109 protein-coding genes, 10 tRNA genes and 1 other RNA gene are annotated in these 110485 nt (G+C 70.8%); 51 read left to right on the forward strand and 69 right to left on the reverse strand.

Annotated features, from left to right (window positions below):
• Nucleotides 1-227: 227 nt before the first annotated feature.
• Nucleotides 228-578 carry a metallopeptidase family protein gene (locus DEJ49_RS17010; RefSeq protein WP_190329374.1) on the reverse strand — a complete coding sequence of 117 codons (351 nt, stop codon included), beginning with the start codon at nt 576-578 and terminating at the stop codon, nt 228-230.
• Between the two features lie 71 nt (nt 579-649).
• Here DEJ49_RS17010 and DEJ49_RS17015 point away from each other — a divergent pair, with 71 nt between their 5' ends.
• The 4 genes from DEJ49_RS17015 to DEJ49_RS17030 all read left to right on the forward strand — a co-directional run bounded on the left by DEJ49_RS17015 (nt 650) and on the right by DEJ49_RS17030 (nt 2601).
• Entirely contained in the window at nt 650-2236 is a 1587-nt protein-coding gene (locus DEJ49_RS17015; protein ID WP_150188292.1) for a metallophosphoesterase, read from the forward strand.
• Between the two features lie 80 nt (nt 2237-2316).
• Nucleotides 2317-2389, forward strand: a tRNA-Glu gene (locus DEJ49_RS17020).
• A gap of 39 nt (nt 2390-2428) precedes the next feature.
• Nucleotides 2429-2503, forward strand: a tRNA-Asp gene (locus tag DEJ49_RS17025).
• A gap of 24 nt (nt 2504-2527) precedes the next feature.
• A tRNA-Phe gene (locus DEJ49_RS17030) sits at nt 2528-2601 on the forward strand.
• Nucleotides 2602-2652: 51 nt separating this feature from the next.
• Here DEJ49_RS17030 and DEJ49_RS17035 read toward each other — a convergent pair.
• The 4 genes from DEJ49_RS17035 to DEJ49_RS17050 all read right to left on the reverse strand — a co-directional run bounded on the left by DEJ49_RS17035 (nt 2653) and on the right by DEJ49_RS17050 (nt 5852).
• Complete coding sequence (locus tag DEJ49_RS17035) at nt 2653-3726, reverse strand: DUF3533 domain-containing protein (RefSeq protein ID WP_150184910.1); 1074 nt, start codon at nt 3724-3726, stop codon at nt 2653-2655.
• Between the two features lie 33 nt (nt 3727-3759).
• Nucleotides 3760-4611 carry a cytochrome c biogenesis CcdA family protein gene (locus DEJ49_RS17040; protein WP_150184911.1) on the reverse strand — a complete coding sequence of 284 codons (852 nt, stop codon included), beginning with the start codon at nt 4609-4611 and terminating at the stop codon, nt 3760-3762.
• The gene (locus tag DEJ49_RS17045; protein ID WP_150184912.1) at nt 4608-5378 is read right to left on the reverse strand and encodes a DsbA family protein; all 771 of its coding nucleotides are present in this window, start codon (nt 5376-5378) and stop codon (nt 4608-4610) included. The genes DEJ49_RS17040 and DEJ49_RS17045 overlap by 4 nt, the downstream gene beginning before the upstream one ends.
• A gap of 90 nt (nt 5379-5468) precedes the next feature.
• Nucleotides 5469-5852: a hypothetical protein gene (locus DEJ49_RS17050; protein ID WP_150184913.1), complete on the reverse strand. Its 384-nt coding sequence runs from the start codon at nt 5850-5852 to the stop codon at nt 5469-5471.
• Nucleotides 5853-5935: 83 nt separating this feature from the next.
• Here DEJ49_RS17050 and hrpA point away from each other — a divergent pair, with 83 nt between their 5' ends.
• From hrpA to DEJ49_RS17065, 3 genes are all read left to right on the forward strand, one after another.
• A complete protein-coding gene (gene hrpA / locus DEJ49_RS17055) occupies nt 5936-9916 on the forward strand; it encodes an ATP-dependent RNA helicase HrpA (RefSeq protein ID WP_150184914.1) in 3981 nt (1326 codons plus the stop codon).
• Between the two features lie 94 nt (nt 9917-10010).
• Nucleotides 10011-10085 (forward strand) — tRNA-Asp (locus DEJ49_RS17060).
• A gap of 116 nt (nt 10086-10201) precedes the next feature.
• A complete protein-coding gene (locus DEJ49_RS17065; RefSeq protein WP_150184915.1) occupies nt 10202-10447 on the forward strand; it encodes a DUF6274 family protein in 246 nt (81 codons plus the stop codon).
• A 482-nt stretch (nt 10448-10929) separates the two neighbouring features.
• On the opposite strand, the gene bldC is transcribed toward DEJ49_RS17065, so the two are convergent.
• Nucleotides 10930-11136, reverse strand: coding sequence for a developmental transcriptional regulator BldC (bldC, locus tag DEJ49_RS17070; RefSeq protein WP_003949541.1), 207 nt, complete (start codon nt 11134-11136; stop codon nt 10930-10932).
• Nucleotides 11137-11602: 466 nt separating this feature from the next.
• Nucleotides 11603-12436 (reverse strand): hypothetical protein, encoded by an 834-nt coding sequence (locus DEJ49_RS17075; protein WP_150184916.1) that lies wholly within the window; start codon nt 12434-12436, stop codon nt 11603-11605.
• A gap of 153 nt (nt 12437-12589) precedes the next feature.
• Here DEJ49_RS17075 and DEJ49_RS17080 point away from each other — a divergent pair, with 153 nt between their 5' ends.
• Together DEJ49_RS17080 and DEJ49_RS17085 are read left to right on the forward strand one after the other, a co-directional pair.
• Nucleotides 12590-13666 carry a Leu/Phe/Val dehydrogenase gene (locus DEJ49_RS17080; RefSeq protein ID WP_150184917.1) on the forward strand — a complete coding sequence of 359 codons (1077 nt, stop codon included), beginning with the start codon at nt 12590-12592 and terminating at the stop codon, nt 13664-13666.
• 326 nt (nt 13667-13992) lie between these two features.
• Nucleotides 13993-14247 (forward strand): DUF3073 domain-containing protein, encoded by a 255-nt coding sequence (locus DEJ49_RS17085; RefSeq protein WP_055568369.1) that lies wholly within the window; start codon nt 13993-13995, stop codon nt 14245-14247.
• A gap of 131 nt (nt 14248-14378) precedes the next feature.
• Here the strand turns inward: DEJ49_RS17085 and purM are convergent, their stop codons facing one another.
• Entirely contained in the window at nt 14379-15452 is a 1074-nt protein-coding gene (purM, locus tag DEJ49_RS17090; protein ID WP_150184918.1) for a phosphoribosylformylglycinamidine cyclo-ligase, read from the reverse strand.
• A gap of 36 nt (nt 15453-15488) precedes the next feature.
• Nucleotides 15489-17015, reverse strand: coding sequence for an amidophosphoribosyltransferase (purF, locus tag DEJ49_RS17095; RefSeq protein WP_150184919.1), 1527 nt, complete (start codon nt 17013-17015; stop codon nt 15489-15491).
• Between the two features lie 175 nt (nt 17016-17190).
• Between purF and DEJ49_RS36990 the strand changes: the two genes are divergently transcribed.
• Both DEJ49_RS36990 and DEJ49_RS17100 read left to right on the forward strand, forming a co-directional pair.
• On the forward strand, nt 17191-17283 hold the full coding sequence (locus tag DEJ49_RS36990) for a putative leader peptide (protein WP_362640831.1): 93 nt from the start codon (nt 17191-17193) through the stop codon (nt 17281-17283).
• A 60-nt stretch (nt 17284-17343) separates the two neighbouring features.
• Nucleotides 17344-18795: a sulfatase gene (locus DEJ49_RS17100; protein WP_150184920.1), complete on the forward strand. Its 1452-nt coding sequence runs from the start codon at nt 17344-17346 to the stop codon at nt 18793-18795.
• Here DEJ49_RS17100 and DEJ49_RS17105 read toward each other — a convergent pair.
• The 8 genes from DEJ49_RS17105 to purS form a co-directional block, all read right to left on the reverse strand.
• A complete protein-coding gene (locus DEJ49_RS17105; protein WP_223832870.1) occupies nt 18792-19628 on the reverse strand; it encodes an META domain-containing protein in 837 nt (278 codons plus the stop codon). The genes DEJ49_RS17100 and DEJ49_RS17105 overlap by 4 nt on opposite strands.
• Nucleotides 19629-19687: 59 nt before the next feature.
• A complete protein-coding gene (locus DEJ49_RS17110) occupies nt 19688-20488 on the reverse strand; it encodes a maleylpyruvate isomerase family mycothiol-dependent enzyme (RefSeq protein WP_150184921.1) in 801 nt (266 codons plus the stop codon).
• 10 nt (nt 20489-20498) lie between these two features.
• Nucleotides 20499-21137, reverse strand: coding sequence for a TetR/AcrR family transcriptional regulator (locus DEJ49_RS17115; protein ID WP_150184922.1), 639 nt, complete (start codon nt 21135-21137; stop codon nt 20499-20501).
• Nucleotides 21138-21142: 5 nt separating this feature from the next.
• Nucleotides 21143-21982: a M23 family metallopeptidase gene (locus DEJ49_RS17120; protein WP_150184923.1), complete on the reverse strand. Its 840-nt coding sequence runs from the start codon at nt 21980-21982 to the stop codon at nt 21143-21145.
• A gap of 48 nt (nt 21983-22030) precedes the next feature.
• Nucleotides 22031-22537: a helix-turn-helix domain-containing protein gene (locus DEJ49_RS17125; protein ID WP_150184924.1), complete on the reverse strand. Its 507-nt coding sequence runs from the start codon at nt 22535-22537 to the stop codon at nt 22031-22033.
• A gap of 184 nt (nt 22538-22721) precedes the next feature.
• Complete coding sequence (gene purL, locus DEJ49_RS17130) at nt 22722-24971, reverse strand: phosphoribosylformylglycinamidine synthase subunit PurL (RefSeq protein ID WP_150184925.1); 2250 nt, start codon at nt 24969-24971, stop codon at nt 22722-22724.
• Nucleotides 24968-25648, reverse strand: coding sequence for a phosphoribosylformylglycinamidine synthase subunit PurQ (gene purQ, locus DEJ49_RS17135; RefSeq protein ID WP_150184926.1), 681 nt, complete (start codon nt 25646-25648; stop codon nt 24968-24970). The genes purL and purQ overlap by 4 nt, the downstream gene beginning before the upstream one ends.
• A complete protein-coding gene (gene purS, locus DEJ49_RS17140) occupies nt 25645-25926 on the reverse strand; it encodes a phosphoribosylformylglycinamidine synthase subunit PurS (protein WP_150184927.1) in 282 nt (93 codons plus the stop codon). Before purS ends, purQ begins: the two co-directional genes overlap by 4 nt.
• Nucleotides 25927-26299: 373 nt before the next feature.
• Between purS and DEJ49_RS17145 the strand changes: the two genes are divergently transcribed.
• The 8 genes from DEJ49_RS17145 (at nt 26300) to DEJ49_RS17180 (ending at nt 30887) form a co-directional block, all read left to right on the forward strand.
• Complete coding sequence (locus DEJ49_RS17145; RefSeq protein WP_150184928.1) at nt 26300-26617, forward strand: histone-like nucleoid-structuring protein Lsr2; 318 nt, start codon at nt 26300-26302, stop codon at nt 26615-26617.
• 124 nt (nt 26618-26741) lie between these two features.
• A tRNA-Gly gene (locus DEJ49_RS17150) sits at nt 26742-26813 on the forward strand.
• A 79-nt stretch (nt 26814-26892) separates the two neighbouring features.
• Nucleotides 26893-26968: transfer RNA gene (locus DEJ49_RS17155), tRNA-Gly, on the forward strand.
• A 124-nt stretch (nt 26969-27092) separates the two neighbouring features.
• Nucleotides 27093-28040: an ABC transporter ATP-binding protein gene (locus tag DEJ49_RS17160; protein ID WP_150184929.1), complete on the forward strand. Its 948-nt coding sequence runs from the start codon at nt 27093-27095 to the stop codon at nt 28038-28040.
• Entirely contained in the window at nt 28037-28816 is a 780-nt protein-coding gene (locus tag DEJ49_RS17165) for an ABC transporter permease (RefSeq protein WP_150184930.1), read from the forward strand. The genes DEJ49_RS17160 and DEJ49_RS17165 overlap by 4 nt, the downstream gene beginning before the upstream one ends.
• Nucleotides 28798-30183, forward strand: a complete 1386-nt coding sequence (locus tag DEJ49_RS17170) for a sensor histidine kinase (RefSeq protein WP_223832871.1) — start codon at nt 28798-28800, stop codon at nt 30181-30183. The genes DEJ49_RS17165 and DEJ49_RS17170 overlap by 19 nt, the downstream gene beginning before the upstream one ends.
• Nucleotides 30180-30788 carry a response regulator transcription factor gene (locus DEJ49_RS17175; protein ID WP_150184931.1) on the forward strand — a complete coding sequence of 203 codons (609 nt, stop codon included), beginning with the start codon at nt 30180-30182 and terminating at the stop codon, nt 30786-30788. Before DEJ49_RS17170 ends, DEJ49_RS17175 begins: the two co-directional genes overlap by 4 nt.
• A gap of 23 nt (nt 30789-30811) precedes the next feature.
• Nucleotides 30812-30887, forward strand: a tRNA-Gly gene (locus DEJ49_RS17180).
• 60 nt (nt 30888-30947) lie between these two features.
• On the opposite strand, the gene DEJ49_RS17185 is transcribed toward DEJ49_RS17180, so the two are convergent.
• The 6 genes from DEJ49_RS17185 to ffs all read right to left on the reverse strand — a co-directional run bounded on the left by DEJ49_RS17185 (nt 30948) and on the right by ffs (nt 40256).
• Nucleotides 30948-31844, reverse strand: coding sequence for a phosphoribosylaminoimidazolesuccinocarboxamide synthase (locus tag DEJ49_RS17185; RefSeq protein WP_150184932.1), 897 nt, complete (start codon nt 31842-31844; stop codon nt 30948-30950).
• A 120-nt stretch (nt 31845-31964) separates the two neighbouring features.
• Entirely contained in the window at nt 31965-33455 is a 1491-nt protein-coding gene (locus tag DEJ49_RS17190) for a N,N-dimethylformamidase beta subunit family domain-containing protein (RefSeq protein ID WP_150184933.1), read from the reverse strand.
• A gap of 220 nt (nt 33456-33675) precedes the next feature.
• Complete coding sequence (locus tag DEJ49_RS17195) at nt 33676-35910, reverse strand: hypothetical protein (RefSeq protein WP_150184934.1); 2235 nt, start codon at nt 35908-35910, stop codon at nt 33676-33678.
• Nucleotides 35911-36250: 340 nt separating this feature from the next.
• Nucleotides 36251-37504 (reverse strand): phosphoribosylamine--glycine ligase, encoded by a 1254-nt coding sequence (gene purD, locus DEJ49_RS17200; RefSeq protein ID WP_150184935.1) that lies wholly within the window; start codon nt 37502-37504, stop codon nt 36251-36253.
• Nucleotides 37505-37844: 340 nt separating this feature from the next.
• Nucleotides 37845-40112 (reverse strand): DNA polymerase III subunit gamma and tau, encoded by a 2268-nt coding sequence (locus tag DEJ49_RS17205; protein WP_150184936.1) that lies wholly within the window; start codon nt 40110-40112, stop codon nt 37845-37847.
• Nucleotides 40113-40157: 45 nt separating this feature from the next.
• An RNA gene (ffs, locus tag DEJ49_RS17210) (signal recognition particle sRNA small type) lies at nt 40158-40256 on the reverse strand.
• A 131-nt stretch (nt 40257-40387) separates the two neighbouring features.
• Here ffs and DEJ49_RS17215 point away from each other — a divergent pair.
• A tRNA-Ser gene (locus DEJ49_RS17215) sits at nt 40388-40472 on the forward strand.
• 100 nt (nt 40473-40572) lie between these two features.
• Here the strand turns inward: DEJ49_RS17215 and DEJ49_RS17220 are convergent.
• Nucleotides 40573-41355: a GntR family transcriptional regulator gene (locus tag DEJ49_RS17220; RefSeq protein ID WP_150184937.1), complete on the reverse strand. Its 783-nt coding sequence runs from the start codon at nt 41353-41355 to the stop codon at nt 40573-40575.
• Nucleotides 41356-41453: 98 nt separating this feature from the next.
• Here DEJ49_RS17220 and DEJ49_RS17225 point away from each other — a divergent pair, with 98 nt between their 5' ends.
• The 3 genes from DEJ49_RS17225 to DEJ49_RS17235 are packed head-to-tail and all read left to right on the forward strand — an operon-like array spanning nt 41454 to nt 42761.
• The gene (locus tag DEJ49_RS17225; RefSeq protein WP_150184938.1) at nt 41454-41885 is read left to right on the forward strand and encodes an NUDIX hydrolase; all 432 of its coding nucleotides are present in this window, start codon (nt 41454-41456) and stop codon (nt 41883-41885) included.
• 46 nt (nt 41886-41931) lie between these two features.
• Nucleotides 41932-42363: an ATP-binding protein gene (locus DEJ49_RS17230; protein WP_150184939.1), complete on the forward strand. Its 432-nt coding sequence runs from the start codon at nt 41932-41934 to the stop codon at nt 42361-42363.
• Entirely contained in the window at nt 42357-42761 is a 405-nt protein-coding gene (locus tag DEJ49_RS17235) for a hypothetical protein (RefSeq protein WP_223832872.1), read from the forward strand. Before DEJ49_RS17230 ends, DEJ49_RS17235 begins: the two co-directional genes overlap by 7 nt.
• Nucleotides 42762-42871: 110 nt before the next feature.
• Here the strand turns inward: DEJ49_RS17235 and DEJ49_RS35965 are convergent, their stop codons facing one another.
• A complete protein-coding gene (locus DEJ49_RS35965) occupies nt 42872-43972 on the reverse strand; it encodes a toll/interleukin-1 receptor domain-containing protein (protein WP_190329375.1) in 1101 nt (366 codons plus the stop codon).
• A 179-nt stretch (nt 43973-44151) separates the two neighbouring features.
• Complete coding sequence (locus tag DEJ49_RS17250) at nt 44152-44526, reverse strand: STAS domain-containing protein (protein WP_150184940.1); 375 nt, start codon at nt 44524-44526, stop codon at nt 44152-44154.
• 296 nt (nt 44527-44822) lie between these two features.
• Between DEJ49_RS17250 and DEJ49_RS17255 the strand changes: the two genes are divergently transcribed.
• Entirely contained in the window at nt 44823-46541 is a 1719-nt protein-coding gene (locus tag DEJ49_RS17255) for a SulP family inorganic anion transporter (protein ID WP_150184941.1), read from the forward strand.
• Nucleotides 46542-46565: 24 nt separating this feature from the next.
• Here the strand turns inward: DEJ49_RS17255 and DEJ49_RS17260 are convergent, their stop codons facing one another.
• The gene (locus DEJ49_RS17260; RefSeq protein WP_150184942.1) at nt 46566-46943 is read right to left on the reverse strand and encodes an SHOCT domain-containing protein; all 378 of its coding nucleotides are present in this window, start codon (nt 46941-46943) and stop codon (nt 46566-46568) included.
• Nucleotides 46944-47113: 170 nt separating this feature from the next.
• On the opposite strand from DEJ49_RS17260, the gene DEJ49_RS17265 reads away from it, so the two are divergent.
• Nucleotides 47114-47950, forward strand: coding sequence for a YhjD/YihY/BrkB family envelope integrity protein (locus DEJ49_RS17265; protein ID WP_150184943.1), 837 nt, complete (start codon nt 47114-47116; stop codon nt 47948-47950).
• Nucleotides 47951-47971: 21 nt separating this feature from the next.
• On the opposite strand, the gene DEJ49_RS17270 is transcribed toward DEJ49_RS17265, so the two are convergent.
• Nucleotides 47972-49456 carry a DUF2252 domain-containing protein gene (locus DEJ49_RS17270; protein ID WP_223832873.1) on the reverse strand — a complete coding sequence of 495 codons (1485 nt, stop codon included), beginning with the start codon at nt 49454-49456 and terminating at the stop codon, nt 47972-47974.
• Nucleotides 49457-49600: 144 nt separating this feature from the next.
• On the opposite strand from DEJ49_RS17270, the gene DEJ49_RS17275 reads away from it, so the two are divergent.
• On the forward strand, nt 49601-50923 hold the full coding sequence (locus DEJ49_RS17275; protein ID WP_150184944.1) for a diacylglycerol/lipid kinase family protein: 1323 nt from the start codon (nt 49601-49603) through the stop codon (nt 50921-50923).
• Nucleotides 50924-50938: 15 nt separating this feature from the next.
• On the opposite strand, the gene DEJ49_RS17280 is transcribed toward DEJ49_RS17275, so the two are convergent.
• On the reverse strand, nt 50939-51433 hold the full coding sequence (locus DEJ49_RS17280) for a hypothetical protein (RefSeq protein ID WP_150184945.1): 495 nt from the start codon (nt 51431-51433) through the stop codon (nt 50939-50941).
• Between the two features lie 202 nt (nt 51434-51635).
• On the opposite strand from DEJ49_RS17280, the gene DEJ49_RS17285 reads away from it, so the two are divergent.
• A complete protein-coding gene (locus tag DEJ49_RS17285) occupies nt 51636-51917 on the forward strand; it encodes a hypothetical protein (protein WP_150184946.1) in 282 nt (93 codons plus the stop codon).
• 77 nt (nt 51918-51994) lie between these two features.
• A complete protein-coding gene (locus DEJ49_RS17290) occupies nt 51995-52582 on the forward strand; it encodes a helix-turn-helix transcriptional regulator (protein WP_150184947.1) in 588 nt (195 codons plus the stop codon).
• 30 nt (nt 52583-52612) lie between these two features.
• On the opposite strand, the gene DEJ49_RS17295 is transcribed toward DEJ49_RS17290, so the two are convergent.
• The 3 genes from DEJ49_RS17295 to DEJ49_RS17305 all read right to left on the reverse strand — a co-directional run bounded on the left by DEJ49_RS17295 (nt 52613) and on the right by DEJ49_RS17305 (nt 56131).
• Nucleotides 52613-54940, reverse strand: coding sequence for a helix-turn-helix transcriptional regulator (locus DEJ49_RS17295; protein WP_150184948.1), 2328 nt, complete (start codon nt 54938-54940; stop codon nt 52613-52615).
• A 166-nt stretch (nt 54941-55106) separates the two neighbouring features.
• Nucleotides 55107-55592 (reverse strand): DUF1269 domain-containing protein, encoded by a 486-nt coding sequence (locus DEJ49_RS17300; RefSeq protein ID WP_150184949.1) that lies wholly within the window; start codon nt 55590-55592, stop codon nt 55107-55109.
• A complete protein-coding gene (locus DEJ49_RS17305) occupies nt 55592-56131 on the reverse strand; it encodes a DUF1269 domain-containing protein (RefSeq protein ID WP_150184950.1) in 540 nt (179 codons plus the stop codon). Before DEJ49_RS17305 ends, DEJ49_RS17300 begins: the two co-directional genes overlap by 1 nt.
• Nucleotides 56132-56263: 132 nt before the next feature.
• Between DEJ49_RS17305 and DEJ49_RS17310 the strand changes: the two genes are divergently transcribed.
• From DEJ49_RS17310 to DEJ49_RS17325, 4 genes are read left to right on the forward strand one after another with little or no spacing between them, the layout of a single operon-like run.
• Nucleotides 56264-57727 (forward strand): hypothetical protein, encoded by a 1464-nt coding sequence (locus DEJ49_RS17310; protein WP_150184951.1) that lies wholly within the window; start codon nt 56264-56266, stop codon nt 57725-57727.
• A complete protein-coding gene (locus DEJ49_RS17315; protein WP_150184952.1) occupies nt 57724-60417 on the forward strand; it encodes an MGH1-like glycoside hydrolase domain-containing protein in 2694 nt (897 codons plus the stop codon). The genes DEJ49_RS17310 and DEJ49_RS17315 overlap by 4 nt, the downstream gene beginning before the upstream one ends.
• Nucleotides 60414-61901, forward strand: coding sequence for an alpha-amylase (locus DEJ49_RS17320; RefSeq protein WP_150184953.1), 1488 nt, complete (start codon nt 60414-60416; stop codon nt 61899-61901). The genes DEJ49_RS17315 and DEJ49_RS17320 overlap by 4 nt, the downstream gene beginning before the upstream one ends.
• A gap of 17 nt (nt 61902-61918) precedes the next feature.
• The gene (locus DEJ49_RS17325) at nt 61919-63361 is read left to right on the forward strand and encodes an MFS transporter (protein ID WP_150184954.1); all 1443 of its coding nucleotides are present in this window, start codon (nt 61919-61921) and stop codon (nt 63359-63361) included.
• Here DEJ49_RS17325 and DEJ49_RS17330 read toward each other — a convergent pair.
• From DEJ49_RS17330 to DEJ49_RS17395, 15 genes are all read right to left on the reverse strand, one after another.
• Nucleotides 63358-63864, reverse strand: a complete 507-nt coding sequence (locus DEJ49_RS17330; protein ID WP_150184955.1) for an RDD family protein — start codon at nt 63862-63864, stop codon at nt 63358-63360. The genes DEJ49_RS17325 and DEJ49_RS17330 overlap by 4 nt on opposite strands.
• Nucleotides 63861-64505, reverse strand: a complete 645-nt coding sequence (locus DEJ49_RS17335) for a hypothetical protein (RefSeq protein WP_150184956.1) — start codon at nt 64503-64505, stop codon at nt 63861-63863. Before DEJ49_RS17335 ends, DEJ49_RS17330 begins: the two co-directional genes overlap by 4 nt.
• Nucleotides 64506-64673: 168 nt before the next feature.
• Nucleotides 64674-65144, reverse strand: a complete 471-nt coding sequence (locus DEJ49_RS17340) for a hypothetical protein (RefSeq protein WP_150184957.1) — start codon at nt 65142-65144, stop codon at nt 64674-64676.
• 33 nt (nt 65145-65177) lie between these two features.
• Nucleotides 65178-67940 carry a cation-translocating P-type ATPase gene (locus DEJ49_RS17345; RefSeq protein ID WP_150184958.1) on the reverse strand — a complete coding sequence of 921 codons (2763 nt, stop codon included), beginning with the start codon at nt 67938-67940 and terminating at the stop codon, nt 65178-65180.
• The gene (locus DEJ49_RS17350; RefSeq protein WP_150184959.1) at nt 67937-68998 is read right to left on the reverse strand and encodes a polyphosphate kinase 2 family protein; all 1062 of its coding nucleotides are present in this window, start codon (nt 68996-68998) and stop codon (nt 67937-67939) included. Before DEJ49_RS17350 ends, DEJ49_RS17345 begins: the two co-directional genes overlap by 4 nt.
• Nucleotides 68999-69002: 4 nt before the next feature.
• Nucleotides 69003-69422 carry a hypothetical protein gene (locus tag DEJ49_RS17355; RefSeq protein WP_150184960.1) on the reverse strand — a complete coding sequence of 140 codons (420 nt, stop codon included), beginning with the start codon at nt 69420-69422 and terminating at the stop codon, nt 69003-69005.
• A gap of 154 nt (nt 69423-69576) precedes the next feature.
• A complete protein-coding gene (locus DEJ49_RS17360; RefSeq protein WP_150184961.1) occupies nt 69577-69831 on the reverse strand; it encodes a hypothetical protein in 255 nt (84 codons plus the stop codon).
• Nucleotides 69818-70045: a hypothetical protein gene (locus tag DEJ49_RS17365; protein ID WP_150184962.1), complete on the reverse strand. Its 228-nt coding sequence runs from the start codon at nt 70043-70045 to the stop codon at nt 69818-69820. Before DEJ49_RS17365 ends, DEJ49_RS17360 begins: the two co-directional genes overlap by 14 nt.
• The gene (locus DEJ49_RS17370) at nt 70042-70905 is read right to left on the reverse strand and encodes a peptidoglycan-binding protein (RefSeq protein WP_150184963.1); all 864 of its coding nucleotides are present in this window, start codon (nt 70903-70905) and stop codon (nt 70042-70044) included. The genes DEJ49_RS17365 and DEJ49_RS17370 overlap by 4 nt, the downstream gene beginning before the upstream one ends.
• 45 nt (nt 70906-70950) lie before the next feature.
• Entirely contained in the window at nt 70951-71586 is a 636-nt protein-coding gene (locus DEJ49_RS17375) for a hypothetical protein (protein WP_150184964.1), read from the reverse strand.
• A 46-nt stretch (nt 71587-71632) separates the two neighbouring features.
• Nucleotides 71633-71776 (reverse strand): hypothetical protein, encoded by a 144-nt coding sequence (locus tag DEJ49_RS35970; protein ID WP_190329376.1) that lies wholly within the window; start codon nt 71774-71776, stop codon nt 71633-71635.
• Nucleotides 71773-74148 carry a hypothetical protein gene (locus DEJ49_RS17380; RefSeq protein ID WP_150184965.1) on the reverse strand — a complete coding sequence of 792 codons (2376 nt, stop codon included), beginning with the start codon at nt 74146-74148 and terminating at the stop codon, nt 71773-71775. The genes DEJ49_RS35970 and DEJ49_RS17380 overlap by 4 nt, the downstream gene beginning before the upstream one ends.
• Nucleotides 74135-74953 (reverse strand): hypothetical protein, encoded by an 819-nt coding sequence (locus DEJ49_RS17385; RefSeq protein WP_150184966.1) that lies wholly within the window; start codon nt 74951-74953, stop codon nt 74135-74137. Before DEJ49_RS17385 ends, DEJ49_RS17380 begins: the two co-directional genes overlap by 14 nt.
• A 43-nt stretch (nt 74954-74996) precedes the next feature.
• The gene (locus DEJ49_RS17390) at nt 74997-76109 is read right to left on the reverse strand and encodes a hypothetical protein (protein ID WP_150184967.1); all 1113 of its coding nucleotides are present in this window, start codon (nt 76107-76109) and stop codon (nt 74997-74999) included.
• 41 nt (nt 76110-76150) lie between these two features.
• Nucleotides 76151-76696 carry an efflux RND transporter permease subunit gene (locus DEJ49_RS17395; RefSeq protein WP_150184968.1) on the reverse strand — a complete coding sequence of 182 codons (546 nt, stop codon included), beginning with the start codon at nt 76694-76696 and terminating at the stop codon, nt 76151-76153.
• 30 nt (nt 76697-76726) lie between these two features.
• Between DEJ49_RS17395 and DEJ49_RS17400 the strand changes: the two genes are divergently transcribed.
• Nucleotides 76727-77299, forward strand: a complete 573-nt coding sequence (locus DEJ49_RS17400) for a hypothetical protein (RefSeq protein WP_150184969.1) — start codon at nt 76727-76729, stop codon at nt 77297-77299.
• An 18-nt stretch (nt 77300-77317) separates the two neighbouring features.
• On the opposite strand, the gene DEJ49_RS17405 is transcribed toward DEJ49_RS17400, so the two are convergent.
• The 7 genes from DEJ49_RS17405 to DEJ49_RS17435 form a co-directional block, all read right to left on the reverse strand.
• Complete coding sequence (locus DEJ49_RS17405; RefSeq protein WP_411757169.1) at nt 77318-77590, reverse strand: hypothetical protein; 273 nt, start codon at nt 77588-77590, stop codon at nt 77318-77320.
• A 149-nt stretch (nt 77591-77739) separates the two neighbouring features.
• On the reverse strand, nt 77740-78030 hold the full coding sequence (locus DEJ49_RS17410; protein ID WP_150184971.1) for a hypothetical protein: 291 nt from the start codon (nt 78028-78030) through the stop codon (nt 77740-77742).
• 149 nt (nt 78031-78179) lie between these two features.
• Nucleotides 78180-78782, reverse strand: coding sequence for a phage tail protein (locus DEJ49_RS17415; RefSeq protein ID WP_150184972.1), 603 nt, complete (start codon nt 78780-78782; stop codon nt 78180-78182).
• Nucleotides 78783-78897: 115 nt separating this feature from the next.
• Complete coding sequence (locus tag DEJ49_RS17420) at nt 78898-79299, reverse strand: hypothetical protein (protein WP_411757170.1); 402 nt, start codon at nt 79297-79299, stop codon at nt 78898-78900.
• A 232-nt stretch (nt 79300-79531) separates the two neighbouring features.
• A complete protein-coding gene (locus DEJ49_RS17425) occupies nt 79532-79723 on the reverse strand; it encodes a helix-turn-helix domain-containing protein (protein ID WP_150184974.1) in 192 nt (63 codons plus the stop codon).
• Nucleotides 79720-80250, reverse strand: a complete 531-nt coding sequence (locus DEJ49_RS17430; protein ID WP_150184975.1) for a hypothetical protein — start codon at nt 80248-80250, stop codon at nt 79720-79722. The genes DEJ49_RS17425 and DEJ49_RS17430 overlap by 4 nt, the downstream gene beginning before the upstream one ends.
• Nucleotides 80250-80582 (reverse strand): WhiB family transcriptional regulator, encoded by a 333-nt coding sequence (locus DEJ49_RS17435; protein WP_150184976.1) that lies wholly within the window; start codon nt 80580-80582, stop codon nt 80250-80252. Before DEJ49_RS17435 ends, DEJ49_RS17430 begins: the two co-directional genes overlap by 1 nt.
• Before the next feature lie 417 nt (nt 80583-80999).
• Here DEJ49_RS17435 and DEJ49_RS17440 point away from each other — a divergent pair, with 417 nt between their 5' ends.
• From DEJ49_RS17440 to DEJ49_RS17455, 4 genes are all read left to right on the forward strand, one after another.
• Nucleotides 81000-81356: a transcriptional regulator gene (locus DEJ49_RS17440; protein ID WP_223833192.1), complete on the forward strand. Its 357-nt coding sequence runs from the start codon at nt 81000-81002 to the stop codon at nt 81354-81356.
• A 76-nt stretch (nt 81357-81432) separates the two neighbouring features.
• Complete coding sequence (locus DEJ49_RS17445) at nt 81433-81927, forward strand: hypothetical protein (RefSeq protein WP_150184978.1); 495 nt, start codon at nt 81433-81435, stop codon at nt 81925-81927.
• 74 nt (nt 81928-82001) lie between these two features.
• Nucleotides 82002-82799: a hypothetical protein gene (locus DEJ49_RS17450; protein ID WP_150184979.1), complete on the forward strand. Its 798-nt coding sequence runs from the start codon at nt 82002-82004 to the stop codon at nt 82797-82799.
• The gene (locus DEJ49_RS17455) at nt 82738-83475 is read left to right on the forward strand and encodes an ankyrin repeat domain-containing protein (RefSeq protein WP_223832874.1); all 738 of its coding nucleotides are present in this window, start codon (nt 82738-82740) and stop codon (nt 83473-83475) included. Before DEJ49_RS17450 ends, DEJ49_RS17455 begins: the two co-directional genes overlap by 62 nt.
• Before the next feature lie 16 nt (nt 83476-83491).
• On the opposite strand, the gene DEJ49_RS17460 is transcribed toward DEJ49_RS17455, so the two are convergent.
• The 3 genes from DEJ49_RS17460 to DEJ49_RS17470 all read right to left on the reverse strand — a co-directional run bounded on the left by DEJ49_RS17460 (nt 83492) and on the right by DEJ49_RS17470 (nt 87488).
• Nucleotides 83492-84076, reverse strand: coding sequence for a GNAT family N-acetyltransferase (locus tag DEJ49_RS17460; RefSeq protein WP_150184981.1), 585 nt, complete (start codon nt 84074-84076; stop codon nt 83492-83494).
• Between the two features lie 76 nt (nt 84077-84152).
• Complete coding sequence (locus DEJ49_RS17465) at nt 84153-85754, reverse strand: ABC-F family ATP-binding cassette domain-containing protein (protein ID WP_150184982.1); 1602 nt, start codon at nt 85752-85754, stop codon at nt 84153-84155.
• 180 nt (nt 85755-85934) lie between these two features.
• Nucleotides 85935-87488, reverse strand: a complete 1554-nt coding sequence (locus tag DEJ49_RS17470; RefSeq protein ID WP_150188298.1) for a helicase HerA-like domain-containing protein — start codon at nt 87486-87488, stop codon at nt 85935-85937.
• A 180-nt stretch (nt 87489-87668) separates the two neighbouring features.
• Between DEJ49_RS17470 and DEJ49_RS17475 the strand changes: the two genes are divergently transcribed.
• Together DEJ49_RS17475 and DEJ49_RS17480 are read left to right on the forward strand one after the other, a co-directional pair.
• On the forward strand, nt 87669-87965 hold the full coding sequence (locus DEJ49_RS17475) for a type II toxin-antitoxin system VapB family antitoxin (protein ID WP_150184983.1): 297 nt from the start codon (nt 87669-87671) through the stop codon (nt 87963-87965).
• A 125-nt stretch (nt 87966-88090) separates the two neighbouring features.
• Nucleotides 88091-88759 (forward strand): LytR C-terminal domain-containing protein, encoded by a 669-nt coding sequence (locus DEJ49_RS17480; RefSeq protein ID WP_223832876.1) that lies wholly within the window; start codon nt 88091-88093, stop codon nt 88757-88759.
• On the opposite strand, the gene upp is transcribed toward DEJ49_RS17480, so the two are convergent.
• Nucleotides 88760-89395 (reverse strand): uracil phosphoribosyltransferase, encoded by a 636-nt coding sequence (gene upp / locus DEJ49_RS17485; protein WP_150184984.1) that lies wholly within the window; start codon nt 89393-89395, stop codon nt 88760-88762.
• A 100-nt stretch (nt 89396-89495) separates the two neighbouring features.
• Here upp and DEJ49_RS35975 point away from each other — a divergent pair, with 100 nt between their 5' ends.
• The 9 genes from DEJ49_RS35975 (at nt 89496) to DEJ49_RS17525 (ending at nt 95111) form a co-directional block, all read left to right on the forward strand.
• Nucleotides 89496-89666 (forward strand): hypothetical protein, encoded by a 171-nt coding sequence (locus tag DEJ49_RS35975; RefSeq protein ID WP_165283766.1) that lies wholly within the window; start codon nt 89496-89498, stop codon nt 89664-89666.
• Between the two features lie 201 nt (nt 89667-89867).
• A complete protein-coding gene (locus DEJ49_RS17490) occupies nt 89868-90437 on the forward strand; it encodes a hypothetical protein (protein ID WP_150188300.1) in 570 nt (189 codons plus the stop codon).
• Between the two features lie 99 nt (nt 90438-90536).
• Nucleotides 90537-90968, forward strand: a complete 432-nt coding sequence (tadA, locus tag DEJ49_RS17495) for a tRNA adenosine(34) deaminase TadA (RefSeq protein ID WP_150188301.1) — start codon at nt 90537-90539, stop codon at nt 90966-90968.
• A 69-nt stretch (nt 90969-91037) separates the two neighbouring features.
• Nucleotides 91038-91125: transfer RNA gene (locus DEJ49_RS17500), tRNA-Ser, on the forward strand.
• Nucleotides 91126-91544: 419 nt separating this feature from the next.
• The gene (locus DEJ49_RS17505) at nt 91545-91724 is read left to right on the forward strand and encodes a hypothetical protein (protein WP_150169725.1); all 180 of its coding nucleotides are present in this window, start codon (nt 91545-91547) and stop codon (nt 91722-91724) included.
• A gap of 50 nt (nt 91725-91774) precedes the next feature.
• Entirely contained in the window at nt 91775-92068 is a 294-nt protein-coding gene (locus tag DEJ49_RS17510) for a Dabb family protein (protein WP_150184985.1), read from the forward strand.
• 224 nt (nt 92069-92292) lie between these two features.
• Nucleotides 92293-93123 carry an RNA polymerase sigma factor SigF gene (locus tag DEJ49_RS17515; protein ID WP_150184986.1) on the forward strand — a complete coding sequence of 277 codons (831 nt, stop codon included), beginning with the start codon at nt 92293-92295 and terminating at the stop codon, nt 93121-93123.
• A gap of 243 nt (nt 93124-93366) precedes the next feature.
• Nucleotides 93367-94230, forward strand: coding sequence for an RNA polymerase sigma factor SigF (locus DEJ49_RS17520; RefSeq protein WP_150169731.1), 864 nt, complete (start codon nt 93367-93369; stop codon nt 94228-94230).
• A 77-nt stretch (nt 94231-94307) separates the two neighbouring features.
• Nucleotides 94308-95111 (forward strand): hypothetical protein, encoded by an 804-nt coding sequence (locus DEJ49_RS17525; RefSeq protein WP_150184987.1) that lies wholly within the window; start codon nt 94308-94310, stop codon nt 95109-95111.
• A gap of 188 nt (nt 95112-95299) precedes the next feature.
• On the opposite strand, the gene DEJ49_RS17530 is transcribed toward DEJ49_RS17525, so the two are convergent.
• Nucleotides 95300-95500 carry a hypothetical protein gene (locus tag DEJ49_RS17530; protein WP_150184988.1) on the reverse strand — a complete coding sequence of 67 codons (201 nt, stop codon included), beginning with the start codon at nt 95498-95500 and terminating at the stop codon, nt 95300-95302.
• Between the two features lie 174 nt (nt 95501-95674).
• On the opposite strand from DEJ49_RS17530, the gene DEJ49_RS17535 reads away from it, so the two are divergent.
• The 3 genes from DEJ49_RS17535 (at nt 95675) to DEJ49_RS17545 (ending at nt 99746) form a co-directional block, all read left to right on the forward strand.
• Entirely contained in the window at nt 95675-96178 is a 504-nt protein-coding gene (locus DEJ49_RS17535) for a MarR family winged helix-turn-helix transcriptional regulator (RefSeq protein WP_150184989.1), read from the forward strand.
• A 13-nt stretch (nt 96179-96191) separates the two neighbouring features.
• Nucleotides 96192-98741 carry an MFS transporter gene (locus DEJ49_RS17540; protein WP_150184990.1) on the forward strand — a complete coding sequence of 850 codons (2550 nt, stop codon included), beginning with the start codon at nt 96192-96194 and terminating at the stop codon, nt 98739-98741.
• Between the two features lie 177 nt (nt 98742-98918).
• Entirely contained in the window at nt 98919-99746 is an 828-nt protein-coding gene (locus tag DEJ49_RS17545; protein WP_150184991.1) for a YceI family protein, read from the forward strand.
• 9 nt (nt 99747-99755) lie between these two features.
• Here DEJ49_RS17545 and DEJ49_RS17550 read toward each other — a convergent pair whose 3' ends face one another.
• The 10 genes from DEJ49_RS17550 to DEJ49_RS17595 form a co-directional block, all read right to left on the reverse strand.
• Complete coding sequence (locus tag DEJ49_RS17550) at nt 99756-100544, reverse strand: TetR/AcrR family transcriptional regulator (RefSeq protein WP_150184992.1); 789 nt, start codon at nt 100542-100544, stop codon at nt 99756-99758.
• Between the two features lie 62 nt (nt 100545-100606).
• Nucleotides 100607-102109, reverse strand: a complete 1503-nt coding sequence (locus DEJ49_RS17555; RefSeq protein WP_150184993.1) for an MFS transporter — start codon at nt 102107-102109, stop codon at nt 100607-100609.
• Nucleotides 102110-102202: 93 nt separating this feature from the next.
• On the reverse strand, nt 102203-104263 hold the full coding sequence (locus DEJ49_RS17560) for an ArnT family glycosyltransferase (protein ID WP_150184994.1): 2061 nt from the start codon (nt 104261-104263) through the stop codon (nt 102203-102205).
• Nucleotides 104260-105558: a bifunctional glycosyltransferase family 2/GtrA family protein gene (locus DEJ49_RS17565; protein ID WP_150184995.1), complete on the reverse strand. Its 1299-nt coding sequence runs from the start codon at nt 105556-105558 to the stop codon at nt 104260-104262. The genes DEJ49_RS17560 and DEJ49_RS17565 overlap by 4 nt, the downstream gene beginning before the upstream one ends.
• Before the next feature lie 26 nt (nt 105559-105584).
• Nucleotides 105585-107126 (reverse strand): sensor histidine kinase, encoded by a 1542-nt coding sequence (locus tag DEJ49_RS17570; RefSeq protein WP_223832878.1) that lies wholly within the window; start codon nt 107124-107126, stop codon nt 105585-105587.
• Nucleotides 107123-107872 (reverse strand): response regulator transcription factor, encoded by a 750-nt coding sequence (locus DEJ49_RS17575; RefSeq protein WP_150184996.1) that lies wholly within the window; start codon nt 107870-107872, stop codon nt 107123-107125. Before DEJ49_RS17575 ends, DEJ49_RS17570 begins: the two co-directional genes overlap by 4 nt.
• 87 nt (nt 107873-107959) lie before the next feature.
• The gene (locus DEJ49_RS17580; protein WP_223833193.1) at nt 107960-108817 is read right to left on the reverse strand and encodes an amidohydrolase family protein; all 858 of its coding nucleotides are present in this window, start codon (nt 108815-108817) and stop codon (nt 107960-107962) included.
• 37 nt (nt 108818-108854) lie between these two features.
• Nucleotides 108855-109202, reverse strand: a complete 348-nt coding sequence (locus DEJ49_RS17585) for an antibiotic biosynthesis monooxygenase family protein (protein WP_150184998.1) — start codon at nt 109200-109202, stop codon at nt 108855-108857.
• Between the two features lie 144 nt (nt 109203-109346).
• Nucleotides 109347-110225 (reverse strand): DUF2797 domain-containing protein, encoded by an 879-nt coding sequence (locus DEJ49_RS17590; RefSeq protein WP_150184999.1) that lies wholly within the window; start codon nt 110223-110225, stop codon nt 109347-109349.
• Between the two features lie 63 nt (nt 110226-110288).
• Nucleotides 110289-110361 (reverse strand) — tRNA-Arg (locus DEJ49_RS17595).
• Nucleotides 110362-110485: the final 124 nt, after the last annotated feature.

Below are 110485 nucleotides of genomic sequence, written 5' to 3' on the forward strand. Positions count from 1 at the left end.
CGTGCGATCGCAAGGCGCCGGAGCGTCCTGGCAGCGGAGCTACCTGGGCGTTTCGGCAACGCGGCGAGCGTGCGTGCCAGGCGGCGACCACCCGGCCGGGGTTATGACACAGGCTCTGCGAATCGAGACGCTCTGCCCAACTCCCGTGGGCTACAAGAGGACACGGACGGCAACCCCGGCGGGCCCGTCACGGCCCGCGCCCCGCGCACCCGCCCGTACGCCCTCGCTCACCCGTACCCCAGCGCGTGCAGCCGCTCGTCGTCGATGCCGAAGTGGTGCGCGACCTCGTGCACCACTGCGATCTCCGTCTCGGCGACGACGTCCTCGCGCGACTCGCACATGCGCAGCGTCGGCCCCCGGTAGATCGTGATGCGGTCCGGCAGCACCCCGGCGTACCACTCGCCCCGGTCGGTCAGCGGAGTCCCCTCGTACAGCCCGAGCAACTCGGGATCCTCGGCCGGTGGCTCGTCCTCGACGAAAACGGCCACGTTGTCCATCAGCCGGGTCAACTCCGGCGGAATCCGGTCGAGCGCCTCGCCGACCAGTTCCTCGAACTCCTCGCGCGTCATCTCCAGCACACCCCCATTGTCAGCCACACCCCGCGTCCCGTCCCGGCATACCGGCCGCCCCACATGGGCATATGGGACCAATGGCCCGCGACTTCACCGTCGTCCTCCAGGGCGTACGCAGGGCGGGCCGCGCCCTCGTAGGCCACTACCGCGCTCGCCGCACCCACCCCGTCAACGAGCTGGTCAGCCCGCCCCACCCGTACGCCCGCGCCCTCGACCTGATCACGGTCGTCCTGCTCGGCGCCTGGCTCGGGCTCCTCATCGTCGGCAGCGTGCGCGCACCCGTCGGCCCGATGGACACCCGCATGACCCTGCGCCCCTCCGTCTCCGGCGGCACGAAGATCGACGTCTCGCCGCTCGGCGCCCTGGAACTCCGCTCCCACACGGCCCCCATCCGCCTCGACGTCGACGTGGACCGCCTCGACCCGGTCCGCTCCCAGGCCCTCGTCGACCACCCCGAGCGGCTCGCCGGGCTCCAGGACGAGGTGGCGCGCGACGTCGGCCACGGCACGCTCGACCTGGCCGTACGCTCCTGCGTCGCCGTCGTCTCCGGCGCCACCGCACTGGGCCTCGCCGTCTACCGCCGCCCGCGCCGCGCCCTGGCCGCCGGCGGCCTCGCGCTGGCCCTCCTCGCGGCGTCCGGCACCGCCGCGTACGCCACCTGGAACCCGAAGTCCGTCCTGGAGCCGAAGTTCTCGGGACTGCTCAGCAGCGCTCCCTCCGTCGTCGGCGACGCCCGCAGCATCGTCAGCGAATTCGACGTCTACCAGCAGGAGTTGGCGCGCCTCGTCACCAATGTCACCAAGCTCTACGACGTGACGTCCACGCTCCCCGCCTACCAGCCGGACCCCACCACGATGCGCGTCCTGCACGTCTCGGACATCCACCTGAACCCGGCGAGCTGGAAGATCGTCTCGTCCCTCGTCGAGCAGTACGGCATCGACGTCATCGTCGACTCGGGCGACACCATGGACCACGGCTCGGCCACCGAGAACGGCTTCCTCGACCCGATCCCCGACCTCGGCGCGCCCTACGTGTGGGTGCGCGGCAACCACGACTCGCACACCACCCAGCGCTACCTGGAGCGCTTCAAGAACGTCCACGTCCTCGACGACGGCAGGGCCGAGACGGTCGCGGGCCTGCGCTTCGCCGGCATCGGCGACCCGCAGTACACGCCGGACCGCTCGGAGAAGGCGGGCGGCGACGCGGTCGAGCACCTCGCGGGCATACGGCTCGCGTCCGCCCTGCGCGCCGAGCAGGCGGCGGGCACCCCGGTCGACGTGGCCGTCGCGCACAACCCGACGGCCGCGCGGGAGACCGACGGCGAGGTGCCGCTCGTCCTCGCGGGGCACATCCACCGCCAGGAGATGGAGGTCATGGAGAAGGGCACCCGGCTGCGCGTCGAGGGATCGACGGGCGGCAGCGGGCTGCGCGCGGTCGACGACAAGTACCCCGACCCGGTCGAGGCGTCGGTCCTCTATCTGGACCGTACGACCAAACGGCTGCAGGCCTGGGACGAGATCAGGCTGGGCGGTCTGGGCCTGACGAAGGCGGAGGTCAGCCGCCATCTCCCCAAGGAGAACCGCCCCGGCGCACCCCCCGCCCCGACCTCCCCCGCTCCCTCCTCCGACCGGCCCGCGGAGGGCCGGTCCCCGGGGTCCGGATAAGCGTTTTGGCGATACCTCCCCGCATCCCATATGCTTCTCACGTCCCCGACGCGCTGCAAAGCGCCCAGGCGGGCCTCTTAGCCCTCATCGTCTAGTGGCCCAGGACGCCGCCCTTTCAAGGCGGTAGCACGGGTTCGAATCCCGTTGGGGGCACGCAACACCTTGTGCGAGACTAGTGCTCGCACAACGCTTGGTCCTGTGGAGCAGTTTGGAGTGCTCGCCACCCTGTCAAGGTGGAGGCCGCGGGTTCAAATCCCGTCAGGACCGCTTGCGATTCCACGCGGATCGCGTGGCTGGGTAGCTCAGTTGGTACGAGCGATCGCCTGAAAAGCGATAGGTCGCCGGTTCGATCCCGGCCCCAGCCACCTCTTCCAGAAGCCCCGCCACCGGCGGGGCTTCTGTCGTTTCCCTCTTTTCTACGCGCCCGCGTGGGCCGGTGCCGAGACCCGGCCGCCCGGATGGCGGTGCCGCCACACCCAGAACACCGTCGAGGACACCAGCGCCCACGCGCCGAGCACCAGGAACGGGAACGCGTGCTGGTGGCCGCCGAAGTAGACCGCCGTGTGCTGCGCGTTCACCGACGCCCCCGGCGGCAGCCACTGCCCGATGTGGCCGAGGACCGAGGGCAACAGGGGCCACGACACCGCGCCGCCGGACGACGGGTTCCCGAGGAGCACCATCAGGCCCCACGTCGGGAGCATCGCCCACCGCCCGAACAGCGTGTTGAACATCGTGAAGACCATGCCCGAGGCGAACATCGTCAGCGCCAGGATCAGCCAGGACTCCACGAAGGGCAGGTCCAGCGCGCCCAGCCACCAGTCGACGACCGCGGAGATGACGAACGCGCCGAGCAGTGCGTACAGCGCGGTGAACCCGATCCGCTCGGCCGGGTTCAGGCCACGCGCGTGGACGCTGAGCTGGATCGCGCCCACGAAACCGATGATCACCGCGGCGAGGGAGATGTAGAAGATCGCGAGGCCGCGCGGGTCGCCCTCCTGGAGCGGCTTGATGTCCTTCACCGTGACGGGGACGCCGACCTTCTCGCCGACCTTCGGCGCGGTCTCCGCGAGGACCTGCGCGACGGAGGCGCCGGACGCCCCCGAGACGTCCAGCGTCACCTTGTCGCCGCCGCGGGCCACGTCCAGGATCGCGAAGACCTTCTGCTCCTCCACGTCCAGCCGCGCGGCTTCCCGGGTGTCGTAGCGGCGCACCTCCAGGGAGGCGTTCAGGGCCTTCTCCATGCCGTCGAGGAAGGCCTTGCCGCGGGCCGAGTCGCCCTTGTCCTTGGCGTCGACCACCGCGGTGGGGATGTGGTGCGGGGTCGGTTTCGCCATGGAGAACGTGTACGAACCGGCGAAGAGCCCGGCGGCGGCCGCCAGGATGAACACCAGCACGATCGCGGGCAGGAAGGGCGACTGCTTGAACGCGTCCCACCGCTCGCTCCGGGTGGGAACGCGCCCGTGCGCGCCGTGCGGCTCATGATCAGGCATACGAATACGCTAAACCACGTATACGTATCCTTCTCACTTGGTAACGGGCGAATCAGACCTATCGTTCTCGCGCCTGCGCCACCCGCGTACCCCGAGCACCGCCCCCACAAGCGCCACGACCCCCACGAGCAGCACCGAGTCCGGTACCGCCCGGCCGAGGTCGCCCGCCCACTGCTCCACCGCGAACGAGTCGTCCACGCCGAGCAGCCCCGGCAGCGCCGTCGTCCCGTCGTACACGAGGAACAGCGCGCCCAGAGCGATGAAGAAGAGGCCCGACAGCAGCGACGTCGTGTGCAGCTCGAACCGCCCGAGCCGGAACGCCCGGCCCCGCAGCCACCTGCGGCGCCCCAGGTCGAACCGCTCCCAGAGCAGCGCGAGCACGAAGAGCGGCACCGCCATCCCCAGCGCGTACACGGCGAGCAGCAGCCCTCCGTACACCGGGCTTCCGCTCACCGCGGCCACCGTCAGGACGCTGCCGAGGATCGGCCCCGCGCAGAACCCGGCGAGCCCGTACACCGCGCCCAGCGCGTACACGGAGAACGCCGTGGTCGGGCGGATGCGGCCCGACAGCTCCGCCATCCGCCGCGACGCGAAGCCCATGCCGAGGATCTGGAGCACGCCGAGCCCGATGATCAGCCAGCCCGCGACGAGCACCAGCTGGTCGCGGTGGCCGAAGAAGAAGCGGCCCGCGTAGGACCCGGCGGCGCCGAGCGGCACCAGGGTCGTGGCGAGTCCCGCGTAGAAGATGCCGGTGCGGGCGACGAGGCGCGAGGTGGAGTCGATGGAGTAGGCGAAGAAGGCGGGCAGGAGCAGGGCGCTGCACGGGCTGACCAGGGCGAGGAGTCCGCCCAGGAACGCGGCGAAGTATCCGACGTCGGCGGTCACTCGGAGCCCCCGCCCTTCTTGCCGGCCGGCTTCGCGCTCTTCGCCGCCGACTCGATGGCCTGGTGGAAGACCTGGTCCGGCTGGGCGCCCGAGATGGGCCGCCCGTTGATCACGAAGGAGGGCGTCGCGGCGGCCCCGAGGCCGTACGCCTCCTCCTGGTCCTTCTTCACGGCGCTCTTCGCCGCGTCGCTGCCCGCGTCGGTGACGAACTTGTCGACGTCCTTGACCCCGGCGTCCTTCGCGAGCTCCTTCAGGCGTGCGTCGCCGAAGCCCTTCTCCTTCGAGCCCTCGGCGTACGCGGCCTCGTGGAACTGCCAGAAGCGGCCCTGCCTGCCCGCCGCCCACGCGGCCCGCGCGGCCCGCTCGGAGTCCGCGCCGAAGATCGGGAAGTTGCGCCATTCGATGCGCAGGGTGCCGTCCTCGACGTACTTCTTCACGAGGCCGGGCTCGGTGTCGCGGGCGAACTTGCCGCAGAAGCCGCACTTGAAGTCGGCGTACTCGACCATCACGACGGGCGCGTCCGCGCGGCCCTGCGCGAGCGGGTCCTTGCCGTCACGCCGGGCGAGCTTCTCCAGCTCGGGGTAGACGCCGGCCTGCGATCCGGTGGAGGGCGCGGCGCCCGCGGCCTCCTCCTTGACGGTGCCGCCTCCGGAGGAGTCGGCGGGCTTGGTCGCCGTGTACGAGGCGACGCCGAGCAGCACCGCGGCGACGGCGACACCCGCGCCGATGGCGATGTTGCGGCTCTTCTTGGGGTTGTTGCTGGGCATCAGAGCGGTCTCTCTTGTCCTGTTGTGCGTACGTCTTGTGCGTACGTCTTGTGCGTCGGTGATGGGGCCCCTGGTGCAGACAGGGGCCTCCTACACGCGCAGGACCGAGAGATCGCCGGGTGAGAGGGGTACGAGCTCGGGCGGGCCGCGTACCGGCGTGAGGTCGAGGACCGCCTGGTCGGCGCCCCAGGAGCCGGCCGTGCCATGGGCCTGGCAGAGCGCGGGGAGCAGTTCGTGCGGGGAGTTCGTGCGGGGCGGTGCGGCCGGGCCCTGCTCGCCGTCTCCTTGCGCGCCCTTTCCGCAGCCCGGCTGTTCGTGGCCGTCGTCCACAGGGGTCACGGTCGCCGAAGCCGTCGCCGTCCGCTCCACGGGCTGCTGCTGGCCGGCCGCCGCCGCGGGCGCGCAGAACAGCCCGAGCACGATGAGGAGCACCCCGGCCAGGGGGCTCCAGAGCGTGCGCGCGCGGGACGACATGCCCGGAATCGTACGTGCCGGGGCGGTCCGCGGGGGAAATCGGTTCGCCACCGCCGAGTCGCGGGTGAGATCCTGGATGCCGTATGTCTACGCAGCCCGCCCTTGCCCTCGACGCCCTCGCCCCCCGACTGTCCGAGCTGTCGCTGCGCGACGAGCACCGGATCGGCCGGCGGCTGGAGGGTGCCCGCCGGATCCGTAAGCCCGAGGCCCGCGCCGCCGTCCTCGCCGAGATCGCGGCGGACGTGGAGAAGGCCGAGGCGCGGATGGCCGAGCGCGGCTCCCGCATGCCCGTGATCACGTATCCGGAGCAGCTGCCGGTCAGCCAGAAGAAGGACGAGATCGCCGACGCGATCCGCGACCACCAGGTCGTGATCGTCGCCGGTGAGACCGGTTCGGGCAAGACCACGCAGATCCCCAAGATCTGCATGGAGCTCGGCCGGGGCGTGCGCGGCATGATCGGCCATACGCAGCCCCGCCGCATCGCGGCCCGCACGGTCGCCGAGCGCGTGGCGGAGGAGCTGAACACCCCGCTGGGCGAGGCCGTCGGCTGGAAGGTCCGCTTCACCGACCAGGTCGGCGCGGGCACGTTCGTGAAGCTGATGACGGACGGCATCCTGCTCGCCGAGATCCAGACGGACCGCGAGCTGCGCGCGTACGACACGATCATCATCGACGAGGCCCACGAGCGGTCGCTGAACATCGACTTCCTGCTCGGCTACCTCGCCCAGCTGCTGCCCAAGCGCCCGGACCTGAAGGTCGTGATCACCTCCGCGACCATCGACCCGGAGCGTTTCTCGCGGCACTTCGGGGACGCGCCGATCGTCGAGGTCAGCGGACGCACGTATCCCGTGGAGGTGCGTTACCGGCCGCTCCTCGAAGAGGACAGCGATGACTCCGACCGGGACCAGATCACCGCAATCACGGACGCCGTCGAGGAGCTTCAGGCCGAGGGCAAGGGCGACATCCTCGTCTTCCTCTCCGGAGAGCGCGAGATCCGCGACACGGCGGACGCGCTGAACAAGAAGAACTTCAGGTTCACTGAAGTCCTCCCTCTCTACGCCCGGCTCTCGCACGCCGAGCAGCACAGGGTGTTCCAGCAGCACACCGGGAGACGCATCGTCCTCGCGACGAACGTCGCCGAGACCTCGCTGACGGTCCCCGGCATCAAGTACGTGATCGACCCGGGCACGGCCCGCATCTCCCGCTACAGCCACCGCACGAAGGTGCAGCGCCTGCCCATCGAGGCGATCAGCCAGGCCAGCGCCAACCAGCGCAAGGGCCGCTGCGGACGTACGTCGGACGGCATCTGCATCCGCCTGTACAGCGAGGACGACTTCCTCTCCCGGCCCGAGTTCACCGACGCCGAGATCCTCCGTACGAACCTGGCGTCCGTCATCCTCCAGATGACCGCGGCCGGCCTCGGCGACATAGAGAAGTTCCCCTTCATCGACCCGCCGGACCACCGCAACATCCGCGACGGCGTGCAGCTCCTCCAGGAGCTGGGCGCGCTCGACCCGGCGCAGAAGGACCCGAAGAAACGGCTCACCCAGCAGGGCCGCAAGCTCAGCCAGCTCCCCGTCGACCCGCGCCTGGCCCGGATGGTCCTGGAGGCCGACAAGAACGGCTGCGTGCGCGAGGTCATGGTGATCGCCGCCGCGCTCTCCATCCAGGACCCGCGCGAGCGCCCGGCGGAGAAGCAGGCGCAGGCCGATCAGCAGCACGCCCGCTTCAAGGACGAGACGAGCGACTTCCTCGCCTACCTCAACCTGTGGCGGTACGTGCGGGAGCAGCAGAAGGAGCGCGGCTCCTCGTCCTTCCGGCGCATGTGCAAGGCGGAGTACCTGAACTTCCTGCGCATCCGCGAGTGGCAGGACATCTACACGCAGCTGCGCACGGTCGCCAAGCAGATGGGCATCCACCTCAACGAAGAGGACGCCCCCGAGCAGCACGTCCACATCTCCCTCCTCTCCGGCCTCCTCTCCCACATCGGGATGAAGGACGTGAAGGAGTCGAAGGAGAGCAAGGAGAAGGACCCGAAGCAGCGCGGCGGGGGACGCAACGAGTACCTGGGCGCCCGCAACGCCAAGTTCGCGGTCTTCCCCGGCTCCGCGCTCTTCAAGAAGCCCCCGCGCTTCATCATGTCCGCCGAACTGGTGGAGACCTCGCGCCTGTGGGCGCGGGTGAACGCCCGCATCGAGCCGGAGTGGGTCGAGCCGCTCGCCCAGCACCTCCTGAAGCGCACGTACAGCGAACCGCACTGGGAGAAGGACCAGGCGGCGGTCATGGCGACGGAGAAGGTGACGCTGTACGGCGTCCCGATCGTCACCGACCGCAAGGTGAACTACGGCCGCATCGACCCCGAGGTCTCCCGCGACCTGTTCATCCGCAACGCGCTGGTCGAGGGCGACTGGCGCACGCACCACAAGTTCTTCGCCGCCAACCGCAAGCTCCTCACCGAGGTCGAGGAGCTGGAGCACAGGGCGCGGCGCCGCGACATCCTCGTCGACGACGAGACGCTCTTCGACTTCTACGACCAGCGGGTCCCCGCGGACGTCGTGTCGGGGGCGCACTTCGACTCCTGGTGGAAGAAGAAGCAGCGGGAAGAGCCCGAACTGCTCGACTTCGAGCGGTCGATGCTCATCAACGAGAAGGCACAGGGCGTCTCCAAGGACGACTACCCCGACTCGTGGCGGCAGGGGCAGCTCAAGTTCAAGGTGACGTACCAGTTCGAGCCGGGTGCGGACGCGGACGGCGTGACGGTCCACATCCCGCTCCAGGTCCTGAACCAGGTCACCGACGAGGGCTTCGACTGGCAGATCCCGGGGCTGCGCGAGGACGTGGTCATCGAGCTGATCCGCTCCCTGCCGAAGCCGATCCGCCGCAACTACGTGCCCGCGCCGAACTTCGCGAAGGCGTTCCTGGAGCGTGCGGTGCCGCTGCAGGAGCCGCTGCACGTCACGCTGGCGCGCGAGCTGCAGCGGATGGTCGGTGTGCCGGTCTCGCCGGACGACTTCGACCTGACGCGCGTGCCCGACCACTTGAAGATCACGTTCCGGATCACCGACGAGCGGCGCAAGAAGCTCGCCGAGGACAAGGACCTGGAAGCCCTGAAGGTCCGGCTGAAGCCGAAGGCCCGCGCGGCGCTCTCGCAGGCCGCCGCCGCGACGGCCGAGCGGACGGGCGGGGCGGCCGTGGAGCGCACGGGCCTCACGGACTGGACGCTCGGCACGCTCACGCGCGTCTTCGAGACGCGCCGCGCCGGCCAGCCGGTGAAGGCGTACCCGGCGCTGGTGGACGACGGCGACACCGTCTCCGTACGCCTCTTCGACACGGAGGCGGAGCAGCTCCAGGCGATGTGGCGGGGCATGCGGCGCCTCATCCTGCGCAACATCCCCGTGAACCCGGCCAAGTTCGCCTCCGACAAGCTGAGCAACCAGCAGAAGCTCGCCCTGTCCGCGAACCCGCACGGTTCCGTGCAGGCCCTCTTCGACGACTGCGCGATGGCCGCCGCGGACAAGCTGATCGCGGACTTCGGCGGGCCCGTCTGGGACGAGGAGTCGTACCGCAAGCTGTTCGACAAGGTGCGGGCGGAGATCGTCGACACGACCGTGCGTGCGGTCGGACAGGTGCAGCAGGTCCTCGCCGCCTGGCAGGCGTGCGAGCGCCGGCTGAAGTCGGCGAAGAGCCCGACGCTCCTCGCGAACCTCGCGGACGTGCGGGAGCAGCTGAACTCCCTCATCAAGCCGGGCTTCGTCACGGAGACGGGGATACGGCGGCTGCCGGACCTGATGCGGTACATGGTGGCGGCGGACCGGCGCCTGCAGCAGATGCCGACGAACGTCCAGCGGGACACCACGCGCATGGAGAAGGTCCACGAGATGCGCGACGAATACCTGTGGCTGCTCGAACAGATGCCGCAGGGCAGGCCGGTGCCGCAGGAGGTCCTGGACATCCGCTGGATGATCGAGGAGCTCCGCGTCAGCTACTTCGCGCACGCGCTGGGCACGGCGTACCCCGTCTCGGACAAGCGGATCGTGAAGGCGATCGACGCGCTGGTGCCGTAACCGGGCGACCGCACAGGGTGAGTTCGACCGCCGGGCCTGCGCTGCTGTACAGTCTCATCTCGCAGCACAACGCAACACCAAGTGCCGCGAGCAAGGTCCTGTGGAGCAGTTTGGAGTGCTCGCCACCCTGTCAAGGTGGAGGCCGCGGGTTCAAATCCCGTCAGGACCGCAGTAAGAGAAGGGCCGCACCGTAAAGGTGCGGCCCTTCTTGCGTCTTGACTGGGGCACATTCCGCCGGTACCCCGGACACCAGGGAGTCGCGGGAGGCTCCCCGGGAGGTGACTCATGTCCGCTTCTTCGGCGTCCGCGCGGCACGAGACGCGCGCCCTGCTGCGCGCGCACCTCGCGGCGGCCACCAGATATCGCCACGTGACCCGGCACTGCCCGATCTGCCACCGACTGCTGAGGCTCGCCCTGGAGCCCTCTCAGCGAGCCTCAGGGGAGCACGAGGCCCCCGAGGCCACCTTCGTGCGGGAGAGCCCCCCAGCCGCCCGCCCCGACGCCGGGGACGAAAGTCCCTCCGACGCATGACCAAAGACGAAGCACGGACCCCCGCCCCGGTGGGAGGCTGAGAGGCGTGGGCTCCTCTAGCGCAGGGGTGTCGTGCGCAACAAGATTCACGACGTGTGACGGGTGTCACCGAACAAGTTTCAAGAACCCCGGAACTTACACCCTCCCTACAACGGGCCAATTTAATATGTGCAATTGCACCACCCTCCGGACGCGCCCCCGGCGCTCTTCCCGGACGCCCGCCCCGGACTCCCCAGAGCCGAACAAGGGCGCTCAGGCCCCGCCCACCAGCGCGTCCTCGGCGCACAAAAAAGATCGCGCTGGACCCGGCGGAGTCCAGCGCGATCGAAACGACGCACCCAAGTGAGTCAGGCGTGGGCCCCGTTGGGGCAGGACCCTCGTCGCGTGTAGCCAAATGTCGGACGTACGGCCAGGTTGGGGGACCCGGCAGCAGTGGTGCTCTTCGTCCGAGTTGTGCGGGTTACTGCAGGTTGAGCGGTACGTCAGGCCTCGCTGCGCTGCTGCGGAATACCCGCGAGCAGTGCGCGGACCTCAGCCTCGCGGTACCGGCGGTGTCCGCCGAGCGTGCGAATCGACGTGAGCTTGCCAGCCTTGGCCCAGCGCGTCACCGTCTTCGGGTCGACGCGGAACATCGTGGCTACCTCAGCCGGGGTCAGCAGCGGCTCGGCATCAGGGGTGCGAGCGGTCATGAGCGGCCTCCTCGGGAGAACCGAACCTTCTCGGTTCATTCCTCTAAATTCTGCACCTTGACCCGCGTTGCCCGAAATGGCGGACGCGAGTCGAGTCGGTTATAGGACGAACGGCTTGTCCTCGGCACTACAACTACACCATCCGTCCAGCCGCGTCGGCCAAACCGATGGAATTGCCCTCCCAGGTGTTCATCACCGACGGAAGCCGATGGACCATGCCATAGCGGACAGTCACGCCACAGTGACGATCAGTCACAGAGCGATCAGGAGTCAACAGACCCCCCATAGAGTGCAATGCTGAGCAATCCGCCCGTAGTTGGGCGGAAGGAGCCCTCCCCGGACTCCTTGTCCTATTTTGGCACGAGGAGGGGTGATGGGCGCAAGGGTGCAGTTAGTGCGGTCCGTCACGCTTGAGGCAAAGGCCCGGATCGGGACCTACGTCCTGGCACCGGGGCGACCGGAGACCTCAGTTCGCGAACTGAAGGTCCCGGACCGCCCGCCATCGCTCCACGAGCCTCGCATACGCCTCGCCGGCCGCCTCGCCGTCGCCGACGCGCAGCGCCTCGATTCCCTCGGCCACGTCCGCCGCCGAGTGGTCCTCGTCGAGCTCGTCGGCGGAGACCGCGTGCACGAGCCCGCCGTAGTCGAGCTCGACCATGGAACGCGGGTGGAACTCCTCCAGCCACCGGCCGACGTCCACGAGCCCGTCGATGATCGGCCCCTCGTCCAGCGCGTCCCGAAGCGCCCGGAGCCCGCGGGCGACCCGGCGCCGCGCCTGCACCATCGGCGTGCGGTAGCGCAGCCCCGGCGGCTCGCCCTTCTCGTGGCTGCGCTCCTCGTCGGAGACGAGCACGAACCAGTGCAGCGGCACCTGCCACGTCGACGTACGGATCCAGGGGCGCGCGTCGGGGTTGCGCGCCAGCCACTGTTCGTAGTCCGCCACCGTCTGGCGGCGGAGCACCGGGGGCAGCACCGCGTCCAGGACCGTCGGGGGCAGCTGGCCGGCCAGCTCCTCCATGGCCTGCCAGCCGCGCAGCCGGGTCCGCCACGGGCAGACGTGCAGCACCCCGTCGACTTCCGCCACGAACGCGTCGTCGCTCTCGTGCACCGGGACGGGCACCGGCGGCGTGGGCAGCAGGTCGGCCAGCGACCGGCGGAGCTCGTCCTGGCAGGAGGGCAGGTCGGGGCGGCGGGCGTAGCGCGCCCAGTGGCCGCGCTCCGGCTCGGGGAAAGCGGCCAGCGGCTCGTACACACGCAGGTAGGAGGCGTACGGGACCGTCACGGATGACACCTTGGGCACGGCTCCTCTCTCCCCCGCGGACGCGCCGGAAAACGTGATCCTCGGCACCGGGAGGCCAAGGTCGGTGGACAGCCTCTAGTCTCATGCCCATCGGGCCCCCGCCACCCGTACGGGAGCCCTCCCAACCGCCGCACTTGACCGGGAGTCACCACAGTGACCGAAGCAGACAACGGCGTCCTGCACACCCTGTTCCACTCGGACCAGGGAGGCCACGAGCAAGTAGTGCTCTGCCAGGACCGCGCAAGCGGCCTCAAGGCCGTCATCGCCATCCACAGCACCGCCCTGGGCCCCGCCCTCGGCGGCACCCGCTTCTACCCGTACGCGACCGAGGAAGAGGCCGTCGCCGACGTCCTGAACCTGTCGCGCGGGATGTCGTACAAGAACGCCATGGCCGGTCTCGACCACGGCGGCGGCAAGGCCGTGATCATCGGCGATCCGGACCGCATCAAGAGCGAGGAGCTGCTGCTCGCCTTCGGCCGCTGCGTCGCCTCGCTCGGCGGCCGCTACGTGACGGCCTGCGACGTGGGCACGTACGTCTCCGACATGGACGTCGTCGCGCGCGAGTGCCGCTGGACCACCGGACGCTCCCCCGAGAACGGCGGCGCCGGCGACTCCTCCGTGCTCACCGCGTTCGGGGTCTACCAGGGCATGCGGGCCAGCGCCGAGCACCTGTGGGGCGACCCGTCGCTGCGCGGGCGCAAGGTCGGTGTCGCGGGCGTCGGCAAGGTGGGCCACCACCTGGTCGAGCACCTTCTGGAGGACGGCGCCGAGGTCGTCATCACGGACGTCCGCGAGGAGTCGGTGAACCGGATCGTCCACAAGCACCCGTCGGTGACGGCGGTGGCGGACACCGACGCGTTGATCCGGACCGAGGGCCTCGACATCTACGCGCCGTGTGCGCTGGGCGGCGCGCTGAACGACGACACCGTGCCCGTCCTCACGGCGAAGGTGGTGTGCGGCGCCGCGAACAACCAGCTCGCGCACCCGGGCGTGGAGAAGGACCTGGCCGACCGGTCGATCCTCTACGCGCCGGACTACGTGGTGAACGCGGGCGGCGTGATCCAGGTCGCCGACGAGCTGCACGGGTTCGACTTCGACCGGTGCAAGGCGAAGGCGTCGAAGATCTTCGACACCACGCTTGCCATATTCGCTCGCGCAAAGGAGGACGGCATCCCGCCGGCCGCGGCGGCCGACAGGATCGCCGAACAGCGCATCTCCGAGGGGCGCTGACGCGCGCCGAAACAGTCCGGAATCCGACGTTCCGGCGCTGTGTGACGTTTTGACAGGGCCCCGTCGACGTACAGGAGAGACAAGACTCACCCCCGTCGGCGGGTCGCCCGCCAAGAAGAGGTTAAAATCGCAGTTGACCAGCGAGGACGGGGCTCCTTGAGGGTCGTGCGCCGAGGCGCGTCCTGCGGGCGACGTACCGTATGGCCGCAGGAGCAGGTACCGTGGAAGCCCTACGGACCGGTCTCTCCACGGAGAGCCCGTTCCAGATCATGAACGCGTGTCAAGACTCTGGGGCCGTCGAGCCCCGTATCCGAGGGGGTCGAGCCATGGGGCGCGGCCGGGCAAAGGCCAAGCAGACGAAGGTCGCCCGCCAGCTGAAGTACAGCAGCGGCGGGACTGACCTGTCGCGTCTGGCCAATGAGCTGGGCGCTTCGACTTCGCAACAGCCGCCGAATGGCGAGCCGTTCGAGGACGACGACGAGGAAGACGACCCGTACGCCCAGTACGCGGATCTGTACAACGACGACGAGGACGAGGACTCCGACGAGTCCGGTCCGTCGTCGCAGCGCCGCGGCGCTTGACCTCGTTGCATACGCAGCATCTGTTGCCTACGCGGCATTCGCAGTTGACGTAGCAACTGCACTTCACCCGGTCCGGGGTGGTCACCACACCGGACCGGGTTTTGTGCTGCCCCGGAGGGCAGCACCAGGTCTTACTTCGCGTAGTCACCGATCAGGGCGGCGCCCGTCGCGTGCTCGCCGCGGTCCGTGATCTCGCCCGCGACCCACGCGTCCACGCCGCGGTCCGCGAGGGTGGTGAGCGCCGCGTCCGCCGACTCCTCGGGGACGATCGCGATCATGCCGACGCCCATGTTCAGCGTCTTCTCCAGCTCCAGACGCTCGACCTGCCCGACCTGGCCGACCACGTCGAAGACCGCGCCGGGGGTCCACGTCTCACGGTCCACGACGGCGTGCAGGCCGTCCGGGATCACCCGGGCGAGGTTGGCCGCGAGGCCGCCGCCCGTGACGTGGCTGAAGGCGTGGACGTCCGTGGTGCGGGTGAGCGCCAGGCAGTCCAGGGAGTAGATCTTGGTGGGCTCCAGGAGCTCCTCGCCGAGCGTGCGGCCGAACTCCTCGACCTGGCGGTCCAGGGCCCAGCCCGCTCGGTCGAAGACCACGTGCCGGACGAGCGAGTACCCGTTCGAGTGAAGACCCGATGACGCCATGGCGATCACCGCGTCACCCTTACGGATGCGATCGGGGCCGAGGAGCCGGTCGGCCTCGACCGCGCCGGTGCCGGCGCCCGCGACGTCGAAGTCGTCCGGGCCGAGCAGCCCCGGGTGCTCCGCGGTCTCGCCGCCGACGAGCGAGCAGCCCGCGAGGACACAGCCCTCGGCGATGCCCTTCACGATCGCGGCGACACGCTCGGGGTGCACCTTCCCGACGCAGATGTAGTCGGTCATGAAGAGCGGCTCCGCGCCGCACACCACGATGTCGTCCATGACCATCGCGACGAGGTCGTGGCCGATGGTGTCGTAGACACCCATCTGGCGGGCGACGTCGACCTTGGTCCCGACGCCGTCGGTGGCGGAGGCGAGGAGCGGGCGCTCGAAACGCTTGAGCGCGGAGGCGTCGAAGAGCCCGGCGAAGCCGCCGAGGCCGCCGAGGCCCGCGACCTCGGGACGCCGGGTCTTCTTGACCCACTCCTTCATCAGCTCGACGGCGCGGTCGCCCGCTTCGATGTCTACTCCGGCGGCCGCGTAGCTGGCACCAGTGGTCTCGGGCATGGTGATTGAGAGCTTTCGTGTCGTTACTACGTGGGCTTACGGGCGACGGATCGCGTCGGCCGCTGCCGTGGCGGCAGGGCCTGCCGCCAGCTCCGTCTCCAGGAGCTGCTTGCCGAGCAGCTCGGGGTCGGGCAGATCCATCGGGTACTCGCCGTCGAAGCAGGCCCGGCAGAGGTTCGGCTTGTCGATGGTCGTGGCCTCGATCATGCCGTCGATGGAGATGTACGAGAGGGAGTCGGCGCCGAGCGACGTGCCGATCTCCTCGATGGTCATGCCGTTGGCGATGAGCTCGGCGCGGGTCGCGAAGTCGATGCCGAAGAAGCACGGCCACTTCACGGGCGGGGACGAGATCCGGATGTGGACCTCGGCGGCACCGGCCTCGCGGAGCATCTTGACCAGGGCGCGCTGGGTGTTGCCGCGGACGATCGAGTCGTCGACGACCACGAGGCGCTTGCCCTTGATGACTTCCTTGAGGGGGTTCAGCTTGAGACGGATGCCGAGCTGGCGGATCGTCTGCGAGGGCTGGATGAAGGTCCGGCCGACGTAGGCGTTCTTGACCAGGCCCGCACCGAAGGGGATGCCGGACGCTTCCGCGTACCCGATCGCGGCGGGGGTGCCGGATTCGGGCGTCGCTATGACCAGGTCGGCCTCGACGGGAGCTTCCTTGGCGAGCTTCCTGCCCATCTCGACACGCGAGAGGTAGACGTTCCGGCCCGCGATGTCCGTGTCGGGGCGCGCCAGATACACGTACTCGAAGACACAGCCCTTGGGCTTCGCTTCCGCGAATCGGGACGTTCGCAGTCCGTTCTCGTCGATCGCGACGAACTCGCCGGGCTCGATCTCGCGCACGTAGCTGGCGCCGCAGATGTCGAGCGCGGCGGACTCCGACGCGACGACCCAGCCGCGCTCCAGGCGGCCGAGGACCAGCGGGCGGATGCCCTGCGGGTCACGGGCCGCGTACAGCGTGTTCTCGTTCATGAAGACGAGGGAGAAGGCGCCCTGCACGTCCGGGAGGACCTTGGTGGCCGCTTCCTCGATGGTCAGCGGCTTGCCGTCGTCGTCCACCTGGCCCGCGAGGAGAGCCGTCACCAGGTCGGTGTCGTTGGTCGCGGCGACCTGGGTCGCGCGGCCGTTCTCCTTGGGCAGGGCGGCGACCAGCTCGGCGAGCTGGGCGGTGTTGACGAGGTTGCCGTTGTGCCCGAGCGCGATGGAGCCGTGCGCGGTGGCACGGAACGTCGGCTGGGCGTTCTCCCAGACGGAGGCACCAGTGGTCGAGTAGCGGGCGTGACCGACCGCGATATGACCCTGGAGCGAGCCGAGAGAGGTTTCGTCGAAGACCTGGGACACGAGGCCCATGTCCTTGAAGACGAGGATCTGGGAGCCGTTGCTTACCGCGATTCCCGCGGATTCCTGGCCCCGATGCTGGAGGGCGTAGAGCCCGAAGTACGTGAGCTTTGCGACCTCTTCGCCCGGAGCCCAGACACCGAAGACGCCGCAAGCGTCCTGGGGGCCCTTCTCGCCGGGAAGCAGATCGTGATTGAGTCGACCGTCACCACGTGGCACGCCATCGAGTGTAGGCGAGATCGACCACTGGTCCGAATTGGGGATACGGACCCTGCACGGACCGTAATCGCGAACCCTGCGTGGCCGCCGTGCGCACGGGCCGAGTGCGAAGCCCGTGTGAACAGACCGGCCCTTTCGTTGACACCTACAAGACCTCTCCGACAGGCTCCGGCGCATGCAGTCCACCGGTGACCCGACGGTCACACTCGTGGGGCGCCGCCACGTTGACCTGGTCCGTGTCGCGAGCGCCATCTGTCGCGCTGCCTGAACGCCCCCTTCCGCACCCCTTTCACCGCCGCTTTCGGCTGCCCTCGTTCAGGAGCGCGTTGTGTCTTCGTACAAGCCTGGTCGCACGTCCGACAGGTCCCCTTCCCAGCTGTCCCGGCGCGCCTTCGGCGGTGTCGTCGGCGCCTCCGCGACCGCCGCCGCGGTCGGTCTCCCGGCAGCCGAGGCGCAGGCCGGCACGGGGGTCGAGGAGCGGCCGTTCCGGGCGGCCGCGCGGAAGGGCGGACGGCGGCCCAACATCCTCTTCATCCTCGGCGACGACCTCGGCTGGGCCGACCTCTCGTCCTACGGATCACCGCACATCAGGACGCCGAACCTGGACCGGCTCGCCCGCGAGGGAGTCCGCTTCACGGACGCCTACTCCGGGTCCGCGACCTGCTCGCCCACCCGCTTCAGCCTGTACACGGGCCGCTTCCCCGGGCGTACGAAGGGCGGGCTCGCGGAGCCGATCGCGGACCGGTCCGTGGGCCTCGACCCGACCCATCCCACGCTCGCCTCGCTGCTGCGCGACGCCGGGTACGCGACCGCGCTGATCGGCAAGTGGCACTGCGGCTACCTGCCGGACTACTCCCCCACCAAGTCCGGCTGGGACGAGTTCTTCGGGAACTTCGGCGGGGCCCTGGAGTACTACTCGAAGCTGGGGCTGGCCGGGGAGTACGACCTCTACAGGGGGGCCGTCCGGGAGGGCGACGCCGAGTACAAGGACCTGCGGTACTACACGCGGGTCCTGACCGAGAAGGCGAGCGAATACGTGCGGCGGGACCACGGCGGAAAGCCGTGGCTGCTCAACCTGAACTTCACCACGCCCCACTGGCCGTGGATAGCCGACGGCGACGAGGAGCAGAGCGCCGAGATCGTCCGGCGGATCAAGGCGGGCGAGAAGGGGGCGCTGCAGCACCGGGACGGCGGTTCGGTCGAGAAGTACAAGGAGATGGTCGAGGACCTGGACCGTTCGATCGGGGAGGTGCTGCGCGCCCTGAAGCGGTCCGGTCAGGAGCGGGACACCCTGGTGTTCTTCGCGTCGGACAACGGGGGCGAGCGCTTCTCGTACAACTGGCCGCTGTCCGGCAACAAGGGCTCTCTCAAGGAGGGCGGCATCCGGGTGCCGACCATCGTGCGGTGGCCGGCGCGGATCGACGGCGGGCAGGTCAGCGACGAGCCCGTCTACACGCCCGACTGGACGGCGACGCTCCTGGAAATCGGCGGCGCCAGGCCGGACCGCGCGCATCCGCTGGACGGCACCAGCCTCGCCCCGTACCTCCTGACGGGCCAACGGCTCGCCGAGCGGGAGCTGTTCTGGCGGGTGCGGGGCGAGCGGGCGCTGCGGCGCGGCGGGTGGAAGTACTACCGGGGCAAGGACGGCGCCGACCAGCTCTTCGACCTCGCGGAGGACCGGCGCGAGCAGGCCGACCGGGCCGCCGCGGAGCCGCGGCTCCTCGCGGAGCTGCGGCGGGCGTGGGAGCGGACGGACAAGGAGCTCCTGCCCTACGCCTAGCTGCCGTTCTCGGTGTTCGCGGTGATGACCGTGCCGTCGTCCGCGGTGAGCTTCAGAGTGCCTTCCCGCACCTCGTACCGCGCCTGGCCGTCGAAGAGCTTCAGGAGCTTGCGCTCGGTGGTCATCGCGTCGCCGGGGCACATCTTCCGGGTCGTGACGGGCTTGCCGAAGGTGATGCGGCCGTCCTTCGCCTCGGCCTTGGCGGAGACGTCGTTGCATCCGAGGTTGCCGCGGACCTTGCCGTCGTCGAAGGTCAGGCTGACCTTGCCGGACACGGCCTTCGGCAGGGTCGCGGCGGTCCTGCCGTCGCCGATGCCGTTGACCGTCCACTTGGTGCCGGTGAGCGGCGCGTCGGGCTCGGCGGGCTGCGAGGTGAAGGCCACGCGGTCTCCCTCGGCGGTGGTGAGGGTCATGCGGTCGCCGTCCACCTTCGCGGTGAACCTGCCCGCGCCGAGCGCGCGCGTGAGCTTCTCCTCGAACTTCATGCGGCCGCCGCCCTCGCAGGCCATCATCGTCGTCTGCGTCTCGCCGAAGTCCACGGTGTCGCCCTTGACCGACACGGTGGTGCCCGCGTGGTTGCAGCCGTAGCTGCCGGCGGCCTTCCCGTCCTTGCCGATCTTCAGGTAGGCGCCTTCCGGGGCGTCGTGCTTCTTGCCGCCCACGGTGAGGCTCTCCACGTTCCAGCGGACGCCGGTGAGTGCCTGCTCGGTCGTCACGGAACGACCGCCGGAGTCGCGGTCGGAGCCGGCTCCGGACTCGCTGCCGCATGCCGTGAGCAGCAGCCCCGCGGAGGCCAGCGCGGTCAGGGTGAGGGTCACTCGCTGCGTGTGCATGGCAATGTGACGGGACAAGTGGGGGTCCCGGTTCCATCTCCCGCCGGGCGCGCGTCGGGCTACCCCATGATCGGCAGCAGCCCCGACAGGTCCGCCCGCTCTCCGCTCGCGCTGACCTGCGCCGCGTCGACGGCCGTCGCCCAGTCCGTACGCCCGGTCGCGAGGCGGATCCAGATGAGCGGGTCGGCCTCGACGACGTTGGGCGGGGTGCCGCGGGTGTGCCGGGGACCTTCGACGCACTGCACGACGGCGTACGGCGGAATCCGCACCTCCGTCGACGCGCCGGGCGCCTTCACCGCGAGGGCGTCCGCGAGCAGCCGGGCACAGGCGGCCAGGGCCTGCCGGTCGTACGGCACGTCGAGGTCCGGCACCGCGTCGTTCAAGTCGTCCGTGTGGACGGTGAGTTCGACGGTACGGGTGACGAGGAAGTCGCCGAGGGTCATGGCGCCGAAGCGGGAGGGGACCAGGCGGTCGTCGGAGGCGGCGGCGAGGGACTCCTCGATGCCGGTGAGCGTGCGCGTGAACAGGTCGTCGAGGTCCGCGCCCGCCGTCTCGGCGATCGCCCGGGTGTCCTCGTCGACCTGCGCTGCCGCGGTGACCGTGGCGAACGGCCAGTCCATGAGCGGCACTTCGTGCTTGGCCGGTTCCGGCAGGGCGAGGTAGCGGTGGACGGTGCCGAGGACCATCGCGATGTGTGCCGACAGTTCGCGCACGGTCCAGTCCCCGAGCCGGGTGGGGCGGGCGAGCTGCTCGGGGGTGAGGGTGCGGACCGCGGTGCGTACGTTGCCGAACTGGGCGAGGACGGCGGCGCGGGTCTTGGCGGAATCGTACGAGCGCGTGCGCTTCTTGGCCGGTGGCATGGTGCCGAGCCTAAGCGTTTCCGGGGTACCCCTGTAGTCCCTTTTCGACCAGGTCGAAGGCGCGCTCGGCGGCCTCCGCGCAGTCCTTCGCGATCTCGTCGAGCGGGTCCCCCGCGAGGGTGCGCTCGTGGTTCCGCATGATGAGCGCGTTCCGGGCGCCGATCAGCTGGGCCGCGGCGACCCGGGCGAGAAGCATGTCGCCGGTCTCCTCGGCGAGCTCGTCGGCAAGGAGCTGGACGCTGCGCATGTGGAAGATCACCACGCGGTGCGCGAGCGTCGGTGTCTCCTTGATGAGCTGACGCACCTTGAGGGCGCGCGGGTCACCGCTGAGGCCGATCGACGGGTCGCGTCCGAGGATCTGCTCCTGGAACTGGCGGCGCGCCGCGGTGACCGCGGACTCGCCGGGGCGCCGCTCGCGCACCGCGCGGGCCGGGTCCTCCGCGTGCTCCTCCAGCGGGCCGACGATCACGTCTTCTTTGGTGCCGAAGTAGTTGAAGACGGTCATCTTCGAGACGTCGGCCGCCTCGGCGATCTCCGCCACGGAGACGTGGTCGAAGCCCCGCTCGGAACAGAGGTCCACGGCAACCTGCCAGATCCGCGCGGCGGTCTGCCGTTTCTTGCGCGCGCGCAGCCCCAGCTCCTCAGTCATGCAGGTCACGGTACCGGGGTGGCCTCTTCCCGCACGGTGAACCTCTCGCCGTTCGCGGGCACCCCGACGCCGCGCCAGCGGAAGGGCAGACCCCGGGCCGTCTCCATGTCGGGGCCGTCCATCAGGCTGAAGTGCAGGTGCGGTTCAGTGGAGTTGCCCGAGTTCCCGCACCGGCCGAGCTCCTGCCCGACGGTCACCCGGTCCCCTGCCCGCACGGTGAGCGAACCCTGTTTGACGTGCGCGTACACGGCGTACGTCCCCTCGCCGAGGTCCAGCACGACGTGGTTGCCGACGATGCGGCGGGCGCCGCCGAGCGTCCTGCCGACGCCCTCGACCAGCCAGAAGTACAGGACTCCGATGAGGGAGCTGCGGCTGAGGTGGTCGCGCTGGCCGTCCTCGGCCCGCACGACGGTCGCGTCGGCCACCGCGAGCAGCGGCTCCCCGAAGGCGGGGTAGGCCTGCCCGCGCCGGGCGACCGGCCAGAACCAGACGGGCTTGGGGCGGGCGGGGCCTTCCGCGGGCTCGGCCGTGATGTCGATGGCGTACGTCTGCCCCAGGTGGTGCGTGCCGTGGCTCGGCACCTTGTCGGCGGGGCTGTTCAGCGCGGACCAGCGGCCGGTGACCGGGGGCTCGACCTCGACCGGGGCCGGGGGGTCCGTCTCGATCTGCTTGCGCGCGGAGCGGGACGTCGCCGTGCTGATGCCGATCGCGGCGAGCGCGGGCAGCCAGCTCAGCCAGTAGTTGTACGGCAGCTCGGTGAACTGCCGGACGACGATTTGAGCGAAGAACACGACCCACAGCAGCCGTTGGGCCACAGCGGCACATTTACGCAGGCCTACGGACATCACTTCCCCCTCGTACGGTCGTAAGGTCACAAAGTCGTACGGAACCGGTCAGGTCACCGGCTTCGCCGCCGTGAGCACCACCAGCAGCGGCACCACCCGCCCGGCGGGCACCTCGTAGCGCCCGCGCTCCGTGCTGTGCAGCCAGCCCGCGCCGGTCAGCTGGCGCAGGTGGTGGTAGATCTGGCCGGTCGTGCCGACGTCGTCGAGCGCGGCCAGCTCGGCGGCGGTGCGCAGGCCGCCGAGGATCTCCCGCAGCAGCCGCAGCCGCACGGGATGGCCGAGCGCGGCGAACGACTCGGCCGCCTCCGTCCAGTCACCCTCGAAGACGGACTCGGTCAGCAGGCCGTACTGCCACTCGTACCGGTGCCCGGTCGGCACCCGCACCGTTCCGGTGAACAGGACGGCGCCGTCCGCGTCCTCCGTCACCGGGTGCCGCGCCTTCAGCGCGTCGAGGGCCCAGAAATCGCCCTCTTCCACGGCGGGCGCGGCCGGCCCGGCGCTCTCCAGCTCCGCCATGCGCCGTTCGAGCTCGGCGACGCGATCTTCGAGGCTCATGAGTACGAGATTACGTAAGTTCGTAATTCCTGGCAACCCCGCTCGGGCCCCGTGAGGGGCGCGGGGAACCGTGCGGGCAACAACTGAAAAGCCGCAGACGCCTCTGCCTCATGCTGGGCAGATGCGTCTGCGGCTTCCCTTGGGCTGAGCGCGCAGTTCCCCGCGCCCCTTACGGGGCGATCCGTCAGGCGAAGAGCTCCGGCAGCGTCCGCTCGTGCGCCGTGCGCAGCTCGCTCAGCGGCAGCGTGAACTCACCCTGTACGTCGACCGCGTCTCCGTCGACCACGCCGATGCGGCGGACGGGCAGACCCCGCGCCCCGCACATGTCGGTGAAGCGCAGTTCCTCGCTCCGCGGCACCGAGACGACCGCGCGCCCCGCCGACTCGGAGAAGAGGAAGGTGAACGCGTCCAGACCGTCCGGCACGACGAGCCGCGCACCGCGACCGCCCCGCAGGCACGACTCGGTGACGGCCTGCACGAGCCCGCCGTCCGACAGGTCGTGCGCGGCGTCGATCATGCCGTCGCGCGAGGCCGAGATCAGGATGTCGGCGAGCAGCTTCTCGCGCGCCAGGTCGACCTTGGGCGGGAGCCCGCCGAGGTGGCCGTGGATCACCTGCGACCAGGCCGAACCGCCGAACTCCTCGTGCGTGTCGCCGAGCAGGTAGAGGAGCTGGCCCTCTTCCGCGAACGCCATCGGCGTACGCCGCGCGACGTCGTCGATCACACCGAGCACGGCGACGACGGGCGTCGGGTGGATCGCCGCCTCACCGGTCTGGTTGTACAGCGAGACGTTGCCGCCGGTGACCGGGGTGCCCAGCTCCAGGCAGCCGTCCGCGAGGCCGCGGATGGCCTCGGCGAACTGCCACATGACGTCCGGGTCCTCGGGCGAGCCGAAGTTCAGGCAGTCCGAGATCGCGAGGGGCTTGGCGCCGGACGCGGCCACGTTGCGGTACGACTCGGCGAGCGCGAGCTGCGCGCCCGTGTACGGGTCGAGCTTCGCGAACCGGCCGTTGCCGTCGGTGGCGATGGCGACGCCGAGGCCCGTCTCCTCGTTGATCCGGATCATCCCGGAGTCCTCGGGCTGGGCGAGCACGGTGTTGCCCTGCACGAAGCGGTCGTACTGGTCGGTGACCCAGGACTTCGCGGCCTGGTTCGGGGCGGCGACCAGCTTGAGGACCTGCTCGCGCAGCTCCTCGCCGTTCGCCGGGCGGGCCAGCTTGTTCGCGTCGTCGGCCTGGAGGGCGTCCTGCCAGGACGGGCGGGCGTACGGGCGCTCGTAGACCGGGCCGTCGTGCGCGACCGTGCGCGGGTCGACGTCGACGATCTTCTCGCCGTGCCAGAAGATCTCCAGGCGGTCGCCGTCCGTCACCTCACCCACGACGGTGGCGATGACGTCCCACTTCTCGCAGATCTCCAGGAAACGGTCGACCTTCTCCGGCTCCACGACCGCGCACATGCGTTCCTGCGACTCACTCATGAGGATTTCCTCAGGGGTGAGCGTGGAGTCGCGCAGCGGCACGTCGTCCAGCTCGACGCGCATGCCGCCCGAGCCGTTGGACGCCAGCTCGGAGGTCGCGCAGGAGAGCCCGGCGGCACCGAGGTCCTGGATGCCGACGACGAGCTTCTCGGCGAAGGCCTCCAGGGTGCACTCGATGAGGAGCTTCTCCTGGAAGGGGTCGCCGACCTGGACGGCGGGGCGCTTGCTCGGCTTCGTGTCGTCGAAGGTCTCGGAGGCCAGGATCGAGGCGCCGCCGATGCCGTCGCCGCCCGTGCGAGCGCCGTACAGGATGACCTTGTTGCCGGGGCCGGACGCCTTCGCGAGGTGGATGTCCTCGTGCCGCATCACGCCGATGGCACCGGCGTTGACCAGCGGGTTGCCCTGGTAGCAGGCGTCGAAGACGAGCTCGCCGCCGATGTTGGGCAGACCGAGGCAGTTGCCGTAGCCACCGATGCCCGCGACGACGCCGGGGAGCACGCGCTTGGTGTCGGGGTGCTGGGCGTCGCCCATGCGCAGCGGATCCACGACCGCGACCGGGCGGGCGCCCATCGCGATGATGTCGCGGACGATGCCGCCGACGCCGGTGGCCGCGCCCTGGTAGGGCTCGACGTACGACGGGTGGTTGTGGGACTCGACCTTGAAGGTGACCGCGTAGCCCTGGCCGACGTCGACGACGCCGGCGTTCTCACCGATGCCGACGAGCATCGCGTCGTTCTGGGGGACCTTCTCGCCGAACTGCTTCAGGTGGATCTTGCTGCTCTTGTACGAGCAGTGCTCGGACCACATGACGGAGTACATGGCGAGCTCGGCGCCGGTCGGGCGGCGGCCGAGGATCTCGCGGACGCGCTCGTACTCGTCTTCCTTCAGGCCCAGTTCGGCCCAGGGGAGCTTGACGTCGGGCGTCTCGCTCGCGTGCTTGACGGTGTCCAGAGTCATGCGTTGACCAGCTTCTTCAGGATCGAGGTGAAGAATCCGAGGCCGTCGGTGCGGCCGGTCCCGATCAGCGGCTCGACGGCGTGCTCGGGGTGCGGCATGAGGCCGACGACGTTGCCCGCCTCGTTGGTGATGCCGGCGATGTCACGGAGCGAGCCGTTGGGGTTGCCGTCGAGGTAGCGGAAGGCGACGCGGCCCTCGGCCTCCAGCATGTCCAGCGTCCGCTCGTCGGCGGTGTACTGCCCGTCGATGTTCTTCAGCGGGATCCGGATCTCCTGCCCCGCCGTGTAGTCGGCGGTCCAGGCGGTCTCCGCGTTCTCCACGCGCAGCTTCTGCTCCCGGCAGATGAAGTGCAGGTGGTTGTTGCGCAGCATCGCGCCCGGCAGGAGGTGCGTCTCGGTGAGCACCTGGAAGCCGTTGCAGATGCCGAGGACCGGCATTCCGGCCTTCGCCTGCTCGATGACGGACTCCATCACCGGCGAGAAACGCGAGATGGCGCCGGCCCGCAGATAGTCGCCGTAGGAGAAGCCGCCGGGCAGCACCACGGCGTCGACCTGCTTGAGGTCCTTGTCCTTGTGCCACAGCGGCACGGCTTCGGCGCCCGCCACGCGGACGGCACGCTGGGTGTCGCGGTCGTCGAGGGTTCCCGGGAAAGTGACGACTCCAATTCGAGCAGTCACTTCGCGGCCTCCTCGGCCTTCCGCGTCTCCTGGACTTCTTCGACCTTTACGACGAAGTCTTCGATCACGGTGTTGGCGAGGAAGGTTTCCGCCAACTCGTGGATACGGGCGAGGGCCGCGGCATCCACGGGCCCGTCCACCTCGAGTTCGAAGCGCTTTCCCTGACGTACGTCGGAGATGCCCTGGAAACCGAGGCGCGGCAGTGCACGCTGCACCGCCTGGCCCTGGGGGTCGAGGATCTCCGGCTTGAGCATGACGTCGACTACGACGCGTGCCACTGGCACTCCCGGTGTGTGGTGCTGGCGTGTGCTGCTTGCTGGGTGCTGAGCAGGTTCCTTCAGACTACCGGCACAAAAATTCTACTCGCGTAGATTCGTAGCAACCTACGAGATGACGGTCACGTTCCGGTGCTCAAACAGGTTTCGAACCGAGAACCTTCACCATGAATCCATGAAAGATCACGCAACGTCATTGGAACCTGACACGCGGAGGTATTAGGACAGGCTTCACAATGCATTGCCGGGCACTGTACAAAGGAAAAGGCAATAGTCGATACTTTGCCGAAAACATCCGTGCAGTCGGCATGACAGTCGGCATCACCGCATGTCAACGCGGTACACGCGGGAGAGCCGCGCGAAGGGACCGATATTCGTGGCGCAACGTGTCGTGGTCACTCTCTTTGACGACATCGACGGCGGGGAAGCGGCGGAAACGGTCGCGTTCGCTCTGGACGGCACGTCGTACGAGATCGACCTCAATCAAACCAATGCAGAGAAACTGCGCGGGGCACTTGCCCCGTACCTGGAGGCCGCCCGCAAGCGGTCGCGGTCCGGCATGGCGTTCCGGCACACGGCCCTGTCCCCCGACCCGTCGGCGGTCCGCGCCTGGGCGCGCTCGCACCACATGAACGTCCCGCCGCGCGGCCGCATCCCGAAGAAGGTCTACGAGGCGTTCGAAGCGGCCAACTAGCGCCCGCCGGAACACCGCGTCCGCGCCCCTCAGGACAACCGACTTGCGCTGCACCCCCGCAGATCGGCTAGAGTCTGGAGCACGCCGAGGGGCGAGGCCGAAAGGCCGGGCCCCAAGGAGTCGTGCGGGTGTAGTTCAGTAGTAGAACATCCCCCTTCCAGGGGGAAGGCGCAGTGTGCAATTCCTGTCACCCGCTCTGCACCGCTCACCGACCGGTCCTCCGGTTGCGGTAAGCTGGTGCCCGCGCCGATCAGAGAGAGCTGGTCGGAGGCAATGCGAACGTAGCTCAGTTGGTAGAGCGCAACCTTGCCAAGGTTGAGGTCGCGAGTTCGAACCTCGTCGTTCGCTCCATATGAGAGGCCCCGGTCGATTCGACCGGGGCCTTCTTCGTGTCCCTGCGGCTTCTGACATTTGTCATACGGGCCGGTGACAGCGCGCACTGCCGACCGCTCCCCGGCCGGGAGACGCTCGAACCATGACGGACCAAGTGATCGACGTGACCGATCTGCGGCGCGTGTACGGGGGCGGTTTCGAGGCGGTACGCGGGGTCTCCTTCGCCGTGGGCCGCGGCGAACTGTTCGCGCTCCTCGGCACCAACGGCGCCGGCAAGACATCCACCCTCGAACTCCTCGAGGGGCTCGCCGCCCCGGCCGGCGGACGCGTGCGCGTCCTCGGGCACGACCCGTACACCGAACGCGCCCAAGTACGGCCCCGCATCGGCGTCATGCTCCAGGAAGGCGGATTCCCCGCCGAGTTGACCGTCCAGGAGACCGCCCGCATGTGGGCCGGGTGCACCAGCGGCGCCATGCCCGTCGGCGAGGCCCTGGACGTCGTCGGGCTCGGCAAACGGTCCGGCGTCCGCGTGAAACAGCTGTCCGGCGGCGAGAAGCGCCGACTCGACCTCGCCATGGCGCTCCTCGGCAGGCCCGAGGTGCTCTTCCTCGACGAACCCACCACAGGGCTCGACGCCGAAGGGCGCCGCGAGACCTGGAAGTTGGTGCGGGACCTGCGCGACAACGGCACGACCGTGCTGCTCACCACGCACTACCTGGAAGAGGCCGAGGAACTCGCCGACCGGCTCGCGATCCTCCACGAGGGCCGGATCGCCGCCGCGGGACGCGTCTCCGACGTGGTCGCAAGCCAGCCCTCGCACATCTCCTTCGAGCTGCCCGACGGCTACTTCGTCGGCGACCTGCCGCCCCTCGGCGAGCTGGGCGTGACCGGCCACGAGACGACGGGACGCCGGGTCCGGCTGCGTACGAACGAACTCCAGCACGCGGCCACCGGGCTGCTGTTGTGGGCCAGGGACGCGCGCGTCGAGCTCACCGGACTCGACGTACGGGCCGCGTCCCTGGAAGAGGCGTTCCTGCGGATCGCGCGCGCCGCCGAGAACGACGCGAAGAGCAAGGAGATGGCGGCATGAGCACGATGACCATGACGACGCCCGCGGGGCGCATGCGGGCGCTCGCGCGCTCCGAGATGACGCTGCTCGGGCGGAGCAAGGGCACGCTGTTCGCGGCGCTGTTCGTGCCGCTGATCATCCCGTTCAGCATGCGGCAGGCCGCCGACGGCATGGACCTCAAGGGCACCGGACTCGACGTCGGCACCGTTGTGCTGCCGAGCGCCCTCGGCTTCTCCCTGCTCTTCGCCGTCTACTCGGCACTGACCGCCGTCTACGTCGCACGCCGCGAGGAACTCGTACTGAAGCGGCTGCGCACCGGCGAGCTGCGGGATCCCGAGATCCTGGCGGGCGCCGCACTGCCCTCGGTCCTCATCGGCGTCGTGCAGTGCCTCGTCCTCTCCGTGGGCTGCGCGGTGCTCCTCGACGCGGGGGCGCCGAGCGCGCCGCACCTCGTCGTCCTCGGCATCGCCGCGGGGCTCGTGATGTTCGCCGCGCTGGCCGCCGTCACCGGCAGCTTCAGCAGGTCCACCGAGTCCGCGCAGGTCATGACGATGCCGCTGATCTTCGTGTCGATGATCGGCTCCGGGCTCTTCGTCCCGCTCGAGGTCATGCCCGACAAGCTCGCCTCGGTCTGCGAGCTCCTTCCGCTGTCGCCCGTCATCGAGCTGATCCGCGGCGGCTGGGCGGGCAACCTCTCGGCGGGCGACGCGCTCGGCGCGGCCGCCACCGCGGTGGCCTGGACCGTCCTCGCGGTGTTTGCTGTACGGCGGTGGTTCCGGTGGGAACCCCGGCACTGAGGGAGGCGACGGACGTGGTCGGCCGGATGCGGGCCTGGCAGCGGAGCTGGCACGGGCGCAGCAAGATCGAGAAGGTCGAGTTCCAGTCGACGGTGACCTGGCACCTGATGCCGTGGGTCTTCCTCCTCAGTTGGGTCTCGGTCCCGCTCGGCCTGGGCCTGCGCCACGACCTCGCCCCGCAGCTCTTCGGGTGGGGACTGATGGTGTCGGGCGCCGCGCAGTGCCTGCACGCCAGTCGGTCGCTGCGCCGCTCCGTCGACCACTACCTGCGACGGGCACCGCTGCCGCGCCGCGACCTCGTCGTCGCGGGCGTCCTCATGACCACCACGATGGGTCTCGCCGTGGGCCTCCAGGCGGTGGACGGAGTCCCCTCGGAGATGCTGGGCATCACCGCCCTGTTCGTACCGATGCCGTTCGCCCAGTCGCTCGCCTTCTCCGCCACGATCCGCGGCTACGCGACCCGAATGGCGTTGGTCGCCGCCGTGTCCGTCGGCGCCTTCGCCGCCGCCGGGGCGCGCGGCGGGCAGCTCGTCGCGATCGGCGTGATCATCGCCTTCGCGGGCTTCCTCGCGCTGATCTCCGCGCGCTGCGGCGCCTGGACGCTCTCCGTGATGTGGGAGGCCGACCGGGCCCGCGAGGTCGAGGCGCGGCTCGCGGTCGCCGAGGAACGGCTGCGGTTCGGGCGGGACCTGCACGACGTCATGGGCCGCAACCTCGCCGTCATCGCCCTCAAGAGCGAGCTCGCGGTACAGCTCGCGCGCCGGGGACGCCCGGAGGCCGTGGACCAGATGGTCGAGGTGCAGCGGATCGCGCAGGAGTCGCAGCGGGAAGTACGAGAAGTCGTACGCGGCTACCGCGAGGTCGACCTGAAGGTGGAACTCACCGGCGCGCAGGGCGTGTTGGAGGCGGCCGGAATCAAGTGCCGGGTCAGCGGGTCCGAGGTGACACTGCCCGCGTCGGTGCAGTCGGCGCTGGGCTGGGTCGTACGGGAAGCGGCGACGAACGTGCTGCGGCACGGTGACGCGGGGCGATGCGACATCGCCCTCGCGGTGAGTGAGGGGCGGGCGACGTTGAGCGTGGAGAACGACGGGGTACCGGAGGTCGTGCCGGGGGGACGTGGGCCGGGGCCCGCGGGGCGGGGATCCGGTCTCGCGGGGCGGGGGTCCGGTCTCGCCGGGCTGCGGGAGCGGCTCGCCGCGGTGGGCGGGACGCTGGACTCCACGTCCGGCGACGGGGTCTTCCGGCTGGCCGTGCAGGTACCGCTGCCGACGCCTTCGGAGCGGACGGGTGCGCGGGAGCGGGCGGAGCAGAAGCACGGGAGCGGTGAAAGCGAAGGAAGCGGCCTGGGCAGGAGGGAGGCGGCGTGAGTCTTCGTGTGCTGCTGGCCGATGACGAGCACCTCATCCGAGGGGCGCTCGCCGCGCTGCTCGCCCTGGAGGACGACCTCGTCGTCGTCGCCGAGGCCGCGTCGGGGCCCGAGGCGCTCGCCATGGCCCGCGCCCACCGCCCCGACGTCGCCGTCCTCGATCTGCAGATGCCGGGCGCCGACGGTGTGAGTGTGGCCACATCCCTGCGCGACGAACTCCCCGGCTGCAGGACCATGATCGTGACGAGTCATGGCAGACCCGGACATCTGAAACGGGCCCTCGCGGTCGGCGTACGAGGCTTCGTGCCGAAGACCGTCAGCGCCCAGCGGCTCGCCGAGATCATCCGGACCGTGCACGCCGGAAACCGTTACGTGGACCCGGAGTTGGCCGCCGACGCCATCTCCGCCGGGGACTCCCCGCTGACCGCCCGCGAGGCCGAGGTGCTCGAACTCGCCGCCGACGGCGCGCCCGTCGCGGAGATCGCCGAGCGCGCCGCGCTCTCCCAGGGAACCGTCCGCAACTACCTCTCCTCGGCGGCCACCAAAATCGGTGCCGAGAACCGGCATGCCGCGGTGCGTCTCGCACGCGAGCGAGGTTGGGTATAGTTGTCCTCGCGCCACGGCGCAACGCGGACGTAGCTCAGTTGGTAGAGCGCAACCTTGCCAAGGTTGAGGTCGCCAGTTCGAACCTGGTCGTCCGCTCCAGATGAAAGACCCCGGTCCATCGGACCGGGGTCTTCTTCGTTCTCGTTCCCTACCCCCCGCTCACCAGGGCGTGCCGGTGAGCCGCTCGTACGCCTCGATGTACTTGGCGCGTGTGGCGTCCACCACGTCCTGCGGCAGCGCGGGCGGCGGCTGCTCGCTCGTGCGGTCCCAGCCCGAGGCCGGCGAGGTCAGCCAGTTCCGCACGAACTGCTTGTCGTACGACGGCTGGGGGCGGCCCGGCTCCCACTGGTCCGCGGGCCAGAACCGCGAGGAGTCCGGGGTCAGGACCTCGTCGGCGAGGATGAGCTCCTCCCCGGCGAAGCCGAACTCGAACTTCGTGTCGGCGAGGATCAGGCCGCGCTCGCGTGCGATGTCCAGCGCCCTGCCGTAGACGGCGAGGGTCGTCTGGCGCAGCTGCGCCGCGGTCTCCGCGCCGACCTGGCGGGCGACCTCCTCGTACGACACGTTCTCGTCGTGCTCGCCGACGGCGGCCTTCGCGGCGGGCGTGAAGATCGGCGCGGGCAGCTCCGAGCCGTCGACCAGGCCCTCGGGCAGGGCGAGGCCGCAGACCGTACGCGACTCCTTGTACTCCAGGAGGCCCGAGCCCGTCAGATAGCCGCGGGCGACGCACTCGACCGGGACCATCTCCAGGGACCTGCAGACCAGCGTGCGGCCCTCCCAGTCGGCGGGCGCGCCCTTCGGCAGCTCCGTGGAGATGACGTGGTTCGGGACGAGGTCGGCGAGCTGGTCGAACCACCACAGGGAGAGCTGGGTGAGGACGCGGCCCTTGTCGGGGATCTCCGACGGCAGCACCCAGTCATAGGCGGAGAGGCGGTCGCTGGCGACCATGACGAGCTCGCCCGCCTCGTTCTGGTACAGCTCGCGCACCTTGCCGGTGTGGAGGTGGACCAGGCCCGGCACCTGGAGCGGCTCGGGCTTTTCTACGAATCCGGACACGGTTCCCTCCCGTGGTTCTGGCCAAGTGAGGTCGATTCTCCCGTATGGGAGGTGTGGTTTTGGCCAGGGGTTGAGTGGGGCGGTCGAATGGGGCGGTCATGCGACGGACGGACGGGGTGGTCAGTCACGCTTGCAGATGCGGTCCAGGAGGTTGGCCGTGGCGCGCTGGATACGGGCGTCGACATGGCCTGGACGGTCCAGTGCCGGGGACCAGGCGAAGGTGCCGGAGGCGAAGACGAGGGCGCCGGACGGGGCGCGGTAGAGGGACGACTCCTGGTGGCGGACGACGCCCTCGGTGTCCTCGTACGGGGAGTGGGCGAGCAGGATGCGGCCCTGGTGCTCGGGGAGCGCCGTCCGGGGGAAGTAGCGGTCGGCCTCGCCCGCGACGAGCCCGTCGATCTCGTCGCCGTCGTGCGCCCCCGTGGCCTCCCACAGCCAGTGGTCGGCGTTGCGGACGACGAGGGGCCGCGGCTCGGGTACGCGGCCCGCGTACTGGATGCCGAGGAGCTGCTGCTCGGCCGCCTTGCCGCCGTCCCGCTCGCGCCAGAGGGCCGGTTTGCCGGGGCCGCGGCGCTTGCGGCAGGTGAGGAGCCGGTCCTCGACACCGGAGGCCGACGCGCTCAACTCCACTTGCCAGTACATGGTGTTGGCGGAGAGGAAGACCAGTGACGTGCCGTGCTCGCGGGCCTGCTCCGTGGTGCGGCGCATGCTCGGCGACCAGTACTCGTCGTGACCCGGGAAGACCAGGCCCCGGTACCGGGTGGGGTCGACGCGGCCCGCGTGCAGGTCGCGGGCGTCCGCGTACGCCAGGTCGTATCCGTACCGCTCGGCCCAGCGGATGAAGTCGTAGGCGTGGCCCACGTGCAGGGGGAGGCCCGCGCCCGCGTACGGCCGGTCGAAGGAGACCGTGACGGCGGCCTCGCTCTCGCCGAGCAGCGCGCCCTGCTCGTCCCACGCGTGGTACAGGCTGGCGCCCGTGCGGCCGTCCTCGGGGTAGAGGTTGTACGCCTGCCAGGTGACGTCGGGCAGGAGCAGCAGGAGGTCGGCGGGGTGGTCGTCGCGGACCGTGAAGGGGACGTGCGAGCGGTACCCGTCGGCGGTGGTCAGGACCGCGACGTACGCCCCGACGTTCCAGTAGCTCGGGATCTGCAGGCGCCAGGAGAGCCACCAGTGGTGGCAGGAGACGGTGCGGTCGGCGGTGAGCGGGGCGGGCTGGACGATGCCGGAGAGCCGGGGGCTGGTGGTGATCTTGCTGGCGCCGTCTCCTCCGTAGTGCCCGATGCGGTAGATGTCGACGCTGAACTGCTGGGGCGGGTCGACGGTGACGTGGAAGTCGATGGCCTCGCCGGGCGCGGCGGCGCCGGTGGAGGTGAACCCTTTGATCTGGCAGTGCACGTCGTCGGCGTTGATCGGGCCGCCGGTGCGCGGGGCCGGGATGTCGGCGGCGCCGGGGGCCGGGGCGTGGTCGATGTACCAGGGCACGACGTGGCCGGTGTCGTCGAAGTAGTGCTCGGTTCCGCGCAGCCAGGGCAGCGGGCCCTGGCCGAAAGGGTCCGATACGGCGTGCGCCAGCGCACCCGATTCCCATCGGCGGTTCGGCTCCGACCTCATCTGTGCCCCTCCCTCGCTCCCCCGAGCCTGCGCCGCCCTGTGGTGCATACGGTCCGGCAGCCGCTCCCAGCACATCACATTACGCACGCGCCCCGTCACCGTTCGTCGCGAATTGATATGAACGGAGCGTGATGCTCCGGGAGGGGCGGGGGTGGGGGGTGGGGGTGCGTGGAGGAGGCTGCCTGCGGGTCCACGGGCTCGGGGTCGTGGGACCGCGCGGTCAGACCAGGCGGACCGGTTTTTCTGAGCGGATGCCCAGGCGGGTGAGCCAGTCCCGCAGCGGGGTCGGGTCGCCGTCCTCGACGAGGCTCGTCACGCGCGGGGTGAGATCCGTCGCGCGCTCGCCGCCCACCAGGAGCGCGGGGCCGTCGAGCCAGTCGAGGCCGGGAGCGGCGCCCGCGGTGTCGACGGCCGCGCAGCACACCATCGCCGTGACGTGGTCGACGAGCAGCTCACGGCCGGTGCGGGGCGGCTGCAGCGGGAAGAGCGGCAACGCGCCGTCGTCCCAGAGCGCTTCGTCCGGGCTCTGCCCGGTGGGGGCGGGACGTGGGGGCGCGGCGGCTTCCTCGCGTGCGATCTCGGCGGTGAGCCCGGCGGCGAGCATGCCGCTCCGGCTCTCGTCGTCGCCGTCGTCGGCGCCTTCGTCGACCTCGGGGAAGAGGGAGGCGGCGCGCTCGGGGTCGTCCAGGCCGTCGGCGGTTGAGTGGGTAATGGGGGTGGGGGTGGCTTCCGGGGCGGCGGGGGTGGGGGTCGGCTCGTCCGGGGCGGCGGGAGTGGGGCTGGCGGCATCCAGGGCCGTGGGGGCGACGGACAGGTCGGTGGAGGTGGCCTCGTCCGGGGCGGCGGGGGCGTCGGCTGTCGCTTCGGTGGTGGCCGGGGTGGCAGAGGTGGTGGTGGCCGGCCTGGTGGGGGCCACGGTGTCCGGGGATGCGGAAGTGGCGGCGTCCGCGTCGGTGGACGTGGAGGAGATAGCCGTGGCGGCGTCCGCGTCGGTGGACGTGGAGGAGATGGCCGTGGTGGTGTCCGGGGCCGGCGGTTGCGGGAGCCGGGGCGCGTACTCGGCGGGGTCACTCTCCGTAGCGCTCTGCGGGGTTGTCGTCAGATGGGTCAGGACGCGGTCGAGGGTCGGGACCTTCGGGGCCGAGGTGACCCGGCCGGCGGGGGCGTCCGTTTCCAGGGCGTCCAGGACCCGGTGCAGCCGCGCCGCGTCCATGCGCCATTTTCGGTCGACGACCTCGTCCGGGTACTCCTGCCAGGCCACCGGCGCCCAGTCCGGCCCCGACTCCGCGGGGCCGCCGTGAAAGAGGCGCGCGGCGAGCAGTGACGCCGCCTCGTCCACCGAACCCGGCTCCTCCAGGAGGTCACAGGCAGGACGCTCGCCGAGGCGTGAGGCGAAGCCCTCCGCCAACCGGTCCCTGCGCGACAGCTCCGTCAGCGCGGAGACCACGCCCGCGTCGAGGCGCGAGGGCCAGCGCCCCATGCGCCAGGCGGGCAGGGCGACCCGGGTGAGGAGACGGTCCCAGCCCGCGTACGCGAGCCCGACCTGCTCCTGCGCGACGATCCGCACGCCGTAGTCCACGGTCTGGGCCCGCTCCGCCGCGGCCGCGGCGACCCCGCGCTCCATCTCGGCGGCGTGGACCCGGCAGTGCCGCAGCAGGAGCCGGGCGACCCGCCCGACGCCGCCGAGCGCCACCCTGGCCAGCGGCCCGCGCCCCGGTGCCGAGGCGACCGCGACCGCCGCGTCGAGCCCGCGCACGAAGCGCCGGGCGGCGGCTATGTCGGGGTGCGCCGAGGGCCCCGTACCCGCCACGACGGGCGCGAGCACCGCGCGGAGCTCGCCGACGCGCATCCACCACAGGAACGGGGAGCCGATGACGAGGACCGGGGCGACGGGGCCGACGGGGGTGGCGGAGGTGACGGAGGCGGCAACCCCGCCTGCGCCGCCACCGGAGCCGATGGCCGCACCGGCGGCGCCCCGCGCGTGCGCGTTCCGGGCCTCCGACGTCCCCGCCCGACCCCGGCCCTGCCCCGTCTGCGGCCCGTGCGCCGGATGCGTACGGTCCTCGAGCCAGCTGTCGCAGTCCGGGGTGAGCGCTATCGCCGAGGGCGCGGGTACGCCAAGGCGGTCGGCGAGGTCCCGCACCAGGCGGTACAGATCGGGCGCCGACTCCTCGGCGATCGGCACGGTGGGGCTCAGGGCGGGCCGCGCCCGCGCGACGACCAGGCCCACCGCACCCGCGGCGAGCAGGACGAGCAGCGCGACGACCGCCACGGTCCAGCTCGCGACGTACCAACTCCCGCCACCGGCATGCCCCGTGGCCCCCGCCGCGAACAGCACGACGGCGGCGGCCGCGGGCAGCAGGGCGACGGCCAGCGCTCTGCTGCGCAGACGCAGCACGGCGAGGGCCCGGGAGCGCGCGGCCTGCGCGCCCACCTCTACACCCGTACCTGACACGACCGATGGCACCCCCTGCTGCCTACTGTTCGGTCGCCGCCGGCCGGAGCCGACGGCGCACTTCAACGGCGTTGGTCTTGCTCACTCCCCCACTGTGGCACCCGCCACCGACATCGCAATGCCGGTGGTCTGTTTGGCTCTGGGCGCCTTGAACGCTTTCGCCGCACCCTAGTTGGGGTGCCGGTCGTCGTCAGCCGGATGGGCCACCGGTCACCCGATGGAATGGCTTTGGCTAAAGCTGAATGCCGAAAGGGCCCCGGATCCAGTGTCAGATCCGGGGCCCTGGGGGTTCGGGGTGGCCGAAAATTCACGCGCCGGCGGCGTGGGGAAGCCGCGTGCGTCACGCCTCCGTGGCGGCCTTCGCCGCGATGTCGGTGCGGTGCTGGGACCCGTCGAGGCGGATACGGGACAGCGCGGCGTACGCCCGCTCGCGCGCCTCGGTGAGGCCCTCTCCGACCGCCGTCACGGACAGCACGCGGCCCCCCGCGCTGACGATGGCGTCGCCGTCGCGCTTCGTTCCGGCGTGCAGGACGTACGCATCCGGGGCATCCTGCGCCGAGACCTCGTCCAGGCCCTCGATGGGGTCCCCCGTGCGTGGCGTACCCGGGTAGTTGTACGAGGCCACGACCACGGTCACCGCGGCGTCGTCGCTCCAGCGCAGCGGGGGCAGGTCGGCGAGGTTGCCGGTCGCCGCGGCCATCAGGAGCCCGGCGAGCGGGGTCTTGAGGCGGGCGAGGACGACCTGGGTCTCGGGGTCGCCGAAGCGGGCGTTGAATTCAATGACACGCACGCCGCGGCTCGTGATCGCGAGCCCCGCGTACAGCAGTCCCGCGAACGGGGTGCCGCGGCGGCGCAGCTCGTCCACGGTCGGCTGCAGCACGCTCTGCATGACCTCGTCGACGAGCTTCGGGTCGGCCCACGGGAGGGGCGAGTACGCGCCCATGCCGCCCGTGTTCGGGCCCTCGTCGCCGTCGAGCGCGCGCTTGAAGTCCTGGGCGGGCTGGAGCGGGACGACCGTCTCGCCGTCGGTGACGGCGAAGAGGGAGACCTCGGGGCCGTCCAGGAACTCCTCGATGACGACGCGGTCGCAGGCGAGGGCGTGGGCGCGGGCCACGTCGACGTCGTCCGTGACGACGACTCCCTTGCCGGCGGCGAGCCCGTCGTCCTTGACGACGTACGGCGCTCCGAACGCGTCGAGTGCCTCGTCGATCTCGGCGGGGGTGGTGCAGACGTACGACCGGGCGGTCGGCACGCTCGCGCCTGCCATCACGTCCTTGGCGAACGCCTTGGAGCCCTCCAGCTGGGCGGCTTCCTTGGAGGGGCCGAAGCAGGGGATGCCCGCGTCGCGCACGGCGTCGGCGACGCCGGCCACGAGGGGGGCCTCCGGGCCCACGATGACGAGCCCCGCGCCCAGGCGCTGGGCGAGGCCCGCCACGGCGGCGCCGTCGAGGGCGTCGACGGCGTGCAGCTCGGCCACTTCTGCGATGCCGGCGTTGCCGGGGGCGCAGTGCAGCTCGGAGACGTCGGGGTCGAGGGACAGAGAGCGGCACAGGGCGTGTTCGCGGGCACCACTGCCGATGACGAGGACCTTCACGGGGTCAGGGTAGCCCGCGCGGCTCCTCCCGTTCGTACGGGCCACCCACTGGACGCGCGTCCCCCTCCTGTACGTTCCTCCAGTCCCCGGCACGTTTGGGCCTTCGGGTGCGGGCCCACTCCGGACTACCCCGCCGCTTCGCGCCGGATCACTCCCACCCACCCGCCCGTTCACCCCGCACCGTCCGGTGGGAGTAGGAGCGGGCACACCCACTCAAGGTCCAGGGGGGCCGGGTTCCTACCTCGTGGTGGCGGTGCCGGGTGAACGGGTGGGTGGGAGGGAGGCATCCGCCGCGAAGCGGCGGGGTCGGCGTCCTACCCGGCAATCCCCGTGCGGGCAGCTACTCGTTCGGGTACTCGTCGACCACCGTCGCGCCCAGCTCGCGCACGATCAGGTCATGCCCGGACAGCGCCGACTCGACCAGATCCGGGTCATCGTCCTCAGGAATGTCGTCCTCGGGCGAGATGTGCTCCCGTGACGGAGCCGCGGCCGGAGCAGGGGCCGGGGCGGGCTCCGGGGCCGGCGTGGGCGGTGAGTACGGAGCGGCGGCCGGGGGCGGAGCCTGCTGCTGCGGGGCCGCGGCGGGCCGCGGAGCCTGCGGAGCGCTGCCACCGAAGTTGCCGGCCGCGGGCGGAGGCGCCGAGCCCCCGGACGGGTCGACGATCGCCTCGACCTTCCACTGCACCCCGAACTGCTCGGACAGCGCCTGCCGCAACACGTCCTCGCTGCCGCTGCTCGCGAAGTTGTCCCGCGCGCCCGCGTTGACGAAGCCGATCTGCAGGGTCGTCCCGTCGAACCCGGCCACCTGGGCGTTCTGGCTGAGCAGGATCCACGTGAAACGGCGGCGGTTCTTCACCGCCTCCAGGATGTTCGGCCACAGGGAACGCGGGTCGGGCCCGCCCGTGGGTGCCGCGGCCATCGGGGCGGCCGGGGGCGGCGGGGTGGCAGCAGCCGGAGCGGAGGCCTGCGGGGCCGGAGCAGGGGCCGGGGCGGAGGCGGGCGCGCCGCTACCCGCGGACGCCGCCGTCGGCCAGCCGCCCGGGCGGGGCGCGGACGCCCCCTGTGCGGGAGCCGAAGCCGTGGGCCAGCCACCGGGCCGGCGCTCACCGGCGGGTTCGGCGGCGGGAGGAGTTGCGGGGGCAGCCGGAGCGGCCGGGGCAGCTGCGGGCGCCGGAGCACTCGCCTGCGCGGCGGGAGCCGGAGCGGGAGCAGGGTGTGCAGCCGGAGCTGAGGCAGGAGACACAGCCGGGGTCGGCCCCGCCTCAGGCGCCCCGCCGGCCCCCCGAACCGCCGCTCGCGCAGCCGCGGGTCCGCCCCCCGGAGGCACGGGCGGGCCCTGCGGGGCGGGCGGCATGGCCACGCCACCCTGCGGCCCGCCCGCGTGGGCCTCGGGCCCGGGAACGTACCCCATCGAGGGACCGGCCCCCTGCCCACCACCGGGCACGAAGTTCCCGCCGCGCTCCAGGCGCTCGAGGCGGGCCATGACGGAGCGCTCGTCGTCGTAGGCCGCCGGGAGCAGCACGCGCGCGCAGATCAGCTCCAGCTGGAGGCGCGGCGATGTGGCGCCCCGCATCTCGGTCAGGCCCTCGTTCACGAGGTCGGCCGCGCGGCTGAGCTCGGCGCCGCCGAAGACGCCGGCCTGCGCCTGCATGCGCTCGACGACGTCGACGGGGGCGTCGATGAGCCCCTTCTCGGCGGCGTCGGGCACGGCGGCGAGGATCACGAGGTCCCGCAGTCGCTCCAGGAGGTCGGCGACGAAGCGGCGCGGGTCGTTGCCGCCCTCGATGACGCGGTCGACGACCTCGAAGGCCGCGGCGCCGTCGCCGGAGGCGAAGGCCTCGATGACGGAGTCGAGCAGCGAGCCGTCCGTGTACCCGAGGAGGGACGTCGCCATGGCATACGTCACACCGTCCTCGCGGGCACTGGCGAGGAGCTGGTCCATGACGGACATGGAGTCACGCACGGATCCGGCACCGGCCCGCACGACCAGCGGGTACACGCCGTCCTCGACGGCCATGCCCTCGCGGCCGCAGACCTCGGCGAGGTAGTCGCGGAGGGTGCCGGGGGGCACGAGCCGGAACGGGTAGTGGTGGGTGCGCGACCGGATCGTGCCGATGACCTTCTCGGGCTCGGTCGTCGCGAAGATGAACTTGAGGTGCTCCGGGGGCTCCTCGACCACCTTCAGGAGGGCGTTGAAGCCCGCCGAGGTGACCATGTGGGCCTCGTCGATGATGTAGATCTTGTACCGGCTCGACGCGGGACCGAAGAAGGCCTTCTCGCGCAGGTCACGGGCGTCGTCGACGCCTCCGTGGGACGCGGCGTCGATCTCGATGACGTCGATCGAGCCCGGCCCGTTCCTCGCCAGGTCGCGGCAGGACTGGCACTCGCCGCAGGGCGTGGGAGTGGGACCTTGCTCACAGTTGAGACAGCGGGCGAGGATGCGCGCGCTCGTCGTCTTGCCGCAGCCGCGCGGGCCACTGAACAGGTAGGCATGGTTGACCCGGTTGTTCCGCAGCGCCTGCTGCAGCGGGTCGGTCACATGCTCCTGCCCGATGACCTCGGCGAACGACTCCGGGCGATAGCGGCGGTACAAGGCGAGAGACGACACGCATACGAGGTTATAGGCGACCACTGACAACCAGGACCGCGCGGAACGCAAAGCGCCCCTCACGCACCCGCCAGAGCCGACCTACCCTTGCTGCCTTCCGGCCCTGGGGGAGTTCAGTCAGATAGCGCCACGTGAGGGGCTGGCCCCCACACTAGCGGATCCCGGGCCGTGGAAGCGACGCCGGGAGGAACGGTTCCGCCCCGGGGACCTCCCCGGGCACCCCCCGAGTGGATCGTGTTCGCGAGCACTCCCCAACGTCTTGTATTGTTTGCGGCGGAGGATTCGCCTAGTGGCCTAGGGCGCACGCTTGGAAAGCGTGTTGGGGGCAACCCCTCACGAGTTCGAATCTCGTATCCTCCGCACTCGCCCGTCAGGGCAGATGAAGGCCCCGCCCGGTTCGCCGGTCGGGGCCTTCATCGTTCTCCGGGCCCGGACGGGCAGCGGTCTCTCGGACCAGCCGTCAGGTGGCCGGGAGTCGGTACGACAGGACGTAGGCGTCCGCCGCCATGACGGTGTCGCAGACCTCGACGGCCCGCCCCTCCGTGTCGTACGCGGTACGGATGAGGCTGATCACGGGCACACCGGAGGCCAGCCGCAGCGTCCGCACTTCGTCGGGAGAAGGCATCCGCGCCCGGATCTCCTCCTCGAAGCGGTCCAGGTGGTGACCGAGCTCTTCGAGGCGGGCGTAGATGCCGCCGGGGCCGGGGTTGGGGTCGGCGATCTGCGTGCCGCGTGCGATGTCGAGCGGGAGGTAGGAGGTGGCAAACTCGACCGGCCGCCCGTCGAGGAGATACCGCCGCCGACGCGCGAGCACCCGCCGTACGCCTCCGAGCCGCGTGGAGACGTCCTGGGTGGCCTTCTCCTCCTTGACCTCCAGGCTGTCCACGTCCGGGTGGCCGCCTGCGGCATCGGCCTCAATGAGGAAGGCGGACTTGCCCTGCTCGCGGTGGCGGCGGGAGAACCGGTCGGAGGCGAGCCGCCGCACGGGCTGCCGTGGCCGCACGAAGACGCCCCTGCCGTGCTCGGCGTGCACGAGCCCCTCGCCCTGCAGAATCGAGAAGGAGTTACGGACGGTCATCCGGGAGACCCCGTAGTGCTCGACGAGTTCGGCTTCCGAGGGCAGCTTCTCGCCCTCCTTGAACCGTCCCCGGTCGATGGCCTCGCGCAGCTGGTCGGCGATCTGCCGGAAGACCGCACGATCACTGGTGGGGTCGACGGCACCGAGCCGGCTCGGGAGCGACATCACATGTACTCCTTTAGATATCTAGACGAGTAGCTGAGCGCTGTTGCTACGGTGGGCAGCCTAGCCATCGGCGAGGTTCCGGGAAGAGAGCGAGGACCGTGAGCACGAACCGCCCGCACTCTGTCAGCGTTGCCGGAGTCATCGTCGACAACCGGGACCGGGCCCTCCTCATCAAGCGCCGTGACAACGGCAAGTGGGAACCCCCGGGCGGCATCCTCGAACGCGCGGAGACCATCCCCGAGGCCCTGCAACGCGAGGTCCTCGAAGAGACCGGCATCAAAATCGCACTCCCCGCGACCCTGACCGGCATCTACAAGAACATGACGGGCTTGATCGTCTCCATGGTCTTCCGATGCGAGGCCGCCGACGGTACGCCCACGCCCGGCGACGAGACCCGAGCTCTGCGCTGGGCGACCCGCGACGAAGTCACCGAACTCGCCGACGAGGCCTACGCGATCCGCGTCCTGGACGCACTCGACGCGACATCGCCACCGGCCATTCGCGCCCACGACGGCGTGAAACTCATCTAGCTCGAACCCGCTGCACATGGTGGCCCACCAGCACGAAGGAACTTGTATGCACGAGTATACGAGCAGTACCCGAGTCTGGACCTTCACCTGCCCAGGCCTCCCCGAGGAGGTCAGCCGAGCCCGACGCTGGACGCGCGACATCCTCCAAGGGTCGCCGCTGGCGGACGACGCCGAATTGATCGTGAGCGAGCTGAGCGCGAACGCGATCCTGCACACGGCCAGCGGCCGTCAGTCGGGCAGCTTCCATCTGGCGTTGGCGGTCTCGTCCCAGGCCATCGCGCTGTCGATCACGGACGACGGGGACGTGGAGACAGCCCCGAAGGCCGAGCATCCGGACGAGGAGGCGACGCACGGACGAGGTCTGGGCATGGTCAGCGCACTGGCCCACCGGTTGGTGGTGCGGAACAGCGACGGCGGCCACACGGTGACGGCGGAGCTCTTCACGGACGCACAACCTCCAGGCGGACACCCATGCTGAACGCCGACATGAGCGCCGCCGATCTCCAGCGCGGCTTCTGGTGCGAGTGCTGGGCGGAGGACCTCACGACTCCGGACCACCCGATGGTGAAGACAGCCTTCGGCGCCTACTCAGCGGCCCAGGCGGACGGCTGGCTCTCCACAGCGCTCCGGGTCATCACGAAGGAGCTCACCCCGGACGCCCCCACAGTTACGTGGGACTGGCTCTACGAAAGCCGCATCGACACCAGACGAGTACTCCTCAACTCCGAACCCCGCACGCTCGCAGTGACCTACGCAGGCATGCACGTGACGTGGACGATCCGCCCGGTACTCTTCCTACCGCTCGCAGACCACCAGAAGCCGGAACTCATGCCCTACGGAGCCCATTTAGACTCCGAGCCCCATGGACCCGGCTGAGTTACCACTTTCTCTACTGGTTCAAAGCGGCTCGCGTACCGCTCGCCGCGCGCGGCCCGGCTCCCCGGGCCGCCGCTCCTGTCTCCACACGCCACCGCTGGGCCACTGTGCTACGCGATGCTTCCCCACCGGTCGACAATACGCACGGCATCCTGAATTTTGGTGATCCCAATCCTGGCCGGCTTCAGAGCGTTCCTCAGGGGGGCGCTCATTACCTCAACGCCGGTCATCAATGCCAAAAAATTGGTGATCTCCGTCACCACTTCGCGAAGCTCCCCCGACCCCTGCGTGCTTCCAATCATATTCCTGAGTGTTTCCCGAGCTTCCGGTGCCTGAACTTGAGAAAGCTGCTTGACAGCGGAGTTCATGACCACATCGGCCTGTTCAGCTGTCGCGGCCAGTTGCAGTCCGGAATCGTGCAGTTTAACCGACGGCGCCTTCAGACGGCCAGCCATTTGGACTGACGCCGTCTGCAATTGTTGCGCTGTGATGCCGGGCATCACTTGTGTGAAGCTAGCTTGTACAATCTCGCCCCAGGAGTTGAGATCGTTCAGAGCCTGTTCGACCTGCTGTGTCAGTGTGAGAGCGTATCCGTTCAACTCCTCCATGGTTCCAAGAAAATCTTCGCCCTCATCGAGTTCACCCGAGCCGTCAGAGGCGGCAGCAACCCCTGATTCAGGCTCATGGGTGATGGTCTCGGCTTTAGCGATAACGCTTATCAAGTCGTCCGTGAGGACACTGATAGCCTTGCGCCACTCTCGAGTGCCTTGTCCAGCCAAGAAGGCCTCTTCGAGATCCTTGTACTGCAGAGATTCAATAACGGATACCTCGGGTATCGCATGCTCGGCCCTCATGCCTGCCGCGCCCGCAATCACCACCGGCAAAATCAGATATTTGGCATTCAACCGCTGCGCGGTGCCATGGAATGCATTTAGCTCATCTCTGCAGGCGGGTCGATTAAAGTACTGCATTGTAATGATTGGCATGAAGATAGATGCGTTTCTGAGCTCGCCATCGATCTGTGCTCTCCAGTCATCCCCCCACCCGATGCTCTCCCGATCGAAGAAGACTGATAGATCGTTACCCGTTTTCGCTGAGTAAAACCCTTTGAGGTCGTCAACGAAAGACTTAACTGCGTCGTCGAATAACTTATTGTCCGCGTGCGCGTAGCTGATAAAGAGTCTATTAACCTGTGCAATCTGAGTCGACATCACGCACCACCAGATATACGGGACTAAGGACTACTCTGCGTTGGCTGAGTGAGATGCGAGCATTCCAGATGGCCATGCGCCCGGCGACCGTTTTCTGAAAAAATCTTGGAAGGCCCGGACCGTTTCGACGGTCCGGGCCTTCGTCGTTCCCGGCACCCGTTTCGGCCCGCTCGGACCGTTCAGCCCGCCGCCCGTAAGCGTCCGCGTAGTGCGTCCTCCAACGTGGGGGCCGGGCGGAGGCGGGGGGTGAGGTGGAGGATGTGCAGCATGCGCAGGATGAGTGGGTGGGGGCAGACCAGGAGCAGGTCGCCGTCTCGTTCCTCCAGGCGGGTGCGGGCGCGGCAGAGCAGGGCCAGGCCGGAGCAGTCGAAGAACGTGGTCGGCGTGAGGTCGATGACGAGCAGCGTCTCGGGCGGCGTGGTCGCCGCGTCCAGGATCGGCAGGATCTTCAGGGCCGCCGCGATGTCTATCTCGCCGTGGAACTCCATGACGAGGTGGTCGGGGGCCCGGTGGACGCGCAGATGCCCGTCGGGGAGCGGAACGCCGTGGATCATGGCGGCATCCTCACTGCGTACGGCCCACCTCCAGGGGGCCGGATGGGCGGGTGGGACGAGAGCCACCGGGGTCCGGGGTGACGGTTCGGGCAGGCGTGGGGGGGCTGGGTGGGGGCAAGGGGTCGCTTTACCGGGTGATATGCCCCCGTCAAGGTGATGTCCAACATGCCGCTTGACAAAGTTTGTTCGTCAAGTCGCGGTGGGGGGAGCCGAGTTGGGGCGATCACCCCTGTGGGGTGATTCCGTGGGCCGGTGCCTCCGCGAGCCTGAGCGGGATTCGGGGCGGGGAGGCGTTCATGGGGGCCAGTGGGGGGCCATGCCGTGGTGGGCGGCTCGGGGCGGTGCTGGGTGCCGTGCCCGGAGTGCGTGCCGTCCGGACGTATCGGCGGGAGTGGCTGGGCAAGGACATCGTCGCGGGGGTCGTGCTGACGACGCTGCTCGTGCCGCAGGGCATGGCGTACGCCGAACTCGCGGGGCTGCCCGCCATCACCGGGCTCTACACGTCCATCCTGTGTCTGCTCGGCTATGCCGTGTGCGGGCCCTCGCGGATTCTCGTCCTCGGGCCCGACTCCTCGCTCGGGCCGATGATCGCGGCGACGGTGCTGCCGCTCGTCGCCGCCGACGGTGACCCCGACCGTGCCGTCGCCCTCGCCTCGATGCTGTCGCTCATGGTCGCGGGCATCATGATTCTGGCGTCTGCCGCCCGGCTCGGTTACGTCGCCGAATTGATTTCCAAGCCCACGATGATCGGGTACATGAACGGGCTCGCCGTCACCATCCTGGTCGGCCAGCTGCCCAAGCTCCTCGGGTTCAAGGTGGACGCCGACGGGTTGCTCGACGAGTGCGCGGCCGTCGCCCGGGCGGTCGCCGACGGCAAGGCCGTGGGGGCCGCCGTCGTCGTGGGGTGCGGTGGGATCGGCCTCATACTCGCGCTGCAGCGGTGGCTGCCTCGCGTGCCCGCCGTTCTCGTCATGGTCGTTGTGGCCATTGGTGCCGTGGTGGTGTTCGACCTTGAGGAGCGTGGGGTCTCGCTCGTGGGTGTGTTGCCCGAGGGGTTTCCGCCGTTCACCGTTCCCGACGTACGGTTCGAGGATTTTGGACCTCTGTTCGCGGGGGCTCTGGGCATCGCCGTTGTTTCTCTTGCCGACACCATTTCCAATGCCTCCGCCTTCGCCTCTCGTACCGGGCAGGAAGTGCGCGGGAATCAGGAGATGGCGGGCGTGGGCGCGGCCAATCTCGCCGCTGGGCTCTTTCAGGGGTTTCCCGTGAGTACGAGCGGGTCGCGTACTGCTGTGGCGGAGCGTGCCGGGGCTCGTACGCAGTTGACGGGGGTGGTGGGCGCCGGCCTCATCGTGCTCATGCTCGTGCTCGTGCCGGGGCTCTTCCGGCATCTGCCTCAGCCCGCGCTCGCCGCCGTCGTCATCACCGCTTCGCTCTCCCTGGCCGACCTTCCCGGCACGGTTCGGCTGTGGCGGCAGCGCCGGATGGAGTTCTTGTTGTGCCTCGCCGCGTTCCTCGGGGTTGCTCTCGTGGGGGTGCTCGAAGGGATCGCCGTGGCCGTCTCCCTTTCCGTGTTGAACGTTTTTCGGCGGGTCTGGTGGCCGTACGAGACTGTTCTCGGGCTCGTCGCCGGGCTTCCCGGGTATCACGACATCCGCTCGTATCCCGAGGCCGAGCGGGTTCCCGGGCTCGTCATCTATCGCTTCGACGCTCCTCTCGTATTCGCCAACGCCAAGACCTTCCGCGACGAGGTCACGCGGCTCTCGCGGGGCGATCCGGCGCCCGAGTGGATCGTGATCGCCGCCGAGCCCATGACCGACGTCGACACCACCGCCGCCGATGTCCTGGAAACGCTCGACGAGTCCCTCAACGCCCGCGGAGTGCATCTCGTCTTCGCGGAGCTGAAGGACCCGGTGCGGCGCAAGATCGAGCAGTACGAGCTCACTCGGACCATCGACGAGCGGCATATCTTCCCGACCATTGAGGCCGCCGTCGCCGCGTTCCGGAGTCGGTGACCCCCGCGGGCCGGTACGGCTCTGTCACATCGGCAGCGCGTGGTGCTTCGCCCGTGCGTACTCCGCCTCTGTGAGCGCGCCCGACTGGTGCAGCGCCGCCAGCCGCTCCAGCTCGCCCGCGCCGGCGACCGCCGACGAACCCATGGGGTCGTGGCCGAAGGCCGACATGCGGGTGGCCACGTTCCGGTTGCTCATCCCGGAACCCTGGCTGATGACGTAGAGAAGTACGCCGAGCAGGGGCAGGACGAACACGAGCAGCAGCCACAGGGCCTTGCGCATGCCGTTCAGATCCTCGTTGCGGAAGATGTCCACAACGATGTGGATGACGATGGCGAACCAGATCACCCACAAGAAGAAGATGAGCATGGTCAGGAAGACGTCGAACATCGGGTAGTCGTCCACGGCAGCCAGCCCTCCCGTTCGGTCCGGTCCCGTCGGTCCGGTGGGCATCAGCTTCGGGGGCGCCGGCCCGGGGGCGTATCACCCTTGCGGGGCGAACCCGCGTACGGCGAACCGCGCGACAGTGATCCCAGAGCGCGGGCCCGGCGTCACTGCTGCGAGGGGGCACCGTCATGCTGACCGCCACGCGCGCCCGGCCGCTGGCGGCCCGTGTCGTACGGCAGCTCGTGGGCGTGAACATCCTGGACCTCGCGACGCGGCTCGCCGCGCAGGCGTTCCTCGCCGCGCTGCCGATGCTCATCGCGGTCGCCTCGTTCTGCCCGCCCGGCTGGCGGCAAGAGCTGCGCAGGTCGCTGCGGTCCCTGTTCGGCTCGGGCGGGACCGAGGCGGCCATGCTCGACCAGGTGTACGCGGGCGAGCCGCAGGCGATGCACAGCTGGGGCACGGCGAGCGTGCTGGTCGCGCTGCTGTCCGCCACCGCCTTCTCCAGGGCGCTGCAACGGCTCTGCGAACGCTGCTGGCACCTGCCGGCCTCCGGCATGCGGATCCTGCTGTGGCGCTGGGCGGTGTGGCTCTTCGTCTGGCTGACGGCGCTGTTCTTCCAGGGGCTGCTGCACGACGGGTTCGGGGCGGGTCCCGTGCTCGGCATTCCGTTGCAGGCCGTCGGCGCCGTCCTCATGTGGTGGTGGACGCAGCACCTGCTGCTCGCGGGGCGCGTGCCGTGGCGGCCCCTGCTGCCGGGGGCGCTGCTCGCCGGGGCGGGGGTGGTCGCGTACTCGCAGGTCGCCGCGGTGTGGCTGCCGGGGGCGCTGCAGCGCAGCGTGGAGCGGTACGGGCCGCTCGGCTCGGTCTTCACGCTCCTGTCCTGGCTGATCGTCTTCTTCACGGTCGTCGCGGTCGGCATCGCGCTCGGTCAGGTGTTCGCGCAGGAGGAGCGGGTGCGGCGGCTCCTGCGCATCCCCGCCGTGCCGGTGGCGGACGGTGGGGGCGTCACGCCGACGACGCGGTGACCTCGCCGGTGCCGGTACGGGTTACGTCGATGACGACGCCGTGACCCGGCCGCCGCGCACCGCTTCGGACAGGGCGTCGTGGTCCCGCTCGTTCTGGTCGGCGTAGCGCTCGGCGAACTCCGCGAGCGCGCGGTCGAAACGGTCGGATCCGCCCAGGTACGCCGCGATGGCGATGCGGTCGCCGGAGCGGGCGTGCGCGCGGGCCAGGGTCGCCCCGGCCAGCCGACCGAACAGCCGCATGATTTTCGGAGACATGCCCTCGGCCTTGGGGATGGCTTTCCAGTCGCGCAACTGCCGTACGTAGAAGTCCCGTTCGCGGCCGTCGAGACCCGACACCCGCTCCCAGCCCAGGAACATGTCGCTGGTGGCCTGCATCAGACGCTGACCGGACACGACACGCTCCCCCTCGTTCGCGTACGCGCTGGCCTCGCAGTACGGGGCGAGCGACGACTCCTCGGCCTCCTTGGCCTGGAGGAACAGCGGGTCGCCGGTGTCCCGTCCGAGGAGCAGCAGCACCCAGCAGCGGGTCCCCACGCTGCCGACGCCGACCACCTTGCGCGCCATGTCGACCACCCGGTACTGCGCGAGCAGCGCGCGCCGGTCCGACGACAGCGTCAGGACGTAGTGGCTGATCAGTTCCCTCAACTGCTTCTCCAGGTCGGCGCGTTCGACCTCCGGGAGCAGGTCGGCGAGCGGCGTCACGAGCGGGGCGTCGGCGGCGATCCGCAGGTCGTCCCCGACCCGGTGGACGAGTTTCTCCAGGGACTGGAGGTGGTCGCGGCCCCTGGCCTTGGTGAGCGTGCGGGACAAGCGGCGCTGGGCGCGGGGGCGCAGCTCCCCGGCGAGCGTGCCGTAGAGGTCGTCGGCGTCGATCCGGGCGTACCAGACGTCGAGGTTGCGCATCCGGGCGAAGCCGCGCATCGCCTCCCGGTACGAGCACACCGTCTCGCGGATCACGCGGGACCGCTCCGGCGTGCCGAAGCCGTTGGCGCGGCCCGCGATGGCGAGGCTCGCCGCCAGCCGTTTGACGTCCCACTCCCACGGTCCCGGCAGCGTCTCGTCGAAGTCGTTGACGTCGAACATGAGGTGGCGCTCCGGGGACGCGAGGAGCCGGAAGTTGAGCATGTGCGCGTCCCCGCACAGCTGGGTGGTGAGGCCGGTCGACGCCGTCGTCGCCAGGTCCATCGCCATCAGGGCGGCGGCGCCCCGGTAGAAGCGGAACGGTGATTCGAGCATCCGCCCGTACCGGATCGGCACCAGCTCGGGCAGGCGGCGGGACGACTGGCGCTCCAGCACCTCGACCGGGTCGGTGCGGTCCCGCGCCGGGGCGAACTCGGCATGGGCGGAACGCGGCACCTTCGCGCGGGCCGCCCGGCCGCGGGCGGCGCGCTCCTGCGGAGTGGGATGGGTGTGCGGGTCCTGCTGTACGTGCCCGTGCTCATGTACGTACTGGTCCTGATGTACGTGCTGGTCCTGCTGTACGTCCCGGCCCTCGATCATGGCCATGACCCGCCCCTTCCCGGCCCTCCCGGCCCTCCAGGCCCTTTCCGGCGCCTCGCCCACTCAGCCGATCCTGCCGATGCCGGGGGCGGTGCCGAACCACCTTCCGGGGGTGAGGTGGGGCCCGTCCACGCCCTGCACCGTGTCGCCATGAGAGCGACGACTCCGACGACGACGCAGCGCCGCTGGCTGGCGCGGGCGTCCCTGGCATCGATCCTCGCCGCCGTGCTGACCCTCGGCGTGTTCGCCGGGGCGCGGACCTTCGGGCTGCTGGCCGTCGGCCTCGTCGGTCTTGTGCTCGTGGCCGCGGGGCTGTGGTGGAGCCTGGCCAAGCAGGGCGCCCTGCGGGTCCTGGCCGTCGTACTGACCGTCGGCGCGCCCGTGTGGGTCCTCGTCGCGTACACCCGCGCCCATCTGACCTGGGTCGCCGTCCTGGCGGTCGCCCTGTGGCTGCTCGCGGTCGCCACGGGGCGCGCGGCGCTCGTACGGGACGAGGGGGCGGCCGCGATGCCCGAGCATCCCGCTCCGCGCGTGCACCACCCCGTGCTGATCATGAATCCGCGCTCCGGCGGCGGGAAGGTGGGCCGTTTCGAACTCCCGGAGCGCGCCCGGTCCCTCGGCGCCGAGGTGCAGCTCCTGGAGTGGCACGACGAGGGCGAGGTGACCGACGTGACCGACATGGCCCGCAAGGCGGTCGCCGAGGGCGCCGACCTGCTCGGGGTCGCGGGCGGCGACGGGACACAGGCGCAGGTCGCCGAGGTCGCCGCCGCGCTGGACCTGCCCTTCCTGGTGATCCCCGCGGGCACCCGCAACCACTTCGCCCTCGATCTGGGGCTCGACAGGGACGACCCGTCGAAGGCGCTCGACGCGCTGCGGGACGGCGTGGAGCTCCACGTCGACCTCGGCAGCGCGAACGGCCTCCCCTTCGTCAACAACGTCTCCTTCGGCGCGTACGCCGAGGTCGTGGCGAGCCCCGCGTACCGGGACGACAAGACGCGGACCGCGCTGCGGCTGCTGCCCGACATGCTGGCGGGCCACCAGGGGCCGCGGCTCTCCGCGCACGCCGGACCCGTCGAGTTCGTCGAGCCGCAGGCGCTGCTCGTCAGCAACAACCCCTACGGGACGGGGGACATCGCGGGCCTCGGACGCCGGTCCCGCCTGGACGGCGGGGAGCTGGGCTGCGTCGGCGTCAGGGTCACCGGCGCCGCCCAGGCCGCCGGGCTGCTGCGCGGACGGCGCGCCGCCGGCCTCGTCCGCACGGACGCGGCGCACGTGGTCGTCGACGCCGACCAGGACCGGATCCAGGTAGGGGTCGACGGCGAGTCCGTGTCCCTGCGGGTGCCCGTGCACTGCGAGGTGCGGCCGCGGGCCCTGCGGGTGCTCGTGCCGCGCCACCGGCCGGGCATGCGCAGGGCCCGGCCGATGCTGGACTGGCGGCACATCGGGCGGCTGGCGGCGGGGCGCAGGCACTGAGGTACGGCGCGCGCGTCACCGGCGGGCGGGGTCGTCCGTGCCGTCCGCGTCGGCCACATCCTCCACGCCCAGCAGCTTGTGCGACACGGGGCGCGCGTACCGGACCAGGGACCAGATCACGAGGACGTCGAGCGCGATCATGACGACGCACCACACCGGGTAGTACGGCGTGAAGAAGTAGCACTCCAGCGCGCTCAGTCCCGCGACCGTCACGCCGACGGCACGCGCCCACAGGTACCCGCTGAGCAGGGTGAGCGCGGCGGCCAGGACGATCATGCCGATGATCAGGTGGAGCCAGCCCCAGGTGGTCACGTCGAGCGCGTAGGGGTAGTCGTCCGGCCGCGTGAAGAACCTGTCGTCGACGATCGCGGCGAACCCGGCGATCGAGTGGTAGCTGCCGACGATCGTCAGGACGCACACGGAGAACACGACGGTGGCGACCGCGAGCGGGCCCGCCTGAGACCCCTGCGGACCGGCCGCGGGCTCCTGCGGACGGGCGTGTTCGGCCATGACTGCACCCTCCTCATGCGGCGGAACTTCCGGTGGGACTTCCGGTGGGACCGGAGCGTGGTCCGGCCCGTCCGGGAGCGGTTCACCCCTGGCAGGCGAGATACGGGCCGGTCCCGAATCACAGTCACCTGGCCGGGGTGAGGCCCCGCGGTACAGGGCCGGAAGAATGGCCGCACGGGCAGGTATCGCAGGAGGTGATGCCATGGGCACCGATCGGCCGGGCGCGGGTACGGGGCGTTCCGAACCGCTCCCCGACGGCGGCAGGTTCGAGATCCGGGTGCGCGGCACACTCGGTGAGGGGCTCCGGTCCGCCTTCGCCGAACTCACGGTCACGCTGCGTCCCGCGGAGACCGTCATGTACGGGGGCGGCATCGATCAGAGCGCGCTGTACGGGATCCTCGACCGCATCCAGGCGCTGGGGCTCGAACTCCTCGAGGTGCGGGGCCTGCCCCCGCCGACGAGGGCCGAAAAGCCCTCCGGATAGGCCGCACGGACCCTTCCCGGAGCGGCGGGGAACGGCCACGTTGGGTATGTGCTGCCGGCCGGCAGGAAGGTGAGGACATGCCCGCGGTGACGGTGTATCTCATTCCGGCGGCGCACGACGGCCGGGCGCCGACGGCACGGCCGCCGGCGCCGGGCCGCAGGACCGGCCTCCGCGGCGCGGGGCGGCGCCGGGCCAGGCTGCGCACGGCCCTGCGCGCGGCGGGTCACGCGCCGGACCGCACGGAGGCCCTGGAGGCCGCCTGTCTCGTATGGCTGGCCGGGGTGCTCGTGGAGATCGCCGGGAGGGCGGGGGACGCGCGCACGGCGAAACTGCTCGCGGACGAGGCGGCGGCGACCCTGGCGGCGGTGTCCGCCACCCCGCAGTCCGCCACCCGACAGCCCGCCACCCCGCTGCCCGCCACTTCTCTGTTCCCCGCCCCGGCGGAGCCGACGGCCCCCACCGCACCCCTCACCGCACCCCTCACCCGCCGCGAACTCGTCGTGCTGCACGCCCTGCAGGAGGACGTGTCGCTGCGCGGGATCGCCGACAGCCTGCACGTCTCCCTCAACACCGTGCGGAGCCAGACCCGTTCCGTGTACCGCAAGCTCGGTGTGGGCTCCCGCTCGCAGGCGCTGCACCGCGCCCGCGAGCTGCGCCTCCTCTGAGAGCCCGGGTCACGTCACAGCAGCTCCACGTCACAGCAGCTGGAGCTCCCGGGCCCGCCGTACCGCCGCCGACCTGCGGGACACGGCGAGCTTGCGGTAGACGCTCTTCAGGTGGGTCTTCACCGTGTTGACCGAGAGGAACAGGTCCTCCGCGATCTCCTCGGTGGTCATCATCTGCGACAGCCTCCCCAACACGTCCTCCTCCCTCGCGGTGAGCCGCTCGACCGTGACGTCGGCCGTTCCGTGCCCGTCGCCGGGGGCGGACCGGTGGGCACGGGCGCAGGGTGTGTCGAGCGAGGCCGCGCAGGCCCGCGCCAGGGGCTGCCGCAGCGTCGGCGGCAACCACGGCCCCGCCGTGTCCAGGAGCGCGTCGGGCGCCGCGGACAGGCCCTGCCCCGCGAGGTTGACCAGCCGGCCGACCAGGGACGCGACGCCCGCCGTGAACGGGTCGGGCAGCGCGTGCAGGGCAGCGCCGACGTGCCCCAACTCGGCGCGTACGACGGCCGGTTCGCCGCGGGCGAGGGCGACCCAGGCCCGTACGACGAGGAGCGTCGCGTTGGAGCTGTCCCGCGCGGTCCAGGTGGGCAAGGGGGGCCGGGTCGCGAGCGTGGCGAACTCGCCGGCCGCGCGGAAGCGGCCCCGGACCGCTTCGAGGAGGGCGAGCTCCACCAGGCAGCCCCGGCGCAGGGCGCCGTTCTCGGTGGCTCCCGCCGCCTTGAGGCCGCTCGTGAGCAGCGGCTCGGCAGCCCTCAGGTCGCCGGCGCGCAACTCCGCGCGCCCCAGCACGAACTGCGTCAGCGCCCTGATCTCCGGCCGCTCGGCCAGCGCGTGCGCGGGCAGCCGTGCGCACAGGGCCCTGGACTCGGCGGCCGCGGCCCGCGCCGCAGCGAGGTCCCTGGAGTGGTCCGCGGCCATCCGGATCACCGCGTGCGTGAGCCGGCACCTGAGCGTCCGGTCGGTCTCCGTGTCCGGCAGCGCGTCGGTCAGCCGGGCCGCCTCCGCCAGTGCTTCCGCGACCGCGTCGGCGTCCGTGTACCGCGCGGCGGCGGCGACGAGCACCGGCTCGGGGTCCTCCGTCCGCGTCTCCGCGGGGGACGTTTCCGCGGGGGACCACTGGTCCGGAATGTCCGGCAGCCGGGTCGCCGTGAGGCCCAGAAGCTGTCCGATCCCGAGCTGTTCGACGACCAGACGCGCGGCGTAGTGCGCGTCGTCCGCCGCGAGGGCGTGGCCCACCGCCGCCGCGAGGCACGCGTGCTCCGCCAGCCAGGCCGCGGCCCGCCGGTGCACTCCGGCGACGCTGCCCGGCAGCTCGTGCTGGAGCCTGAGCTGGAGCACGTCGGCGAACATCCGGTGGCAGCGGAACCAGCCCTGCCCCAGGGGCTGCAGGAAGGAGTTCTGCCGTACGAGCGTGGCGAAGTACCGTCCCGCCTCCTCGCCCGCGACCTCCGTGGCCAGCTCCGCGTTCACGTGCTCCAGGACGCTCGTGGTCAGGAGCAGCCTGCGCATCTCGGGGGACTGTACGTCGAGCACCTCCTCCACCAGGTACGTCACGATCGCCTCGTCGTCACCCGCGAACCGGGCGATGAACCGGTCCGGATGGCGCTGCCCCTGCATCGACATCGCGGCGAGCCTGATCCCGGCCGCCCAGCCCGCCGTGCGCCGCCGCAGCGCCCTCACCACGTGGCGGGCCACGTCCAGGCCGTGCTGGGAGAGCAGCGACGCGGTCTCCGCGTCGGTGAACGCGAGGTCGGCGGTGCGCAGTTCGGTGAGTTCGCGGGAGAGCCGGTAGCGGTGCAGGTGCAGCGGCGGGTCCCGGCGCGAGAGCACGACCAGGCGCAGCATGGACGAGGTGTGCCTCAGGAGGCTGACGACTCCCTCGGCGACCGGTGAGCCCGGCTCCGGCTGGAAGTCGTCGAGCACCAGCACGACCGGTGTGCCGCGCAGCGCGAGCTCCGCGGAGAGCCGTGCGACGAGCAGTTCGTTGACGGGCACGTCGTCGAACGCGGGAAGGTCCACGCCCGCGCCGCTCAGCGCGGTGAGGATGCGTGGCCAGAAGACGTCGGGGCGCTCCTCGCGCCCCTCGCACCGCACGCAGGCCACCGGGCCGGGGGCCCGGCCGGTGTGCAGCCACTCCGTGGCGAGTGCGGACTTGCCCGCTCCGACCGGCCCCACGACCACGGTCAGCGGCCCGAGCACGCCCCGCGAGAGCCGTTCGGCGAGCCGCGGGCGCGGGACGAGCCACCCGGGCAGTTCGGGAACGGCGGTACGGCGTTCGGGCACGGCCGTGCGGGGTCCCGGCACGGGTGCTTCGGGTGTGAAGACGGTCTCGGCAGGCGGCCTCCCCAGGCGGTCGTCCATCGACGGCACCTCCCTCTCGGATCGGGTGGTGCTGGAAAGACGAGTCTGGGTCCGGCGGGTGGGACGGCACCCATGGGGGCGGCCATCTCACCCGGGTGAAGTTTCCGTGCGCCCGGCGCGCGTGCGCCGTCCTGCGGGACGGCGCACGCGGCGCCGGACACCGGGCTCACTTGGACTGGAGCGCCTCGACGAGTTCCTCCTCCCGGTCCTTGGTGAGGGAGGTACGCAGGACGGTGGGGTTGAAGGGGCGTAGCGCTTCTCGTACCCGGTCCGGGGTGGAGCGGCGCACGAGCGCGAAGACCGCGGCCTTGCCGGGCTCCAGCGTGTTCGCGACCTCCTTGATGAAGGCGTCGTTCACGCCGATGTCGGAGAGCTTCCCCGCGACGGCGCCCGTGGCGGCGCCGACCGCCGCACCGAACACCGGCATCAGGAAGAGCAGACCGAACAGCGTCCCCCACAGGGCGCCGCCCGCCGCTCCGGCCCCGGTGAGGCTGTAGCTCTGGCGCACGTGGACCTTGCCGTCCATGGTCCGCCAGGCGAGCGCGGCGTCCTCCAGGTCGAGCAGCTCCTGGCGCGACAGCTCCTTGCTGAGCCTCAGGACCGCTTCGGCCTTGTCCTTGTCCGTGAAGCCGAGCACGACTAGATCGGCCATCATTTCCTCCTGACCCTGGTCTTGTGGTCCCGGGGGGAGATCGGCTCCCCCCGCTGGTCCGCCGCGGCGACGAGCTCGGCCGCGATGGGCAGGAGCGCCTCTTCGGTGAGGAACCCCTCGGCGACGGGTACGCCGCCGGCGTTGCGGATGGCGGCGCGCAGGTACTTCGCCCATACGTGCTCGAAGAGGATGAACGCCGCCGCGGTGCCCGGCTCCAGTTCCTGGGCCGTGTCCCTGATCTCGGCACTCGTGAGACCGAAGGCGTTCCCCTCGGCCACGGACGGATACAGCTCCTCCGCTCCCCGCATGCTGTCGCGGGAGATGCCGAGCAGTGCGGCGACGGTGTCGCCCATGTCCTCGGCCTGGTAGTCGAGGGCGACAAGACGTCCGTCGATCTCCTTCTCCACGAAGAGCATGTCGAGCACGCGGATCTGCCCGTTCGACTCCAGGATGATCAACTCTTCGATGACCCGGCCCTCGAACTTGGCCGAGGGGCCGAACGCGACCGTCAGCAGTTGTACGGGCCCGATGGCGCTCATCGAGACTCCCTTCCTCGGAAATCGACGGTTCGCTTCCATCGGGCCGCTTCGTGCCCCGTCCCACGTCACCCACCACAGGTGAAGGTCGCCCCGCGGTCGCTGCCCGACAGTGGGCGCCGGAGGTGCGACGCCATGGCCCACGAAGAAGCTGACGAACTGGTGCGGCTGCGCGCGGAGGTCGCGACCCTGCGGGCCGACGCCGACACCCGGCGGAACAAGAAGGCCCGGCTCCTGGTGGTCCGGCGCGTGACCGCCGCCGTGCTGATCGCGCTCGCGGCCGTCCTCACCGTCACCTCGGTCATCGGCGTGTGGGCCGCGCGCACCACGCTGAGCACCGGGCGGTGGGTCGACACGGTGGACGACCTGCCGAGCCATCCGGCGGTCAACAGAGCCGTGTCCGCCTACCTCACGGACCAGGTCTTCGACCGGCTCGACGTGGAGGACCGGCTGGCGGAGGCGCTGCCCGACCGGGCGGAGTTCCTGGCCCCGCCGGTCACCGGTGCGGTGCGGGACTACGTACGCGGCTCGATCTCGAAACTGATCGCCACCGACGAGTTCCAGAACCTGTGGCTCACCACCAACCGGTTCGCTCACGAGCGGATCGTCTCGATCCTGGAGGAGAAGAACAAGAACGTGCGGGCCGAGGGCGACACGGTCACCCTGAACCTCCTCCCCATGATCAACAACGTCCTCGACACCCTGGAGGACCAGCTCCCCACGCTCTTCGGCAAGGACCTCGACCTGCCCCGCATCACCTCCGGCGAGATACCGCCCGACCTGCACGACCGCATCGAGAAGGCGCTCGGCGTGACGCTGCCCGACGACTTCGGGCAGGTGCGGCTCTACGACCGCGGCGAGCTGAGCCAGGTCCAGGACATGGTGCTGCTGTTCAAGCGGGCGGTGTGGGGGATCCTCATCGCCGTACCCGTCCTGCTCGCCCTCGCCCTGTGGGTCTCCCCGAACCGCCGGCGCACCGTCCTCCAGTTCGGGCTGTGGCTGGTGGTCGCCGTCACCGTCATGACCAGCGTGCTGCGGGCGGTGCGGGACCAGCTCCTGGCCCAGGTGAAGCCGGGCGCGTACCGGGAGGGGGTGCGCGACGTGCTGTGGACCGTGTTCGAGACGCTCCGCGAACGGGGCGCCCAGCTCCTGTGGCTCGGCGTCGCCATCGCGGTCGTCTCCTACCTCGTCGGGCCCGGCAGGGTGCCCGTGTGGCTGCGCCGCACCGTCGCCAAGGGCGCGCGGGCCCTCGGCGGACTCGTGGCGCGGGCCGCGCGCCGGGGCACGGGGCCGGGGGTGCGGCAGTGGATCCGTGAGCACGCCGACGTGCTGCGGGTGGGCGGGCTCGTCGTGGCGGTCCTCGTCGCGCTGCTGTTCGCCTCGTGGACGGCGCTGCTCGTCGTCGCGCTGGTGCTCCTCGCGTACGAGGCGGGGGTCACGCTGCTGGCGCGCGGCGGGCCCGAAGCAGCCACCGAGGACCGCGAAACCGCCGCTGAAGACCGCGACGACGCCTCACCCACCGCAGGTGAGGCCGGGCAGGAACCCGGCACACAGACTGACGCTGCCCAGGTCACCTCGCCGCAGGGAGGGAACCCATGAGCACAGGGACGAGCACCGAACAGATCGGCCCGAGGGGCGACGAGGAAGGCCGGTGGCGGCTCTGGGGCCCCTACCTGAGCGAGCGCCAGTGGGGCACGGTCCGCGAGGACTACAGCGACAACGGCGACGCGTGGTCGTACTTCCCGCACGACCACGCACGGTCCCGTGCCTACCGCTGGGGCGAGGACGGCCTCGGCGGGATCTGCGACGAGAAGCAGCGCCTCTGCTTCGCCCTCGCGCTGTGGAACGGCCGCGACCCCATCCTCAAGGAGCGCGCCTTCGGCCTCACCAACGGCGAGGGCAACCACGGCGAGGACGTGAAGGAGTACTACTTCTACCTCGACAGCACGCCCAGCCATTCGTACATGCGCTACCTGTACAAGTACCCGCAGGCCGAGTTCCCCTACGAGGACCTCGTGGCCACCAACCGGGAGCGCGGGCGCGGCGACTTCGAGTACGAACTCCTGGACACCGGGGTGTTCGCCGACAACCGCTACTTCGACGTGACCGTCGAGTACGCGAAGGCCGCGCACGACGACGTCCTCATCCGCGTCACCGTCGACAACCGCGGCCCCGACGAGGCCACCGTGCACGTCCTGCCGACGCTGTGGTTCCGCAACACCTGGTCGTGGACCGAGGACGGCGGTGCGAAGCCCCGGATCACCGCGGCCGACAGCTCCGGCGGGACCGTCTCCCTCACCGCGTCCCACCCCGAGCTCGGCAGCTACGACCTGCGGTTCGGCGACCGGGTGCCGCTCCTCTTCACGGAGAACGAGACGAACAACGAGCGGCTCTTCGGCGCCCCCAACGCATCGCCGTACACCAAGGACGGCATCGGTCGGCACGTCGTGAACGGCGAGATCGGCGCCGTCAACCCGGCCCGGCACGGAACCAAGGCGGCCGGCCACTGGACCCTCACCCTGCCCGCCGGAACCTCGACGACCCTGTCGATGCGGCTCGCGCCCACCGGCTCGAAGGCCCCGGTCGGCCGCGGCTTCGACTCCGTCTTCGACGCGCGGATCGCCGAGGCGGACCGCTTCTACGACGAGCTGGCACCGGAGAGCGCGGGCGAGGACGAACGCCGCGTCATGCGGCAGGCGTTCGCCGGGATGCTGTGGAGCAAGCAGTACTACTGCTTCGACCTGGAGACGTGGCTCGCCGAGCACGGCCTGGCCCCGTGGAGCCTGCCGCGCGGGAACGACACCCGCAACCGCGAGTGGTTCCACATGGTCAGCGACGACATCATCTCCATGCCCGACAAGTGGGAGTACCCCTGGTTCGCCGCCTGGGACCTGGCCTTCCACACCGTCGCCCTGTCGATGGTGGACGTCGGCTTCGCCAAGGAACAGCTGGAGCTGCTGACCCGTGACGCCTATCTGCACCCCAACGGGCAGCTCCCCGCGTACGAATGGAACTTCGGCGACGTCAACCCTCCGGTGCACGCCTGGGCCGCGTACTTCGTCTACATGATGGAGGAGCGCATCAGCGGCCACGCCGACCGCGCGTTCCTGGAACGCACCTTCCAGAAGCTCCTGACGAACTTCACCTGGTGGGTCAACCGCAAGGACCCGACCGGCCGCAACGTCTTCCAGGGCGGTTTCCTCGGCCTCGACAACATCGGCGTCTTCGACCGCAGCGCGCCCCTGCCCACCGGCGGCCAGCTCGAACAGGCCGACGGAACGGCGTGGATGGCCCTGTACTGCCAGGCCATGCTGCAGATCGCCCTGGAACTCGTCGAGCACAACCCCGCCTACGAGGACCTGGTCCTGAAGTTCGTCGAGCACTACCTGTGGATCTCCGCGGCCATGGACCGCGTCGGCGACCTCGACGAGGGCATGTGGGACGAGGAGGACGGCTTCTTCTACGACGTGCTGCGGCTGCCCGACGGGCAGGCGGTCCGCCTCAAAGTGCGCTCGATGGTCGGCCTCCTCCCGCTCTGCGCGTCGACCGTCTTCCGGCCCTCGCAGCTCGCGAAGGTGTCCGGCCTGCGCGAACGGCTGCACCGCTTCGCGACCCGCCACCCCTCGCTCTCCGCCACCCTCGCCACCGCCCAGGCGGGGTCCACGGGCGGGCCCCGGCTGCTGTCGGTCATGGACGAGAAGAAGCTGCTGCGCGTACTCGAACGGCTGCTTTCCGAGGACGAGTTCCTCGGTCCGTACGGGCTGCGCGCGCTCTCCCGCCACCACGCCGAGCACCCGTACACCTTCTGGGTCAACGGCGAGCAGCACCAGGTGAGTTACGTGCCCGCCGAGTCGGACTCGGGGATGTTCGGCGGCAACTCCAACTGGCGCGGGCCCGTCTGGTTCCCGGTGAACGCCCTCGTCGTACGGGCCCTGCTCAACCTGTACGGCTTCTACGGCGACGACCTCACCGTGGAGTGCCCCTCCGGCTCCGGGGTGCGGATGACCCTCTACGAAGTCGCCGAGGAGATCTCGCGGCGGCTCGGCGCGACCTTCCTGCGCGGCCCCGACGGGCGCAGGCCCGTCTACGGCGGACAGGAGAAGTTCCAGAACGACCCGCACTGGCGCGACCTGATCTCGTTCCACGAGTACTTCCACGGGGACAACGGCGCGGGCATCGGCGCCGCGCACCAGACCGGCTGGACCGGCCTGGTGGCCCCCCTGATGATGCTCTTCGGGAGGCTCGGACCCCGGGACTTCCTGGCCGACCCCGGGGAGGGGACCTCATGACCGGGCTGCCCGCACAACCCGTCGTGCACGAAGTGAACACCCGGGTGTGGCTGCGCGAGCTCCAGCGGCGCACCGGCTCGCACACCGGCCTCGCCGACGTGCCCAAGGACGCCTGGGACCACATCGCCCCGCACGGCGTCGACGCCGTCTGGCTCATGGGGGTGTGGGAGCGGAGCCCGGCCGGCCGCGCCATCGCCCTGCGCGACGCGTCGCTGCGGGCCGCCTTCACACGGGCGGTGCCGGACATCGCCGACGACGAGATCGCCGGATCGCCGTACTGCATCCGCCGCTACGAGGCCGACGCGGCACTCGGCGGCGCCGAGGGGCTCGCCGTGGCCCGCGCCGAACTCGACCGGCGCGGCGTCGGGCTGCTCCTCGACTACGTGCCGAACCACGTCGCGCCCGACAGCCCCTGGGTGACCGAGCACCCCGAGTACTTCGTCCGGGGCACCGCCGAGGACCTGCGGCGCGACCCGGCCGCGTTCCTCGACACCGGCACCGCCGTGTACGCACGCGGCCGCGACCCCTTCTTCCCGCCGTGGCCCGACGTCGTCCAGCTCGACGCCTTCGCGCCCGCCCTGCGCGCCGCCACCGCGCAGGTCCTCACCGGCATCGGGAACGCCTGCGACGGAGTGCGCTGCGACATGGCGATGCTGCTCATGAACGACGTGTTCGCCCGCACCTGGGGGCAGTACGCGGGGTTCGCGCCCCAGGAGGAGTTCTGGCCCGCCGTGTTCGCCGACGTCCGGCGCCGCCACCCGGGCATGGTCTTCGCCGCCGAGGCGTACTGGGACCTCGAATGGGCGCTCCAGCAGCAGGGATTCGACTTCTGCTACGACAAGCGGCTCTACGACCGCATCGTGCACGAGGACGCGGAATCCGTCCGGCAGCACCTCCAGGCGCCCGTGGACTACCAGCGCAGGCTCGTACGGTTCCTGGAGAACCACGACGAGCCGCGGGCCGCGCACACGCTGCCCGCGGACAAGGAACGCGCGGCGGCCGTCGTCATCGCGACGCTGCCCGGGGCGACGCTGTGGCACGAGGGCCAGTTCACGGGCCGCCGCACCCAGCTGCCCGTCTTCCTCGACCGCAGGCCCGACGAGGAGCCCGACACGGAGCTGCGCGCCTTCCATGAACGGCTCCTGTCCGCCGTCCACAAGAGCCGGATGCGCGAGGGCGGTTGGCGGCTGCTCGACACCGAGGGATGGCCCGACAACCCCAGCCACCGCTCCGTGCTCGCCTGGAGCTGGACCGGCGCCCCCGGACGGTTCGCCGTGGCCGTGAACCTCTCCGGGCAGTCCGCACAGGCGAGGATCCGGCTGCCCTGGCCCGAACTCGTCGGCCGCGCGGCACAGCTCACCGACCTCCTGGACGGCTCCCGCCACGAACGCTCCGGCGACGAGCTGACCGACCCCGGGCTCTACGTCGACCTCGCCCCCTGGGGCACCCACGTGTTCGCCGTCGCCGCCGACAGCGGCACCTGACCGGACGGCAGCGCCCCATGGCCGACCACACAGCCCCGCCGGGACCGACCGCGGGATCCACACCGGGAGCGACCTCCGACGGACCGCGCCACGTCCTGCTCCCCCTCGCCCTCGCCCAGTTCATCTGCAGCTTCGCCGGCTCCAACATGAACGTGATGATCAACGACATCAGCGAGGACCTGGACACCACGGTGCAGGGCGTCCAGACCGCCATCACGATCTTCCTGCTCGTGATGGCGGCCCTGATGATCCCCGGCGGCAAGCTCACCGAGCGCCACGGCCGCAAACGCTGCTTCCAGGCGGGGCTCGCCGTGTACGGCGTGGGCGCCCTGCTCAGCGCGTTCGCGCCCGGTCTCGGGCTGCTCATCCTCGGCAACTCCGTCCTGGAGGGCATCGGCACGGCCCTGCTCATCCCGCCCGTGTACATCCTCGCCACGCTGCTGTTCACCGGCGTCACCGACCGGGCCCGCGCCTTCGGCGCCATCATGGCGATGGGCGGCATCGGCGCGGCCGCGGGGCCGCTCATCGGCGGGCTCATCACCACGGCGGTCAGCTGGCGCGCGGCCTTCGTGTTCCAGGCCCTCATCGTCGGCTTCATCCTGCTCCTGAGCCGCCGCGTGCCCGACCCGCTGCCCGCGGACCCCACCGCGTCCTTCGACGTCCGCGGCACGGTGCTCAGCGCCGTCGGGCTCATCGTCCTCGTCACGGGCATCCTCGCCGTCGACGACAACGCGTGGCTGGCGGCCGGACTGCTGGCAGCCGGGGCGCTGGTCCTCGTCTGGTTCTTCCGCTCGGCACGCGCGATGGAGCGGGCCGGCAAGGAACCGCTCCTCTCGACGTCCCTCTTCCACAACCGCACCTCCAACCTGGGCCTGATCACCCAGCACGTGCAGTGGCTCGTCCTGATGGGGGTGTCGTTCGTCGTCGCCGCCTACCTCCAGGTCGTCCGCGGCCACAACGCCATCGAGACCGGCGTGATCTTCACGGCGGCCACGGTGGGCCTGCTCGCGTCGTCCCTGGCCGCCGAGCGCTTCGCCAGACGCCGCGCCCAGCGCACGCTCATCACGGGCGGGTTCGTCATCACCCTGGGCGGCATCGTCGTCCTGCTCGTCATGTCGGGCGGCTCCGCGAGCGCCTGGGCGTCGTCCCCCGGGCTCTTCCTCATCGGCGTGGGCCTCGGGGTGATGCTGACCCCGTCGGTCAACATCGTCCAGTCGAGCTTCGCCGAGGACGAGCAGGGCGAGATCTCGGGCCTGTCCCGCAGCGTCTCGAACCTGGGCTCGTCCGTGGGCACGGCCGTCGCGGGCACGATCCTCGTCGCCGACCCGTCCCACGCGTACGCCGCCGCGATGATCACCCTCGCCGCGCTGGGCCTGATCGGCCTCGGCGCCGCGACACTGCTGCCGGGCGGCTCGGCCCCGAACGTGGCGACGACGCGGGCCGCCGGGGCGGGGGGCTAAGGCGCGGTCCTGCGGTACGCGGAGACCGCCGGGCTGCGCGGGGTCCAGTCGTAGACCACCCTGCTGCGTACCAGGAGGTCCTGGACGGAGGCGTTGCGGCGGCTGAGGGGGATCCAGAGAAGGCCTGCCGGGAGGGCCAGGCAGAGTGCGGCCCGGAGCGTCGCGGGCGCGGCCCTGAGCAGCTGCCCCGAGCGGGCGCTCACCCGCAGGCCCATCACCTGGCCCCCCGCGGTACGCCCCGTCGTGGCCCAGCTGCCCGCCGCGTAGCCGAGCGCGATCGCCGTGCCGCACGCGGCCGTGACCCACGCGGGCGGGTCGAGGGTCCTGAACGGCGGTCCTGTGACCACCAGGACGAGGGCCGAGGCCCCCAGGTGCAGGAGGACGCCGAGCACCGCCACGACCAGCGCGTCGATGGCCGCCGCGACGAGCCGTGAGACGAGCCCGGCGGGCCGGCCCCGCGCCTGCCACGCCCCGTCACCGGCGTGCGCCGCGTCGCCGTTCACGCGGGCCGTACCGGCCGGTGCAGCGGGCCTTCGGTCCGGTCGTCGGGTGTTCTGCGCAGCAGGCGGTCCGTGAGGCGGGCGACCAGGCGGTCGGCCCTGATGCCGCGTTCCCGTACCGCCTCGACGGTCTCGCGCGTCATGCCGCTGCCGGCCTCCCGGGCGATGCGCTGCACGTCGATCTCCGCGAGGACGTCGAGGACCAGGGCGACGAGGTCGACGCGGTCGATGACGGCGTCGACGTCGAGGCGCCGCGCGATCGCGTCCACGTCGACCCGCTCCACCACCCGCTCCACGTCCACCCGTTCCACCACCCGGTCCACGTCGAGGCGCCGCGCGATCGCGTCCACGTCGACGCGGTCCACGATCTCGTCCACGTCCACGCGCCGCACGACCCGGTTGACGTCGACCCGGGACACGATCCGGTCCACGTCGACGCGTTCCACGACCCGGTCGACGTCGACCCGCTCGACCACGCGGTCGACGTCCACGCGGGACACCACGTCGTCGAGTTCGATGCGCCGTACGACGGCGGCCAGGAGTTCACGTACGACCGCGTCGAGACCCGCCCCCGCGGCCCTGAGCACCAGGCGCGGCACGAACAGCAGCGTGCCGGCGATGTCGGTGCCTCTGGATGCGTTCACCCCGGCATCGCACCGGACCGCCGTGCCGCCGTCCTCCTCCCTGGCGGGTGAGGTTCGGCGCGCCGCCCCGGCTCTCAGGGCCTGTCTTTGAACCCCCGTCGTTCGCGCGAAGCACGGGCGTGCCGGGCGTCGGGGCGCAGGCGGGGGTTCAAAGACAGGCTCTGGGCGTCACATGGGCGCGCCGTAGGCCTTGTGGGCCTCGCGGTGCCCGTACGTGGCGAGCGACCAGATCACGACCACGTCGAGGAGGATGATCAGCGCCGACCACACGGGGTGGTACGGCGTGAAGAAGAAGTGCTCCATCGCGCTCAGCCCCGCGATCGTGATGCCCACGGCGCGGGCCCACGTCTTGCCGGAGAAGAGACTCAGCGCCGCGGCGAGCACCACGACCCCGGTGAGCATCTCGACCCAGCCGCGGGTGTTGACGTCGAAGTCGTAGGAGTAGTTGTTCTGCGTCTCGTAGTAGTTGTCGCTCAGGATCGCGGAGAGGCCCGCGACGACGTGGAACGAGCCGACGAGACCCAGCACGCACGCGGCGAACACGACCCCGCCGAGGGTCACCACGTTGACGCGGGTCTCCGGTTCGGGCGGGGGTGCGCCGGGACCGGCGGCCGGATTCCGGGTGTAGTGCTCAGCCATGTCGAACCTCCTCTGGGACGGGACGGGGGCGGATCACGACGCGGGGTGGTGCCGTCGGCGCGCGGCGAACTTGCCGAGCTCCCACAGCCCGAGGAGCGCGAGAGCGGGCAGGAGCGCCCAGCCGAACTGGCCGATGGTCAGCGGGGTGGTGTCGAGGAGCCGGTTGAAGACGTCCGTCTGGGTCACGGCGACGGCGAGCAGGAACTCCCCGAGGAGCGTCCAGTTCAGCTGCTTGCTGTCGAAGGAGTCGGCGGTGAACACCGTGCCCGTCTGGTTGCGGCACTCGAGGGCGGCGACGATCAGGCACAGCGCGAACGTCGTGAAGGCGATGGAGTTGCCCACGGCCGGGCTGTCGAACCGCGCGTCGCCGAGTTTGATCATGCTGAGCAGCCCGACGGTCAGGCCCGTCCCGACGAGCCCGACCGTCAGCATCAGGCCGCCCGTCATCACGGGTTCGCCGCGCGGCCGCGGCCTGCGGCTCATCAGGCCCGCGCTGACCCGGTCGAAGCCCAGGGCGAAGCCGAACGCCGCGTTGACGAAGAAGTGGATCCACAGCACCTGCGCGGGCGTGAAGGGCTCGCCGTCGGCGATGTCGAAGAGCGTCGCGCCGAGGAACGTCAGCACGAACGCGACGAGCAGCACGAGCACGAACCGGATGTACTTGGTGAGGTTGTCGTAGATCTTGCGGCCCTGCTCGACCGCGTGGACGATCGTCGCGAAGTTGTCGTCGGCGAGGATCATGCGCCCGGCGTTCCTGGTGACCTCCGTGCCGGAACCCATGGCGATGCCGATGTCCGCGGCCTTGACGGCCGGGGCGTCGTTGACCCCGTCGCCGGTCATCGCGACGACGTCGCCCTTCTTCCTGAGGGTCTCGGCGAGCAACACCTTGTGCTCGGGGGCGACGCGCCCGACGACGCCGATGCCGTCGATGCGTGCAAGGCGCTCCCGCTCGCTCAGCGCCGCGAACTCGGTGCCGAGGATCGCCTCGCCGGGTATGCCGATCTGCTCGGCGACGGCGGCGCCGGTGATGACGTCGTCGCCGGTGACCATGCGGACGCGGATGTGGGCGGCCCGTGCGGCGGCCACGGCGTCCCTGGACTCGGTGCGCGGCGGGTCGACCATGCCGACGAGGCTGGTGACCGTCAGCTCCGTCATCAGGGGCAGGAGGTCCCCGTTCGGGGTGAACCCGGCCGGGTCGAAGTCGCGGGTCGCGGCGGCCATCACCCGGTGTCCCGCCCGCTCCAGCCGCTCCAGTTCGCCCTCCGCCCGCTCGCTCAGGGCCTTGTCGAAGGGGACGGCGGCGCCGGAGGAGAGGGCCGTGGTCGCGCGGGCGAGCACGGCGGGCGCGGCCCCTTTGACGAAGCAGCGCACGACCGTGCGGCCCTGCGCGTCCCGTGCCTCGTGGAAGGTCGCCATCAGCTTGTACGCGGGGTCGAACGGCAGCGTGGCGAGGCGCGGGAACCGGGCGCGCGTCGCGTCGACGTCGAGCCCCGCCTTGTGGCCGAGCACGAGCAGGGCGCCTTCGGTCGGGTCCCCCACCACCTTGCCGTCCACCAGGGTCGCGTCGCTCGCGACGAGGTACGGGAGGATCGCGCCCTCGATGCTCGGGGACGTACCGGCGGCGTGGTGGATCCGGCCGTCCAGGCCGTAGCCGGTGCCGGAGACGGTGTAGCGGTCGTAGGGGTCGACGACCTCCACGACGGTCATCTGGTTGAGCGTCAGCGTGCCGGTCTTGTCGGAGTTGATCGCCGAGGTGAATCCCAGGGTCTCGACCGAGGGCAGGTCCTTGACGATGGCGTGCCTGCGGGCGAGTTCCAGGCCGCCGAGGGAGAGGATCGTCTGCGTCACCGTGGGCAGCGCCTCGGGGACGGCGGCGATCGCCAGGGAGACCGCGCTGATGAACAGCGTGTCCCACGGCTCGTCCCGCTGCCTGCCGAGGACGAACATGATGAGCATCGTCAGGCCCGCGGCCCCCACGATCCACAGCGTCAGCCGGTTCAGCTCCCTGGTGAGCGGCGACTCCTCGCGGGGCGTGGTCGAGAGCATCCCCGCGATCCGGCCCAGCTCGGTGCCGGACCCGACGGCGGTGACCAGGAGGACGGCGCTCCCGTGCGTCACCGGGGTGTTCATGAACGCCATATTGGTCAGATCCGCCGGCGTCGGCTCGACGTCCGGCACCAGTCGCACGGGCGCCGCGTCCTTGGCGGCAGGCACGCTCTCGCCGGTCAGGGCGGACTCGTCGATCTGCAGGGCGTTGGCCTCGATGAGCCGCCCGTCGGCGGGCACCTCGTCCCCCGCGGTGAGCAGGACGACGTCCCCGACGACGAGCTCCTCCGCGGGCACCCTGGCCTCGGTGCCGTCGCGCCGCACCCGCGCCGTCGCCTTCGTCATCGCCTTGAGGGCGTTCATGGCGCTCTCCGCCTTGCCCTCCTGACGTATCCCGATGACCGCGTTCAGCACGGTCAGAGCGGTCAGCACGACCGCGGTCCCCCACTCCTGGACGGCGAGGGACACCACGGCGGCGCAGACGAGGATGATCTGCATGTACGAGGTGTACTGGCCGAGGAACCGCTGCCACCCGGACCGCTGCCGCTCCTCCGGCAGCGCGTTGGGGCCGTCCTCGGCGAGCCGCGCGGCCACCTGCCCGGCGTCGAGGCCCGCGGCCGGTACGACGCCCAGCTGTGCGGCCACGGACTCGGCGGACCCCGCGTACCAGGCGGCGGGCGGGCGGTTTCCGGGCCCGGGTCCGGGTCCAGGTCCGGGTGAAGGTGCGGGTGCGGGTGCGGATGCCGTCATCGCTGCCGCCTCTTGGTCTTCTTGGACCCCTTGGTTTTCTTGGACCCCTTGGGTTGCTTGGACCCCTTGGATTGCTTGGCGAGCTTCGCCGCGTACGGGTCGGGCGCCGACCCTTCCGGGGCCTCGGCCTCCAACAGGATCTTCTCCCGGGCCAGTTCACGCCGGCTCTTGTCGTGGATCTCGGGATAGCGCGGATCGAGCCCGATCAGCGTGTCGGCGAGCACGGCCGCCGCACAGATGCGCGCGAACCACTTGCGGTCGGCCGGGACGACGTACCAGGGCGCCCAGGGGGTGCTGGTGGCGGAGAGCATCTCGGAGAACGCGGACTGGTAGGCGTCCCAGAAGGTGCGCTCACGGGCGTCGGCCGCGGAGAACTTCCAGTTCCGCTCCGGTACGTCGATGCGCCGCAGGAAACGGGTGCGCTGTTCCTCCTTGGACAGGTTGAGGAAGAGCTTGACGACCCGGAAGCCGTTGTCGGCCAGGTACCGCTCCCAGTCGTTGATCTCCCGGAAGCGCCGCCGCCAGACGGCCTTTCCCGCCTCGTCCGCGCCCGGCACCCGTTGCCGGCTGAGGAGTTCGGGGTGCACCCGCACCACCAGGACCTCCTCGTAGTGCGACCGGTTGAAGATGCCGATCTCCCCGCGCCGTGGCAGCCGGCAGGCGTAGCGCCACAGGTAGTCGTGGCCGAGCTCTTCGGCCGACGGCACCCGGAAGTTCGTCACGTGCACGCCCTGCGGGTTCACCCCGCTCATGACGTGCCGGATCGTGCCGTCCTTGCCGCCGGCGTCCAGCGCCTGGAGGCAGACCAGGACGCCGTGCGTGCCCTGGGCGGCCAGGCGGCGCTGGTAGTCGGCGAGCAACTCGACACCGACGGCGAGGAGTTCCTGCCCGGCCGCCTTGTCCTTGATCCCCGCCTTGTGCGCGGGGTCGAAGTCCTCGGACAGGTTCACCTTCGCTCCGGGCTTCACCCGGAGCGGGGCGATGAACTCCGCGATCCGACGGGCCTGCTTGTCCGGCGTACGTTCCTTCTCCGGCGTACGTTCCCGTCCGTCCCGCATGGCTCTAGACGTCTTCGCGCCGCACCACGCACAGACCCCAGATGATGAAGCCGTTGACGGCGATCAGGGTCAGGGACCAGAAGGGGTAGTACGGGATCGACAGGAAGTTGGCGATCATCAGCAGTCCGGCGATGATCACGCCGGTCACCCGGGCCCACGCCATCGCGGCGAACAGACCCGCGCTGACACCGATCGCGACGACACCGAGGATCAGGTGGATCCAGCCCCAGCTCGTCAGGTCGAACTGGAAGACGTAGTCGCGGGTCGTGAGGAACACGTCGTCCTCGAGTATGGCCATGAGGCCGCGGACGAAGCCCATGATGCCCGCGAGCATCAGCATGACCGCGGCGAAGACGGTCAGCCCGGCGGCGGCCGCCTGCGCGGTGGTGCCCGAACGGTGGTGCACAGGTGTCGAGGTGGCCATGACAGGTCCTCCAAGCTCGGGAGTGCCGGTTGCACCATTACGCCTGGAGTCTTCTCCCCGGCCGGGGCGCCGGTGGTCACCCTCCGGGGGTGATAGCGGGCGACGACGAAAGGGCCCGGCCACCGAGGTGGCCGGGCCCGTGTCGTTCAGCGCCTCACCTGCCGCCCGCCTGCCAGAGGGTGACGGCCAGGGCGGTGCAGGAGGTGATCGCTGCCAGGGAGGGCAGGGGCCAGCGGCTGCGTTCCAGGGCGTCGAGGCGGTCCTCGTGCTCGGAGAGGGTCTTGTCGGTCTGGTCGGCGCGCTGGAGCAGGAGGGCGAGATCGCCCCTGGTCGTGGCGAACCCGACGTCCACGGAACGGCGCAGCCGCTCCAGCTCCAGGGGGACGCTCCCCGTCTCAGTCCCGGCCATCGTCCACCCCCCGCCTCCGCAGCCACGGGGGCAGCAGCGCATCGACGGCCGGCACGGCCATCAGGCGGCTCAGCGCCGCGGCGAAGGCCACGAGGCCCGCGAGCACCGGGACGTCGGAGACGCCCGGGTCCGCGGCGAGCAGCGGCAGCGCGGTGATGAGGGTGACGAGTGTCTGTACGGCGGTGCGCAGTCCTCTGCGCGTGGCGTCGGTCATGACCGCGGCACCCGCAGCCGGTCCCAGCTGGCCCGGCCCGGCACCCCGTCCGCGTCGGCGCCCCGGTAGCCGAGCCGGTGCTGCCAGACGGCGTACGAGGCGCGGTCGGCCTCGGTCCAGACGGGCCCGGGTCCGACCTCGTACCGCCCGCAGCCTTCCTTGACGAGGCGTCGCCCGACCGCGGTGAACAGCGCGCTGTGGCGGCCGATCGCGAAGAAGGCGGCCCCGGGAAACGGTTCGTACGCGGTGCCTTCGCCGCCTTCGCCGCCCGGCGCGTCGGAGCCGAGCCGCTTGGCGACCCGCCCCCGCATCACCGGCATCGAGAAGGCCGGGTCGATCTTGCGCCGGGTCCACTCCTTGTGGCCGATGACGCTCGCGCCCGACCAGCCGTGCGCCCGGCACAGCGCGGCGGAGAGGCGTTCGACCGTGTCGAGCTGGGCCGCGGGGAACGGATCACGCCCGTTGCCGAGGTTCTCGATCTCGAAGCCGTAGAAACGGGCGTTGCCGTCCACGGCGTCGGGCCCCGGCCGGGACGGCAGCGTCTTCGACCTCTGCACCGCGTCGAGCACCGCGGTCGAACCGCTGCCCGCGTGGTTGGTGCGGCCGTACCCGACCAGATGGAGCGTGCCGTCCTTGCCGATGAGCCCGATGCAGAGCGGCCCCGGCAGATCCGGCATGCCGCGGCGGCAGAGGGCGAGGCTGTCGCGCCCTGCCGTGTGGTGCAGCATGACGCCGTGCACGGGGCCCCAGGAGCCCTTGTGGTTACGGTTGTGCGTCCTCCAGTTGCCGTGTTCTCTCATGCGGACGCCCTCGCCGCGCAGGGCGCGGACGAGGGCGTCGGGGGACAGAGGCGTGGCCATGAGGCCTCCCCGGTGTGCGTCAGATCAGGGACGTGACAGATCAGGTCAGATCAGGGACGTGATGGTGAGGTAGCGGTTGCTGAGGGTGAGGGTGCCCGCGGTGGTGCGGTAGGCGCCGGTCACGGTGTAGGCGGCGCCCGGCGTGAGGCCGCTGAGCGGGTACTGCATGCTCGCCGTGACCTGGTTCGTGCCGCCGACGACGGCCGCGCGGCCGTCGGCCGCGGCGCTGACGACCCGGGTGCCCTGCTTCACGTTGGCCGAGAAGTACGCGAGGCCGGCCGCGCTGTTGTTGAAGCGGGCGCCGACCGTGAGGACGACGGTGCCGTACGGCGGGGCGATGAACGTGAAGGCGAAGGGCTCGGTGGCGCCGGTGAGCGTCTCGACGTACGCCGTCGATGTCGTCGTACCGCTCAGAGTGCTCGACCAGTGCCCCGGGCCGAGGGAGAGCGGGGCCCACAGCTTGCCGGTGGTGAAGTAGTAGTGCCGGCCCGGGTTGTTGAGCCAGGCGATCATGCCCGGGATCGGGTCGGTCACCTTCGCGTCCCGGGCCGCGGCGTCGGCGAACCGCAGCACGGTGCGGCCGTCGACGGCCTCGGCGAGGGACTGCAGGTGGACGGGGATGTCGGCGTTGTCGGCGGGCTGCGGGTAGGGCAGGTTGCCGAGGGGGGTGAGAGCGACCATGGGCTCGTTTCCTCCAGATACGACGGGTACGCGCGGGTGTTGGGGATCAGCCTTCGATGGGCAGCGGCAGCAGCTGGCTCGGGTCGGGACCTTCGTCGCCCGCCTCCACGAGGGGGTCGTCGATCTGGATGGGTCCCGGCGGCGGCTCGTAGCCGTCGACCGACGGCAGCTCCTCCTCGTTTTCGCTCACGCCGTGTCTCCCGGTGTGTTCAGCAGGGTCCGGTAGCTGATCGCCTGTTTGGTGAGGGCGTCGAGCGTCGCGTACTGCGCGGTGAGCCGCTGGTATTTGCGCTGTTGGCCGTACGTCGGGTCGACCGGCGCGTCGGGGGTGAGCCCGTCGTCGGCCGGCACGCCGTTGAACGCGGTGCCGCGCAGGGTGAGGGTCTGCTGCGGCGTGCTGCCGGCCGCGTGCGTGGTGCGGATGCCCACCACCCAGGCCAGCGTGTCGAGTTCGGCGCCCGCCGTGTCGACCACCCGGACCACGTCGCCGAGCTGGATGCGCGGATCGTGCAGGACCTCGACGTCGCCGAGGAGCGGCACGGGGTAGCGGCCGGCGGTGATCATGGCCTTCGTGAGGACCACCGCGGTGTCGACCGTCTGCACCCAGTCGGCGGAGGGTGCCGTGTACTGCTGCTTTCCGTAGCGCTCCTGACTGGGCAGGTTGTCCAGCGCGTACGAGCGCAGCTTCGGATCGGCCGAGCGCTTGAGCGGCTGGAGCCGGACGGAGGGCTTGCCGTCCTTCGTCACCGTCCACAAGGTGGACGCGGTGTGGTTGGCGAACCGCACGGAGTACGTCGGACCGTCCCGCCAACAGCTCACCGTGACATCGCCCTTGACCGATGTTCCCCCGGTCTTCGCGGTGCCGAAGCGCACCTGGTGCCCCTCGCCGGAGACGGAGTCGTCCAGGACGCCGGGCGGTCCGACCTCGGTGTCGTCCTCGGCCATGGCGTACTGCACGACGATCGCCGAGTTCGGCTTGATCTCCCGTACCACCGTGTCCAGGATCGGCTCGCCGGCCACCGCCTTGATCCCGTTCCAGTCCTGGTAGGGCTGCTCGCAGTGGTTGCGGCACGCGTCGATCTCCTCGGTCACGGTGAGCGAGGAGATGTCCCGGCGCGTGGTGACGGTCAGGTCGGGAACGGCAGGCACCTTGGTGAACCGCGAGGGACCGCGCCAGCGGAAAACGCCCTGCTCGTCGAATTCGGCGGTGGACATGCTGGCCCGGGCGATCTCGGTGATCGCGTCCCACTGGGACCCCGACACCTTCGGAACGTCGAAGAGCGGCAGCTCAGGAGTGTCGAGGACGGCGCCCTTCGTCCACTGGCCCCGCTGCTCCCACTCCTCCGGCGGGTAGGTGGCGGTGTCGGTCCAGACCCGTTCGGTGACCTGGACGCACTCGACCGCCATGTCGGTCTTCAGGTTGACCTGCTGCAGCTCGGAGACCGGCTGCCAGGCGATCTCCTTGTCGAAGATGCTCTTCGCGCCGACCCGGTACCTGCCGTCGGGCTGGGTGAGGCGCGGCTGCACGGTCGGGGCGACGACCGTGCCGGTCGACGTCGTGTCCACCATGAACCCGAGGTGCCAGACCCCCCGCAGGGAGGCCAGTGTGTCGATGGGCCAGGGCGGCAGCACCTGCTCGCCGACACCGTTGGTCCCGGACGCGATGTGCACCATGCCGGTGGCGATGTCGAACGTCGCCTTCAGGTAGCCGGTGCGCGTCCCCGACTGGTCGAACACCGCCGACATCTCGATCATGTTGCCCCGCGCGAGCGCCGTGTTGACCCAGCACTCCACCTGGAACACGTTGCCCGGCACGGTGAACCGCGAGCGCGGCATCCACGACGCCTCAAGACCGGCGGCCTTCGGCATCAGGGCCATCTCGAAGGGCGCGCCCTCACGGATCCAGTCGTACGTCGACGGGCTCGGCACGTACTCGGGCTGTCCGTACGTCGCGTTGAAGCCGCCGTGCAGGGAGGCGTAGAGCGCGGTGAACGGTTTCGTGTCGGCCAGGTCGACGGCCGGGGCGCGCGGCGGCGGACAGCTGTGGATGCCGCCCTGGCGCAGGAGTTCGTCGACGCACCACGTCGCGGTGGCGACGGGCCTGCCCCACATGTACCCGTGGTACGGCCGCGGCAGATAGGCCGGCCCCCGCAGCCGCTCCGCCCCGTCCAGTGCCTGCACGGTGACGGTGTCGCTGCCGGAGGCCGCCGTGCGCGAGCGGACGGTGCCGCGGAAGGCGGGCACGGTGCGCCCGCCCGCCCCCGCCGTGTGGACGACGGACTGTCCGGGGCGTACGAGATCACCGGTGAGCCGGTCCGCCCAGGCGGAGTAGAGCCGGGGCGCGGGCACGCCTTCCGTGCCGCCGAGCAACAGCTCCAGCTGAGCGGAGGCGCTGCCCGAAACGGCGCGCATCGCCTCGGGGAGGTCCGTCGCGTACGCCCGTTCGACCTTCCACGACTGGACCTGCGGGCCGACCTCCTTGCCGCCGAGGCGGGTGGAGTGGGTCGGCACGCGCTCGGGTGCGGACAGGGCCCGGTCGAGGACCTCGTCAGAGCGCTGCATCGCGGACCTCCACGAGGTCGAGACTGACGTTGCGGTACGGCAGCCTGGCCGAGGGGACATCCGTATACGCCGTGACCACCATGGCCGGGCAGCCGTCGCCGAGCGCGTGCGCGACGGGCTCTTCGCCGAGGGTGAGGCAGCCGCCCGCGAGCCCGAACAGGCCGACGGCGCCGGGCCGTGCGACGGGAGTGACGTAGGCGGCGCCCTCGGGGACGACGGCGGTGACGGAGGCGCCAATGGTGTGGCTGCTGCTGAGGTACTTCCCGTCCGCCGCCTTCCAGTCCAGCTGGGCGGTGGCGGTGGCCGGGTCCCAGCCGGCCGGAAGCAGCCAGGACGCCCGCATGCCGGGCACGACAGGCCAGCCGGACCACACCCCGTGGATCCACCCGACGGCGGCGCCCACTTCCCGGCAGTCGACGGTGGTCACGCCCTCGGCGTTCCTGGCCAGCGCGATGTCGCCGTTCATGGTGAACCAGTGGTCCCAGCCGCCCGGGATCTCCGACTGCCCGGCCGCCTGATAGGGGTCGAGGAGATTGACGGAGGCGGGGTCGAGGACGACGAGCGGGCCGCGTCCGGTGCCGACGCGGCGGGCGAGCCGGACGAGGTGCTGGGCGTCCTCGGGCTCCAGCCACTCGAAGGAGAGCTTGAGACGGCGGATGGTACGGGTGGGCGCGAAGGTGGTGACACGACCTTCGAGCGCCTTGAACTCGGTGACGTTGAGCTCGGCGGTACGCTCCCAGCTCTTCGCCGCCTGCCGGATCTCCCGGAGCCTGCCGGGGGCTCCGATCCACAGGTTCCTGGCCATGGAGTCCTCCTGTTCTGTTGTGGGTTCGCGGGGTGGCCGACGGCTAGCGGCGGGCGAGGGCGCGCTGCCCGGCGAAGACGGCGCGGGCGATGGTCTGCGAGTCGACGTCGACGTGCACGGGCCGGTCGGCGAGGCGCTCCATGGCCTCGGCGAGGCGGCGCAGGGCGACGGCGTTGCCGCCACCGTTGCTGATCATCCGTTCGAGCCGGGAGAGCGGGATGACGGCTTCGCTCTCGCCCGCCTCACCGACGAGCGCGAGCGTGCCGCCGTTGCGGGCCTGGACGATGCCGCCCTGGGCGAGGTGGGGCACGGGCACGTGAAGCCGAGGGAAGCCGAACGACTTCCCTCCCCACTTCGGCACCCAGCCGGGGATGGAGATCTTGATCCCGGCGAGGACGCCGAACACTCCGTTGAGGGCGGTGGCGAGCCCCTTGATCGGGGTCAGGATCAGGTTGCCGAGCCCCTTGACCAAGGGCTTGATGAAGTCCACGGCCACACGCGTGCCGGACTTGATGCCCTTCCAGGCGGCGTCCATCCCGCGCTTGAGGGCGGCGGTGACCTTGTCCATGTTCACGAACTGGGCGATCAGCGGGGCGGCGAGCGTCATGATCAGCCCGAAGGGGCTGGACGCCATGGCGAGGTTGAGCCCCTTCTGCGCGGTGCTCGCCCCCTTGAGGCCCTTGCCCAGGTTGCCCATGGACTTGCCGCCCTTGTCGGCGTTCTTGCCGGCCTTGCCGACGGACTTGTCGACGGCGTCGGCCTGACGCTTCACGTCACGCAGGGCGTTCTTGGCCTTGTCGGCGGAGCCGCGCAGCTTGTCGAGCGAGCTCTTGAATTTGTCGGACTCCTTCTTCGCCTTCCCGAGGGACCCGTCGGCGGTCTTGAGCCCGCTGTGCAGCTGCTTGACCGCGCTGCTGCTGTTGTTGGCGGACGTACGCAGCTTGCCGACGGCGGTGGCGGCGGAGCCGGTGGACTTGCCGAGCTTGCCGACGGCGGACGCGACGGAACTGGCGGGCTTTCCCAGCTGGTTCACGGATCCCGCGGCGGAGCCGGTGGACTTGCCCAACTTGCCGACTTGGGCGGCGGCCTGACTCGCGGCGCTGCGCATGCGGCCGAGTTGGGTGGCGGCGGTACTTATGGACTTGTTCAGGGCCATGGGTGTTTACTCCTCCGGATGTCTACTCCTCGGGCGCCGGATCAGAAGCGGGCATTGAGCCGGGCGATCTCGTCGTCCAGCGCCTGGACGCTGACCCTGGCCTGGCGGGCCTCGCGGTTCAGTGCGTTGACCTGGCTGCTCCGAAGCCCTTCGAGCTGACTGTCGTGCCGACTGGCGGTCGACCGGAGGTCGGAGAGGTCGGCTTTGCGGGCGATCTTGCGGTTGAGTTCGGTGGAGAGGTCGGTGATGCGCTGGCCGGTTCGATTACCGAGGCTGGTCAGGTCCGACTTGATACGGGTGATATCGGACGCAGCGTTGTTGAGATCCAGCCTGAGTTTTTCAGGATTGCTCAGCGCATCTTTGAGTTTCTTCTCCTCCCACTTCGCCTTGAGATCAAGCTCGGCACTCCAGAGCTTCACGCCGGTGCCGAAACCGGTGAACTCGGTCGAGACTCCGGTGGCGGCAGCCGTGGCACCGACGATGTCCGCCTTGGCGCCGCCGTATTCCATCTTCGTCGTGAAGGACTGGACTGACTCCTCGAGATCTGCAACTCTCTCTTTCAGAGGCTTGTCCTCGGTGTCACCCATGGCTTTACATCTCCTTGAAAGGGTTCAGTCATGACCGGGAATACCGGTACTCAATTTTCCGGCCGCGGAATGTTCGAGTTCGACGTCCCCAAGCACTTGGTCGGGGAGGAATTCTTTATCGAGGCTCACTGCAGGATGTTCGGCCCCGGTTTTGCCATTCACGGCGAGATCCATGAGGACGGCGTCACCAAGCACGAGCACATAGGCTTCGTGCACTGGGGTGACACAACTCATCTGATGATCCCCGGACAGTACGAAAGGCTGGTCGTCAAGGGCGCATCGAGTGACCGTAAAACCGGCCGCTGGAGCCTGGAATGCAAGAGCCTTTCGGAACTCCCCGAACTGTCGTCGGAGAACTCGGCCGGCGCCTCCCGCATGTTCCTCGTACGCGGTGGAGCACAGCGCGCAGACGTCGAATTCGCGGGCGCAGGCTCTGTCCGGCACTTCGATCTCGAAGGCGGCAAGGAACAGGAGCTCGCCTGCAACACCGGCAGCTTCCGCGGAACCATCACCATCCCCGGAGAGGGCGTGGTCGCGATCTCTCAGCCCTTCGGCGGCTGGGGTCCGATGCAGAAGTGGAAACTCACCCTTCGCAGGCGCTGACCCCGTCGGCTCCCCGCCTCAGGTGAAGAAGGCGACCAACTGCTCCGCCGACGGCATGGCGGGCTCGGAGTCAGGCTCGGAGTCAGGCGTCCGCTCCTCGACGCGGCCCTCCGCGGGACGAGGCGTGCCGGGACGTGGCAGTGGTTTCGGGGGGTCCAGGGGTTCCGCGTCCTCGTCGCGGTTGACCGTGGCGAACATCCAGTTCGCTTCGGCCAGTTGGTCCACCACATGGGCCAGCAGATAGTCCCCGATCGACCACTCCGCCCCCTCCCCCTCCGTCTCCCGCGCCACCGCCCCCTCCCGCGGCAGATGCCGGATCAGCACCGCGAGCCGCCGGGAGGAGAGCCGGCCCCGGTGCCAGTCCAGGAGGTCGAGGCCGTAGAAGCGGAGCAGGTCGGCCTCAAGAGCCTCGGCGTGTTCGTCGACGAACGCGCCGAGGCTCAGCCTTCCCCCAGGCCGAGCCCGGTCTCCTTGCCGTACGCCTCAAGGATCGCCGCGATGTCCTGCATCGTGACCTCGTGCCGCTCGAAGCGGGCGTACTGCTGCTCCCCCAGGAGGAGTTCGAGCAGCCCGTCCACGTCGTTGTCATCGAGGTCACGGAGCTTGCGCGCGGTCGCGCGGGTCAGTTCGGTCGGCAGCTCGAAGCTGTCGGAGTCGAGCTCGAAGGTCCACGCCCGGCCGAGCGCTTCGAGGCGCTGGGCGCGGGCGGCGTTGACGTTGAAGCCGGACACGGGTCTCTCCTTCGGCAAGGCGACGCCCGGCCGTGCTGGGGGCACGGGCCGGGCGTCGCTGGGATCCTATGCGGTCGCGCGCAAGCGCAACCGGCGATTTTGCGCAATCAATCAGGCGCGCTCAGTGGGGCACCTGACGAGCCGTCGGCTCAGGAGTACGACGTGGCCAGTTCCTTGATCCGGAAGCTCGCCAGCGGCGCGTTGTCGTCCTTGGCCAGCGCCGTGAACGTCACGCCCAGCTTCACCGCACCGGTGCGGGTCAGACCGATCTCCTCGGTCTCGGTGACCTGACCTCGCGGCACCACGAACCGGTACTTCGCCGCACCGTCGGTGAACTCGATGCCGAGCGCACGCTCGTCCGCCGCCGGGGAGTTGGCGAGGTCGTACGTGAACTCCTTCAGGTCGCCCTCGGCCAGCGTGCCGACCGCCGGCGTGGTGGCGGCCTTGACCTCGCCACCGCCCATGAAGAAGGCCAGGTTCGCCTTGTTCAGCTGCAGCAGCTGGAACTTCACGGTGAGGTCGCGGTCGGAGTAGATGAACCGCGCCGGGCTCACCGACTGCCACGTGTCGACCGGGTCGATCTTGTCCTTCTTGTTGAACTTGATGCCGTCGGTCGTGGTGTAACCGAGGTCCGTCCACTTCGTCTTGTCCCAGTCGGTGGCGATGGTGGCCGGCGCGTCGGTCCCGACCGGCGCGATCAGCACCCGTCCGGTACCGGCGACGCGGATTTCCTTGCCGTTGTTGCCTGCCATGCGAACTCCTCAGATCTCGGTTGACTGCCGGAACGACGAGGGTCGTTACGACAAAGGCCCCGCCGGACGGCAGGGCCTGGGGATGATGCGCGATCACGTCTTACGCGATCACGTGCTACTCGGGGCGGATCGAGACCCGCACCGTCGACAGGTACCGGTTGCCCGCCGGACGGTTGTAGTCGGGCAGCCAGCGCGGCCCGTCCGCCTCGGCGACGTCGGTGACGACGGCCCCGCCGTACGAGGTACCGGCCAGTTCGAGCACACAGGCACGGGCGGCGAGGGAGATGCCGTGCGCGATGGTCTTGTCCGGGCCGTAGACCTCGAGGTCGAGCAGCGGCTGGTCGAGATGCCGGTCGTCGATCCACGCGCCGCCGACGCGGGAGACGAGGACGGCCTTCTGGGTGCCGTCGAACCCGGCGGGCGGCTTGTTGTCGACGACCGAACCGGCGAGCTCCGCCCGGTTCTTGAGGAAGTCGACGACGAGCCGTTCCGCGTCGGGGAAGGTCAGGATGGACACATGGACACTCCCTGTCATGAGAAGGGAAATGAGTGTGGGCAACACAAAGCGGCAGGTCCGCCGCCCCTGGTGTGGGGCGCAGCTCTGCCGCTGCTCCAAGTGTGATCCAGGGTCCCTGATCCCGCAACTGAACTCCGCGGGACCGGTGTTGGGGCTGGTCGGGGACGTACGAAGGGCCCCGCACCAACCGGTGCGGGGCCCTCTTCACGTACGCCTGGATCTACGTCCGGGTCTACGCCTTCACTCTTGCCGCCCGCCGCACGACCCGCTCCGCGGCGAACACATCCTCCAGGCGGTACATCGACCGCCGCCCCTGCCGCCCCGCGGCCTTCAGGTGGCCGAGCTGGACCCACTTGCGGATGGTCGCGGGCGAGACGTCGGCCTCGGTGGCGGCGAGGTCGCCCGAGATCAGCGGTGTGTTCATGCCGCGCCCCCTGTCTCCTCGTCGAGCACGTGCCGGCACGGCGGGTTCACGCACATCGCGACCCCGCGTTCGGGAAAGGCGCGCAGCGACACGGAGTCGCAGGCCGGACAGCGGCCGGGCAGCCGCACCAGCTGCTCGGGGTCCCCGAGGGCCCGGGCGCAGCGGTCGGCCATCCGGCGGGTCTCCTCCTCGACGTGGGCGGCGAGGTCGGGCAGGTCCCGGTCCCGCAGTACGTCGAGGAGTTCGGCGAGGCGGCGCAGGCGGACCGGCACCGGGGCGGCGGAGATGCGGCGCAGGCCGAGCCGGTCGCGTACCGCCTCCTCCAGTTCGACCACGCCGTCGCCGATGTCGCGGAGTGCGTCGGAGACGTAGAGACGTACGGGCGCGACGGTGGAGGCATCCGGACCGCCGCCCCGCACCTCGCGGAACGTCCGTCCCGTGCCGGGCGCCAGCTCCTCCAGGAGCAAGGGGTAGCGGCGTCGCAGCGAATCGATCCAGAGCGCGGCGCGGTCGACGGCGTCACTCATCACAGCCTCCCCTGGCCCGAGGCCGACTTCGTCTTGCGTGGCTTGACCTCGCGGCCGTTGCGCCACAGGCGTCCGCCGCTGACCCCGTCGAACCACGTGTGCGACGGGTCGACGATGGCTTCGCACTCCCGGCGAATGGGGCACTGATTGCAGGCGCGCAATACCGGCGCGGCCTCTGCCGGGGTGCGAGTGAAGACGTACTGCTGGGGGAGATCCGCACAGGCGGCGTTTCTGCGCCAGTCGAGAGCCTCGTCCCGGTGGGGCCCGGAGACTCGTATGTCGGTGAACGCGCTGTTCAGAGCAGGTGCGAGCAGATCTGTCCGATTGGGCATGCGCATCCCCTCCGCAGGTATGCGAACATTAGTTCGAAGACGTCGATGCGTGATCAGAGTTCCACGCTACGTGCGCATGCGCAACTAAAAACGGAAGGGTGAGAGGTCGGAGGAGGAGACACCAGTGGCCGGAAACAGACGTCGCGACGGCCCCGGACACGCGGTACGGGCGCCCTCGCGCACCCGCACGCGCCGGATCTTCACAACAACGTGCGAGCGCGCACATATTTCGGTGCGCGCGCGATCGGTACGCTCGCTCTGCGACGAGGGGAGAGCGACGACATGGTGTCCAGCCCGCGGGCCAGCGCCCGCAGCGACCAGGGGTACCGACCCGGGAGCGACCACGAACACAGCCGTGAGGGTGGCCGGAACCGAGCGGACGAACTGGAGGAGTTCGCCGAGTGGATCGAGGGCGTGATGCGCGAGCGCGGTTACGACATCGACAGCCCGCGCGGCGGTGGCAAGTCCAAACTGGCGGACGACGCGGGCGTGCACCGGGCCGCGGTCAGCCGCCTCATCCAGCGGCAGAGCATGCCGGACCTGGAGACGATGCGGCGCCTCGCCGCGGTGCTCGGGGTCCCCCTGCGGGACATGCTGATCCGCTCCGGCCGACTGTCCGAGAACGACCTGCCGATCATGGCGGCACGCGGCGGGGAGCCCGAGGCACCCCGACTGCTGAGCCCCGAGGAAGCGGCCCGGAGAATGGGGGTGCCCCCGGAACTGCAGGCGGTCTTCGTCAGGGTCACGAAGGCGTTCCTGCCGCAGGTCGAGTAGACGAACAGATGGGGGCCGACCCACGGCCGGCGCACGGCCGACTCACGCAGCCCGGGGGCACAGAGGGAGTGCGAACATGCCGACTGACGAAGCGGAGGGGCCGTCCGGGGGCGCACGGCGTCGCGGCGCGGGACACCATGGCGCCGAGAGCGGGACGAGGGCGTCCGAGGAGCTGGCCTACCTCGTCGGCGGGCTGCTGATCGAGCTCGGTTCGAAGATCCAGGAGGCCGGGGTCGACGGCGTCCGGATACTCACCGAGGAGGAGGCGCAACAGAGCCAGCTGCGCTGGTTCCAGGAGGGCTGGGCGGAACACGCCCGCGCCACGGAACACGCGCGTACGGCCGACGACGGCCCGGGAACCGGTTCGCCGGCCGGTCATGCCGGTCACGCGGACGAGGAGCCGCCACCGCCCACGGGGTCGCTGCTGCGGTTCCCCTCGAACGCGCCCCGAGGCGCGCACCCGCTCCCGATCGTGGGCACGGACGAGGCCCGCGGAACGAGGGACCTGATGGCGCACCGCCCGCGCAGGCGCCGCGAGGATGACCCCAAGCGCACCGGCCCCGACGCATAGCATCACGTATCCTCCGCTTTCGCCCGTCTGTTCGGACGAGCCGGAAGAGACGAGCGGAAGAGAATGGACAGCTGGTGTCGCGAATAGCGCGGTTCGCGCTCCACGAGTGGCGGAACGTCGTCGCGAACCCGTGCCGCAGACTCCGGGAGCGCGGCCCTCTGGGCGTCTCGCTGGCCGTCGTCGCCTGCGTCGCCGTGATCGGCCTGCACGAGTTCCAGCAGACGGCCGCGGGTGCGGGTGTGGTGCGCGTACTCAGTGAGGTACGGGCCGACCAGCCGGTCTGGCTGACCCTGCTCCGCACGCCCGTATCCCTCTTCGTGCCCGCGGTGGACCTGTCGGCGTGGCCCGGCCTGCCCCGCCTGTTCCTGGCGTTCGCCCTGGCGGAGCTGCTCTTCGGACGCGTACGGACGCTGGTGGTGGCGTACGCCGTCACGCTCGCCGGAACCCTCGGGGCACGCGTCATGATCGCCCTCGGCCCCGACCGGCTCGGTGTCCCCGCGGATGCCGCGCACACGGTCGACACGGGGGCCTCCGCTGCGATCGTCGGCCTCTTCGCCTACACGTCCGTGGCGCTGCGGTCCCCGCTGCTCTTCCTCGCCGCGGTCGTACCGACGGTGACCGGGTCGATCGCCGAGCCGAACCTGGCGGGCCGGGAACACTTGATCGCGGTGGCGGTGGCGATGGTTCTCGGAGCCGCCCTCCATTGTCAGTGGACACTGCCACCATCGAAGACAGTCGATCAGGAGGCCGGACATGACGGGGAGCCCGGACGGCATGGAGAAACCGGACGGGGCCGGAGAACCGAACAGGGTGCTGCTCGACGCCGACGCCCCGCTGGCCGCAGCCGTGACGGACGCGATCCGGAACGGTGACGTCACGACGCTGCGCGAGCTGCTGGACGCGTATCCCGGCCTGGCCACCGCCGGCATCGAGCGGCACGGCGAGGCCGCGGGCACGCGCAGCCTGCTCCACCTCGCCACGGACTGGCCCGGCCACTATCCCGCGGGACCCGAGGTCATCGCGGTGCTGGTCGCGGCGGGGGCGGACCCCGACGCACGCTTCGTCGGCGCCCACCGCGAAACGCCCCTGCACTGGGCCGCGAGCAACGACGACGTGGCGGCGGTGGACGCGCTGGTCGCGGCGGGCGCGGACATCGAGGCGGGCGGGGCGGTCATCGGCGGCGGCACTCCGCTGGCCGACGCGCGGGGCTTCGGCCAGTGGCGGGCGGCGCGCCGACTCCTCGAACTCGGGGCGCGGACGACGTTGCAGGACGCGGCGGCGATGGGCCTCCTCGACCGTGTCACGTCCTACGTGGAGGCCGGCCCGCCGGACGCCCCCGGCCCGCCCGACATCACCGCCGCGTTCTGGGGCGCGTGCCACGGCGGACACCTGGCGACGGCCCGCTACCTCCTCGACCGGGGCGCCGACCCCGACTGGATCGGGTACGACGACATGACACCGCTGGACATCGCGGTCGAGGCGGGAGCCGACGACGTGGCGGAATGGCTGCGGGGTGAAGGAGCCAGGAGACGGCGGGAGTTGAAATGAAACGGTGCCGGCGGGGCTACTCCTCCGGAGCCGCGTAACAGTGCAGTACGACCCGCTGCCCCGGCCCCCACTCCTGCTCGGCCACGCCCAACAGCTGCCACCCCATCCGTTCGTAGAACGAGGTGGCCGACCGGTGGGAGGACACCACGTCCAGGACCGGATGCAGACCGCGCTCCCGCGCCTCCCGCACGGCCCTGCCCATCAGCAGGGCCCCGATCCCGTGCCCGCGGGCGTCCGGAGCGACGTACAGGCGGGTCACCACGGCCACCGCCTCCGCCACAGCCCCCGCGTCCGCCCCCGCGTCCGCCCCCGCCCCCGCCTCCTCGCGCCACAGCCCCGGCGCCTCGTCCCCCGGCCCGGACCGGGCAAGACCGACGTGGCCGACGATCCGCCCGTCGAGCTCGGCCACCCACGCACCGATGGCATCGGCACCTTCGACCCACGCTCCGGGCTGCTCGGGCCAGTTGACCGGATACCCGTCGGCCTTGTGCACGGCCGCCAGCACACCGACGCAGGCCTCCACATCACGCTGGCCGGAACGTTCCCGCAGCCGGAGGACGGGGTGCCCGTCTGCCGCGTCGGCGGCACGGTCTCGTCTCATCGGAGCATCGAATCACAGCGGTGACCCGCGTACGGCCCGCACACCCAACTAGACATCCCGACAACAACGGCGGCCATCAGGCGAGCGCGACCAACTCCCGGTAGCCGGAGCTCCACATGTCCTCGTCGCCGTCCGGGAGCAGCAGCACCCGGTCCGGGCGCAGGGCGTCGATCGCGCCCTCGTCGTGCGTGACCATCACGATGGCTCCGGGGTACGTCCCCACCGCGCCGAGCACCTCGTCCCTGGACGCCGGATCGAGGTTGTTGGTGGGCTCGTCGAGGAGCAGGACGTTCGCGCCCGAGTGGACGAGCCCGGCCAGCGCGAGCCGCGTCTTCTCGCCGCCCGACAGGACCGACGCGGGTTTGTCGGCGTCGTCCCCGCCGAACAGGAAGGACCCCAGCACACGCCGCACCTCGCCGTCGGTCAGCTGCGGGGCGGCGCCGGCGAGGTTCTCCCGGACCGTCCTCGTACCGTCCAGCGTGTCGTGCTCCTGAGCGAAATAGCCGAGCCGCAACCCGGGCCCGGCCACCACCCGCCCCTCGTCCGGGACTTCACGCCCGGCGAGCAGCCGGAGCAGCGTCGTCTTCCCGGCCCCGTTGAGACCGAGGACGACGAGCCGGCTGCCCCGGTCGACGGCCAGGTCGACGCCGTGCAGCACGACATGGGCCCCGTACGCCTTGGTCAGCGCCACCGCACCCAGCGGCATCCGGCCGCACGGCGCGGGCTCCGGCAGCCGAATGCGCGCGACCTTCTCGCTCCGCCGCCCCGGCTCCGTACCGGCGAGCATGCGCGCGGCGCGCCGGTCCATGTTCTTCGCCGCGGTGGCGGTGGCGACGTGGGAGCGCATCCTGTCGGCCTGGGCGCGCAGCGAGGCGGCCTTGCGCTCGGCGTTGGCGCGTTCGCGGGTACGTCGCCGCTCGTCGGCGGCGCGCTGGGCGAGGTAGGCGTGCCAGCCGGTGTTGTGCAGGTCGATGGTGGCGCGCGACGCGTCCACGTACAGGACGCGGTTGACGGTGTCGGCGAGGAGCCCGGTGTCATGGCTGATCAGCACGACACCACCCGCATACCCGGCCAGGTAGGTGCGCAGCCAGGCGACGGAGTCGGCGTCCAGGTGGTTGGTGGGCTCGTCGAGGAGCACGGTGTCGTGGTGCGCGAACAGGATCCGCGCGAGCTCGACGCGGCGCCGCTGGCCGCCCGACAGCTCACCGACGGGCCGCGCCATGACCCGCTCGGGCAGCCCGAGCCCGGCGGCGACACGGGCGGCCTCCGCTTCCGCGGCGTAGCCGCCGTAGGCCTGAAACCGGTCGTCCGCACGTACGTAGGCGGCCATGGCCCGCTCCTGCGCGACCGGTCCCACGGCATCGGCCATGGCGATCTCGGCGGCACGCAGCGCGGCGACGGCCTCGTCGAGCCCGCGCGCGGACAGGATGCGGTCGGTGACGGTGACGGCGGGGTCGGCGGCGCGCGGATCCTGGGCGAGATACCCGACGGAGCCGGTACGGGTGACGGTGCCGTCGGCCGGGGCGGTCCGCCCCGCGAGGACCTTCATGAGGGTGGTCTTGCCGGCGCCGTTGCGCCCGACCAGACCGATGCGGTCGCCGGGGGCGATGTGGAAGGAGACGCCGGACAGCAGGAGGCGGGCGCCGACGCGCACGTCGACACCTTGAACGGTGATCATTGGGTAACGCTCCGCAATAGCGAATGGACACACGGGTGGCGTGGAGGCGTGTGTCCTGGCTAGGAAATGCGGGGCGTAGACATGGGTCCGAGGCTAACGCGAACGAAAGGCGCCACGCACGCCAATTCCACCGGCCTGCCGTTCCTGCTTCTGCCCCCCGCTCCTCAAGGCCCCCCAGAACTACCGCCTGCGCCGAGCCGTCCCGAACAGAGACCGCGAGATCTCCCGCCCGATCTGCGTCCCCATGGACCGCAACAGCGACTTGAACATCCCGCTCCCCACCACCTGCTCCACCACGGAACCCCCGCCCCGGGGAGCGGAAGTCACCTCCGCCGGGGAGGCCTCCACCCGCTCCGCGTCCACCCGCGCACTCAACTTCTCGTACGCAGACTCCCGATCCACCGCCTCCGCATACCGCGCGTACAACGCCGACGCCCGCACCGCCCGCTCCAGCTCCCCCGCCTCCACCGGCCCCATCAGCGACTCGGGAGCCCGCAGCCGCGTCGCCGCCACCGGCGTGGGCGCGCCCCTCTCGCTGAGTACGGTCACGACCGCCTCACCCGTACCGATCCCGGTGAGGACCTCCTCCAGGTCGTACGCCGAGTCGGGAAACGTCCGTACCGTCGCCTTCAGTGCCTTCTGGTCGTCGGGAGTGAACGCCCGCAACGCGTGCTGCACACGGTTGCCGAGCTGCCCGAGCACATCCGCGGGCACATCCTTCGGCGTCTGGGTCACGAAGAAGACGCCGACACCCTTCGAGCGGATCAGCCGAACCGTCTGCGTGATCGCCTGAAGGAACGCCTTGGACGCTCCGTTGAAGAGCAGGTGGGCCTCGTCGAAGAAGAAGACGAGCTTGGGCTTGTCCACATCGCCGACCTCGGGCAGGTCGTTGTAGAGGTCGGCCAGCAGCCACATCAGGAACGTCGAGAAGAGCTGCGGCTTGTCCTGGACGTCGGCGAGCTCCAGGACGGACACGAGGCCCCGCCCGTCCGGCGCCGTCCGCAGGAACTCGCTCGTGTCGAACTCGGGCTCCCCGAAGAAGTCGCCCATGCCCTGCGCCTCGAAGGCGGTGAGCGCCCGCAGGATGACTCCGGCCGTCACGGTCGACAGGCCGCCGATGCCCTTCAGCTCCGGCTTGCCCTCGTCGGACGTGAGGAAGTGGACCACCGCGCGGAGGTCCTTCAGGTCGACCAGTTCCAGCCCTTTCTGGTCGGCGTAGTGGAAGATCAGGCCCAGCGACTGCTCCTGGGTCTGGTTGAGCTGCAGCACCTTGGAGAGGAGAACGGGGCCGAAGCTGGTGATCGTGGCCCGTACGGGAATCCCCGTACCGATGCCGCCGAGCGCGTAGAACTCGCTCGGGAACCCCGTGGCCTCCCACTCCTGTCCGACGTCCCTGGCCCGCTCCGCGACCTTGTCGCCCGCCTCGCCGGGGGCGGAGATTCCCGAGACGTCGCCCTTGATGTCGGCGAGGAACACGGGGACACCCTGTGCGGAGAGCTGCTCGGCGATCAGCTGCAGGGTCTTCGTCTTGCCGGTGCCGGTCGCGCCCGCGACGAGCCCGTGGCGGTTGAGCATGGGCAGCGGGATACGGATCTGCGCGTCGGCGAGGCACGCGCCGCCCCACAGCAGCGCACCGAGTTCCAGGGCGGGCCCGGCGAAGGCGTACCCGGCGGCGATCTCAGCGGCCTCCCGAGGCAGAGCCCCGTCTCCACCCGTCACCCTCACGCCTGCCACAGACTCGTTCGAGGGGTTCGCGTGGCCCGGCGTGGACGGAATCGGCTGGCTGTCGCTCACTTCGTCCCCTGTTCCCGGCTGGCGTGTTCCCGGTTTGACCCGATTTAGGGCGTCATTTCCCAGGGTCGCACTCCGTCGCCATGGCTGCGCCCGGAGAGCCTTGCCCGGTAGGCTTTCCGTGTGATCTTCAAGCGCATCGGAAACGGCCGGCCGTACCCCGACCACGGCCGGGAAAGCACCCGGCAGTGGTCGGACGTCGCGCCGCGCCCGGTCCGCCTCGATCAGCTCGTCACCACCAAGGGCCAGCTGGATCTGGAGACCCTGCTCGCCGAGGACTCGACGTTCTACGGCGACCTCTTCGCGCACGTCGTGAAGTGGCAGGGCGATCTCTACTTGGAGGACGGCCTGCACCGCGCGGTCCGCGCCGCGCTCCAGCAGCGCCAGGTGCTGCACGCGCGCGTGCTCGAACTCGGCTGACCGGCGGCCGCGAGGGCACCCGCCGAGAGACCCGCGCCGCCCACATTGGCCCTTTCGGGTTGCACTGCCCCCCAGGCAATGATCATTTAGTAGGCATCGCCGCCCCGCCGCACTACGCTGCGCCCATGAGCATGCTCACTCCCCCCGGCATGGGCGGCAAGTACCGCATCACGGGGGACAAATATCCACGGATGCGCCGCCCCAGCGGTCGCCGCAGGATCGTGCTCGCGGTCATCGCGTCCGCCGCGGCCGTCGGCCTGATCGGCTGGGGCACACTGCAGCTCATCGACGTGTTCACGGGCGGCAGCAAGGCGTCGGCGGCAGGCCGCGCCGCGGGCGACTGCGACCGCGAACAGGCGGCGGGCGCCTCCCAGGAGCCGCAACAGAAGCAGTCGCAGAAGCAGAAACCCCTGCCCACTCCCAAACAGATCACCGTCAACGTCTACAACGCCACGCCCCGCGGCGGCCTCGCCAAGAAGACCGCCGACGAGCTCAAGAAGCGCGGCTTCACCATCGGCGAGGTCGGCAACGCGACGAAGGCGTACGACAAGAAGGTGAAGGGCACCGGGCTGCTCCTGGGCGCCAAGTCCGCCGCCGACACCGCGATCCCCGTGCTCGGCACGCAGCTCGCCGGCGCCGAGCACCGCTCCGACGCCCGCAGGAGCGGCGAGGTCGACCTCGTCATCGGCAGCGAGTTCAAGAACCTGACGAAAAAAGAGGACGCCGACAAGGCCCTGGCCGCGCTGGCCAAGCCCAAGCCGACGCCCACAGCGTCCGACAAGAAGAACTGCTGACTACTCCGCGGTCCCGTACATCCGGTCACCCGCGTCGCCGAGCCCCGGCACGATGTATCCCTGCTCGTTGAGCCGCTCGTCGACCGAGGCCGTCACGACCGTCACCGGCGTCCCGGCCAGCTCGCGCTCCATGACCTCGACGCCCTCGGGGGCGGCGAGCAGCACCACGGCGGTCACGTCGTCCGCGCCGCGCTTGATGAGCTCCTGGATCGCCGCGACCAGCGTGCCGCCCGTGGCGAGCATCGGGTCGAGGACGTACACCTGACGTCCGGAGAGGTCCTCCGGCATGCGCGTCGCGTACGTGGAGGCCTCCAGGGTCTCCTCGTTGCGGATCATGCCGAGGAAGCCCACCTCGGCGGTCGGGAGCAGCCGCACCATGCCGTCGAGCATGCCGAGCCCGGCCCGCAGGATCGGGACCACCAGCGGACGCGGGTACGACAGCTTCACGCCCGTCGTCTTCGTCACGGGGGTCTCGATGTCGACCTGCTCGGTGCGCACGTCCCGGGTGGCCTCGTACGCGAGCAGGGTGACCAGCTCGTCGGCGAGGCGCCGGAAGGTCGGGGAGTCGGTGCGCTTGTCGCGCAGCGTGGTGAGTTTGTGCGCCACCAGCGGGTGGTCGACGACGTGGATCCGCATGACATCAACAGTAACCGGGCTCGGGCCCCACGCCTCTCGCTGGCATCAACACCGCCATCCGAGGGAAGGTGGAGACGTACGAACCGAGGTGGTGTGGCGCATGACGGAGCACAGTCCGGAAGACGAGACAGACACCGAGCGCCGTCGACGACGCGCCCAGTTCCTGCGGGAACGCACCGAGGCCATCGAGCTCCGCGAGCGCGTGAAGCCGCGCCGCGCCCGGGCGGCACGCATGCGACAGCAGATGCGCATGCGCACGTTCCGCTGGTAACGACCCACTGGCCACCACCCGGCGAAGGGTCACGGAAAAACGCGACGCGGAACACAGCGGCCGGAAGACCTCTCCTGACGGCGCCGTTTCTGCCACGATTCCGAATGGGCGGGGCTACGTACGCACTCCCCGCTCCCCGACCTCGCCGGGGGGACCCCAAACCGCCAACCGGCACTGCCTATGACCAGTGGGAGAGTCACGGTGTACTTCGCCGCACTGCTCGCGCGCACCGAAGACGGGTGGGAAGCGAGCGACACGGAGCTCGACGATGTGGAGACCCTGTCGGATCTGGCCGACCTGGCCCGTGAAGCCACGGCCGATTACGACGACGACACGGTGCTCGTCTTCATCGAACAGGAAGACGCGTGGTTCGGCGTCGTCCGCGTCGACGGTGAGGAGGACCCTCGTATCTACGTGTCCGACGCGGCCGCGGCCGCCCGCAGCTCGTACGGGGAGATCCTGCTCACCGACGAGATGCTCGGCCGGACCCCCGACGACGACGGGGCGGACGACCTGGACGCCCTGGACCTCGACGGCACGGAGGACGGCGAACCGGAGGCGTCGGTCGCCGACGCCGACGGTGAACCGGAACCCGATGACGATGACGACGCCGGTACGTCGGGTGCGCCCGCCGGGCCGCTCGGCGACTCGGAGATCCTCGCCGACCTCGGGGTGCCCGAGAAGGATCTGCTCGGCTTGAAGAGCGGCGACGCGCTCAGCGAGATCGCCGACATCCTCGGAGCGGCGGAGGTGCTGGAGACCGTCCGCTAGGTTCCCCGTGTGACCGACCCGATCAACCCGACCACACCCACACCCGATCCCGAACCCAACCCCGAACCCGACCCCGTACGCGACCGCTGGCGGGCGCCCATGCGGCTCGCCCTGGCCGAGGCCGAGCTGGCCGGCAAGGGCGGCGACGTTCCCGTCGGCGCCGTCGTGCTGTCCCCGGACGGCACGACGGTGATCGCGGCCGGGCACAACGAACGCGAGGCCGGCGGCGACCCCACCGCGCACGCGGAGGTGCTCGCGCTGCGCAGGGCCGCCGCGGAGCTCGGCGAGTGGCGGCTGACCGGCTGCACGCTCGTCGTGACGCTGGAACCGTGCACGATGTGCGCGGGTGCGCTCGTGCAGTCCCGCGTGGACCGGGTCGTCTACGGAGCGCGCGACGAGAAGGCAGGAGCGGCGGGCTCGCTCTGGGACGTCGTACGCGACCGACGGCTCAACCACCGGCCCGAAGTCGTCCACGGCGTCCTCGCCGAGGAGTGCTCCGCACAGCTGACGGACTTCTTCCGGCACCGCTGAACCGCCGAAATCACGGGCCGGTCCCAACGGATTTCTGTCAGCGGCCCACCTTGGGCTAGAGTTCCTCTCGGTAGCGTGTCCGAGCGGCCGAAGGAGCTCGCCTCGAAAGCGAGTGAAGGGTAACCCCCTTCCGTGGGTTCAAATCCCACCGCTACCGCTCTTGAAACGAAGGGCTCGTCCTGAGGGACGGGCCCTTCGTCGTACCCCGGGGCAGAGCAAAGAGAAGAACCCCGGCACCTGTACGGCGCCGGGGTTCTCTCTCCCGTCAGGACGGGGGAAGCGGCATCGGGGGGACAAACCGCTCCCCCCGACGAGGACCGGCCCTCAAGTCAGCGCCGCCGTCAGGGGGGAAGCAGACGGCGCGGACCCCGCAGTGGGACCAGTCCCTCACCCCGCGGATTCCTGCCAGATCCGCCGGGCTCACCACCCATCCTGCTTCCCGGGCCGCGTCCGGAGCGCGGGCAAAGGGCCTCTGGTGCCGGGTCGTTGGTCCTTAAAAGCCCCGTCAGGACCGTCCGGGTTAGACTCGCCGCCGTCACAGGGGTCACACGGGGCACGGCAAGGGGAGGCCAGATCGTGGCAGTGCAGTGGAAGAAGCTCGGCCTTTTCGCAGTGGTCGTCTTCGTGCTCTACGTGATCATCACCGACCCCGCCAAAGCCGCCGACTACGTACAGATAGGGTTCGAGGGCATTTCGAGCGCCGCTCAGAGCATCGGCGACTTCATGACATGGGTCGCCAACGGAGGCAAGGACTGAGCGGCTTTCCGGCCGCAGTTCTCTCCCCCCTCCCTCTCCAAGGAGTGCCCGTGATCCGCCATCTGGTCCTCTTCAAGCTCAACGACGGCGTCCAGCGCGACGAGCCGCGCGTGGTCGAGGGTGTCGAGGCCTTCCGCGCCCTCGGCGGACAGATCCCGGAGCTCAGGTTCTGGGAGTGCGACTGGAACATCACCGACCGCCCCATCGCGTACGACTTCGCCATCAACTCGGCGGTCGACGACGTCGATGCGCTGAAGCGGTACATCGAGCACCCGGCCCACCAGGCGGGCGTCGCGCTGTGGCGCGAGTTCGCCACGTGGGTGATCGCCGACTACGAGTTCTGAGCCGCCCGCCCCACCGGCTCCCGGAAGGCCCCGCACCGCGAAGGTGCGGGGCCTTCCGCTGTCGGGCGCCCCAACTTGCCCTCAACACGTAGTTATCAGGTGCTTGCACACAGTGCACATGTCTTGTGATGCTATGACCGCTTTTGACGGATGAGTTGACCGAGGTCGACCGAGCGTCGATCGAGCTTGACTGAGCCTGACTGACAGTGCCTGTCTGAGAAGGGGTGGCGTTGACCGTGCCGGCCAGTACTGCGCCCGAAGCGCCGCCCGCGAGAACCACCACACAGAGCACCCGGGGCGCCGACACCCGCGCCCTCACCCAGGTCCTCTTCGGCCAGCTCAAGGACCTGGAGCCGGGCAGCCCCGAACACGGCAGGGTGCGCGGCGCGCTCATCGAGGCCAACCTGCCGCTCGTGCGCTACGCCGCCGCCCGCTTCCGCAGCCGCAACGAACCGATGGAGGACGTCGTCCAGGTCGGCACCATCGGCCTCATCAACGCCATCGACCGGTTCGACCCCGAGCGCGGCGTGCAGTTCCCGACCTTCGCGATGCCGACCGTGGTGGGCGAGATCAAGCGGTACTTCCGCGACAACGTGCGCACGGTCCACGTACCCCGGCGCCTGCACGAGCTGTGGGTGCAGGTGACCGGGGCGACCGAGGACCTCACCACCGCCTTCGGGCGCTCGCCGACCACCGCGGAGATCGCCGAGCGGCTGCGCATCACGGAGGACGAGGTGCTCGCCTGCATCGAGGCAGGACGCTCGTACCACGCGACCTCGCTGGAGGCGGCCCAGGAGGGCGACGGGCTGCCCGGCCTGCTCGACCGGCTCGGCTACGAGGACCCCGCGCTCGACGGCGTCGAACACCGCGACCTCGTACGCCACCTCCTGGTCCAGCTGCCCGAGCGCGAACAGCGGATCCTCCTCCTGCGCTACTACAGCAATCTGACGCAGTCACAGATCAGCGCCGAGCTCGGTGTTTCGCAGATGCACGTGTCGCGGTTGCTCGCCAGGAGCTTCGCACGCCTGCGGTCCGCAAACCGTATCGAGGCGTAACCGGTTCGAGTGGAGTGCCGTCGGGGCTGTTCCCGACGGCACTCTCTGCCGAAAAGGCCCAGACCCCCTCTTTCCTGCACGGATGTCACCCTTGTTTGTCGACAAGTAACTACAGCGTGTTGCCGACATGTGACATTCTGCTGGAACCGCGTTTGCCGTAGCCCCACCTCCGGTATTCAGGTGGAGGCTGCGTTCCTCCGACGGAGCGCTCGCCGCGACCGTCCGCGACCTCAAGGGGGTGGCATGTCCGCAGACCAGGGCAGCTCGAAGGTGCTCACGCTCACGCTCGTCAAGAGCCCGAGCGAATCCGCGCCCGACGCGCTTCACAGCTCAACAGCCTCGGAAGCCATCGACACCCGGACCCTGTCCCGCTCCCTCTTCCTGCGGCTCGCCACGCTCGCCCAGGACAGCCCGGAGCGCGTCTATGTACGCGACACGCTCATCGAGCTCAACCTGCCGCTCGTGCGGTACGCGGCGGCCCGATTCCGCAGTCGCAACGAACCGATGGAGGACATCGTCCAGGTCGGAACGATCGGCCTGATCAAGGCGATCGACCGTTTCGACTGCGAACGCGGCGTGGAGTTCCCGACGTTCGCGATGCCGACGGTCGTCGGCGAGATCAAGCGCTTCTTCCGGGACACCAGTTGGTCGGTGCGCGTGCCGCGCCGCCTCCAGGAGCTGCGGCTCGCCCTCACGAAGACCAGCGACGAGCTCGCCCAGCGGCTCGACCGCTCGCCGACCGTGCCCGAGCTCGCCGCCGCGCTCGGCGTCTCGGAGGAGGACGTCGTCGACGGCCTCGCGGTCGGCAACGCGTACACCGCGTCGTCGCTCGACTCCCCGACCCCCGAGGACGACGGCGGCGAGGGCTCCCTCGCGGACCGGCTCGGGTACGAGGACACGGCGCTGGAGGGCGTGGAGTACCGCGAGTCCCTCAAGCCGCTGCTCGCCAAGCTGCCGCCGCGCGAGCGCCGCATCATCATGCTGCGGTTCTTCGCCAACATGACGCAGTCGCAGATCGGCGAGGAGGTCGGCATCTCACAGATGCACGTGTCCCGGCTCCTGACCCGGACGCTCGCGCAGCTCCGCGAAGGCCTCATCTCGGACTGAGCGCGCCAACGCGGCGCGCGGTGACCCGTGTTGCTGACGGGGTTCCTAATTGACGGCCCGTCAGCCACACTGGCGCGATGCGACGTGGCGTACGGAACGTGCGGAACGTGCTCGGTGCGGGTGCCGCCGTGCTCTGCCTCGGCGGACTCGTTTCCGCCTGTGGCGACGGCGGCGGCGACGGTTACGTGGCGACCGGGGCGGTCCCCGAGCGGGCGCGGGGACAGGCCGTGGGCCCTACCGGTGACGTGAAGCTGGTGCCGCTCGACGAGGCGGAGGGTGTGTCCGCTGCCCGCGGGGGCGGCGGGTCTTCCTCCTCGGCGGGACCCCGTGGCGAAGGCGACTCGGAGGGGAAGTCGCCTGCTGCGGCGAGGGGTTCGGAGTCCGGCGCCCCTACGGAGGGCCGCTCGGCCGGCACGCCATCGGCCCCGCATACGGGGACGGGCACGGGAACGGGCACGGGAACGGGCACTGGCCCCGGCCCTGGCCGCCCTGACAGTCCCGGAACGGACGCCCCCGGACCTCAGAAGCCGAAGCCCGACCCGAACCCCGACCCTCGGCCCCACCCGCCCAGCGGTCCCGCCGCGCTCTCCGTCGGCGACCCCGAGCGGAAGCCCGCGGACAAACGCTGGTGCGAGAACGTCACCGTCGCCTTCCGCAACACCGGTGGCTCACCGGTGCGTTCGGGCACGGTGACCTTCGGGACGCACATCATCGGCGCGCTCGGCGTCGACTGGGCCACGATCGAGTCGACCGCGCAGTTGCCGGCGCCGATCGGAGCCGGGCAGAAGAAGGAGAAAACCTGGCCGGTATGCGTCGACGCGTGGCGGGTTCCGCTCGGCATGCACGTGGAGACGCGAGACGTCGCGGTGAACTGGCGATAGCCCCTGCCGGGGGGCTCATACGTCTGCGGGTGCGTCGTGGTTGCTCGCGCAGTTCCCCGCGCCCCTTACCTGCACCTCGCTGGGGCCCCCCGAAAGGGCGAGCTCAGCCTGGACCGCCTAGGGGCGCGGGGAACTGCGCGACCAGCCCCCACACACCCGCAGGCAAAAACGAGGCCTCACAGACGCCGTCAGGCGAGCGCCAGCCACGCCACCCCCGCCACCACCGCGATCGCGAGGATCACGCCGATGATCAGGCCCACACGCGGGCCGGAGGAGGAAGGTGCCGCCTGCGCGCGGCCACCGCGCGGCGCCTCGTCGACGAACGCGCGGAACATCTGCGTGCTGCCTGCGGGATCGGGGTTGCCGTTGCCCTGGGGGTTGTGTGCCATGGAGCAGGACCCTAGCGAATCCACGGCCATCGGCCCAACCCCCTCTGGCCAGCGACTTTACGACCGGGGTCCCAACGCTTTGCCGACTCTTTAGTCCGATGGGCCCTTTTTAATTTGCCTGCGGCAACCAACCGCTTCTATCGTTGCCCTAAGCAACAAAAAATTGGAGGTGCCGTGGCCGCGCAGCGTCAGTACGAGGAGCTGGCCCGACAGCTCAGCGCCATCGGTGCCGTGAAGCGCGGCCTCGGACGGGGCCTTCCGCACGACTGCCCCGCCGGATCCGCCGCCGTACTCATCCTGCTCGACCGCCACGGCGCGATGCGGATGAGCAGGCTCGCGGAGCTGCTCGCCGTCGACACGTCGGTGACCAGCCGGCACGTCGCCCATGTCGCGGAGAGGGAGTGGATCGTCCGCGATCCCGACCCCGCCGACAAGCGCTCCCGGATCCTGCGGCTCACGCCCGAGGGCAAAGCCAAGGTGGACGAGCTCTCCGAGCTCTCCATCCGGACACTCACCCACTACCTGCACGACTGGACCGACGACGAGGTCGTCCAGCTCAGCACGTTGCTGGCGCGCCTGCGCGACAGCTTCGGGGACTGCCGCGCGGCTTCGGCCCGGCAGGCCCCTTCCCCCCACGACGTGCGGACCACGTCGGAGACCACCCGTACACCCGCGTAAGAAAAGGAAGTCCATGGCAACAACCACACCAGCCGGTGTGCGGGGCAGCCATGCCAAGCACGGAGCGCACCACGGTCACAGCGGTGAGAACGCTCCGATGACGCACCGGCAGATCATGGAAGCGCTGTCCGGGCTGCTGCTCGGCATGTTCGTGGCGATCCTCTCGTCGACGATCGTCTCCAACGCCCTGCCCGAAATCATCGGCGACCTCGGCGGCGGCCAGTCCGCCTACACCTGGGTCGTCACCGCGTCGCTGCTCGCCATGACCGCGACGACGCCCCTGTGGGGCAAGCTGTCCGACCTCTTCAGCAAGAAGGCGCTCGTACAGATAGCCCTGGTCATCTACGTCGGCGGTTCGGTCGTCGCCGGTCTCTCGCAGAGCGCAGGGATGCTGATCGCCTGCCGCGTTGTGCAGGGCATCGGCGTGGGCGGTCTCTCCGCCCTGGCGCAGATCGTCATGGCCGCGATGATCTCCCCGCGCGAGCGCGGCCGGTACTCCGGCTACCTCGGCGCGACCTTCGCCGTCGCCACCGTCGGCGGCCCGCTGCTCGGCGGTGTCATCACCGACACCTCGTGGCTCGGCTGGCGCTGGTGCTTCTACGTCGGCGTGCCCTTCGCGATCATCGCGCTGATCGTGCTCCAGAAGACGCTGAAGCTCCCCGTCGTCAAGCGGGACGTCAAGGTCGACTGGGCCGGCGCGTTCTTCATCAGCGCCGCCGTCTGCCTGCTGCTCGTCTGGGTCACCTTCGCCGGTGACAAGTACGACTGGATGTCCTGGCAGACCGCTGCCATGGTCGGCGGTTCGGTCCTGCTCGGGCTGATCTTCGTACTCGTGGAGTCGAAGGCCAGCGAGCCGATCATTCCGCTCCGGCTCTTCCGGAACCGCACCATCACGCTCGCCTCCCTCGCCTCGCTCTTCGTGGGTGTCGCGATGTTCGCGGGCACGGTCTTCTTCAGCCAGTACTTCCAGCTGGCGCGGGGCGAGTCCCCGACCATGTCCGGCGTCATGACGATCCCGATGATCGGTGGTCTGTTCGTCTCGTCCACCGTCTCCGGCCAGGTCATCACGAAGACCGGCAAGTGGAAGGCGTGGCTGGTCAGCGGCGGCGTCCTGGTGACGGCGGGCCTCGGTCTGCTCGGCACCATCCGGTACGACACCGAGTACTGGCACATCGCGATCTTCATGGCCCTGATGGGTCTCGGCATCGGCATGATGATGCAGAACCTCGTGCTCTGCACGCAGAACCAGGTCGCTCCCGAGGACCTCGGCTCGGCCAGCTCCACCGTCACCTTCTTCCGCTCGCTGGGCGGTGCGATGGGTGTCTCGGCGCTCGGCGCGATCATGTCGACGCGGATCACCGACTACGTCAAGGACGGCATCGCCGACCTCGGCCCGAAGGCCGCGGCGCAGTTCGGCCACGGCGGCACCGGTGGCGGCGGCATCCCCGACCTGTCGAAGATCCCGGAGCCGTTCCGCACGGTCATGGAGAGCGCGTACGGGCACGGCATCGCCGATGTCTTCCTCATCGCCGCTCCGATGGCGCTGATCGCTTTCCTGATCACGCTGTTCATCAAGGAGGTCCCGCTGCGGACGTCCGGCGCACTGGCCCAGGCCGCCTCGGAGACCACGGACGGCGCGGCTCCGGCGGACGAAGCCGTGGCCACGGCCACCGCCGAGCAGCCCGTGCTCGCCTCCGTCGCCTCGGGCGCCGAGACAGGGCCCGAGGGCACGCAGCGGCTCGCCGCCGTGGCGTCCGCCGCGCAGCCCGGCGCGGGCTCCGGCGATCTCCCGCGGATCACGGACGGCATCCCGGTACGCGGCTTCGTCCGCGGCGCCGAGAGCGCGCCGGTCCCGCAGGCCGCGGTCACGCTGATCTCCCTCGCGGGACGGCAGCTCGGCCGGTCGGTCGCGCAGGGCGACGGCTCCTACTCCGTCGACGCCCCGGGCGCCGGTTCGTACGTGCTCATCGCGTCGGCCGACGGGTTCCAGCCGCAGGCCTCCACGGTCGTCGTGGGCGAGGACGCCCTCGCGTACGACATCCTGCTCAGCGGCACCAGCGGCCTCAGCGGTCTGGTGCGGGACGCGGACAGCAAGCTGCCCGTGAGCGGCGCCATGGTCATCGTGACCGACGTGCGCGGCGACGTCCTCGCCACCGGGCTCTCCGGCGAGCAGGGCGAGTTCACCTTCGCCGAGCTGGTCCCCGGCACCGTCACCATCGCGGTGAACGCCGCCGGACACCGGCCGCTCGCGCTGCCCGTCGAGGTCGGCGGCACCGGGGTCACCCGGGTCGAGGTCGAGCTCCACTCCGGCGCGCGGGTGCTCGGCACCGTGCGGGCGGGCGGCGCGCCGCTGAACGACGCGCGCGTCACCCTCGTGGACGCCGCGGGCAACGTCGTCGCCACCGCGACCACCGGGACGGACGGGGCGTACGCCTTCACCGACCTGGACAGCGGCGACTACACGGTCATCGCGACCGGGTACCCGCCGGTGGCGACGGGTCTGACGGTGGCCGGCAGCGGCATCGACGGCCACGACATCGAGCTCGCCCACCCGGGCGAGTGACGGCTCCGGCCCGTGGCCGCGCCCCGAGCGGAGGCGCGGCCACGGGCCGGTTGCGGAAAGGGCCCCCGGGCCGGCGGTGGCACACATGGCAGGGGACGGCCAGTCACCGCCCGCCGGGGGCCGTCTGCGTATCGTGAGGCTTCCCGGAGCGGGAAGCCCGGCAAGGAGATAAACGGGATGGCACTGAACGCTCGGATCCGGACGCGTGACGGATGGGCCGTGCCCCACGCCGTCGTCACGGTGACGGACATGACCGGGACGCAGGTACTGCGTGCCGAGGCGGACGACGAGGGTGTCGTACGGGACGGGACCGCCCTCGCGGCCGGGCCCTACACCGTCATCGTGACCGCCGTCGGCTACGCGCCCGTCGCGTCGACCGCGCTCGTCACGGCGAGCGGGCGGGCTGAGGTCGGCAACGTCGTCCTCGCCCGGCAGGGCGGCACCGAGCTGCCGCCGCCGGGACCGTGGACCATCGACCCGGCGCACTCGACCGTGGGCGCGGTCGCCCAGCACCTCGGGATCACCAGCGTGCACGGCCGGTTCACGGAGTTCGGGGGGCGGATCGAGATCGCCGGGGCCGCCGAGGACATCGAGAAGTCGCGCGTCGAGGCGGTCATCCGGTCGGCGTCGATCGACACGGGCAACGGCATGCGCGACGGGCACCTGAAGTCGCCCGACTTCCTGGACGTCGAGCAGTACCCGGAGATCACGTACCGCTCGAACGGTCTGTCGCCCGCGGGCGCGGACCGCTGGACGGTCCACGGCGAACTCGGCATGCACGGGGTCGTGCGCCCGGTCGACCTGGACCTCAGCTACCTGGGGACCGGCGCGGACCCGTGGGGCGGCACGCGGGCGGCGTTCCGCGCCACGGCGGAGCTGCGCCGCGAGGACTTCGCGATGAACTACAACCAGGTGGTGCAGGCCGGTATCTCGGCGATCGGCACGACGCTGAAGGTGACGCTGGACATCCAGGCCGTGCAGGGAGAGGTCCTGCCGCAGGTGTGACGCCGGCCGTCACTCCCCGCCCGGGGGGTTCCTGGCCAGCAGGGATTCGATGCCCGCGATCATCAGGTCCAGAGCGATCGTGAAGTCGCGGGCCCACATCTCCTCGACCGTGTCGTCGCCCCGCGCGGCCATCAGCTCGTCCGCGCTCTCCAGCACTCCGTGCTCGGCGAGCTCCTCGCGGACCGTGCCGATGGCCTCGCGGTAGTACGCCTCCGGGGACATGCCCGCCTCCGCGCACCGTGCGAGGTAGTGGCCCTCGATGGTCCCGAAGCCGTACACGAACTGGAAGACCGCCGAGATCGCGCCGTTCTGCGTGTACGCGGGCAGCCCGGTGTTCCCCACCGCCTTCTGGATGGCGAGCGCGAAGGCCAGCCAGTTGGGGCCGATGTTGAGGAAGCGGCCGACCAGCGGGGACACCCAGGGGTGGCGGATGAGCGTCGCGCGGTACTCGTCGGCGAGGGCGCGGAGCTGGTCGCGCCACTCCTCCGGTGCCGTCTCCGTGTCCGGGAGCCGCATCTCGCCGCAGACCGCGTCGAGGGCGAGCTCCAGGAGGTCGTCCTTGGTGTCCACGTACCAGTAGACGGACATCGCCGTGACGTTCAGTTCACCGGCGAGCCTGCGCATGGAGAACTTGTCGAGGCCCTCCGCGTCGAGGAGCCGGACCGTGGCCCGCGTGATGCGGTCCCGGTCGAGGCCGCTCGGCTGGTCGACCTTGCGGCCGCCGCCGCGTGGCGCCTTGTCCTGCAGCCAGACACTCGTCTTCGCCGCGGCTTTCGTGCGGCCGGCTGCCTTCGCCATGGCGCACCTTCCTCGTTGGTCCTCGGGTCAACCGGAGCCGGGCGGTCCGCCTCCCCCTGATGCTATGCCGCTGTCTTACCCACGGAGTCTGCCCTCTCCGCCCTCCGCAACAACGCCGCGGCCAGGACGCCTCCGGCGAACACCGCGGCCGCGCCGACGAGCTGACTCGTCTCGAGCCCGGAGGAGAACGCGTCGGCGATCCGTTCGCGTTCGCCGGACGACTTCGCCGCCGCCATGGCCGCGGGGAACGACGCGGCGGAGACCGCGACGAGGGACGCGAAGCGGGAGTTGAGGACCGCGCCGAGCACGGCGACGCCGAGGCCGTTGCCGAACTCCGCGAGCGTGCCGTTGATGCCCGCGCCCACGCCCGCCTTCTCCGGCGGGATGGCGCTCATGATGGCGTTGGCCATGGCCGGCATGGCGAGCGCGATGCCCGCGCCCATGACGATCAGGCCGAGCAGCATGCCGTTGTAGTTGTCGCCGCCGAGCACCGCTATGACCGCGAGGCCGGCGGCGTTGAGGCTCATGCCGGTCACGATCGTGCCGGGCGTGCCCATCTTGGCGTGCAGCTTCGCGCCGACGCCGACCAGGTTCAGGGCCACGATGGTGACCGCGAGCGGCGCCGTGCGCAGGCCCGCCTCCAACGGCTCGTAGCCGAGCACGAACTGGAGGTGCTGGGTGAGCAGGAAGAGCGAGCCGCTGAGACCGAAGGCGACCAGGATGGCGCCCGCGACGGCGCCGACGAAGCGCTGGTTGCGGAAGAAGTGCATGTCCAGCATCGGGTACGGAATGCGCAGCTCCCAGAGGGCGAACGCGCCGAGGACGAGCACGCCGATCGCGGCGGAGACCAGGACCTGCCCGGACGTCCAGCCGTGCTCGGGCCCGGAGATGATCGCGTAGACCACCGCGGCCATGCCGATCGTGGAGAGCAGCGCGCCCAGGAGGTCGGGGCGGTCACCCTGCGGATTCTTCGACTCCGGCACGAGCTTCAGGACGGCGGCGAGGCCGAGCAGCGCCACGGGGATGTTGATCAGGAAGATGGAGCCCCACCAGAAGTGGTCGAGCATGAAGCCGCCGAGCAGCGGACCCGCCGCGAACCCGAGGGAGTTGATGGTGGCCCAGAGGCCGATCGCCTTGACGCGCTCCGCGTCGTCGAAGATCTGCACGACCACCGCGAGCGTGGTGGTCATGAGGAGCGCGCCGCCGATGCCCATGCCCGCGCGGGCGGCGATGAGCTGCCCCGCGCTCTGGGCGAGGCCCGCGGCCAGCGAGCCGATGCCGAAGAGGGCGAGGCCCGCGGCGAGCATCTTCTTGCGGCCGTAGCGGTCGGCGGCGCTGCCCGCGGTGAGCAGCAGGCCGGACTGGACGAGCGAGTACGCGTTGATCATCCGCTGGATGTCGGACGTCGACGCGTCCAGTTCCCGGGTGAGGGAGGGGATCGCGACGCTCAGGACGGTGTTGTCGAGCAGCACGGTGAGCTGCGCCAGGCAGATGACGCCGAGGATGAGCCAGCGCTGCGGGTGCCGTGGTGAGGCGGTGGGGTTCTCGGCGGTGGTCGCCGTCATCTGCCCTCCCTTTCCGGGTTCTCTGTTCTACGGTGTACGAGGCGGTGGCGCGGCGTACACCGTAGAGCAGTTCCCGTACGGCGTACAAGGGAGTTATTTCCCGGGCTCGGTCAGGTCGTAGAACGTGGCGCTGCCGACGGTGACCTTCTTGTACGTGGACTCGACCCAGGAGGTGATCGCGGAGGAGGTGCCGTTGCCGCCTCCGCCCATGCCGCCCATGCCGCCGCCCGCGATGAAGTAGTGGATGTCGCCGTCCGCCACGTACTTCTTGAACTGCGCGAGGGTCGGGGACGGATCGCTGCCGTTGAAGCCGCCGATCGCCATCACCGGCTCCCCGGTGGCCAGTTGGTAGCTGGCCGCGTTCTGGGAGCCGATGGCCGCGGCGGCCCAGGTGCAGTCGTCGCCGGCGTCCGGCCCCAGGAGGGACTTGGCCTCGGCGGAGACCTGGGCGCCGTCGAGCAGCCCGCCCATGCCGCCACCACGTCCGGCGCGCTCGCTCGTGCTGCCGCCGGGCCGCCCTTGAGGCGCGCCTCCCGGAGGGACACTGCCCTGCGGAGCCCCGGCCGGACGGGTCTTGCCACCCGGACCCGGCCCCCCGGGCACACCGCCCGGACCACCGGGGCCGCCGTCCCCACCCGGACCGCCCCCGCCCCGAGGCCCGCCCATGCCGACGCCGCCCGCCGAAGCCGGACCCGCCGTCACGATCGACCCCGTGTGCGCGCTGTCCACGGTCGACAGCGTGTACGCCGCCGGGCCCGCGACGGACGCCGCCATGCCCAGACCCACCGCGGCCAGCACGAGCCCACGCCCGAGCCGCCCCACGACCAACAGACCCACCGCCGCGGCGAGCCCCGCGACGAGCACCGCCCACCGCAGCCACGGCACGTACTCCGCGGCCCTGCCCAGCAGGACGTACGCCCAGACCGCCGTGCCCGCGACCGTCGCCCCGAGCACCGCGCCCGCCCACCGCGAGGCGCGCTCCTCCCACAGGACCGTGGCGCCCATGCCGACGAGCGCGGCGATGTAGGGGGCGAGGGCCACCGTGTAGTACTGGTGGAAGATCCCCGCCATGAAGCTGAAGACCGCAGCGGTCATCAGGAGCGCACCGCCCCACGCCACGAACGCCGCCCGCGCGGTGTCCGTGCGCCGCGCCTTGCGGGTGATGACGAGCCCGGCCACCAGGAGGATCAGCGCGGCGGGCAGCAGCCACGAAATCTGGCCGCCGATCTCGGGGTCGAACATCCGCCCGAGCCCGGTCTCGCCCCACTGACCGCCGCCTCCACCGCCACCGCCACGGGGACCGCCGCCTCCGCCCACGCTGCCGGTCTCGTCGCCGTTGATGCGGCCGAGGCCGTTGTAGCCGAAGGTCAGTTCGAGGAACGAGTTGTGCTGCGAGCCGCCGATGTACGGGCGCGAGGACGCGGGCCACAGCTCGACGACCGCGACCCACCAGCCACCGGCGACGAGCATCGCGCCCGCCGCCAGGGCGAGCTGGCCGAGGCGCCTGCGCGGCCGCACCGGGGCGCACACCGCGTAGAGGACCGCGAGCGGCGGCAGGATCAGGAACGCCTGCAGCGTCTTGGTGAGGAAGGCGAGGCCGACCGCGACGCCCGCCCACACCAGCCACTTGGTGCGGCCGTGCTCCAGGGCGCGCAGGACGCAGTACACCGTGACGGTCATCAGGAGCGCGAGCAGCGCGTCCGGGTTGTTGAAGCGGAACATCAGCGCGGCGACGGGCGTCAGCGCGAGCACCGCGCCCGCGATCAGCCCGGCCGCGGCGCTGAACCGGCGCCGCACGGCCGCGTACAGCACGCCGACCGTGGCGACGCCCATGAGGACCTGCGGGACGAGCACGGCCCAGGAGTTGAGCCCGAAGAGGCGTACGGAGAGCGCCATGGGCCAGAGCGCGGCCGGGGGCTTGTCGACGGTGATCGCGTTGCCCGCGTCGAGCGAGCCGAAGAAGAGCGCCTTCCAGCTCTGGCTGCCGGCCTGGACAGCGGCGGAGTAGAAGGAGTTGGTGTAGCCGGACGCGCTGAGGTTCCAGAGGTAGAGCCCGGCGGTGACGGCAAGCAGTGCGAGCAGCGCGGGGCGCGCCCATCGGGGGTCGTCGACGCGCCCGCGCCACGGCGCCGGGGCGGGAGAGGTGATCGTCATCGTGCGTTCCTCGGGTCGTGGAGGGTGGCCGAGCAAGAAGGTGCGGCGGTGTTGCCTTCCGGGAAGACCCACGCCCTGAGCAGCAGGAACCGCAGCACCGTCGCCGCCAGGTTCGCCGCGAGCAGGACCGCCACCTCCGTGGCGTGCGCGGGGTGGGCCGATGCCGCGTCGAGCGCCGCGAGGGAGCCGCTCGTGAGGGCGAGGCCGATGGCGAAGACGACGAGGCCCTGTGCCTGGTGGCGGACCGCGCGGTCCCGGCCGCGTACGCCGAAGGTGAGCCTCCGGTTCGCTGCCGTGTTGGCCACCGCCGAGACCAGGAGGGCGAGCGCGTTGGCCGGCTGCGACCCCGTGAACGTACGGAACCCGCTGTAGAGGAGGAGGTAGAAGAGGGTCGAGAGCGCGCCGACCACGCAGAAGCCGACGAGCTGGCGGGTGAGGCCGCCGGGCACGCCGGTGAGCCGACGGTCGCGCGGGTCGTCGCCGAACGGGCGGGCAAGCCGGTCCAGCGGCAGCGCCCCGACCGCGAGCGCCCGCCCCACCCGCCACACGCCCTTCAGGTCGTCCGCGGCCGTCCGCACGATGTGGACCGTCGAGTCGGGGTCGTCGACCCAGTCGACCGGCACCTCGTGGATGCGCAGTCCGGCGCGCTCGGCGAGTACGAGCATCTCGGTGTCGAAGAACCAGCCCGTGTCCTCGACCAGCGGCAGCAGCACCCGCGCCACGTCGCCGCGGATCGCCTTGAACCCGCACTGGGCGTCGGAGAAGCGGGCGTGCAGGGAGCCGCGCAGGATGAGGTTGTACGCGCGGGAGATGAACTCCCGCTTCGGTCCGCGCACCACCCGCGAGCTGCGCGCGAGTCGGGAGCCGATCGCCAGGTCCGAGTGGCCGGAGATCAGCGGGGCGACGAGCGGGAGCAGCGCGTTGAGGTCGGTGGAGAGGTCGACGTCCATGTACGCGAGGACCGGCGCGTCGGAGGCGGACCAGACGGCGCGCAGCGCACGGCCGCGCCCCTTCTGGTCGAGCCGCACGTGCCGTACCTCTTCGACACGGCCGGTGAGTTCGGCGGCGACCTGCGGGGTGCGGTCCGTGGACGCGTTGTCCGCGACGGTGATGCGGAAGGGGTAGGGGAAGGTGCGGGCGAGGTGGTCGTGCAGGCGCAGGACGCACGGCCCGAGGTCCTTCTCCTCGTTGAAGACGGGGATCACGACGTCCAGGACGGGCACAGGCACGTCACGCCCGGTGGCGGGGAGGTGGTCCCGTGACGGCAGCACGTCCGGGGGAGTGTCGGTTCGCATGCGGCCGACACTCGCCAAGTGGTCTGTCAGGGCTGTGTGGTGAGGCTGTGGCCCGGCTGTGAGAGGTCGAGGGCCGTGTCGCGGGGCGCCGGGAGCGTGACGGCGAACACCGTCCGGCCCGGCACGCTCTCGACGGTCACCGTGCCGTCGTGTGCCGTCACGATGGCCCGCACGAGGGCCAGGCCGAGCCCCGTGGATCCCGCCTGGCGCGAGCGGGACGCGTCGCCGCGGGCGAACCGTTCGAAGACGGTGGGCAGGAGGTCGGGCGCGATGCCGGGCCCGTCGTCCTGGACCTCCAGGAGTACGCGGGGGCTCTCGGGGGGTCCCTCGTGCCGGACCCGGGCCGTCACCGTCGTGCCCGGTGGGGTGTGGGTGCGGGCGTTGGCGAGGAGGTTGACGACGACCTGGTGGAGACGTGCGGAGTCCGCACGCACCTGGGCCGCCCCGCCCGGACCGGGGTCGTCGGGGAGTTCGAGGCGCCAGTGGTGGCCGGGCCCGGCGGCCCGCGCGTCGCTGACCGCGTCGACGACGAGCGGTGCGAGATCAGTGCTCCGGTATGAGAGCGGCTGTTCCGCGTCGAGCCGCGCGAGCAGCAGCAGATCCTCGACCAGGCCCGTCATCCGCTCGGCCTCGGACTCGATCCGGCCGAGCGCGTGCCGCGTGTCGGGCCCGGTCGACTCCCGCCCGCGGCGCGTCAGTTCGGCGTACCCCCGGATGGAGGCGAGCGGGGTCCGCAGCTCGTGGCTGGCGTCCGCGACGAACTGCCGTACCCGTGTCTCGCTGCGCTGGCGCGCGTCGAGCGCCGAGTGGACGTGGTCGAGCATCCGGTTGAGCGCGGCGCCGACCTGGCCGACCTCCGTGCGCGGGTCGGCGTCGGGCGCGCGCTCGTGCAGGGCCACCTCGCCGCTGTGCAGGGGGAGCTCGGAGACCCGGGTGGCGGTGCTCGCGATCCTGCGCAGCGGACGCAGCGCGACGCCGACCATCGCGGCGCCGGCGAGCGAGGCGGCGACGAGGCCGGCCGCGGTGACGCAGACCTCGACGACGATCAGCGTGCTGAGCGTGTTCCGCACCTCGGTGGTCGGCAGCCCGACGAGGAAGTCGCCCCGGTGCCCGCTCGTGTACGTCACGCGGTACTCCCCGAGCCCCGGCAGGTCGACGTTGTGCGCCTGACCGTCCCTCGGCACGCCGCCGAGCGCGGCCAGCTGCGCCGCGTCGAGCTCCGTCGCGTCCGGCACGGTGTCACCGGCGTCGTCCTCGGTGCTGACGAGCGCCCGCCCGACCGAGCCGTCCCGCCCCACCTCCGCGCCGACGGCCCCGATCTCCTGCGGCCCGTGCGTGACGAAGTCCAGCGGATCGTCCCGCGTACGTGGGCCGGGGCCGGGCCCCGGCGCGACGGCAGGCCCGGAGGCCCGCTGAGCGACCCCGCCGACGGCCCCGTCCAACTGCTCGTACAGATGGGACCTGAGAGCAATGGTCGTCACCACCCCGATGACCGCGCACACGACGGCGATCAGCGCGACCGCGGAGAGGACGAGCCGGGTCCGCAGGGTGAGGCGCACGCGTCTCACGAAGGGACGGGCACCGCGGACTTGATCAGATACCCCGCCCCGCGCCGCGTGTGGATCATCGGCTCCCGGCCCGCGTCGATCTTCCTGCGCAGATAGGAGATGTACAGCTCGACGACGTTGGCCTGGCCCCCGAAGTCGTAGTTCCACACCCGGTCGAGGATCTGCGCCTTGCTGAGCACGCGCCGCGGATTGCGCATGAGGTACCGCAGCAGCTCGAACTCGGTGGCGGTGAGGTGGATGGAGTCCCCGCCGCGCGTCACCTCATGGCTGTCCTCGTCGAGCGTCAGATCCCCCACGACCAGCGTGGCCGCACTGCGCTTGTCCGCGGCACCGGCCCGCCGGATGAGCCCGCGCAGCCGTGCCACGACCTCCTCCAGGCTGAACGGCTTGGTGACGTAGTCGTCGCCGCCCGCGGTGAGCCCGGCGATCCGGTCCTCCACCGCGTCCTTCGCGGTCAGGAACAGCACGGGCACGTCCGGCATCTCCCGGCGCAACCTGCCGAGCAGGGAGAGCCCGTCCATGTCGGGCAGCATCATGTCCAGCACCACGGCGTCGGGCCGGAACGCCCGCGCGGCCCGCACCGCGCCCGCCCCGTCCTCCGCGCTGCGGATCTGCCAGCCCTCGTAACGCAGGGCCATGGACAACAGCTCGGTGAGCGACACCTCGTCGTCCACGACGAGCACACGGACGGGGCTCCCGTCCGCCCTGAGCAGTTCGGTACGCGCCTGAGGCGTGGTCGTGGTCATGCCCCACACCCTGCGCGGCGCCCCTGAGAGCACTCTTGCGCGAACCTGTGAATTCCCTGAGAAAGCCCGCCGCGGCAGGGACCTTCCTCACTCCACCCCGAACACCCGGGCGGCGTTCCCGTACAGCACCCCGCGCAGCCACGCGTCCCCGAGCCCGAGCCGTTCCAGGGACTCCAGCTGGTGGACGTACGGGTACGGGATGTTGGGGAAGTCGCTGCCCAGGAGCACCTTCCCGCCCAGGTCCGCCAGCCGTCCCCGCTCCCGCGCCGGGAACGGCATCAGGCCCTCGCTGAAGTCGGTGAACGCCATGGTCGTGTCGAGGCGCACCTCCTCGTACCGTTCCGCGAGCGTGAGGAACTCGGCGTACTCCGGCATGCCCAGATGCGCCACGACGACCGGAAGCCGCGGGTGGCGCGCGAGGAGCGCGGCGACCGGTTCAGGGCCGGTGTGCTTGCCGGGCTCGGGGCCGGACCCGCAGTGCATGACCACCGGCACCCCGGCGTCGGCGAGCAGTCCCCACACCGGTTCGAGCAGCGGGTCGTTGGGGTCGTACCCGCCCACCTGCACATGCGACTTGAAGACGCGGGCGCCCGCCTCGACGGCCTCCCGCACGTACCGGTCCACGCCCGGCTCCGGGAAGAACGTCGCGGTGTGCAGACAGCCGGGCGTGCAGCGCGCGAAGTCGGCGGCCCAGCCGTTGAGCCACTCCGCCATGCCCGCCTTGTGCGGGTACAGCATCGAGGTGAAGGCGCGCACCCCGAACTCCCCGAGCAGCGCGACGCGCCGCTCCTCCTCGTGCCGGTAGGTGATGGGCCACTCCACCGGGCCCGACTCCCCGAAGGAGTCGAAGTACGCCCACACCTTCCGCAGCACGCGCTCCGGCATGAAGTGCGTGTGTACGTCGATGAGTCCCGGGAGTCCGAGCCGCTCCCAGACGCCGCGCACGGCGAGGGCACCCGGATCGGCGTCGGCACCGCCCTCGCTACTGCTCCCGCACAAAGCCGTGGCTCCTCTCGACCTTCGCGACGTGCAGGACGTACTTCTCGTACCAGTCCTCGCGCCCGCGCCGCTGGGCCGCGCGGTGCTCCATGTTGCCGCGCCACGCCCTGATGGACTCCTCGTCGCGGAAGTACGAGACGGTGATACCGAGGCCGCCGGGCGTGCGGGCCGACTCGGTGCCGAGGAAACCCGGCACGTCCAGGACGAGTTCGTCCATGCGGTCGGCGATCTCGTCGTAGCCGTTGTCCCCTTCGGTGCGCACGGAGGAGAAGACGACGGAGTAGTAGGGCGGTTCGAAGGGTCCGACAGGACCGGTGGCGTGATCACTCATGTCGCCACACTCGGGCCCGCACCGCACCGGCGTCCACCCTTTTCGGCCGTCCTTGCCCAACGGTCGACCGGACTTGACCATTCGGTCAGCGAACCGGTCGACGGTCCCGGAAGGTGCTCGGAAAAGCCCGCCCTGCCTACAACCTCAGAAGAGCCCGCCCTGTTCGGCGCCACCGCCCACGACCTCCACGGCCCGCACCGGAACGGTCACCCCCGCCCCCGCGTCGGCCGAGGCCAGCTCCCATCCCACGAGCACCCGCGTGTCGACCACCAGCACGCCCCCGCCCGCCACCTCCAGGTGCAGGTCGGGCCCGGCCGCCGCGACGAGCCGCCCCGCGACCGCCCCGCCGTCGACCAGCTCCCGCACCACGCCATCCGTCGCCGCCGGACCGCCCCGACCGTCGAGCCCGAACGCCCCCGCGTGGTCGACGGCGTCGAACGGCACCCGCTCCAGCGCCTCGGCCCACCCACCGAGCGCCACCGCGCGCTCATGCAGCTCAGCGAGCTCCTTCTGCCTCTCCGGCCACGCGGGCAGCGCCCCGCGGAGCGCGCGCTTGCGGGCGTACGGCACCCGGTCCGGCACCCCGAGCGCCGCCCGCAGCAGTTCCTCCGTACGCCGTGCCGCCATCAGCGGGCCACGCCCCAGCCAGCAGAACGCCACGGCCCCCTGCTCCAGGAGCCGCCCCGCGCCCCGCTCCTCCGCCGTGATCCCCACCTTCACGACACCGGCCCCGAACCACGCGAGGTAGACCCGGTACGTCCGTGGATCGTCGGGCACCCCGTCCGCCGCCACCGAGAACGCCCGGTCGAGCCGCGCGCACTCCGGACACCGCGCCTGCGTCGCCGACCCCGGCACCACGGCCCGCAGCGGACACGGATTCCCCCGCGCCCCCACGCACCGCCGCTCCCCCACGGCCCGGAACCCGATGTCCCGCCCGTACGCGAGAACGCTGCGCCGCCCGCAGTCCCACCGCAGCACGGGCTTCCCGTCGGGCCACCCGAGCCCCGCACACCGCCACTCCACAGCCGCGACCCCTCACCGCACACGCAAGAGGCCCCCGGATGATCCGGGGGCCTCTTGTCCATGTGCACTCGGCAGGATTCGAACCTGCAACCTTCTGATCCGTAGTCAGATGCTCTATCCGTTAAGCTACGAGTGCTTGATTTTTCTTTTGTTCTCGTCTCCGCTTCCCGGCCCTTCGGCCCGTTCGCGGCGACAGGAAGAACATTACATGACTGCCGCCGCCATGTGAAATCCGATAGGCGGACCCCTTGTGAGCTGCG

Source organism: Streptomyces venezuelae (assembly GCF_008642335.1).
Classification (GTDB): Bacteria; Actinomycetota; Actinomycetes; order Streptomycetales; family Streptomycetaceae; genus Streptomyces; species Streptomyces venezuelae_F.

What these genes read in the sequence shown, in the direction of transcription:
- DEJ49_RS17015 (WP_150188292.1), top strand. Translation starts at nt 650, where the DNA reads ATGGCCCGCGACTTCACCGTCGTCCTCCAGGGCGTACGCAGGGCGGGC.
- DEJ49_RS17035 (WP_150184910.1), bottom strand. Translation starts at nt 3,726, where the DNA reads ATGCCTGATCATGAGCCGCACGGCGCGCACGGGCGCGTTCCCACCCGG.
- DEJ49_RS17045 (WP_150184912.1), bottom strand. Translation starts at nt 5,378, where the DNA reads ATGCCCAGCAACAACCCCAAGAAGAGCCGCAACATCGCCATCGGCGCG.
- DEJ49_RS17050 (WP_150184913.1), bottom strand. Translation starts at nt 5,852, where the DNA reads ATGTCGTCCCGCGCGCGCACGCTCTGGAGCCCCCTGGCCGGGGTGCTC.
- hrpA (WP_150184914.1), top strand. Translation starts at nt 5,936, where the DNA reads ATGTCTACGCAGCCCGCCCTTGCCCTCGACGCCCTCGCCCCCCGACTG.
- DEJ49_RS17065 (WP_150184915.1), top strand. Translation starts at nt 10,202, where the DNA reads ATGTCCGCTTCTTCGGCGTCCGCGCGGCACGAGACGCGCGCCCTGCTG.
- bldC (WP_003949541.1), bottom strand. Translation starts at nt 11,136, where the DNA reads ATGACCGCTCGCACCCCTGATGCCGAGCCGCTGCTGACCCCGGCTGAG.
- DEJ49_RS17085 (WP_055568369.1), top strand. Translation starts at nt 13,993, where the DNA reads ATGGGGCGCGGCCGGGCAAAGGCCAAGCAGACGAAGGTCGCCCGCCAG.
- purM (WP_150184918.1), bottom strand. Translation starts at nt 15,452, where the DNA reads ATGCCCGAGACCACTGGTGCCAGCTACGCGGCCGCCGGAGTAGACATC.
- DEJ49_RS36990 (WP_362640831.1), top strand. Translation starts at nt 17,191, where the DNA reads ATGCAGTCCACCGGTGACCCGACGGTCACACTCGTGGGGCGCCGCCAC.
- DEJ49_RS17105 (WP_223832870.1), bottom strand. Translation starts at nt 19,628, where the DNA reads ATGCACACGCAGCGAGTGACCCTCACCCTGACCGCGCTGGCCTCCGCG.
- DEJ49_RS17110 (WP_150184921.1), bottom strand. Translation starts at nt 20,488, where the DNA reads ATGCCACCGGCCAAGAAGCGCACGCGCTCGTACGATTCCGCCAAGACC.
- DEJ49_RS17115 (WP_150184922.1), bottom strand. Translation starts at nt 21,137, where the DNA reads ATGACTGAGGAGCTGGGGCTGCGCGCGCGCAAGAAACGGCAGACCGCC.
- DEJ49_RS17120 (WP_150184923.1), bottom strand. Translation starts at nt 21,982, where the DNA reads ATGTCCGTAGGCCTGCGTAAATGTGCCGCTGTGGCCCAACGGCTGCTG.
- DEJ49_RS17125 (WP_150184924.1), bottom strand. Translation starts at nt 22,537, where the DNA reads ATGAGCCTCGAAGATCGCGTCGCCGAGCTCGAACGGCGCATGGCGGAG.
- purL (WP_150184925.1), bottom strand. Translation starts at nt 24,971, where the DNA reads ATGACTCTGGACACCGTCAAGCACGCGAGCGAGACGCCCGACGTCAAG.
- DEJ49_RS17160 (WP_150184929.1), top strand. Translation starts at nt 27,093, where the DNA reads ATGACGGACCAAGTGATCGACGTGACCGATCTGCGGCGCGTGTACGGG.
- DEJ49_RS17165 (WP_150184930.1), top strand. Translation starts at nt 28,037, where the DNA reads ATGAGCACGATGACCATGACGACGCCCGCGGGGCGCATGCGGGCGCTC.
- DEJ49_RS17190 (WP_150184933.1), bottom strand. Translation starts at nt 33,455, where the DNA reads ATGAGGTCGGAGCCGAACCGCCGATGGGAATCGGGTGCGCTGGCGCAC.
- DEJ49_RS17220 (WP_150184937.1), bottom strand. Translation starts at nt 41,355, where the DNA reads ATGTCGCTCCCGAGCCGGCTCGGTGCCGTCGACCCCACCAGTGATCGT.
- DEJ49_RS17230 (WP_150184939.1), top strand. Translation starts at nt 41,932, where the DNA reads ATGCACGAGTATACGAGCAGTACCCGAGTCTGGACCTTCACCTGCCCA.
- DEJ49_RS17235 (WP_223832872.1), top strand. Translation starts at nt 42,357, where the DNA reads ATGCTGAACGCCGACATGAGCGCCGCCGATCTCCAGCGCGGCTTCTGG.
- DEJ49_RS35965 (WP_190329375.1), bottom strand. Translation starts at nt 43,972, where the DNA reads ATGTCGACTCAGATTGCACAGGTTAATAGACTCTTTATCAGCTACGCG.
- DEJ49_RS17250 (WP_150184940.1), bottom strand. Translation starts at nt 44,526, where the DNA reads ATGATCCACGGCGTTCCGCTCCCCGACGGGCATCTGCGCGTCCACCGG.
- DEJ49_RS17255 (WP_150184941.1), top strand. Translation starts at nt 44,823, where the DNA reads ATGGGGGCCAGTGGGGGGCCATGCCGTGGTGGGCGGCTCGGGGCGGTG.
- DEJ49_RS17265 (WP_150184943.1), top strand. Translation starts at nt 47,114, where the DNA reads ATGCTGACCGCCACGCGCGCCCGGCCGCTGGCGGCCCGTGTCGTACGG.
- DEJ49_RS17270 (WP_223832873.1), bottom strand. Translation starts at nt 49,456, where the DNA reads ATGGCCATGATCGAGGGCCGGGACGTACAGCAGGACCAGCACGTACAT.
- DEJ49_RS17275 (WP_150184944.1), top strand. Translation starts at nt 49,601, where the DNA reads ATGAGAGCGACGACTCCGACGACGACGCAGCGCCGCTGGCTGGCGCGG.
- DEJ49_RS17280 (WP_150184945.1), bottom strand. Translation starts at nt 51,433, where the DNA reads ATGGCCGAACACGCCCGTCCGCAGGAGCCCGCGGCCGGTCCGCAGGGG.
- DEJ49_RS17285 (WP_150184946.1), top strand. Translation starts at nt 51,636, where the DNA reads ATGGGCACCGATCGGCCGGGCGCGGGTACGGGGCGTTCCGAACCGCTC.
- DEJ49_RS17290 (WP_150184947.1), top strand. Translation starts at nt 51,995, where the DNA reads ATGCCCGCGGTGACGGTGTATCTCATTCCGGCGGCGCACGACGGCCGG.
- DEJ49_RS17295 (WP_150184948.1), bottom strand. Translation starts at nt 54,940, where the DNA reads ATGGACGACCGCCTGGGGAGGCCGCCTGCCGAGACCGTCTTCACACCC.
- DEJ49_RS17300 (WP_150184949.1), bottom strand. Translation starts at nt 55,592, where the DNA reads ATGGCCGATCTAGTCGTGCTCGGCTTCACGGACAAGGACAAGGCCGAA.
- DEJ49_RS17305 (WP_150184950.1), bottom strand. Translation starts at nt 56,131, where the DNA reads ATGAGCGCCATCGGGCCCGTACAACTGCTGACGGTCGCGTTCGGCCCC.
- DEJ49_RS17310 (WP_150184951.1), top strand. Translation starts at nt 56,264, where the DNA reads ATGGCCCACGAAGAAGCTGACGAACTGGTGCGGCTGCGCGCGGAGGTC.
- DEJ49_RS17315 (WP_150184952.1), top strand. Translation starts at nt 57,724, where the DNA reads ATGAGCACAGGGACGAGCACCGAACAGATCGGCCCGAGGGGCGACGAG.
- DEJ49_RS17320 (WP_150184953.1), top strand. Translation starts at nt 60,414, where the DNA reads ATGACCGGGCTGCCCGCACAACCCGTCGTGCACGAAGTGAACACCCGG.
- DEJ49_RS17325 (WP_150184954.1), top strand. Translation starts at nt 61,919, where the DNA reads ATGGCCGACCACACAGCCCCGCCGGGACCGACCGCGGGATCCACACCG.
- DEJ49_RS17340 (WP_150184957.1), bottom strand. Translation starts at nt 65,144, where the DNA reads ATGGCTGAGCACTACACCCGGAATCCGGCCGCCGGTCCCGGCGCACCC.
- DEJ49_RS17345 (WP_150184958.1), bottom strand. Translation starts at nt 67,940, where the DNA reads ATGACGGCATCCGCACCCGCACCCGCACCTTCACCCGGACCTGGACCC.
- DEJ49_RS17350 (WP_150184959.1), bottom strand. Translation starts at nt 68,998, where the DNA reads ATGCGGGACGGACGGGAACGTACGCCGGAGAAGGAACGTACGCCGGAC.
- DEJ49_RS17355 (WP_150184960.1), bottom strand. Translation starts at nt 69,422, where the DNA reads ATGGCCACCTCGACACCTGTGCACCACCGTTCGGGCACCACCGCGCAG.
- DEJ49_RS17360 (WP_150184961.1), bottom strand. Translation starts at nt 69,831, where the DNA reads ATGGCCGGGACTGAGACGGGGAGCGTCCCCCTGGAGCTGGAGCGGCTG.
- DEJ49_RS17365 (WP_150184962.1), bottom strand. Translation starts at nt 70,045, where the DNA reads ATGACCGACGCCACGCGCAGAGGACTGCGCACCGCCGTACAGACACTC.
- DEJ49_RS17370 (WP_150184963.1), bottom strand. Translation starts at nt 70,905, where the DNA reads ATGGCCACGCCTCTGTCCCCCGACGCCCTCGTCCGCGCCCTGCGCGGC.
- DEJ49_RS17375 (WP_150184964.1), bottom strand. Translation starts at nt 71,586, where the DNA reads ATGGTCGCTCTCACCCCCCTCGGCAACCTGCCCTACCCGCAGCCCGCC.
- DEJ49_RS17380 (WP_150184965.1), bottom strand. Translation starts at nt 74,148, where the DNA reads ATGCAGCGCTCTGACGAGGTCCTCGACCGGGCCCTGTCCGCACCCGAG.
- DEJ49_RS17385 (WP_150184966.1), bottom strand. Translation starts at nt 74,953, where the DNA reads ATGGCCAGGAACCTGTGGATCGGAGCCCCCGGCAGGCTCCGGGAGATC.
- DEJ49_RS17390 (WP_150184967.1), bottom strand. Translation starts at nt 76,109, where the DNA reads ATGGCCCTGAACAAGTCCATAAGTACCGCCGCCACCCAACTCGGCCGC.
- DEJ49_RS17395 (WP_150184968.1), bottom strand. Translation starts at nt 76,696, where the DNA reads ATGGGTGACACCGAGGACAAGCCTCTGAAAGAGAGAGTTGCAGATCTC.
- DEJ49_RS17400 (WP_150184969.1), top strand. Translation starts at nt 76,727, where the DNA reads ATGACCGGGAATACCGGTACTCAATTTTCCGGCCGCGGAATGTTCGAG.
- DEJ49_RS17415 (WP_150184972.1), bottom strand. Translation starts at nt 78,782, where the DNA reads ATGGCAGGCAACAACGGCAAGGAAATCCGCGTCGCCGGTACCGGACGG.
- DEJ49_RS17425 (WP_150184974.1), bottom strand. Translation starts at nt 79,723, where the DNA reads ATGAACACACCGCTGATCTCGGGCGACCTCGCCGCCACCGAGGCCGAC.
- DEJ49_RS17430 (WP_150184975.1), bottom strand. Translation starts at nt 80,250, where the DNA reads ATGAGTGACGCCGTCGACCGCGCCGCGCTCTGGATCGATTCGCTGCGA.
- DEJ49_RS17435 (WP_150184976.1), bottom strand. Translation starts at nt 80,582, where the DNA reads ATGCCCAATCGGACAGATCTGCTCGCACCTGCTCTGAACAGCGCGTTC.
- DEJ49_RS17440 (WP_223833192.1), top strand. Translation starts at nt 81,000, where the DNA reads ATGCGCGAGCGCGGTTACGACATCGACAGCCCGCGCGGCGGTGGCAAG.
- DEJ49_RS17445 (WP_150184978.1), top strand. Translation starts at nt 81,433, where the DNA reads ATGCCGACTGACGAAGCGGAGGGGCCGTCCGGGGGCGCACGGCGTCGC.
- DEJ49_RS17460 (WP_150184981.1), bottom strand. Translation starts at nt 84,076, where the DNA reads ATGAGACGAGACCGTGCCGCCGACGCGGCAGACGGGCACCCCGTCCTC.
- DEJ49_RS17465 (WP_150184982.1), bottom strand. Translation starts at nt 85,754, where the DNA reads ATGATCACCGTTCAAGGTGTCGACGTGCGCGTCGGCGCCCGCCTCCTG.
- DEJ49_RS17480 (WP_223832876.1), top strand. Translation starts at nt 88,091, where the DNA reads ATGAGCATGCTCACTCCCCCCGGCATGGGCGGCAAGTACCGCATCACG.
- upp (WP_150184984.1), bottom strand. Translation starts at nt 89,395, where the DNA reads ATGCGGATCCACGTCGTCGACCACCCGCTGGTGGCGCACAAACTCACC.
- DEJ49_RS35975 (WP_165283766.1), top strand. Translation starts at nt 89,496, where the DNA reads ATGACGGAGCACAGTCCGGAAGACGAGACAGACACCGAGCGCCGTCGA.
- tadA (WP_150188301.1), top strand. Translation starts at nt 90,537, where the DNA reads ATGCGGCTCGCCCTGGCCGAGGCCGAGCTGGCCGGCAAGGGCGGCGAC.
- DEJ49_RS17520 (WP_150169731.1), top strand. Translation starts at nt 93,367, where the DNA reads ATGTCCGCAGACCAGGGCAGCTCGAAGGTGCTCACGCTCACGCTCGTC.
- DEJ49_RS17525 (WP_150184987.1), top strand. Translation starts at nt 94,308, where the DNA reads ATGCGACGTGGCGTACGGAACGTGCGGAACGTGCTCGGTGCGGGTGCC.
- DEJ49_RS17530 (WP_150184988.1), bottom strand. Translation starts at nt 95,500, where the DNA reads ATGGCACACAACCCCCAGGGCAACGGCAACCCCGATCCCGCAGGCAGC.
- DEJ49_RS17540 (WP_150184990.1), top strand. Translation starts at nt 96,192, where the DNA reads ATGGCAACAACCACACCAGCCGGTGTGCGGGGCAGCCATGCCAAGCAC.
- DEJ49_RS17545 (WP_150184991.1), top strand. Translation starts at nt 98,919, where the DNA reads ATGGCACTGAACGCTCGGATCCGGACGCGTGACGGATGGGCCGTGCCC.
- DEJ49_RS17550 (WP_150184992.1), bottom strand. Translation starts at nt 100,544, where the DNA reads ATGGCGAAGGCAGCCGGCCGCACGAAAGCCGCGGCGAAGACGAGTGTC.
- DEJ49_RS17555 (WP_150184993.1), bottom strand. Translation starts at nt 102,109, where the DNA reads ATGACGGCGACCACCGCCGAGAACCCCACCGCCTCACCACGGCACCCG.
- DEJ49_RS17560 (WP_150184994.1), bottom strand. Translation starts at nt 104,263, where the DNA reads ATGACGATCACCTCTCCCGCCCCGGCGCCGTGGCGCGGGCGCGTCGAC.
- DEJ49_RS17565 (WP_150184995.1), bottom strand. Translation starts at nt 105,558, where the DNA reads ATGCGAACCGACACTCCCCCGGACGTGCTGCCGTCACGGGACCACCTC.
- DEJ49_RS17575 (WP_150184996.1), bottom strand. Translation starts at nt 107,872, where the DNA reads ATGACCACGACCACGCCTCAGGCGCGTACCGAACTGCTCAGGGCGGAC.
- DEJ49_RS17585 (WP_150184998.1), bottom strand. Translation starts at nt 109,202, where the DNA reads ATGAGTGATCACGCCACCGGTCCTGTCGGACCCTTCGAACCGCCCTAC.